Raw genomic sequence first — 115,343 nt, forward strand, 5'->3', positions numbered from 1 at the left:
CGCAACCTGCGCCGCGTTCTGACTGAGGGGGCCGCCTCGGACCCCGCTTGGTCGCCGTTGTTAAAGTAACCTAGTGTTGAAATAAGTGAACGGAACGCGTGATGCGTTCCGTTTCCAAACGGTCGGCAAGGTGCTAAACTTCCGGCAAGAATATGAAAGAGCACGCCCTGACAGGGCAGAAGTTACAGGAAAGACCATGAAACATATTGCGATGACTGCGCTGTTCGTGGGCGCATTGGCCCTATCGGCTTGTTCAAACAACGACCGCTTTGGAAATGGAGGAAACGGTACCGGTGTTGGAGGAGATTTCGTGGCTGGTAGCCCGTCAGATCCGCGCTCGCCCGCCTATTTCAACCAGACCATTGGTGACCGCGTGTTGTTCGCTGTTGATCAATCGGCTCTCAGCCCCGAAGCCGTTCAGGTTCTGACCCAACAGGCCACATGGCTGATCGAAAACACCAGCTATACTGCTGTGATCGAAGGCCACGCGGACGAGCAGGGCACCCGTGAATATAACCTTGCACTTGGGGCGCGTCGTGCTTCGGCTGTGCAGAACTTCCTGATTGATCGCGGTGTTGCGCCGAACCGTTTGCAGACCGTCAGCTATGGTAAAGAGCGCCCGCTCGAGATCTGCTCGGACGAGGCATGCTATTCGCAGAACCGCCGTGCGGTGACTGTGCTGGCGGCTGGCGCGCTGACCAGCTGATCTGACTGGACGGAAGGAGCCTGAAATATGGTTGCAAAATCCTTGAAAGCCTTGTTGCTGGGGGCGGCTTTGGTGGCCGCGCCCAGTCTGGCAATCGCGCAGGATCGTGCGCAGTCCTTGGCGGATATTCGGCAGGAACTAACTGTTCTGTATGTTGAAATCCAGAAGTTGAAGACCGAACTGTCGACCACCGGAAGTGCCAATGTGACCACCGGTGCGGGCAGCCTGTCGCAGCGTATGTCGGCCATCGAGGGCGAGCTGTCGCGGCTGACCTCGAAGACCGAACAGCTGGAGTTTCGCATCAACTCGATCGTGAAAGACGGGACCAACCGGATCGGTGATCTGGAATTTCGTCTGGTCGAGCTTGAGGGCGGAGACATTTCGAAACTGGGCGAAACTTCGACCCTTGGGGGCGGGGCGGCACCAGTGGGGCCGGTGGCGGCTCCGGCACCTACGACAGTGCCGGAAAGCGAGCTAGCGATCGGCGAGAAACAGGATTTCGACGCCGCTGGTGCTGCGCTGGAGGCGGGCGATTATGTACAGGCCGCGACGTTGCTGACGCAATTTGTCGAAAATTATCCAGGCAGTCCGCTGACATCAGAGGCGCATTTCCAGCGTGGAGAGGCGCTGACGGGTGCCGGCGACGTGAAGAACGCCGCGCGTGCCTATCTGAATGCTTTCTCTGGCGCGCCCAACAACGATCGTGCGCCCGATGCGTTGTACCGGCTGGGCTTTTCGCTGGGCGAACTTGGGCAGGTGAACGAAGCCTGCGCGACGCTGGCTGAAGTTGGCAAGCGCTTCCCGGGCGCGCCCGCAGTGGCCGATGCGCAAACTGCGCGGCAAGCCCTGAGCTGCCCGTGACGCCGACCCAAATTTTTGAGAATGCTCTGGACCGGGCCCGCCAGCGCGGGCCCGTTTCGCGTCTTGGACTGGCGGTGTCGGGTGGCAGTGACAGCATGGCGATGTTGGTCTTGGCGACCGCTTGGGCGAAGGCGCAAGGGGTAACGTTGCACGCAGCGACGGTGGATCACGGGTTACGCCCAGAGGCGGCACAAGAAGCCGCTTGGGTGAAAGAGCGCTGCACTGTGCTGGGTGTGCGTCATGGCACGCTGACATGGACGCAGGCCCCAATAGGCAACGTGCAAAACGGTGCGCGTACTGCACGCTATCAGCTTTTGGCCTCGTGGGCGCGGAAGCTGAACCTAGATGCGGTCGCTGTGGCGCATACATCCGACGACCAGGCCGAAACCTTCGTGATGCGGTTGGCGCGCGGCTCTGGTGTGGATGGGCTGTCGGCGATGCGCACCGATTGGGATGCGTTAGGTACGCGATGGCTGCGGCCATTATTGACCGTGGGGCGCGACGATCTGCGTGGGGTATTAGAGGCGAACGGGCAGGGTTGGATTGACGACCCCTCAAACGACGACACACGGTTCGAACGTGTGCGGGTCCGCAAGGCGATGGCAGGTCTGGCTGAACTGGGGCTGGATCGGGATCGGCTTGTGAACACGGCTGGTCGCATGTCTGATGCACGCGCGGCGCTGACCCAGGCGGCGTTAGCTGCGGCCGATACATGTGCAGATGTCGCGCTGGGGGAGGTTGTCATTGATCACGCCAGCTATGCCGCGTTGCCCACGGAAACCCGCCATCGTTTGTTGTCTGCCGCAATTCGATTCGTCGCGAGCGCCGTGTACCGCCCACGCTATGATGCCTTAAAAGAGGCCGAGGCGCAGGTGCTGGACGGCCAACGCCGCACCCTGTCCGGGTGCACTTTGGAACTGAAGACCGGGCAGCTGATCGTGGGGCGTGAACTGAATGCGCTGCGTGATGCTGTGGTCTCACCCGGAGGCATCTGGGATGGGCGCTGGTGCGTTACCGGGCCGGAAACGGCGCAGGTGCGTGTGTTGGGGCAAGCGATTTCAGACTGTGCTGATTGGCGTGATGTGGGACAATCGCGTACCCGCTTGATGACCACGCCAGCGGTATTTCAAGGTGACCGCTTGCTGGCTGCCCCAGCGGCGGGTTTCGCCCGAGAGGGCGTTCAAATCTATGCGCCGGGAAAAGCTGATTTCCGAAAGGCTATTTTATCGCATTGAACCTTGGCCAATCATCCCTATTTTAAGGACACGGCGCACGGCAGACTGCTTGGCGTCCTGTCGCTATGGCATCTAAAGGAGATCCCCCTTGGGCAACGCGAGAAATTTCGCCTTCTGGATTGTGCTTTTTGTGCTCATCCTGGCCTTGTTCAACCTGTTTTCGAACGGCCAGTCTGGGCTTGCATCGTCTCAGTCAACCTATTCGGAGTTTATCGCCGCCGTTGAGGGCGACAACGTAAAGTCGGTCACCATTGATGGTGAAAAGCTGGTCTATCAGGCCGCCGACGGAAAGATTTATCAAACCGTTGTGCCGCGTGATGCGTCCGTCACAGAGCTGCTGATCGCTGAAGGCGTCGAAGTGACTGCCGAACCGCAGCAACAATCGGGTTTTATGTATCTGGTTTCATTGCTTCTTCCTGTCGCCCTGCTGATTGGTTTCTGGTTCTTCATGATGAACCGGATGCAAGGTCGCGGGGGCGGGGGCGCAATGGGCTTCGGCAAATCGAAAGCCAAGATGCTGACCGAGCGTGAAGGCCGCGTGACCTTTGACGACGTGGCAGGCATTGATGAAGCCAAGGAAGAGCTGGAAGAGATCGTGGAATTCCTGCGCAACCCGCAGAAATTCAGCCGCCTTGGCGGTCAGATCCCCAAAGGTGCTCTGCTTGTTGGCCCTCCGGGAACAGGTAAGACCCTGCTGGCGCGTGCGATTGCAGGCGAGGCTGGCGTGCCTTTCTTCACCATTTCGGGTTCTGACTTTGTCGAGATGTTCGTCGGCGTTGGCGCCTCCCGTGTCCGCGATATGTTCGAACAGGCCAAGAAAAACGCGCCCTGCATCGTGTTCATCGACGAAATCGACGCCGTGGGCCGGTCGCGTGGCGCAGGCTATGGCGGCGGCAATGACGAACGTGAACAGACCCTCAACCAGCTTCTTGTCGAAATGGACGGCTTTGAAGCCAATGAAGGCGTAATCATTCTGGCCGCGACCAACCGTCGTGACGTTCTGGACCCGGCTCTGCTGCGTCCCGGTCGTTTCGACCGTCAGGTCACCGTGCCGAATCCCGACATCAAAGGCCGCGAGAAAATTTTGGGCGTCCACGCCCGCAAAGTACCGCTGGGCCCCGATGCCGACATGCGCATCATCGCGCGTGGTACGCCGGGCTTCTCGGGTGCTGATCTGGCAAACCTCGTGAACGAGGCCGCGCTGATGGCTGCTCGTGTGGGGCGCCGTTTCGTGACCATGGAAGATTTCGAGAACGCGAAAGACAAGGTCATGATGGGGGCCGAGCGCCGCTCGATGGTGCTGACGGACGACCAGAAGGAAAAGACCGCCTATCACGAGGCTGGTCACGCTGTTGTCGGCCTGAAATTGCCGCAATGTGATCCGGTCTATAAGGCGACCATCATCCCGCGCGGTGGAGCGTTGGGGATGGTTGTATCTTTGCCCGAGATTGACCGCCTGAACTGGCACAAGTCGGAATGCGAAGAAAAGCTGGCCATGACCATGGCGGGCAAGGCGGCCGAGATCATCAAGTATGGCGAAGAGAACGTGTCGAACGGGCCGGCTGGGGATATCCAGCAGGCGTCCGGTCTGGCACGTGCCATGGTGATGCGCTGGGGTATGTCCGACAAGGTGGGCAATATCGACTATGCTGAAGCGCATGAAGGCTATCAGGGCAACACCGCTGGTTTCTCAGTCTCGGCGCATACGAAAGAGCTGATCGAGGAAGAGGTGAAGGGCTTCATCCAGAATGGCTATGAAACGGCGTTCAAGATCCTGAAAGACCATGAGCAGGAATGGGAAAACCTTGCTCAGGGGCTGTTGGAATATGAAACCCTGACCGGTGCTGAAATTGAACGTGTGATGAAGGGTGAACCACCCCACGCATCAGATGACGATGACACGCCAGATGAGGGCAGCGCACCGTCGGTTGCGGCCATACCGAAGACCAAGCCTCGCAAGAAGTCTTCTGATGATGGTGGGCTGGAACCGGAACCTACTGCATGAATTGGCTCCCCCAGGGCAATGCTCTGGGGGGTCTTTCAGGTAACACAATGTGTGAGTCGCTGTTATTCGCCCAACAGGTCAGGGTTTTGAAAACGAACAGGCCCCACGGTGCCCCCACCGAATACACAGCAACGATCACTTGGCTGGTGTTACGCCAAAGCGCAACATTACCATGCACAGCAAAGGGTGAATTCCGATGGATCCGTCGGCGAAGCCCGCTTGCGCCGTGGCGCGAACATGACAACGGTTCCACGCAAGCAGCAACGGGTAAACAGGATATCACGGCCCGCTGCGATCATGCCGGATCTCTTGAGGCTGGGGCGTCATGCGCCTGATCAGCTCACTTGGAAACCCAAGTCAACATAGGTGGTTTTCGTGCTAGAAATATTGGTGCCTTTCAAGAACCTTCGTTGCGGATCAGAAACGCTGCGTCATTGATCCGACGAAATCGGCGGCAAACATGTCGGATTTCACCCTGTCTGTCGGGATTTGGAGCGTTATGCAGAGAAAGATATTCGGCCACAGCGCGAACAGGGATGTGGCCGCCTTGAACATGCTCTCGTTTCTGAAGGATCTGCCATGAGCTATAAATCTGATATCGAAATTGCCCGTGAAGCCAAAAAACGCCCGATTCAGGAAATCGGCGACAAGCTGGGCATTCCGACCGAGCACCTGCTGCCCTATGGCCACGACAAAGCCAAAGTCAGCCAGGACTTCATCAACTCGGTCCAGTCCGAAGAGGACGGCAAGCTGATCCTTGTGACCGCGATCAACCCAACCCCGGCAGGTGAAGGTAAGACCACCACCACAGTTGGTCTGGGCGACGGTCTGAACCGCATTGGCAAGAACGCCATGGTTTGTATCCGCGAAGCATCGCTGGGTCCGAACTTCGGTATGAAGGGTGGCGCTGCTGGCGGCGGTTACGCGCAAGTGGTGCCGATGGAAGAGATGAACCTGCACTTCACCGGTGACTTCCATGCCATCACCTCGGCACACTCGCTCTTGTCGGCTATGATCGACAACCACATCTATTGGGGCAACGAGTTGGAAATCGACGAGCGTCGCGTTGCATGGCGTCGCGTGGTGGATATGAACGACCGTGCCCTGCGTGACATCGTGTGCTCGCTGGGCGGCGTTGCCAACGGCTTCCCGCGTCAAACCGGTTACGACATCACCGTGGCCTCAGAGGTCATGGCGATCCTGTGTCTGGCCAACGACCTGCAGGATCTGCAGAAGCGTCTGGGCGATATCATCGTGGCCTACACCCGCGAGCGTAAAGCCATCTACTGCCGCGACATTGGTGCCGACGGTGCAATGACCGTTCTGCTGAAAGACGCCATGCAGCCGAACCTGGTGCAGACGCTGGAAAACAACCCGGCCTTCGTCCACGGCGGCCCGTTTGCCAACATCGCACACGGCTGTAACTCGGTCATCGCAACCAAGACCGCGCTGAAACTGGCGGACTATGTTGTGACCGAAGCTGGCTTTGGTGCCGACCTTGGCGCCGAGAAGTTCATGAACATCAAGTGCCGCAAGGCAGGTCTGGCCCCTTCGGTGGTCGTACTGGTTGCGACGGTGCGTGCGATGAAGATGAATGGCGGCGTTGCAAAGGCCGATCTGGGCGCTGAAAACGTCGAGGCCGTCGAAGCAGGGTGTGACAACCTTGGCCGCCACATCGAAAACCTGAAATCCTTCGGTGTACCGGTTGTGGTTGCCATCAACCACTTCGTCAACGACACCGACGCCGAGGTTGCTGCGGTTAAGGACTATGTGGACGGACATGGCGCCGAAGCCATCGTGTCGCGTCACTGGGAGCTGGGCTCGGAAGGCTCAGCCGATCTGGCAACCCGCGTTGCGGAAATCGCCGATGCTGACGTTGCAGCTTTCGCTCCGATCTATCCGGACGACATGCCGCTGTTCGAAAAGATCGAGACCATTGCCAAGCGCATCTACCGCGCTGACGAAGTTCTGGCTGACGCCAAAGTGCGCAACCAGTTGCGTGACTGGGAAGAAGCTGGCTATGGCGATCTGCCGGTCTGCATGGCGAAGACCCAGTATTCGTTCTCGACCGACCCGTCGCTGCGCGGCGCACCCACCGGCCACTCGGTGCCGGTGCGCGAGGTTCGCCTGTCCGCGGGTGCTGGCTTCATTGTTGTCGTCTGCGGCGACATCATGACCATGCCGGGGCTGCCACGCAAACCTGCGGCGCTGTCCATCGGCCTGAACGCCGAAGGCGAAATCGAAGGCCTGTTCTAAGCAGGATAATGAAGGGCGGGACTTTCCCGCCCTTCACTTTTCAGAACCCTCAAAACCCCGCAAAGAAGGAATGGGCCATGATTGGCAACACTGCCACTCTGATCGACGGCAAGGCGATTGCTGCCGATTTGCGCAAGGATGTGGCCGCACGCGCAGCCGAACTGTCTGACAAGGGTTGGTCGCCCAAGCTGGTGTCGCTGTCCGTTGGCGACGCCGCCGCCGCCGAACTTTATGTGCGCAACCAGCAGAAATCGGCGAAAAGCGCCGGGGTCGAGTTCGAGGCGCGCAATTATCCCACCGAGACCTCTCTGGAACAACTGACGGGTATCATCCAGGGCCTGAACGCCGACCCGCGCGTAAACGGGATCATCATTCAGCGCCCGCTGCCCGATCATATCCCAGTGAAAACCCTGCAAAAGCTGGTACATCCGCTGAAGGATGTGGAGGGGATGCACCCCGCGTCCATCGGTAACATCGTTTATAACGATCTGGCGCTGGGGCCCTGTACCGCTGTGGCTGCTGTGGAAATCCTGAAAACTCTGCCCTTGGATATGGAAGGGCTTAACGTCACCGTGATTGGCCATTCGGAAATCGTCGGCAAACCCATCGCCTTCCTTCTGATGGGGCTGGGTGCGACGGTCACTGTGTGTCACCACATGACCCGCTCGGTCGCGATGCATAGCCGTGCTGCCGACGCGGTATTCGTCGCCGTGGGCGTGCCCGGTCTGGTGACGGGCGAGATGCTGAAACCCGGCTGCGCGGTGATCGACATCGGCATCAACCGCGTTGACGACAAGACCGTGGGCGACGCCGATTTCGAAAGCTGCAGCCAAGTTGCCGGCTGGATCACCCCGGTTCCCGGCGGCGTCGGCCCCGTGACGGTTGCGACCCTCATGTCCAACGCGGTATTGGCAACTGAAATGCAGATGAATCACTATCGTGACGCCTATGCGCGTTCCGAGTTTGACTGACAGATAAGGAGAGCGTGATGACGGCTCAGATCATTGATGGCAAAGCATTTGCCGCAACTGTCCGCGAGAAAGTCGCGGGTCACGTAACCCGCTTGAAAGAAGAAAGCGGCATCACGCCAGGTCTGGCCGTGGTGCTGGTGGGCGAAGATCCCGCATCGCAGGTCTATGTCCGCTCGAAGGGCAAGCAGACCGTCGAAGTGGGCATGAACAGCTATGAGCACAAGCTGGAGGCCGACACCTCGGAAGAAGATCTTCTGGCGCTGATCGACAAGCTGAACAATGACCCTGCCGTACATGGCATTCTGGTCCAGCTGCCGCTGCCCGGTCACCTGAACGAAGACCTTGTGATCAACTCGATCGACCCGGCCAAGGATGTGGACGGGTTCCACATCTCGAACGTGGGCCTTCTGGGCACCGGTCAGAAATCTATGGTCCCTTGCACCCCGCTGGGCTGCTTGATGATGCTGCGCGACCACCACGGATCGCTGTCAGGGATGAACGCCGTTGTCATTGGCCGCTCGAACATCGTGGGCAAGCCGATGGCGCAACTGCTGCTGGGCGACAGCTGCACCGTCACCATCGCACACAGCCGTACCAAAGACCTGCCCGAGGTCGTGCGCGGCGCGGACATCGTTGTTGCCGCCGTAGGCCGCCCCGAAATGGTTCCCGGAGACTGGATCCGCGAAGGCGCCACCGTGATCGACGTGGGCATCAACCGGATCGAGCGTGACGGCAAGAACAAGCTGGTCGGCGACGTGGACTTTGAAAGCGCCTCCAAAGTGGCAGGGGCCATCACCCCGGTTCCCGGCGGCGTCGGCCCGATGACCATCGCCTGCCTTCTGGCCAACACCCTAACCGCCTGCTGCCGCGCCAACGGCCTGGCCGAGCCGGACGGGCTGACGGCGTAAGATTGGAGCTTAAGAGAATTGAGACGGCGTCAGGGGAACTTGGCGCTGTTTTTCGTTTTGGGCTTAGGCTATGTGGAACAAAATGGACGTCAGCCGAGCATATTTGAGTGTTTGCTATGCTGCACTGTTCAAATGCGGGAAGATAGAATTATTGATTGAGCAACAAGGCGATTGATAGGCGAAGATGGAGGGTTCAATGGCGTCTGATTTGTTTGATTGGTGCAAAAGAGCAAATTCGTTGCTGCCGCGTATGGCTGAAGACGATGATCACTATGAGCTCACCGCAAATATGTTTCCAGACATATCGAAAAACTTAGAGCTGCCGGACTTTGCTATCCGACGCGGTACGCACCAGTACTTAGATACAATGCGCGTCGAATACTTACAAATTTCCGCCACCAAGGACGCCTATCGTTCGCTTGGTCTTTCAATGCTCGCCGCGGCTTTTCAAGCCAAAGACCTCTGGATCACACTAACGAATGAAGTGACCGAATATCGGTATCTGTCAGTCTTGGGATCTGAGATGCTCTCAATTGGACGCACAGCTAACAGAATTGCCCTGAAGGAATTTGTTTATGCGCCCCGCGAACGCTCAAGGCATCCACTTTTTGCAGACCGATTGACCGAGTTTCCAGCGTTTCACCTCAAATGCAGCGACAGTGAAACGCCGCCAACCGATATTTGGGAAGCCCGGGATACGGTTGAGGGCTTTGGACGACTTGAACCTTCATTGCTGCTTGCGGAGCTGCTGCTCGACATAGGGAGGCAAAGTAACACTGAAAACGAGTTTGTCCTCGAAGGTCCCGCTGGCTTCCAGGGCGTTGATGTGCTTAGCGCCGAGGTGCGCCTTTGGTTGCCAGGAGCAAATGGTTACGATCTTTGACGTTCGCTCAGAAGCTGACATTCGAACGTGACGCAACCAATACAGCTTTGGGCTCTCAACTTTCATTTCTCTGACAACCACCTCTTAATCCTTAAACTCCGCCTTCCGCTTTTGCATCCCGGCCATCACAGCCTCCATTTGATTGGGCGTGCCCATCAGCTTTTCTTGCGTTTTGCTCTCAGTAATCAGCGTCTCGCGGGTGTCCGTGAGCTCGGTGTCACGGATCAGGGCTTTGGCGGCGCGGATGGCGTCGGGGGATTTCGATGCGATCTCGGCGGCGATGGCGTGGGCGCGCTCCAGCGGGGTGTCGGAAATTTCGGTCACAAAGCCCCAATCGAGCGCGGCGGGGGCTTCGAATTGCTCGGCGGAATAGGTCAGTTTGCGGATCACGTCGCCCCGCGCCAAGCGGCGCATCAGGACCATGCCGCCCATGTCGGGGATGATGCCCCAGCGGCCCTCCATAATGGAAAAGCGCGTGTCTGGCGCAGCAATGCGCATGTCAGCACCAAGCATGATCTGAAACGCGCCGCCGAACGCATAGCCATGCACGGCGGCAATCACGGGTTGAGGCATTTCAGCCCAGACCATGCTGGCGGCTTGGAAAAGGTTCGAGTTGTTATGGGTGCGCTCCAAAAACACGCCGCCCTGCATCGCGAACTGCGCAATCTGCGGCATGGCGTTCAGGTCCAGCCCGGCGGAAAACGCGGGTCCGTCACCGGCCAGCACCACCGCGCGGATGTCCTTGCGTGTGGCCAGTGTTTCGCCCGCGTCGACGATTGCGCGGATCATGTCCAGATCCAGCGCGTTGCGTTTGTCTGCGCGGGTCAGCGTGACAGTTGCGACTTGGTTTTCTTCAGTGATAGAAACGCGATCTGACATAATTTCATCCTTTGTGTTCACTGAAATTCTCGTCGCCGGAGGCGGTGCAGGCAAGTCTCACGTTGCGGCAAGTGTTTCCATTGACACAGCTTGCTTTCTGAGTGTTTTGAAGGGGTAGTGCAGTGCGTTTTGTACATCTTGAGCAAATGGAAACGGGGCCAGCATGTGCCAGCCCCTGTTCATGGTCACCAAAGCTTCAGATCAGTGAACGATTTCTTCTTCTTTGACGAACATGTTTTCCCATGCGCGGTCGATCAGATCCGGGGTCATTTGATATGGAATACCTTCAAACTCGCAGATTGAAATCATCTGATCGATCAGGAAGATCGGCTGATAGTTCGCATAAATGTTGTCAATGGTCGGATATTTGTTCTTCAACAGATGAACCAACGCATCTTGCGACAAGGGCATTTTTCGCTTCTTCGCCACCATGGCAAAGATTTTCAAGTAGTCCTCTTGCTCGGGACCATCGATCTTGATCTTGTAGAAAATCCGGCGCAAGGCCGCCTTATCGAAGATCTTGTTCGGGTGGAAGTTGGTCGAGAAAATGACCAGAGTGTCGAACGGAACCTCGAATTTCTCACCCGATTGCAGCGCAAGAATATCTTTGCTTTCTTCAAGCGGCACAATCCAACGGTTGATCAGGGCCTGGGGCGGATCTGCCTGACGGCCCAAGTCGTCCACGATGAAGACGCCGCCTGTAGATTTAAGCTGCAACGATGCAGTATAGGTCCGCGCCGTTGGGTTATAGACTAGGTCCAGCATGTCCAGCGTCAATTCACCACCGGTGATCACCGTGGGACGATCACACAAGACATAGCGCCGGTCGTATTTCTTGGTCGCGCGGCGCAGCGAGTTCCCGTCTTCGTCATTATTCTCGGCCGATGTGTGCACAATTGGGTCATATACTGTGATGATCTGCCCGGAATACTCGATTGCGCGTGGAACGTAGATCTTGTCCCCAAGTGCGTCACGGATACCGTTCGAGATCGACGATTTACCGTTACCCGGTGGGCCATACATCAGGATCGAGCGGCCAGATCCAACCGCTGGCCCGAGTTGATCCAGTAGATTCGGTGGGAGAATCAGATGCCCCATTGCGCCGGTCAACTGATCGCGCGTCATGGTGATGTTGCGGATCGATTGACGTTTTACTTGCTTGGCGTAGATATCCATTGGAATGGGCATTGCGCCAAAATACTCGGACTGGGACAGGGCATCCAGTGCACGCGCTTTGCCTGTGTCGGATAGGCGATAGCCCATTTCCGAACTTTGCGCACCGGCATGGAGCGTGCCCATGGCCTCGATCAAGCTTAGGTCACGACACATATCGACCAGTTCTTGCGCGACACGGGCCGGGACACAAAGCACGCGCTCCAAATCGGTGATCCGTTCCAGATTGGTGCGAAACATTGTTTTCAGCAAAATGTCACGCATCATGACCGTGGTGAGCCCAAGGTCGCTTGCAGTTTTTAGCCCCTGAGGCGCAATCATATCAGACGGTTGCACATTCATTTTCGTTGCCCGATCTTTGGTTCAGTTAGCACGTGTATATATTCTTTTTTCTGGCACACAAAGCCTTGCCTGAGAATGCATTGACGCTAATTTGGCTACAAAAGAATGAGGGCAGGTATGCGCGCAAATAATGGTAAGATTTTGGCGGCTTTCATTGGCGCGCTTTTGCTGGTCTATGCTGGTCTGGCCCTTTTGAAGGGAGGACTCTACATAGGGAAGCATGAGGGGGACACGTTGCATTTGGTGCAAATCCTGTTCCGAATGCAGGACGGAGACTGGCCGCATCTGGATTTTGTCACCCCGATTGGGATTTTGGCGTTTGCGCCTATTGTGATGTTCTTGAAGGCGGGGCTGGGAGCAGGCCAGGCAATGCTGGCCGGACAAATTCTGGTCGCTTCTGTATTATCTCCTTTTATTTGGTGGGTCGCGCGCAGTCGCTTTTCTGGCGGCTGGGCGTATCTGTTCGCAGTGACCATTGTGGTTTTATGTGTTGCCATGGTGCCGGGTGAGGCCGAGGATGCGATCTCGATCTCAATGCATTACAATCGGTGGGCATGGGCTGCGGCCTTTCTGGCAATCACAACTGCAATGTTGAAACCGCGCACTGCCCGAACTCATGCACTTCTTGATGGAGTCCTTGTTGGTTTCATGATGGCCGCGATGGCGTTGACAAAGGCAACCTACTTTGCTGCGTTTTTCTTGCCGGTACTGATCGGTTTGTTGGCGCGTGGGGCAGGGCGTACCGTGTTGTGGGCCATCGTGGCTGGCCTGCTTTCGGCGGTCGTTGCGACGATGATTGTCGGAACGCCTACAATTTGGCTGGCCTATTTGGGGGATCTCTTGAACGTCGCCGGTTCAGAGGTGCGGCCTCAGCCAGGTCATGACTTTAGTTATGTTGTCAGCGCACCAGCCTATCTTGGCGGATCATTGGTGATGCTAGCGTCAGTGGTAGTCATGAGACAGGCGGGCCGACGGTCTGAAGGTTTGATGCTTTTGCTGCTCGCGCCAGCATTCTTCTATGTGACATACCAGAATTATGGAAACGATCCCCAGTGGTTGTGGTTGCTGGGGTTATTGCTGTTCGCACGTCTTCCCGATGAAGGCCTGTCCAACGGATTCGGATGGAACCTGCGATTGTCTGCGAGCTTCTGTGCGGTAGCCGCATTCGCGCTGGCAACGCCTAGTATCGTGAATTTGTTGGCAAGCCCAATGCGCCATTATGCACTAGACGCCGAGAAATACGCCCCCTTAATTCCCGGGTCGGAAGTCCATGAAAATCTTCGGACATATGCACCAAGGGCTTTCCAACTGGACTTCCGGGCAGCTATGGATGGCGAGGGCACCGCTTTTGCCAGCTACAAAGAATATGCAAAACGTGACAGCACCTCGGTCAAATTTCTAGGCGAGGATATTCCCTTTTGTACGCTGGAAGTTGGGTTGGTTGGTTGGTTTGAGACTATTGCGAATGACCTTGCCAACTGGGACGGCGGCAAGGGAAAGCAGTTTTTTACAGCAGATCTTCTGTCAAGCCATTGGCTTTACGCAGATCTCACTCCGCTCAAGAAGGGTGCTCCTTGGTATTACGGTGAGTTGTCGGGGATCGAGAACGCAGACTATTTGCTGGTGCCCAACTGTCCGGTGTCGGCAGAGACACGGAAGACCATCTTGAACGAGATCTCAGCACAAAGATGGGCTGGGGAAATGAAAGAGGTTCGCCGGACTGAACTATATACGCTTTACACGCTTCCCGGAGAGAAAGCCGTGCCAGTTTCGTCAACAGGTGAAACCAAATGACGTGTTGTGGCTTGGGCATCTTGACGCAAGAAAGCCCACAGATCAGACAGCGGGCTCTCTTCAAGTTCTTGATAAGATCAGGCGCCGTATAGCGCGCCCAGCACCAGATAGGTCAGGAATGTCAGGCAGATACTGAATCCCATAGGATAATCCCTTCGTGACCAGCTTTCCCAGTCTGGCGTCAGTTCCCGAAGCGGTTTAATCCGACGCAAGAAGCGGTGGATGGCAAAGCCAAGCAGGATCATCACCGCGAAAATTGTTAACACCAAAAATGTGTCATACAGGGCAACGAATGGCGCAATCGCAGCAGCGAGCTTTGCATCTCCGGCCCCGAGCATCCGTGCCAGATGCATCAAAAAGCCTATGGCCAAAACGACCGCGAAATGTGCCCATCTCCATAGATACTCGTGAAGATCCAGCGCAAAATAGCCCAATATGGCGAATCCTGCCACAAGGGCCAAGACCGCCTTGTTCGGGATTTTCATGCGTGACAGGTCCGACCAGATCACCCAAGCGGAAATTAGGGTGGCCAACGGCAGGAAGAGGGTCGCCGCCCATTGAGTAAGGGTGGTATGCATTTAATCTTATCCGTTTGACACGTTGTTTTCTAAAGCCTCAAGCGCACGGGTGGCGGCCTCGAAATACTGCGGATGCGTGTCGATCGCTTCCTTCAGAAGGCCTTTGCCCGTCGCAACATCTCCCTGTTTGATGGCAGACAGAGCCATTGTATGCAGAAGTTGCGCGCGTTCGGTCTGTGTCATTGAAATGACGGGGAGATCATACTTACGCTGTGCTCCTCGGGCCAAAACTAGATTGTTCTTGGTGGTAAAGCGCTTAGAGTCATAGCTGAGCGATTGTGTGAACAGATCCTCAGCACCACGATAGTCGGCACGGGTCAGTTTGGAATACCCCCAATTGTTCAAAACAGATGCGGGGTTGGTCGTCAGACCCACTGCGATCTCATAGAAGCTGTCGGCTTTCTTCCAGTTCTCTTTGCTGTCAGCAATCATAGCTTCCAGACGATATCTGCGGAAAGTCTCGTGGGTGGGCGGAACTTTGTTCAGTTCGGCTTCGGCCTGTTTCCAATCGCCCGAGCGGATCAAAGAATCTGCGAGCGCAACACGATCTTCATGGGTTGCTCCGGGAAGTAAAACGACCTTTTTCCACGCGCCGACGGCTTCTGACGGGCGCTTGGCGCGAACCAAAGACTGGCCAAGACCGCGCTGCAGGTCGATCCGTTCCGGGTTCTGCGCGGTAGCTCGACGGAAGTATTCTGCGGCCTCGTTGGCGTCCCCGACTGTCAACATAATGTCGTTCAGGTTGCTTTCATCGATGACGTTGAGATCCTCCAAAGCCCGCTCGACATCTTCGCCGTCGCTCTTTGGTTTCTGGCAGGCCGTCACGGCCAAGGCGCTGCTTACGCACAGTGCAAGGAGAATAGGGTGGCGCATTGTTCGCGTCCTCTGCTGCTCGTCTTCTCGTCTAGATTTCGGACAGAAGCAGGTAGTCACCTGATCCACGACGCACCAGCGAGAATGTATCATTATCTGCGGGAGCATAGTCCGGATTGTTTCTTTTTGCGAGCGCAAGGCGCAAATTCTCTCGGATCTCGGCAGATTGGCCACGATTCAGGCCAAATGCGAGCTGGAAAGCGCGGGCCGCTTCGCTGACATGGTCCGTCTCCATCAATACGACGCCTAGATTATTCCAGGCCGGGGCGAACTCCACGTCGATCTGAGTGGCCTTTCGGAGGATCTTTTCCGCTTGGCCTAAGCGCCCTAGCTGCAAATTTGCCGAACCGATGGCCGATAGGACATCCACGGTGATACCGTGTTCTGCGGCGGCCCGCTTATAGGCCTTCAGCGCCAACTCATGCTCGCCTGCTGCGGTCAGCCTGTGCCCAACCGTCAGCCCATCAACAGCATCATCGTTTGCATTAAAGGTTCCGGGAGCATACGGACTGTCCGCGGCGCTTTCAAAACCCGAGGTGTTTTTCTGGCAGCCTGCTAATACCACCACGCATGCAAGGAGGGGCAGCGAACGTAAACCAAGTCTGTTTGTGACTTGGAAAAGACGTGGGCGAGCGGTCAATGAGTACATCCTTAGGTGTTTTTGATCCCGTCAGAACCTGATATTGCTCAGAGTTTGAGCAACTCCGTAAACTGATGGTCCGATCAGAATGATCAGCAGGGGTGGAACGGTAAGCATCATTGTCGCCAACGTCATCTTAGTAGGAAGTTTGTTGGCTTTTTCTTCTGCGCGCATAACACGTTTGTCGCGCATCTCGCCTGCGTATACACGAAGCGCTTCGGCAATTGACGTACCAAAGGTTGCGGATTGAATCATCACGGTCACGAAGCTGGCGACATCTGCAACCCCTGAGCGCTCTGCCATGTCACGCAAAACCTGAACGCGATCTTTACCGGCTTTGGTTTCGTTGGAAACGATGGTGAATTCGTCAGAAAGTGCGGGATATGAAGGGCGAATTTCTTTGGCCACACGAAGGATCGCTTGGTCCAACGACTGCCCCGCTTCAACACAGACCAGCATCATGTCCAAAGCATCGGGGAAGCCGTTGGTGATTTCTTCCTGACGCTCCTCTACGCGACGCGTAACCCAGTACTTGGGAAACAAGTAGCCAAGCGCGCCGGGACCCAAAATCCACATCATGCGTGCCTGAGTCGTTAGTTCTTGGTCATTGGCAGTCTTAAGAATGGTGATGAAGATCCCAACCACCATAAGACCAATGGCAAGCGCAAGCTGCAGGAAATGGTAGGTCTGAACCGCATTTTTGCCGGGATATCCCGCTTGCAGGAGCTTTAGCTGAATTGCAGAATACTCGGCCTCATCTTGCGGCTCAAGGAAAGCCGAGTACTTCTCAAGTTTGTTTGATCCCTGAGCAACACGAAGATCTGCTTTCTCGACCTTTTTTGAGTTCCCTTGACGCAACTCTTTAATCTTGTCTAGCGGATCCACCTGCTTGCGTAAAAGAATGGGAAGCGTGGCTACGACCAAAACGATCCCGATCCCCCCCAAGGCCAGAATTGGTCCGGCGGGACCAAGGAGCTCTGTCAAAAAGTCGGTGATGAATTGCATGGGATAGGTGACCTAGACTTTAATGTTAACAAGCATACGCATGACGAAAACGTTTGCGATCAGAAAGCCGGCAACGATCAGGCATGCAGGCATGAAATAGGGAGTATCGCGAACTTCGTCGTAATAGTTCGGCTCAACAAGGTTGATCATAATGAGTGCGAGAAGTGGGAATCCAGACAGGAAATTTCCAGACCATTTGGCCTCGGAAGTGATGGCACGCACACGCCGAAACAGACGGAACCGTGCACGAATAACCTTACCGAGTCCGTCCAGAATTTCTGCAAGGTTACCCCCTGAAGTCTGCTGGATCGTTACAGCGACCGCTAGAAAGCGCATATCCTGATTGTCCATTCGCTCGGCCATGCTCGCCAAAGCTTCGCCGACCTCCCGCCCATAGGCGCTTTCGTCGGCAATCAGGCCCATTTCCGTGCCAAGCGGATCGGGAACTTCCTTCGCAACAATCTGAATGGCAGAAGCGAAAGGGTGCCCTACGCGAAGTGAGCGTACCATAAGCTCGACGGCGTCGGGCAGCTGCTCTTCGATCATATCCATCCGCTTTTTGGCCGTGTTGTTGACCCACATAAATACGCCACCAAAGCCCATGGCGATGGATATACCGAGGCGAACGCCAAAGCCTGACGCGGTGCCGACGCTGAGGCAGAAAAATGCGAAAACGGACAGCCCGACCATGATCAAAACCAGCTGTCCAGGTGTAAAGGCAATAGCGGCCTTCTGAGCCTTCGTCGCCAGAAGGGAATAGAACGGCAAACCCTGCGCGCGAACGTGTTGGCTCATCTCCTTGCGGAGCTTTTCCAGCACTTCTTCGCGTGCAGCGCCCTTTTCCAGCATGTCCAGGCGCCGGTTGACCTTGCTGTTTAGGCTAATGGATTTCCCAAAAACGGTCAGATAGATACCTTGGACCAGCAGCAATACGGCCAGGAAGATCAGGCCATAGATAATTGGCTCGGCTGAGATCGTCATTTAGTCGCTCCAAGGCTCATAGATCGAAGCGGGCAGGTCATAGCCCCACTGTCGGAACCGTTCAGCATAGTGTGAACGCACTCCCGTTGCGTTGAAGCGCCCGATGATCTTGCCGTCGGGAGCAAGCCCAAGACGCTCATAGCGGAACACTTCTTGCATCGAAATCACTTCACCCTCCATGCCGGTAATCTCAGTGATCGAGACCATTCGGCGTGAGCCGTCTTGAAGACGGCTGGCCTGAACCAACAGATTCACAGCCGATGCAATCTGGCTGCGGATGGCTTTCAGGGGCATTTCGATACCTGCCATTGCAACCATGTTTTCCAGACGTGAAATACCGTCGCGGGCCGAGTTGGCGTGGATCGTGGTCATCGATCCGTCGTGGCCGGTGTTCATGGCCTGCAACATGTCGATAACCTCTTCGCCACGCGTCTCGCCGACGATGATGCGGTCAGGACGCATACGAAGGGCGTTTTTTAGACAGTCGCGCTGGCTGACGGCGCCTTTGCCTTCAACGTTGGCAGGACGGCTTTCCATCCGGCCCACATGGGTCTGTTGTAGTTGAAGTTCCGCCGTATCCTCGATCGTCAGGATGCGTTCGGCATCGTCGATGAAGGAAGACAGGGCGTTCAGCGTGGTCGTTTTACCAGAACCGGTACCTCCGGATACAATAACGTTCAGACGGGTGGCCACCGCGGCTTGCAGATACGCAGCCATTTCTTCCGAGAACGCGCCAAAGCTGACCAGTTCGTTGATGCCCAGCTTGTCTTTCTTAAATTTACGAATGGAAACGAGCGAGCCATCAACCGCGATCGGTGGAACCATAGCGTTGAAACGTGAACCATCAGTCAAACGGGCGTCAACATGGGGGTTCTGTTCGTCCACACGACGACCAACGGCCGATACGATCTTGTCGATGATACGCAGAAGGTGGCGTTCATCTTTGAAGGTCACGTCAGTCAGTTCAAGCTTACCAGCGCGCTCAACGAAGACCTGTTGCGGACCGTTCACCAAAATGTCGTTGACAGATTCGTCTTGCAACAGCGGCTCGAGCGGTCCAAGCCCTTTGACTTCGTCATATAGCTCTTGGTTCAGGAATAGACGCTCTTCTCGTGTAAGAACAACATCGCGGTTGGTCAGAAACTCCGATGAAATATCGGTGATTTCCGAGCGCAGATCCTTCTCTGTCGCGGATTCAAGAGCACCCAGGTTCAGGTTATCCAGCAGTTCTTTGTGAAGCTCTGTCTTAATCTCTGAAAGGCGTTCCTTGCGCTTGCGCTCTTTGTCTGATGGTGCCGCCGAGGCCGGGGCAGCGGCCGGCGCTTTGGCCGGTTCTGCCGCCTTAGCTTTCGGGGCAGGGGCCTTTTTAGGCGGTGGAGCAGAAAGGATGCCATCTTCAAGCCCGCCGCCAGTCGCCGCCGATCGTTTTGGAGCTCCGCCTGCTTGGGGTCTTTCAGGTTTTTTATAGCGCGAGAACATAGTGACTCCGATAGATTTATTGGGCCGCGACGTCTGACTGGTTCAAGTCGTGCACGGATTTAGCAAGCTTCTGCAGTTCTTTGCGCAGAACGTTCTTCGGGGCAGAGCTGGCCAAAGGGGAGCCGTGGTCACTGCTTTCAGCCACCTGCTTTCCACCATCTGGCAGCATAAGCTCGATCGATATATCCAGGCTTTCTGCCAGGCGTTTTACACGCGATTTCCCTGACATATCGGTGAATTTGGGTGCGCGATTCAAAACATATCGTAGTTTTTCAACGGGCAGTTCTTCCGACTTCAACGCTTTGATCATCCGAAGCGTATTCTGCGCTGACCGAAGGTCCAATTCCAGCGTCACGAAATAGACATGTGCAGCTTGGAGAACGGTTTCCGTCCATTGCACCAATGTGCTTGGCATATCGATAATCACATAGTCGAAATTGGTGCGTGCCATTTCGACAATCCGCCCAACATCTTCAACGCTGATCATATCCAAAGGAAGCATGTCTGGCGGTGCGGTCAGTACTTGCAGGCGCTCATCGAACGGCTGCAGTGCCTGCATGAAAAGCTCCTGATCCATCATCTCTGTGTCAGAAAGAAGTTCGTACACAACGTCGCGCCGTTGCAGGTCAAGATAAGTTGCGGTCGAGCCAAACTGCAGGCCAAAATCCAACAGGCAAACCCGTGGCGGCGTGTTGCCTTCCACCTGTGTCAACTCCCATGCGAGGTTGACAGCTAGGGTCGTCGCCCCTGTGCCGCCCGCCATGGGCTGCACAGCCAAAATGACAGCTTCGCGATTTCCGGTTGACCTGACGACGGGTGTATCGCCAGCAGGCACTGCTGCTGCGGCGTCCTTCTGGCGCATACGCTTGATGGCATCATGAAGCGCTCCACTTGGAAGCGGATAAGGGACAAATTCTTCGGCCCCTAGTTTCAGAAGTTGATGAAGAGCGATTGGGCTCATCTCTTCTGCAATGACGATGACTTTAATCTTACGTTGAACTGCGACCTTAATCACGGATGCTACATTGGTCAGATCAGCTTCGTCCTGATCGTCCAGAGCCATTGCGATGAACTCGAGATCTTGGGCGTCAGGTTGCGAAAAAAAGGTTACGGCGTCATCAAGCGGCAGATCCCCCCACGCTTCACCCAATTCAGCTTCCATATCCTCAATCAGAAGGTCGAAATTTTGTACATCCCGCGAAACAGTGCACGCGATGATCGGTTCCGGGTCTGATTGAAGCGCGGTGCTGTCACTCATATCCTCGTTCCTTTCGTATCCGGTCCGCCGCACTGGTATCTTCGGCAACCGGTTTCTCGTCAACTTCTAATCGCAAACATGCAAAGAGCCCCCTACAGCTTGAACCGTTACAGGGAAACTAGGCAAGAATGCGGCCCTAAAGGCGTTATTGCAAACACCTTATGGACGATTGATCCATTTGGAAAGGATCTGTTTCTCTTTATTCAACGAAAATGACGGTGGACCCTACGATCCAAGTTGCCAAATTCACACCCACTATAGCATTGATAACGAACGAAATAAATCAAAAGTGCGTTAATTGACGTTTGCTCACTCCCCGACAATTCCTTGACACGGAACGAAAATGGGGCGCAACACTATTGCGCCCCATCGTCAAATTGGTTTGGCCGTCTATTCTTCGCCGCCGCCTACTTGTTGAATTCGAGTAGGAGCGGTCGCACTTGCAACATATTCGCGATCGATGATCTGGGCATATCTACCATCCAGAAGCGTTGCTTTTCGATTGTTGGCAAAGCCAACTACCTCGGTTACGGTACGACGGTTGCGCAGCTCTTGCATCTCAGTCCGGATCAGCGGGCGCGTTTCGCCAAAGCTAACCACGGCCTCAAGACGGCTACGGCTGATGCCACGCGACACGAGGTGGTTCACGACAGCACGTGCGCGACGCATGCCCAAGCGTTTATTATACCCGGACGAACCGACGAGGTCCGTGTGACCATAGACGCGGAACCGCATCTCTGGGAATTGCTGGATCCAAGTGGCTTGAGTGTTCAGGATGGCCTGTGCCTCTGGCGAGAGCTTAGCGCTGTTGAACTCGAAGTTCACCGTATCGCCAACCTCGCGGCTGAAGCGATCAGCAAGCGCTTGGACAACGTTGATCTCACCGGTATGAACACCAATGTTATGCGCTGTCGGGGCACTAAAGCCGCCTTCATTCAAGTGATCCCCGGCTTCATTTGTCCAGAAATGAAGCGCCTGAGGGTTATCTGCGCAACCTGCCAACAATGCGATGACAGACGACGCGGCGAGAAGTGGTTTAATCCGTTTCATGTCCTGGTCCTTATTCCATCACGTAGCCGTAAGAGCCCGAGAAGTCCTGTTTGGCAACCTCAGCCGCTATGCCGGCTTTGGGTGCGGAGGCAGCAGCAGTTTTGCCATTCAGGAACAGATCTTTCTCCGAAGGGGGGCGAATACGGTCCGTCGGGACGGCCAGAAACTCGCCGCGTGTCGGCGTGACAAGGTGTGCGGATACGATGATAACCAATTCAGATTGGCGACGCTGATACTCGCTTGAACGGAAGAGTGCGCCTAGAACTGGTAGGTCACCAAGCCATGGAACGGCCCCAACTGCGTCCTGAAAGTCATCTTCAATCAGGCCTGCAATTGCAAAGCTCTCGCCATCGCGAAGTTCGACAGTGGTTTTCGTCTCACGACGACGAAAGCCATTCACGAATCCATTGCCTACAGGAACAGCAATCGCTCGGTCGATAGATGAAACAGCGGCCACCAGTTCGAGATTGATCACGTCATCCGTCAACACCGTGGGAACAAACGCGAGTTCGACGCCGAATGGCTTGAATTCGATTGTTGTAACACCACCATCTTGGGGTACGGGGGTCGGTATCTCTCCACCCGCCAAGAACGTTGCTTCCTGACCCGACAATGCTGTCAGATTGGGCTCGGCTAATGTGCGAACAACGCCTTTACTTTCAAGGGCTTCCAGCAGGACGCCGACGCTGAAGCTGCCCGCGCCGAAGCCGATGCTCATAACACCTTGCTTGTCTGCGCCAACGGTAATTTGCTTGGCGTCTGGAAGACTATTACCATCTCTAAGCCAAGTTCCGGTAGTGCCGCCAACATTGACGCTGCTGCCGGGTGCATTTCCCAGCCGAACTGAGCTGGACAGTGCTTTTCGTGTTGAGCGACTCATTTCAGCAAAGCGGACTTTCAGCATCACCTGCTGGGTGCCACCGACGCTCATCATGTTGGAAACGCGCTCAGGTGCATAGCGCTGTGCAAGTTCCATTGCGAGTGCCATTTTGCTTGGCGAACTAACAACGCCAGACAGGACAATGCCGTCATTGGCGGTACGCACTTCAACACCTTCGCCAGGAAGGATTTGGCGCAGGCGCTCTTTGAATTCACTAATATCTGGGGTGACGTGCACGTCGACATTGCTCATGAGCGAGCCATCTGGACCCAACAGGGTTAGTGTCGTACGACCGGGTGTTTTACCCAGAACGTAGATGGTGCGATCCGACAATGTCGAAATGTCCGCGATACCTGGATTCGCGATGGAAAGTTCCGCAAAGGGGGTTTCGCTTTCCACGACCACGGCTCGGTTCATTGGAACCGTCAGTGCTCGAGATGGGCCAGTGTCAGTGACCTTCAGCGTTTCCGCAAAACCTGCAATAGGCGCGGAACCAACTCCCAATGACAGACCCAATAGGGCTGCCCTAACAATACTATCAATCTTCATGTGATCCTGCCTCTCTGACCACGTTGTGGGCGGGGCTCCGATTTAGACCGGAGTCCCTAATGCTCGTTGACGATGAAGCCCTCTTTTTGGGGCCTTTACCGCATATTGGATGAAATATTGCGCGGTAACGTTGAAAAATCAACAATTAATAGCCTTAAGGCCGAACCTTATGTGTGCAGAAAGCAACACTTTTTGCTTGTCCGGCCTTTTCGGTGGCTTTAATACCTCACTCCGGGCACGGAACCGGAACTTCGATGGTCTCCGCGCCGCGGCGTGTGCGAATTGAGCAGCTTTGCTCTTCTGGCGCTTCTGTTTCGCCTATTAGGTCACCTTGATCCACTTCGACGGCGTCGGTGGTGGTCTCATCCTGAGCTCCGACAAGCGCCAATGACAAGCGCCCACTGGCTTGCGCCTGTGCAAGCGCGGCAACCTGACGTGGTGTTACCTCAACGGTAACTGTTCGGGCGATGGTCGGCGCGGCTCGGTCGCCATCGGCGGTTTGGTCGACAGCGATCAGCTTTACGCTTGCCAGGATGAGCTTGGTGGCGTTCTGGGCGGACCAGTAGACATCTACCCTGTCGCCCGGACGAAGGAAGCCGGACACACCCGAGCTGACATCAACCCGAATAGCGAATGCTCGCATGCCTTGCGACAAGCGCGACGACACGCCGGCCTCTGCGCCAGGTTTCGAAACCTTGACTTGCATCAATGCTTCATCTTTCTCCATAGCGCGAACTACAGTGCGGAAGTTTGGCTCTCCCTCTGGGAACACTTCACTAATAAGGCTGAAGGTTCCTTCAGGAATGGCGTTCTCGGGCCACTTGACGGCACGAAGATCTTCTTCCGTAATGCGCTCACCGTAACGTACGGGCTTGTTAAGCACGAATACATCAACAGTTTGAACCATTTCTGCACGTGCAGCGCGTTCGGCAGCAAGTTGCGCTTGCTGTCCTCCAATGAATTCGCGTGCCATGTAGACGGCAAATCCAGCCAGTCCGACGCCGATAACCAAGACCAGTCCGAAGATTAAGCGCATCCGAATCCCTTTCGATTTAACTTCCCTGAGCGCTGCGGCTTGTCATTTCGCCTGGTTGCAGTTGTGCGCTATGCAGGACTTTCTCGATTTACACGGGAATTGTTGCCATTATCCAGCCTTATCTTCCGTGTGGGGCTGTTTTTTTGAAGTTTCAGCGCAAGTAAGCTTTTGACGGACCAATGTGTGAAATTGTATGGGCGCGCGGCGATGTGGGGCGTGTCGAAAAAGGGTGGGGCTTCAACAAGAAAGGCCGCACATAAGTGCGGCCTTTGAATGTAATTCTCTGAAAAGAGATTTACTTGGCATCCATGGTCATAATTTTGTTGGAGATTTTGGTTGCCAGGCCTTCGGTTGCGCCGCGAACCGACAGCATAACGGCAAGGCCAAGGCCTACGATGGCTGCAGTCAGAACAACCCAGTCTACAGTTACAGCACCGTCTTCTTCGGCAGCGAAGGTTTTGAACATATCGATCATTTTCATGGTCTTTTTCCTTGGTTAGGCATTTAGAATTAGTAAGCGTTTGCAGGATTTCCTACATCGTCGCTATTCACGGTGACAATAAGCAACTCGAATGGGGCAAGAATTGGGCGCGTTTCGTACGTTTTATCGCTTTGTATAGTTTTTTTTCTGAAGATAAATTAACATATTGTTAACTAACGATAAAAAATAAACTTCGCATCAGGGTTTGCTCAGGCTTGTCGAAGTTTGCTTAGGGTAATTGAATAAGGTTGAGGAAAAACTAGCTCTTTTTTCGCCAATCTGCGAGAAGTGAATCAGTCCCTGAGGTAGAGTAGAGAACCGCAAAATGCGGCTAAGCACATATACAGGCATATATATAGGAGCAGTGTGCTCCTTCGCGTTGGGAGGTTTTGTGTTTGCACAGGACGACCCGCCGCCATTTCGCGATTTCACCTTCAAGCGTGTATCCGTTCCTCAAGCAGGTACAGCCAATCGTTTGAATGTTCAGATCGATCCAGAAGAGCAGGCCGCGGCACTCGCAGTTCCTGCGAAACCAGAAGCCATCGATATCCCGGACATCGAAGTGGACATTCCTGCGCCGACCCCTTGGGATTGGTTCTGGCAAGAGGTCTCTCCGAAACTGTCAGATTCTGGGCCAGCCAATACTCAGAAGGCAATTGGTGCAGTGGCGGATCGGGACGGGATTCCCCAGCCACGGCTCCAGCATCTACAAGACATTGCGCGTGCGCATGGAACTCATATCTTGCGTGAGACCGTGGGGACGTCCGTGTCGCCTGCGCTGGTGGTGGCTTTGATCTCGGTGGAAAGCGCGGGTAACAAACAGGCGATCAGCAGCGCTGGTGCAGAAGGGTTGATGCAGCTTATTCCCGCCACTGCGGAGCGCTTTGGTGTGACCGACAGCACGAACCCCGCTCAGAACATCAAAGGCGGCGTTGCTTATCTTGAATGGTTGATTAAGAACTTCCAAGGCGACCCAATCTTCGCGCTCGCCGGTTATAACGCGGGTGAGAATGCGGTTGGAAAGCACGGTGGCATTCCGCCGTATCCTGAGACCCGCGCCTATGTCCCAAAAGTGCTGGCTGCTTGGGGGGTGGCGCGTGGGCTATGTGTAACGCCACCCGAGTTGCTGACGGATGGGTGTGTTTTCAAAGTGATGGATTCCTCATCGGATGGCTAAGATTAAACACATGAAACCTTTGGTTCTGGATGTTGATGGAACCTTTCTGCGCACGGATATTCTGTTCGAGTGTTTCTGGGCCGCTTTGGGAAAGGATCCGATTCGTACGCTGCGCGTCAGCGTTTCGAACCTGAATGCTCCCGCGCGTTTGAAAGCCGAACTGGCTGAGATCTCTAGTCTTCGTACAGATTTGTTGCCGGTCGAGACAGAGGTGGTCAAGCTTTCTACCGACGCTAAGGCGGATGGGCGAGAGGTGATCCTCGCCTCGGCGTCACATCACCCGCTAGTCGTGCAGTTGGCCAAGGATCACGATCTGTCGGAACGGATCTTTGCCTCTGATGGGCGGACGAACCTGAAAGGCGCCCATAAGGCGGATGTGCTGGTTGAGGCCTTTGGCGAGGCTGGTTTTGACTATGCGGGAAACGCGTCGGTGGATCGGGCGGTCTGGGCGAAGGCGGATCATGCGATTGTGGTCAGAGACACCGCGTCCGCCCGGCAGATCGAAGCACGCGGTCAGCCTTTGACGCAGGTCAAAGGTGGTTGGCGTCTGGCTGATGTTCTGCGCAGTTTTCGCCCGCACCAGTGGGTTAAGAACGTCCTGCTTCTGTTGCCTATGATCGCGGCCCATGCTTTCGACGCGGGCACGATCTTTGCGGCGTTCATGGGAATCATCGCCTTTTCTGCTGCCGCCTCGTCGATCTATTTGGTGAATGACCTTCTGGATCTCGAGGCTGATCGTCTGCATGCCACCAAGCATAAGCGCCCGTTTGCCTCGGGTGCGGTGCCCATCCCGATCGGCATGCTGTGCTTCGTGTTGCTTGCGGCCATTGCATTGGGCGTGGCATCGTCGTTGTCTTGGGCGTTTCTCGGTGTTGTTGCGTTCTATATGGCGCTTTCCTTGGCGTATTCGCTCAAACTGAAACGCATGCGCTGGGTCGATATTGCTGTGCTCGCGTCGCTCTATACGTTGCGCGTTGTGGCGGGAGCGGCCGCCACCGGGATTTATATCTCGGGTTATCTGCTCGTCTTCATCTTCCCGGTTTTCCTGGCGCTTGGCTGTGTGAAGCGACTGACTGAACTTACCTTGGCGACGACAGATGAGCGGTTGCCAGGACGAGGTTATGGCCGCGCAGACCGTCCAGACCTTCTGAATGTCGCGGGCCTTGGCGTTGTTGCGGCTCTGGTTGCCTTTTTCCTGTATTCCTTCACCGAACAAGCCATCGGCCTTTACAAGACGCGCTGGTTGATTTGGGTCGCTGAAATTCCGCTGGCGTGGTGGCTTATCCGCATGGTGTCACTTGGGTGGCATGGCAAGCAGGATTACGACCCGATCGTCTTTGCCATGAAAGACAAGCGCGGGATTGGGCTGATTCTGATGACACTGGCCATTATGTTCTATGCGGCTGGGCTGTGGCAGACGTGGTTCAGCGCGCTGTGATCGCGCTTCCACAACCCGCAAAACTGCGCCCAGGACCCGTGCCGCAGGCACGGGCCACCGATGACGGAAAGACATGCCCGTAAGGGCAGGTCAGATCGACATCTTTTTGAAGATGAACTCGGGAATGTTGCGGATGATCAGCATGATGTAGCGCCAGAAAAAGGGCGTGTAGATCACGTTCTTCTGTTTTTCCACTGCTTTCAGGATATCCTTGGCAACTGCCTCGGGCGAGGCGACAAGGAACATACCGTCGACGCTCCAGGTCATGGCTGTGTCCACAAAACCGGGCTTCACGGTCACCACATGCCCACCCGAGCGGGTCAAACGGTTGCGCAATCCCGACAGATAGGTGGCAAAGCCCGCCTTGGCCGAGCCATAGACGTAGTTCCCGATGCGCCCGCGATCTCCGGCAACGGATCCCACACCGACCACGGTGCCCGCGCCGCGTGCCTCGATCACCGGGGCAAGTTGGGTCAGGAATGTTGCGGGGCCAGTGTGGCTGTCTTGAACAACGCCCTCGATCAGGTTGGGATCCGCGTCAATTGCATCTTGTGAAGGCATCGAGCCCACGAAGACGGCTGCATTGATCACGCCTTCCATGTGTTCAGCCCGCGCGATGATTGGCGCGAACGTGGCGCTGTCACGCGCATCGAACTTCATGGCGACGGCGTCGACACCGCGCACGGACATGTCAGCCGCTGAGCGCTTCAAATCGTCCATATCGCGGCCCGCCAGAATGACGCTGGCCCCTTGATCGGCCACGGCAGTCGCAAACCCACGCGCCATCGAAGATGTCGCCCCCAGAATGATCCAGCAATTCTGTGTCATGACGCATCTCCTGCTGTGCGCAGATCAAGCCGCCGCACCATGTCGGTTTCCAAGGCGTGGTCGGCATCCGCTTTGTTTACCGCCTTCACCCAATCGCTATGTTCTGGGTACATTGCCTTGATCGCGGGGCCGGTCGCCAGCGCATCCTTTGCCAGATAAAGCCGCCCGCCTGCGTCAACGGTCATGTCTTCCAGCATCGCAATAAGCTCGGGCGCCGCGTCGCGTGCAGGGAAGTCCACAGCCAGCGTATACCCTTCCATCGGGAAGCTCATATGCCCTGCGCGTCCCGGTCCCATACGCTTCAAAACCGCAAGAGGCGAGGCAAGACCAACCCCTGCGATCTCCGAAAGCATAGCTTTCAACGCGTCGGCCTGATCCAAAGGCACAACGTTCTGGAATTGATAGAACCCTCGTTTCCCATACAGACGGTTCCAATCATGGATCTTATCGAGCGGGAAAAAGAACTCGTCGATCCGTTTGACCGATGACCGGCCCGATGTCGGGACGCGCCGGTAATAGGTATTGTTGAATGTCCGAACGATGGGACCAGACAGGGCAAATCCCGGCGCGTTCATCGGCACCGTCTTGGCAGGTTTGGGTTTTGGCAGCAGCCCCGCGGCAAGCTCGGCCTCTTCGACAATACCGCGTCCAAGGTTAGCCCCGGTCGCAGTCGCGTCGATCCAACCCACGCAATAGCTGGCTTGGCTGGCGTCCAGAAGCGCAAGGTGGGTGTCCCAGTTCTCGGCGCGTTGTTCCGTCACCATCATCACGTCGCCGGGGCAGGGCTTTAGCTGCAGCTTGGCTTCGGCGATCACACCGGTTTGCCCGATGCCACCCATCGTCGCACGAAACAGACCGGCGTTACGGCCGGGCGTGGCGACTGTGCGTTTGGTCCCGTTTAACAGAGTGATCGACAAGACGTGTTGCCCAAAACTGCCTTCATTGTGGTGGTTCTTGCCATGCACATCCTGCGCGATGCAGCCGCCAACTGTGGCAAAGCCAGTGCCGGGCATGACAGCGGGCAGCCAGCCCTTGGGCGCGAAAACCTTGGCCAGCGTGGCGATGGTAATGCCCGCTTCGACTGTGACTACGCCGGTTTCGGCGTCGAAATCCAAGATGCGGTTCAACCGCGTCATGTCGATGGCGCGGCCCCCGTCATTCAGAGGCGCATCACCATAGGATCTGCAATTTCCAATCGCAGGGCAGGGCGTATCCGCCAGCGTGCTTTTTAGGGTGCTGGCGCGCTCGGGACGGGCCAGCTCTGCCGTGGCGTGTTGAACACGGCCCCAGCCAGAATACTCAGATGTTTTCCAAACCATTGTGATGTCTCAGTGAAAATTTCTCGGCGATGGGAAAGATCAGAAAGCCAATCCCGATCGCAAACCAAAGGGTGGTGACGCGGATGATGATGGTTGCGGGCAGGCTGGTTTCCAGCGGAACGCCTTCCAGCGCAAGCAGGGCGACCATAGCGGCTTCGGCACCGCCAACGCCGCCGGGTGCGCCTGTCAGGCCCCCAGCCAATGTCGAAAAGACGAAGATGGCGACCGCTTTGGCAAAGCCGATATCAGCCCCCATCCACATCAGAAGCAGATGAAACGCATAACCTTCGGCAATCCAGCCAATGACGCCGATCAGTGCTGCTGCGGCGATCAAGGTGGGCGATGTGAAGGCTGACAAAGATCCGGCGGCGCGACGCAACTTGGCCCAAAGGCGCGGAAAGCGGCCCGTCAGGCGGTGGCCCATCGTGGCAAAGCCTGCCAGAAGCCGGGGGCGGGTGGCGGCAAAAGCTGCGATCAGCGCCAAAATCGTCACGGGCAGACCGCCCGCGATGCCCGTTGTTGAGAAGGCCAATGCCAAACCAAGGATCAGCGCCATGGCCGTCAGGTCCGACGCCCGGTCGATCAGAACCAATGGGGCGGTGCGCTCGAAGCTCCAACCTGTTTCGCGACGCAGCCAGCGCATCCGAACCAGTTCACCCACGCGGCCCGGAGTGACCGACATGGCAAAGCCACCAAGGAAGTGACGCAGATCCTGCACCAGCCCGGTAGGTAGGCCCAGTTTGCGGGCAAAGATGTGCCACCTGAGGCCGCGAAAGACATAGTTTACAAGACTGAGCACCAGCAGGATGGCAAACTGCCCAAGGGTCAGCTTCATCAACTGATCGCGGGTTTCTTCCCAGCCCGTTGCGGCCGCCAAACCGATCACTCCGGCCAATACAAGGCCGAATAACCCCAGAAGAACAAATGTATCCCGCAACCGCCGGTTTGGGGCTGCGCGCACAGATTGTTTCGCTGTGGTTGACGATGCTGGGTTCGTGCTGCTCATTGTCATTGCCCGGCTTATGGCGGGGGATTGCGGCGAGATTATGAAAGCTCTGCCGTTTTGGCGAGAGCTAATTGTCGTGTCATTCGCGAAATCACATTTGTGACCAAGAAAGCCATATCAATTAGGCGTCAGGCGCAGAAGTCGCCCGTTGCGCCCGTCTTCCAGCACCCACAATGCTCCGTCCGGCCCTTGTTCTACGTCACGTATACGCACGTCCCAACTGAAGCGCTCTCGTTCGGCCGCTGTATCCGGGTGGAGACGCACGCGGATCAGTGCACGACTGACGAGACCTCCGATCACGGCCGAGCCGTGCCAGTCCGGAAACATATTGCCCGTGTAAATCTCCAAGCCAGAGGGCGCGATGCTTGGCACCCAATAGGCGCGTGGGGCTGCCAGATCTGGACGGGTATCGTGATCTGGGATTTCGACCCCGCTGTAGTGATCGCCATTGGATACAAGCGGCCAGCCATAGTTCTGGCCCGCGACGATCAGGTTCAGCTCGTCTCCATGACGTGGCCCCATCTCATGCGCCCAAAGCCGCCCATCCGTGTCAAAGGCGATGCCCAGTGAATTGCGATGCCCAAGCGTCCAGAAACTTTTGGCCAGTTCCCCTTGATCTTGGAATGGGTTGTCGGTGGGCACTGTGCCATCTTCGTTCAACCGGATGAGTTTGCCCAAGGACTGCGCCATGTCCTGTGCTGGGTCCAGTTCTTGCCGGTCGCCTGAGGTGATGAACAGCTTGCCATCATGCGGCCCGCCCGCCGGCCCAAACGCTAACCGGTGCGAGAAATGACCGCGCCCCGGATAAGCCGGAAACTGACGCCAGATTTCTTCGTGATCGGTCAGGGTGGGCGTGTCGTTCAGGTCCAATTGCGCCCGGATCACCACGGCCTGCCGCGTACCAGATTGGTCGCCTTTGGCCACATAGGACAGATAGACCCATCCGTTCTGCGCAAACTTGGGGTTTGGCACTACATCGCCCAGCCCACCTTGCCCGCCATCCAGAACCGAAGGCACGCCCGCAATCTGCGTCTTGGTCCCATCGGTCGACACCAACCAAAGGCGCCCCGGTTTCGTGGTGACCAAGGCCTGTTCGTTGTTCAGAAAACTCATCGCCCATGGGTGATCGAAGCGTGCGACCTTTTCGGCGTCCAACTGAGTTCCAATATTGCTTTCAATGGGAAATGCCCAGCTGGTGGCGGGCGTGAAGGCCATAGCAGACAGGCCAAGACAAAAAGCGGTAAGAATTCTTCGCATGGGGCACCTCGTCAGATGCCCTAGACAAACACCAATTTCACGGCACTGCAAATCCACCCGGTCCACAATGCCGTGAGGATACAAAAAAGGCCCCACGCGGGGCCTTTGATGTTTCGTTTGCTGTCACAAGGTCAATCGACGATGGTCGCCTCGGTTGCGGCGCGCAGTTCGTCTTTGGTCACGCCCTCGGCGGTCTCAACGATTTTCAAACCGCCCTCGACCACATCCAGAACACCCAGATTGGTGATGATGCGGTCCACAACCGACTTGCCGGTCAGGGGCAGGGTGCAGGCTTTTAACACCTTCGACGCGCCATGCTTGTTGGTGTGATCCATCACAACCACCACGCGGCCAACACCGGCCACCAGGTCCATCGCGCCGCCCATGCCTTTAACCAGCTTGCCGGGGATCATCCAGTTGGCCAGATCTCCGTTTTCAGCCACTTCCATCGCGCCAAGGATCGCCATCGCGATCTTGCCGCCACGGATCATACCGAAGCTCATCGAGCTGTCGAAATAGGCGGTTTGCGGCAGTTCCGTAATGGTCTGTTTGCCGGCGTTGATCAGATCGGCGTCAATCTCGTCCTCGGTCGGGAAGGGCCCCATGCCCAGCATGCCGTTTTCCGACTGAAGCGTTACGTTGACACCTTCAGGGATGTAGTTCGATACCAGCGTCGGGATGCCGATGCCGAGGTTCACATACCAACCGTCTTGCAGTTCCTGTGCCGCGCGGGCGGCCATTTGATTGCGGTCCCAAGCCATCAGTTGTTCCTCGCGTTGATGTCAAGCTGCAAAAACATGTTTGCCATAGCAATACGGTAATCCTTGATGTCGTCTGCCTTGTAGATGCGGAGTTTGTTGGCAGGTGGATTTTCCTTTAGATCTCGAATCACATCCTCAGCGGCGTCAAAACAAGCTCTCACCAGTTCTCGATCGTAAGAAGGTATATTGTACTTTCCCATGTCTTAAGCCTCCCGGATGGTGCGTTGTTCGATGCGCTTCTCGTGCTCGCCTTGAATGATGCGATGCACGTAGATGCCCGGCAGATGGATCGAGTCAGGATCCAGTGAACCGGTCGGCACGATTTCTTCCACCTCAACCACACAGGTCTTGCCACACATAGCAGCGGGCGGGTTGAAGTTGCGGGCGGTCTTGCGGAAAACAAGGTTGCCGGTCTCATCCGCTTTCCACGCCTTCACGATCGAAAGATCGGCAAAGATGCCTTCTTCCATGATATAGGTCTCGGCCTCGCCATTGGGGCCGGTGGGGAAGTCTTTGTGTTCCTTGCCCTCGGCAATCACGGTGCCCACGCCGGTCTTGGTATAGAAACCGGGGATGCCGTGGCCGGCCGCGCGCATGCGTTCGGCCAGCGTGCCTTGCGGGTTAAACTCCAGCTCCAGCTCGCCCGACAGGTACTGGCGCATGAACTCGGCGTTTTCGCCCACATAGGACGAAATCATCTTCTTCACCTGCTTGGTTTGCAGCAGGATGCCAATACCGAAGTCATCAACGCCCGCATTGTTCGAGGCGAAGGTCAGATCCTTTGCGCCGTTTTCCTTGATGGCTTCCAGCAGAAGCTCGGGAATGCCGCACAGGCCAAAGCCGCCGGCGGCAATCAGCATGTCGTCCGACAAAAGCCCGTCCAGAGCTTCGGCGGCGCTGCCATATACCTTGTTCATGAAAGTTCCCTCTCGTCTATTTCGTTGCTTTTCTGGCGTGCAGGCGGGGGTGAGTCAACGAAACCGAGGGGAATTGAGTGGTGAAAGGTATTTCTACCTAGGGCTTGAAACGCCCCGTAAGCCTTAAATGACCCGCAGCGTTTCGAAGTGGACAAGCCTATTGCGTGAACCGGATATCTGTCACGTCGGCGATGAAAAACGCAAAGTAGGCATCCGTGCCAAACATGTTGCCGGCTTCGATATGAGTGGGCAATCGGAACCCTTCAAATTCGCGAAACTCTGACAGGTGCCCGCCGAAGGGCTGGAAACGATACTCGCCGTCGGGGTTAGCGTTGCTCCACCGCTCTAATACGATGCGCACGGGCCGCCCGCTTGCATCTACTGAAACGTCGACTGACTGACGACGCCCGTCATGTGACAGCGTTAGGCGGGCGGTGTTTTCGTCAACCGCGTCCCACGTCACACCGGGGCCGGGAAGCACTGCAGCCGGTGTCCAGAACACAGCTTCAGAAATGTATCGCCCAAATCCGGACAACGCATGATCCGCCGTGCCGCCCGCGCGGGCAACAGGGATAACACCTGCCAGCCAGAAACGTGTCCATTGCGCAGTATCTGACCCGGAAATTGTCATCGCACCGGAACCTCCTGACATTTGCCAGACAAAACCCTCGGGCGCTGCGAGCACCTGTTCGGCTTTCATGGGTAAATAGTTCGGCGCGTTTTTCTCGCCCATCCCAAACTGTCCGCGCATGGAAATCTCAGCGACTTTAAATAAGGGGGTTCCCTCTTTGATGGTGAAATGGAAATAGCGCCTTGCCGGTTCCGGAAGGTCTTCCACCATTGCTTTTGAGAAACGCTGAGGGTCCGTTTGGCGCATCGCCAGAAGCCTGTCAGCTTCAGCCTGTGCGGACCGTTGGTCCCCCATGCGCCACAGATAGAGGCCGGAAAGGACCACAACAAGAAAAAGCGCTGATAGGAGTATGACAACTTTCATGTGACGATACTTGGTTAGAAACGACGCTGATGTATTGCGCGATCCCGCCACCGTTTACTTTGATCTGCGTCACGAAATGGAAAGAATATTATCTTTGCAGGCCGTAGAAAACCCGAACCTGCAAGTGTGCTTGCTTGGCTGGCGAAACGGCCAGCGCAAGCAAGACATAAGTACAGAAATGTTGACGCCGCGCGCGTTTACTTTCCGCCCGCGGCCGCCTTCTTCGCTGGTGCAGCTTTCTTCTTTGGCGCAGCCTTTTTCTTAGCCGCTGCCTTCTTTTTCGCAGGCTTCTTCTTTGCCGCTTTTTCGGCAATCCAGCCCACGGCCATTTCCATAGTGACGTTGGCGGGTTCGACGTCGTTCGGGATCGTCGCGTTCACCTTGCCCCATTTTACATATGGGCCATAGCGGCCTTCCAGCACGTTCACCGGACCGCCATCTTCCGGGTGTTCGCCAAGCTCTTTCAAAGGCTTGGCGGCCGCCGCTCCACGACGTCCGGGGTTGGCGCGCTTGTCGGCCAGCAGTTCAACCGCGTGGTTCATGCCCACGTCGAACATCTCGGTCCATTGTTTCAGGCTGACATAAACCGGCTTTTCGTCATCCGGGAACTTGTGCATCAGATACGGGCCAAAACGGCCCAGATTTGCGGTGATCCGCCCGCCTTCCGGGTGGTCGCCAACATGGCGTGGCAGCGACAGAAGTTGCAGCGCACGTTCCAGATCGGTTTCCTCTTTCGGCCAGCCGCCATTTCGGGCTTGCGGAAGCGAGGTGCGCTTGGGGCGTTTGTTCTCGGGCGTGGCTTCCCCGCGCTGCACATAGGGGCCATAGCGACCGTCCTTCAGCCAGATCTCGTCATCGCCATCCGTGCCCAGAAGCTTTTCTTCGCCTTCTGCGCCTTCGCCTGCAATGGGGCGGGTATAGTTGCATTCCGGGTAGTTCCCGCAGCCAACAAACCCGCCGGTGCGCGAGGTTTTCAAGTGCAACTGACCGGTCCCGCATTTCGGGCAGATACGCGGATCAGTACCGTCTTCACGGGGCGGGTACAGTTGCGGCGCAAGGGCTGCATCCAGCTTGTCGAGTACCTCGGAAATGCGCAGCTCGGAGGTTTCGGAAATCGCGGCCGAGAAATCACGCCAGAAGCGCGCCAGCACTTCCTTGTAGTCCATGTCGCCTGCCGAAATCTCGTCGAGCTCTTCTTCAAGGTTCGCGGTGAATTCGTAGCCCACATATTGGCGGAAGAAGTTCATCAGGAAGATCGTGACGATCCGGCCCTTATCCTCGGGGAACAGGCGGTTCTTGTCTTTGCGAACATACTCGCGGTCTTGAATGGTGGTGATCACAGACGCATAGGTCGATGGGCGGCCAATGCCCAGCTCTTCCATGCGTTTGACCAGCGTCGCCTCGGTGTAACGGGGCGGGGGTTGGGTGAAGTGCTGTTCGGGCGAAATGGTCTTCTTGTCGGCCTTCTCGCCTTCCATGATCTGCGGCAGACGCTTGTCGTCCTCGTCCACCACCTGATCGTCGCGACCTTCTTCATAGACCTTCAGGAAACCTTCGAAAACAACCACTTGCCCGGTGGCGCGCAGCACAACTTGCCCGTCATCCGATCCCACATCCACGCTGGTGCGTTCGAACCGGGCGCTTTCCATCTGGCTGGCAAGCGTCCGCTTCCAGATCAGATCATAAAGCTTACGCTGATCGGGCTCCAGCTTCGCCAGATCGCTGCCAGATACGGTCATATCCGTCGGGCGGATACATTCGTGCGCTTCCTGCGCGTTCTTAGCTTTGTTCTTGTAGATGCGTGGGCTGGCCGGAATGAATTCCTTGCCGTAGCGGTCGCTGATGGCGTCACGGGCAGCGGCCACGGCCTCAGGTGCCATGTCGATCCCGTCGGTCCGCATATAGGTGATATAGCCCGCTTCATACAGGCGCTGGGCGGTCGACATGGTTTGACGCGCACCAAAGCCGAATTTGCGGCTGGCTTCCTGCTGCAGGGTCGAGGTCATGAAGGGCGGCGAGGGGTTGCGGGTGGCAGGCTTTGCCTCGACCGACTGAACCGACAGATCGCGCGAGGTGATGGCCTGCACGGCCAGCTCGGATGCAGTTTCGTTTTCAAGGTCGTAACGATCGAGTTTTTGGCCGCCCAGAACCGTCAGACGGGCCTCAAACTCCTGCCCGCGCGGCGTTTGTAACAACGCCTTCACCGACCAATATTCACGGGCGTTGAATGCCTCGATCTCTTCCTCGCGCTCGACGATCAGACGCAGGCAAACCGATTGCACACGACCGGCCGAACGGGCACCGGGCAGTTTGCGCCATAGAACGGGCGACAGGTTGAAGCCCACCAGATAATCCAGCGCACGGCGGGCCAGATAGGCCTCGACCAGATCGCTGTCCACGTCGCGCGGGTTCTGCATCGCCTCGGTCACGGCGGATTTGGTGATCGCGTTGAATACCACGCGGCTGACCGGCGTGTCCTTCTTGACCGCACGGCGTTTGCGCAGGGCTTCTTCCAAGTGCCACGAAATCGCTTCCCCTTCGCGATCGGGGTCGGTTGCGAGGATCAGGTTGTTGTCGTCTTTCAGGGCGTCGGCAATGGCACGCACATGTTTGGCGCTGTCGCGTCCGACCTCCCATGTCATGGCAAATTCGTTGTCCGTATCAACTGATCCATCCTTGGGCGGCAGGTCGCGCACGTGACCATACGAGGCCAGCACCGTGTAATCCGATCCAAGATATTTATTGATGGTCTTGGCTTTGGCCGGGCTTTCGACGACGACAACGGGCATGAATTTCCTCTCGACTGGGCCGGGCAAAATCAAACCCGTGCTTCTGAGGGCGTTAGATGGGTCGGGAAGGGGCGGCTTGTCAATGGGCACTCTTCTTATATAGGGGGGTATTCTGTCGCGCCCCCGTAGGGGGCGGAAAGTTGCGCGGGATTTTAGGGAGCGGAAAGAACATATGTGGAACAGACTCTTCCCCTGTGGCGCGGGCGTTGGTAAGAAGGGCGCATGAGCAGCATGGATGACGACAATCTGATCGATGATTCCGATGACGGAATGAATGCACCCAAAGTCCCTCTGTCGCAGCGGGCGATGGGGGCTATAGAAGGAGTGCCCGGAGCACTCCATCTTGAGTGGCTCAATGAGCCACAGCTAGAGGCGGCAACAAATTTAGCTGGTCCCATGCTAGTGCTTGCGGGAGCAGGAACGGGCAAAACTAGAGCGCTAATTTCTCGTATTGCGGAGCTGATACACAAGCGTGCAGCGAGATCGAACGAGATCTTGGCGGTTACTTTTACGAACAAAGCTGCTCGCGAAATGAAGGACCGAGTTTCGCAGTATCCGGTTAATCTTGCGGGAGGCATGCCGTGGATGGGCACGTTCCACTCGATCTGCGTGAAGCTTCTGCGCCGCCATGCCGAGCTTGTGGGGCTGAAGTCGAACTTTACCATTCTGGACACAGACGACCAAAACCGGTTGCTGAAACAGTTGATTGTTGCCGCAAATATCGACGAAAAACGCTGGCCAGCGCGGCTATTGTCGGGCGTGATCGACAATTGGAAAAACCGGGCGTGGACACCGGAAACGCTGCCATCATCCGAGGCGCAGGCGTTTAACGGGCGCGGGCCTGAACTGTATGCGCAATATCAAGAGCGTCTGAAAACACTGAACGCTTGTGATTTCGGTGATCTGCTGCTGCATATGGTCACGATTTTCCAAAAGCACGATGACATTCTTGCCAAGTATCAAAGCTGGTTTAAATACATCCTCGTCGACGAGTATCAGGATACTAACGTGGCCCAATACCTGTGGCTGCGCCTGCTGGCGGCGGGACATAAGAATCTCTGCTGTGTAGGCGATGATGATCAGTCGATCTATGGCTGGCGCGGGGCCGAGGTGGGCAATATCTTGCGGTTTGAAAAGGATTTTTCGGGCGCGAAGGTTGTCAGGCTCGAACAAAACTATCGCTCGACCGCGCATATTCTGGCGGCTGCCTCTGGCGTGATTGCTGGGAATTCGGACCGTCTGGGCAAAGAGCTGTGGACCGAGGCTGAAGGGGGCGAGAAAGTCCGCCTGATCGGCCATTGGGATGGCGATGAAGAAGCCCGTTGGGTCGGTGAAGAAATCGAGGCGATGCAATCGGGCACGCGTGGGCGGGCAGGGATGTCTTTGGATGACATGGCCATCCTTGTGCGCGCATCCCACCAGATGCGTGCGTTCGAGGACCGCTTCCTGACCATTGGTTTGCCCTATCGCGTCATCGGCGGCCCGCGTTTCTATGAACGGCTCGAAATCCGGGATGCCATGGCCTATTTCCGGCTTGCTGTGTCTCAGGACGACGATCTGGCGTTTGAACGTATCGTCAACACGCCCCGCCGTGGGTTGGGCGACAAGGCGATCCAGACCATCAACATGCTGGCGCGATCGAATGGCGTTTCCATGGTCGAAGGCGCGCGTATCGCGATCGAGACAGGGGCAATAAAGGGAAAGGGCGGCAAGGGGCTGGCTGAACTGGTCAGCAATCTGGACCGTTGGGCGGCAATCCTGCATATGCAATCCTTGCCCGAGCTGTCCGAAGACGCGGTGATCGACGGCACGTCGGATCTGGGGCTGCCCATTGCCGACCTGCCTGCTGACGCCCCGCAGACTCATATCGAACTGGCCGAAGTCATTCTGGATGAAAGCGGCTACACCACGATGTGGCTGAACGACAAAACGCCGGAAGCACCGGGGCGGCTTGAGAACCTGAAAGAACTGGTCAAGGCACTGGAAAGCTTTGAGAACCTTCAGGGCTTCCTCGAACATGTCAGCCTGATCATGGATAATGACACGGATGATGCTGAGCAGAAGGTCACCATCATGACCCTGCACGCGGCCAAAGGGTTGGAATATCCCGCCGTGTTCCTGCCGGGTTGGGAAGATGGGCTATTTCCGTCGCAACGCTCGATGGATGAAAGCGGGCTGAAAGGCTTGGAAGAGGAACGCAGGCTTGCCTATGTGGGCATCACGCGGGCCGAAGAGGTCTGTACGATCTCTTTCGCCGCCAACCGCCGCGTCTATGGCCAGTGGCAGTCTCAGCTGCCCTCGCGATTTGTCGATGAACTGCCGGAAGCGCATGTCGAGGTTTTGACCGCGCCGGGGCTTTATGGTGGTGGCTATGGTGGCGCGTCTGGTGATTACGGAGGCTCCCCGTTGCAGGACAGGGCCGCACGTGCAGATGCCTATAATTCGCCCGGATGGAAGCGGATGCAGGCCCAAGCCGATCGGCGGTCAAAATCCAGCCATAGTAATGCCAAGGGTCTTGTGATCGACGCCACCGCCGTGTCGTCCTTCACCCAAGGGGACCGCGTTTTTCACACCAAATTTGGCTATGGCACCGTGATGGGCATCGAGGGCGACAAGCTGGATATCGAGTTCGACAAGGCGGGCGCAAAGAAGGTTGTGGCCAAGTTCATCGTCCCCGCAGCGCAAGCGGGCGACGCCCCCTTCTGATCCCAACTGACATTCTGGGACAAAAAAACGGCGCCGCTCGGGAGGAGGTGAGCGACGCCGTTTCCTATGTGGTCGGACCTCTGGGAGGAGGGTGAGGCCCGGCGCTGTGACATGGGTCGGGAGGAGGTGACCCACATCGGATCGGCACGTTCCTGGGAGGAGGTGGAACGCCCCGAAATTTGGGGGTGCGGCGATGTCAGGGAGGAGGAAGACATCGTCGCGGCCCAAGGACTGTCAGGGAGGAGGAAGACAGTCCGAAGATTTTGGGCGACGAGATCAGGGAGGAGGAGAGATCTCGCCGCCATTCGTGTTCACCGCCAGGGAGGAGGAAGGCGGGGAACCGAAACTCAGTTGCCGTAAACGGCCATGCGTGCGACCAAACGGATCGAGCTGCGGTTGATGCCCAGATCGTAAAGTTCGCGATCGCTCAGCGCGCTCAGCTCTTTCACAGTGTTGCGATAGGTCTGGCGGGTGGCGAAGTTTTCTTTCCAGCGCGCGATCGTTGCTACGAAGCGGTCGGACAGGCCAGCTTGGGCCAGGATGATTTCAGATGCGTGTGCCATTGCACTTTCTCACTTTCGGTCGCAGGTCTCTGCGGATTAAGGCCGGCCATCAGGCGGCCAAAAAATTCTGTTAGCGACAACATCGTCGCTGTGAGACAAAGATGGGGGTAATGCTGCACATGCACAATACCCCTAACAATCAAACCCGCCATGCGCTGTGCGCATAGGTGAGTGTGCCAATAAAATAGTCACAAATCCGTTACTTAGGCGGGTGCTGTGTGAAAATGCTGCAACGCAGAAATTAAGCTTAACCGGTGCCGCCAGGGAAATGTTAGCGTCATGCATAACTTGCTAAGGAGCGAGGCGGCTTGCCCAAAATTAGATCGGGGGCCGGTCGGCTATTGTCTTTCGTTGATTCTCGCGCGGCGCTTTGCCTCTTGCGTCTGTGTGGAATCGCGCCAAGTAATGAGGTCAGGATCAAGGAGACTTAAATGGCGGATATGAAGGATAGGATTAAAGGGGCGCTATCTGCGATCGCTCTGCCGGATGGCGGGGACCTGGTATCGCGTGACATGGTGCGAGCCCTAACGATCGAGGGCGGGGCTGTGCGCTTTGTAATCGAGGCGCCTTCACCAGAACAGGCCGCTGGGCTCGAGCCGCAGCGCCGCGCCGCAGAAGCAGCCGTGGCGGATCTGCCCGGTGTCGATACGGTTTCAGCCATTTTAACGGCGCATGGATCCGCCCCAGCCAAGCCAGCACCTAATCTAAAGATTGGTGGGCACCCTAAACCGCAGGCTGGTCCTTTGCCGGTGCCGGGGGTGGCGTCCATTGTGGCCATTGCTTCGGGCAAGGGTGGGGTTGGCAAGTCGACGCTCAGTTCGAACCTTGCGGTGGCCTTGGCCAAGCAGGGGCGCAAAGTTGGCTTGCTGGACGCCGATATCCTTGGACCATCACAGCCCCGCATGATGGGTACAACCGAACGTCCGGGATCGTCGGATGGGGATATGCTGACTCCTGTTATGGCGCATGGTGTCAAGATGATGTCCATTGGCTTGATGCTGAAATCAGACCGCGAGGCCGTGGTCTGGCGTGGTCCGATGTTGATGGGGGCATTGCAGCAGATGCTGTTCCAGGTCGACTGGGGTCCGTTGGATGTGTTGCTGATCGACTTGCCGCCCGGAACGGGGGATGTTCAGCTAACCTTGGCACAGAAGTCACAGATAACTGGCGCTGTTGTTGTCTCGACCCCGCAAGATGTGGCGCTTTTGGATGCGCGTAAAGCCATTGATATGTTTGACAAGGTCAAAGTGCCGATCTTGGGGCTTGTCGAAAATATGTCTTCCTATGTCTGCCCAAGTTGTGGGCACGAGGCACATCTGTTCGGACATGGCGGTGTAAAGGACGAGGCTGCGGCGATCGGTGCGCCCTTCCTGGGGGAAATTCCCCTATCACTTGATGTGCGCCTTGCGGGCGACGGGGGAACTCCAATCGCAGCAGGCAAGGGGGCGGTCGCAGATGCCTATGCCAAGCTGGCTCAAGATATGGTGACACGCGGGATCGCCTGATCCGCGTTGACATAATTACATGGACGCCCGGCGCAATCACTGCGCTGGGCGTTTGGATTCTGGGTTGATGTCGCGATTGGGAATTCATGGGTTCCGCACTGAACGCGCATGGGATCGTCGCAATTTACTAAGAGATCGTGACAGAAATTCGCCCTGCCTCCGCTGAAATTGCCCTGATTTGATTGTCGGAGAGAAAAATTTTGGATTTTATGGGAAATAGTAGTTCTGCGAGTGCATCACTATATCTTGTGGGTGTGGTATTTCCTTGCGCCACATTCCGTGATGTATTGAGTCAATATTCTGCAATTGCATCAAGCTTTCAATGTGTTCAGGGCCTGTTAGCGTATAGGGTGCCATAAAAAACTATTGCTTCCCATGATTTCCCGGGCTATCCCTGTATTCAAGATGAGGACGGGACAGAAAGGGGCGATAAGACCCCGAACGACACTCCCAAGTCAGGTTTCATGCAGGCCCCGCTTCATCGAACGAAAGAGATCCGGCGCGTACGCGAGCAGACATCCCCCCCAGGTGGCGCGCGCAGCTGGGCACCCGGAAACGGGACAGGCGGCGGATTGGTCAGTGGCAGCTAGATCAATTCGCCGTTTTTATTCCAGCCCTCGCTTGGGTTGGTGGGACAGTTGATTAAAGGGGGCCGCGCAAGTGGCACGCAGGTTCAGAGGTGAAAGCCACCACAAGGTGGACACGAAGGGCAGGGTTTCAATCCCGGCCCTGTTTCGCCGTGTGCTTGAGGCCGGTGACCCCGATTGGACCGATGGTCTGAACCCCAATCTTGTTATTGTTTATGGTGATCATCGCCGTAATTATCTGGAAGCCTACACGATCGAGGCTATCGACGAGGTTGACGACCAGATCGCACAGATGCCGCGCGGCTCGATGGAGCGTCGCATGCTGGAGCGTCTGTTCAACGGGCAATCTTTCCCCACGACTGTGGACGAAACGGGTCGATTGGTTCTGCCTGCCAAGCTGCGCCAAAAAATTGGCCTAGACAAAGAAGCGTTCTTTATTGCCACCGGCGACACATTCCAGATTTGGAAGCCCGAGACCTATGACGAGGTCGAGATTGCCAAGACCGAAGAATGGCTGGATGAGCAGCCAGAAGATTTTGACGTGCTGACCCTGTTGGGCGGCCAGGGGGAGCACTAAGATGTCTGACCCGGCTGCCACCGAAAAACGACCTCATATCCCCGTTCTTCTTCGGCCGCTTCTGGAAGCGGTCGCACCGGTTTCTGGTGACTGGGCGGATGGAACCTTTGGGGCAGGGGGATATACACGCGGATTGCTGGATGCTGGTGCCGGCTGGGTTTGCGGCATTGATCGCGATCCGATGGTGTTTCAGATGGCTGCGGACTGGGCTGCGGAGTATGGTGAACGGCTTGCGCTGCGCGAAGGTACGTTTTCGGACATGGACGCGCTGGCGGATAAGCTGCTGGATGGCGTGGTTTTGGATCTCGGCGTCAGCTCGATGCAGTTGGACCTGGCTGAACGCGGCTTCTCTTTCATGAAAGAGGGGCCGCTGGATATGCGGATGAGCCAATCGGGCCCGTCCGCCGCCGATCTTGTGAACGAAGCCGATGCCGACACGTTGGCTGACATTCTGTATCACTACGGGGAAGAGCGAGCGTCACGTCGGATTGCGCGCGCGATTGTGAGAGCGCGGACTGACGCACCGTTTGAAACGACATTGCAACTGGCCGACGTGATCGAAAAGAACCTGCCGCGTTCGAAACCCGGTCAAAGCCACCCGGCGACGCGTAGCTTTCAGGCGATCCGCATCGCGGTGAATGATGAATTTGGTCAATTGATTGAGGGGCTTGAAGCCGCTGAGCGCGCGTTGAAGCCCGGTGGTAAACTGGCTGTGGTGACGTTCCATTCGATGGAAGATCGCGTGGTCAAGCGGTTCTTGCAGGCGCGCGCGTCCTCGGGCGGGGGCGGGTCGCGCTATGCACCCGAAGCTGCTGAAGAGACGCCGCGGTTCAACCTGACGCCACGCAAAGCCATCGGCCCGGAAAAGGACGAGCTGCAAGAAAACCCCCGTGCGCGGTCGGCCCGTTTGCGTGTGGCGACCCGTACGGATGCACCAGCAGGTCTGTCTGATCGTAAAAAGCTTGGCTTGCCGCCCCTGGTATTTAAGGACAGATCGTAATGCGTAGCTTGCTGTATATTCTATCTGCCCTTGCTGTGATGGGGCTGGCCTATTGGGCTTATTCCGAGAACTACAAAACGCAGGCCTCGCTTGACCGGTCACATGCGCTTCAGGGGGAAATCGGCCGTATGCAGGAAGAGCTGGCGGTATTGCGGGCTGAATGGGCCTATCTGAACCGCCCGGATCGTCTGCGCGATCTGGCGCGGATGAACTATGACAAACTTGAACTGAATGTGCTTGAGCCGGGCCAGTTCGGCCGGGTAGATCAGATCGCCTTTGCTGACGATGACGAATTGCCCGAAATCACCGGCGCCGTGGATGTAATCGGAGATCTGGAAGAATGACCCGCGTCCCCCTTCGCCCACTCGCCCGTATTCTTGATGCCCGTGCCAAGGGTGAAAACCCCGATGCGATTGAGTGCGAAAACCTGCGCCAGCGCCATGACCAGATCCGCAATGAATCGCGCCTGCGCTCGGAAGGGCGTTTGCTGGTTCTGGCGGGTTTCTTTCTGTGCGCATTCGTCACCGTTGGTGCGCGCATGGCAACCCTGTCGGCATCCGAAGCACAAGAACCGCGCGCGCAGGCGCCCGGGTCGTCGATCGCAACGGCGCGTGCAGACATTCTGGACCGTCAGGGCCGCATTCTGGCAACCAACCTTGTGACGCATGCGCTGTATGCCCAGCCGCATCAAATGGTCGACCCGGAGCGTGCGGCGGACGAATTGGTGCGGATCTTTCCTGACCTTAAGCGCGCGCGCCTGATCAAGGACTTCACTGGGTCGCGCAAGTTCTTGTGGATCAAGAAAAAAATTAGCCCCGAGCAAAAGCAGGCTGTCTTTGACATTGGCGAGCCCGGCCTTCTGTTTGGCCCGCGCGAAATGCGGCTTTATCCCAATGGCAAGCTTGCAGCCCATGTCTTGGGCGGGGCAAGCTTTGGACGCGAAGGCGTTTCGGCCGCTGAAGTCATCGGTGTTGCTGGTGTCGAGAAGCAATTCGATGATTTCCTGCGCAACCCCGCGAATGGTGGCGCACCGTTGGAGCTGTCCATTGATCTGACCATTCAGGACGCCGTCGAGCGCGTGCTTTATGGCGGCATGAAAATGATGAACGCCAAGGGCGCAGCTGCGATCTTGATGGATGTGCACACGGGCGAGGTGATCTCGGTCGCGTCCCTGCCGGATTTCGACCCCAACAACCGTCCGCGCCCGTTGACGGTGGCGGATAAAGGCAAAGATCAATCTGACAGCCCGCTTTTTAACCGTGCGGTGCAGGGCGTGTACGAGCTTGGGTCGACCTTCAAGATTTTCACCGCCATTCAGGCGATGGATCTTGGGTTGGTGAACCCGAACACGGTGATCGACACCGGCGTGCCGATGAAGATCTCGGGATACCGCATTGGCGAATTTCGCAACAAAAACTATGGCGAGCTGTCTGTCTCGGACATCATCGTCAAAAGCTCGAACCGAGGGACGGGGCGCATGGCGCTTCAGATCGGGTCGGAACGCCAGCAAGAGTTCCTGAAAACGCTAGGTCTTCTGGATCGCACCCCGCTCGAGATCGTCGAAGCCACCGGATCGACCCCGCTTGTGCCGAAAAACTGGGGCAAGCTTAGCTCGGTCACGATTTCCTATGGTCACGGCATTTCGAACTCGCCCATGCATCTGGCTGCGGCTTATGCGTCGATTGCCAATGGCGGCTTTTCCGTGAAGCCGACAGTTCTGAAACAGCATCATGTCGAACGCGGCGCGCGGGTAATGAGTGAACGCTCGGCTGCCGCTGCACGCGATATGCTGCGCAAAGTGGTCACCGAGGGCACCGCCAGCTTTGGCGAGGTCGAGGGATATCTGGTGGGTGGCAAGACCGGCACAGCAGACAAGCCCAAGCCGCGTGGCGGATATTATGATGATAAGGTGATCAACACCTTTGCCAGCATGTTCCCGTCGGATAACCCGAAATACGTTCTGATCGTCACGCTGGACGAACCGGTCGAGACATCGGGCACCAAGCCGCGCCGCACAGCGGGCTGGACGGCCGTTCCCGTTGCAGCCACGATCATCGAACGCGTGGCGCCGCTGTTGGGCATGAAACCGCGCGAAACCCGCGTTGAACCTTTGGCCGCAACTGGGGTAACACTCACGTCGAACTGATTAGGCGGATTGCAAACAGATGGGTGCTGAGATGGTAACGAAATCCCTAGGGCAGCTGGGGCTCAGCGCCCGTTCTGGTCGCGATGTGCAGGTGACAGGGCTGTCGGTTGACAGTCGTCTGGTCAAGCCCGGCCACTTGTTTGCCGCCCTTCCCGGCGCAAAGCTTCATGGTGGTGAATTTATTCAATATGCCTTGCGTATGGATGCCGCGGCCATTCTGACCGATCCTGAAGGCGCAAAGATTGCCGAGGCTGAACTGGCCGCATCCGATGCAGCTGTCGTGGTCACTGAAGACCCTCGCATGGCACTGGCCTATGCCGCAGCGCTTTGGTTTGGTGCACAGCCGGAACACATGGTGGCTGCGACGGGGACGAACGGGAAGACTTCGGTTGCCAGCTTCACACGGCAGATCTGGGCGCTTCTGGGCATCAAAGCCGCTAATCTGGGGACCACCGGCGTTGAAGGCGCGTTCACGGCACCCTTGTCACACACCACGCCTGAACCGATCACCTTGCACACAGTACTGGCCGATATGGCAGGCGCGGGCGTGACCCATGCCGCGATGGAGGCATCCTCCCACGGGTTAGCGCAGCGCCGCCTTGATGGGGTCCGCCTGTCCGCCGCCGCTTTCACCAACTTCACGCAAGACCATCTGGATTATCACGAGACATTCGAGGAATACTTCGCCGCCAAGGCAGGTCTCTTCGCGCGCGTGCTGCCCGAAGGGGGAACCGCTGTGATCAATATGGATGATCCGAAAGGCGCCGAGATGGCCACGATTGCCGAGGCGCGTGGCCAGAACCTGATCCGTGTGGGGCAGGGCGAGAGCTGCGAGCTGCGGCTTAAGGCGCGGCGTTTTGATGCGACCGGGCAAGAGCTGATGTTTACGTGGCAGGGCAAACCGTTCACCGCACGCTTGAACTTGATCGGAGGGTTTCAGGCAGAGAACATCCTTGCAGCCTCAGGACTGGCCATTGGCTGTGGCGCTGACCCCGAGCATGTGTTCGACACGTTCAAAGATCTTGAAACCGTGCGCGGCCGGATGCAGCACGCCGCCACCCGCGAAAATGGCGCGGCCGTGTTTGTGGACTATGCCCACACGCCGGACGCGCTGAAAACCGCTCTGCGGGCCATGCGCCCGCATGTGCTTGGGCGTTTGGTGGTTGTGTTCGGCGCTGGCGGGGATCGCGATACATCGAAACGGAAACTGATGGGGCGGGCTGCGGCCGAGAATGCCGATGTGGTCTTTGTGACCGACGACAATCCCCGCTCGGAAGACCCGGCGCTGATCCGCGCCATGGTGATGGAAGGCTGCCCCGAGGCCGTAAATGTTGGTGATCGGGCCGAAGCTATCTTGCGCGGCGTCGATGCATTGGGGCCGGGTGATACGCTTTTGATCGCTGGGAAAGGACACGAGACGGGCCAAACTGTTGGCAATGACGTGCTGCCCTTTGATGATGTCGAACAGGCCTCGGTCGCGGTGGCTGCATTGGAAGGGCGGCTGGCATGAGTTTGTGGACTGCGAATGAGGCCGCGAAGGCCACAGGCGGCGAAGTTCGCGGTGACTGGGCGGTGTCCGGTGTCTCGATCGATACGCGCACCATCGAAGCTGGCGATCTGTTTGTTGCACTGAAAGCGGCCCGCGATGGGCACGAATTCGTGGCGCAGGCGTTGGAAAAAGGGGCCGGAGCGGCTTTGGTCAGCCATGTGCCCGACGGTGTGGCTGACGGTGCGCCGCTTCTGATTGTTGACGATGTTCTGACTGCGCTGGAAGATTTGGGTCGCGCGGCACGGGCGCGGACCAAGGCGCGCGTTATTGCGGTGACCGGGTCAGTTGGCAAAACCTCGACCAAAGAAATGCTGCGTACTGTGCTGAAGCGGCAGGGCAAAACCCACGCGGCTGAAGCAAGTTACAACAACCATTGGGGCGTGCCTCTGACTTTGGCGCGGATGCCTGCGGACGCGGATTTCGCCGTGATCGAAATCGGGATGAGTAATCCCGGCGAGATTGAACCGCTTGCCCGTATGGCCCGCCCACATGTGGCGCTGGTCACAACGGTTGCCGCAGCGCACCTTGAGGCATTTGATGATCTGGATGGAATTGCACGCGAAAAGGGATCAATCTTCAAAGGGTTAGCGCCGGAAGGCATCGCTATCGTGAATGGTGATCTGGACACGTCTTCGACCCTGAAGGCCGCAGGAGAAGGCTTCGAGACGCAAAGCTTTGGCGCAACCGCGCGTGGAAACGATCATCATCTGATCCATGTCGTGCTTAGTCCCGAGGCGACCATCTGCAAGGCGAAGGTCGCTGGGCAAGATTATTTGTTGAAAATTGCAAGCGTAGGGCGGCATTTTGCAATGAATGCGCTGGCGGTCCTGGTTACGACCCGCGCCTTGGGTGGGGATGTGACCTTGGCGGCCCGCGATATCAGCCATTGGGCGCCTCCATCTGGTCGCGGCACGCATGAAGACATACTGCTGGACGCACCTGAAGGGCTGACCTTGACGTTGATTGACGATGCGTTCAATGCCAACCCCACCTCGATGGCGGCCTCGCTCGAGGTGTTGGCGGTGTCGCAACCTGTCGATGGGGTTGGCCGGATCCTGAAGGGGCGCCGTATGGCCATTCTGGGGGATATGCTGGAGCTTGGCCCAGACGAAGCCAAATTGCACGCCGACATCGCAGATCTGCCCTTTATGGATCAGATCGACATTGTTCACTGTTCCGGCCCACTGATGCGATCGTTGTGGGAACGGCTGTCCGGCGATCAGCAGGGAATTTACACCGAAACCGCAGCAGAGATGGCCGCGCAGGTCCACACTCTGATTGACGCTGGCGATGTCGTTCTGGTTAAGGGCTCGAAGGGATCGCTGATCTCCAAAGCTGTTGACGCGATCCGCAAAATGAGCCAAGCGCAAGGTTAACAAGCAGAAGGGCCCACTTTATGTTGTATTGGTTGACCGAGTTTTCGGATGGCGGCGATGTTTTCAACCTGTTTCGCTATATCACCTTCCGCTCGGGTGGGGCTTTTTTCACGGCGCTGATTTTCGGTTTTATGTTCGGAAAACCGCTGATCAATATCCTGCGCCGCAAGCAGGGCAAGGGGCAGCCAATCCGCGATGATGGCCCCGAAAGCCACAAGGAAAAACAGGGCACGCCGACTATGGGCGGGCTGTTGATCCTGTCTGCATTGCTGGTGGCCACGCTGATGTGGGCGCGACTGGATAATCACTATGTCTGGATTACGCTGTTTGTGACCTATGGCTTTGGTTTGATTGGCTTTGCGGATGATTTCGCCAAAGTGTCGAAGAACAATACCGCTGGGGTGTCGGGCAAGATTCGCCTGGCCATTGGGTTGGCTATTGCAGGGATAGCAGCCGTCTGGGCGTCCAGCGTTCACCCCGAGGGGCTTCAGTACCAACTGGCCTTCCCGGTGTTTAAAGACACGCTTCTGAACATGAGCTATTTGTTCATCCCCTTCGTGATGATCGTCATCGTCGGCTCGGCCAATGCAGTGAACCTGACGGACGGGTTGGACGGGCTGGCCATTATGCCGGTGATGATAGCAGCAGGCACACTAGGTGTGATTGCCTATGCTGTCGGCCGTGTGGACTTCACTGAATATCTGGACGTGCACTATGTGCCCGGCACGGGTGAATTGTTCGTCTTCACCTCGGCGTTGATTGGCGGCGGATTGGGCTTCCTTTGGTATAACGCACCGCCCGCCGCCGTGTTCATGGGCGACACCGGATCACTGGCCCTTGGCGGAGCCTTGGGCGCGATCGCTGTGGCCACCAAGCACGAGATTGTATTGGCCATTGTAGGCGGTCTGTTCGTGGTCGAGGCGCTTTCGGTCATTATTCAGGTGTTGTACTTCAAGAAGACCGGTAAGCGGGTGTTCCTGATGGCGCCGATCCACCACCATTTCGAACATAAAGGCTGGAAAGAGCCGCAGATTGTGATCCGCTTCTGGATCATCTCGTTGATCTTGGCGCTTATTGGTCTGGCGACATTGAAGGTTCGCTAAACGCGGTTAAACTACTTTCCTAAGGCCCCGCCCATTCGGCGGGGCTTTTGTTTTTGCGGCAAACGCATTAGCGATGGAACAACACGGACAGGAGGCACGCATGATCCCGGTGAAAGGTTTTGATGGTCGCAAGGTTGCGGTTCTAGGGCTTGGACGGTCGGGTCTTGCGACGGCCCATGCGCTGGAAGCGGGCGGGGCCGAGGCACTGTGCTGGGATGACGGGCAAGAAGCGCGCGAACGCGCCGAAGGGCAGGGGCTGATCCTGCACGACCTGAACAAGGGCAACGCGTGGGAGGATGTCGCCGCCCTGATCGTCAGCCCGGGCATTCCCCACCTCTATCCCGAACCCAACAAGCTGATCGCGCGTGCGATGGAGGCTGGCGTGCCGGTCGACAATGACATTGGCCTGTTTTTTCGCAGCTTCGCAGATCAGGAATGGGATAACTTCGACACTCTGCCGCGCATCGTTGCGGTGACGGGATCGAACGGAAAATCCACCACCTCGGCCCTGATCCATCACGTGCTGGAACATGCCGGCAAGCCCACGCAACTGGCTGGCAATATCGGACGCGGTGTCCTGGACATCGACCCTGCCCATGATGGCGAGGTCGTTGTGTTGGAGTTGTCGAGCTATCAAACCGATCTGGCCCGCTCGCTAACGCCTGACATCGCGGTTTTCACCAATCTGTCACCCGATCATCTGGATCGTCACGGCGGCAAGGGCGGCTATTTCGCGGCCAAACGTCGTCTGTTTTCTGAAGGCGGCCCCGATCGCGCAGTTGTTGGCGTGGACGAGGCGGAAGGCGTCTATCTGGCGGGGCAACTGTCCGAAGGTGCTGCGGATGATCGCGTGATCCGCATCTCGGTTGATCGCAAGTTGACCGGCCCCGGATGGCAGGTCTTTGCCCGGAAGGGCTTCCTGTCGGAATACCGAAAAGGGCGTCAGATCGCCTCGGTCGATTTGCGGGCTGTTAAGGGGCTGCCTGGAAGCCACAACCACCAAAACGCCTGTGCTGCCTATGCGGTTTGTCGATCGATTGGGTTGGCCCCCAAGGTGATCGAAGCCGCATTTAACGCCTTCAAAGGGCTGCCCCACCGCTCGCAATTGGTAGGCGAGGCAAACGGAGTGGCGTTTGTGAATGACAGTAAGGCCACCAATGTGGATAGCGCCCGCGCAGCCCTTGGGGCGTTCAAAAGCATTCGTTGGATCGCAGGTGGACTGGGCAAGGATGGCGGGATTGAAAGCCTGTCTGACGTTCTGTCACATGTGGCCAAAGCCTATTTGATCGGCCATTCGGCACGCGAGTTCGCCTTGCAGCTGCGCGACGTTCCATATGAGATCTGCGAGACCATGCAGAACGCAGTGGCGGCGGCCTCGCGGGATGCGCAATCCGGGGACACAGTTCTGCTGGCTCCCGCCGCGGCCAGCTTTGACCAATATCCTGATTTTGAAAAGCGCGGCGAAGATTTTACGCGACTGGTACAATCCATCCTTCAGGATATGTGAGCGATACCGGTATCCCGCGGTATGCTGAAAAACTCAAAAACCCCTTGTTTATAAGGGGTTGCAATGTGTTTCGTCTCTGCTACCACTTTGCGCGGAGGAGACACGCGCATGAAGACTTTGACCGATCATCCGGGCCGTTATGACCTAGCAAACGAGCTGCACGCCCGCCCGTCCCCCGCGCTAAGTGCGCCGGGAACGGCGGCCTATCTGGCCATTAAACGCCCGGACAACGCGGCCAATCGTGATCGCGATGCGGATCGTCAGCATTTGATTGCGCTTCTTGATCGGTTTGGTGCGCCGCATCCCAGCCCCGGATCCAATCACTATTTCGGAGAAATCGGGCGCTATCACTTGAAATGGGAGCAGCATAACGAGTTTGTCAGCTATACCGTGTTCTCTGACGGTATCTCGTCCCGTGCGTTTGATCCGGCGGCGTTTGATGTCTTCCCGGACGATTGGCTTGCCGACGCGCCGGGCGCGCGGATCACTTCAGCCCATATCCGGGTTCAACAGATGCCGGGCAGGGAAACGGAAATGGACGAACAGGTGCGCGATTGGTTCGTATCTGAAAGCATTGCCTCGACATGGGTGCTGGACCGTGCCGCAATGGTGGCGGGCGATTTCCGCATCGATCCGGCAGGTCACATGCGCTTTGTGGCGTTCATTTCTGAAGGGACGGGCAAGCGGCGGATTGGTCGGATCGTGCAACGTCTGTGCGAGATTGAGACCTATAAGACCATGTCGATGCTGGGCTTCCCGGAAGCGCGCAACATTCACCGCAATCTGCGCAATGTCGACGACGAGCTGACCCATCTGGTTGGCGCAATGAAGCGCGGCGATGAACCGGCCGAAGCCACGTTAAGCGAGCTTTTGTCGATCTCGGCCGAGCTGGAAGAGCTAATGGCGTCAACATCGTTCCGAATGGGGGCGACGCGGGCATATGAAGCCATTCTGAATCAGCGTATCGGTGCGCTGAGGGAAGAGCGGTTTCGCGGGCGTCAGACGCTGAGCGAATTCATGATGCGCCGCTATGATCCCGCGATGCGCACGACGAAAAGCGCTGAGTCACAGCTTGAGGTCATGGCGGCACGGGCCGCGCGTGCGGGCGAATTGTTGCGCACCCGTGTCGATGTTGAACGGGCCGAGCAAAACCAGGCGCTGCTTGAAAGCATGGATGCCCGCGCCAAGATGCAGCTGCGCTTGCAGGAAACGGTTGAAGGCCTGTCCGTCGTTGCGATCAGCTATTACGCGGTGTCGCTTGCTGGGTATCTGTTCTATCCGCTGGCGGGCGCGCTTGGCATTTCGAAAGGTACATTGACCGCTGCGCTTACGCTGCCTGTGGTGTGTCTGGTGTGGTTGTCTGTGCGCCGGATCCGGAAGTCTCTGGGGCATTGATGCGGGCATCTACGCGGGCGGCAATCCATGCGCCCGCGATAATGGCTAACAGTGCAATCGTCGCAGCGGTGGACAGTGTTGCCACGCCTGACAAACCGGCGCCAACGGTGCAGCCGCCAGCAAATACGCCCCCAAGGCCCATCAGGACGCCGCCCGACAGATAACGGCCCATCTGACCCGCGCCCTCAAACCCTTGCCAGGCAAAGCGCCCGGCAAGCAGGGCTGACAAAGCTGCGCCCAGAACGACGCCTCCGATCAGGCCTGTGCCGAAATTGCCGCCAACGGCGCTGGACGCCGCGGTCCAAAAGAGCGTATCGGCCAGTGGAAGTGTGAAAGACAGGCTTTCCACAGCGATGGGGTCAAATTCGTCCATCAGGACCAGACCAGTCCCAAGCCACCCCAGAGGGATCAGTCCGCCCAGCAATGCTGCCAGCACGATTGTGCCCAGTTTGGGACGCGTCTGCGCAATGAAGAACGCGGCAAGAAGAACCGGCACCACAGCACCCAATACGGGAAGCGACGGCGCTGGGATTTCGACTGCACCAAGGGTCGTGCGCAGCGGAGAGAACACGCCTTTCAGCGCGGCCTGCGCGGTCAGTGCGGCGACGCCGATCACAACTACGGCACGCAGATTTCCCGACGATCCAAGTACAACAAGCCGTGACAGGCAGCCGCGTGTCATGACCATCCCGGCACCGAACATCAGCCCCCCGACCACTAGCGACAAGATTGGCAAAGTTGGTGCGTGATAACGGTGTCCGCTAAACTCGACCCAACCGGCCATGACGGCACCTTGAGTGCCGATGACCGCAACGGCCAGCGCCGTCAGCCAGACGGCAAGTGCTTGTCGCCCGTCAGTGCCAGAGCCGATTACGCCACGGCGCAAACAAAAGCGTGTCAGTTCGGCCAACACGCCAAACGCAGCGCCAAGGCCCAGCCCGAACAAGATCGAGGCTGTGCGTGGTGTCAGGGTTTCAAAACCGAGTGTCTCGAACATCTTCACGTCTCCGCATTTGGGAATATGTTCCATCTGGCGCACGAATTCTCAATCGGCAAGCTTTGAATGTGTCGATGTGTGGCGTTGTTGCGGGAAATTGTTCCATTCATGAGGTTCTGGAGGAACTTTTGACCCGATTCGAGTGTGGGCGTGGTCGTGTCGCCCGTCATGCTTTTCGTTCGGCAAAGCTTGTTCTTATTTGCGTCCAAAGCCCCTGCGGGGGTCCAGCGCATCGCGCAGCCCTTCGCCCAGATAATTTGCGCAAAGAACGGTCAAGGTGATCATCAAGCCGGGCCAGATGGCGCGGGCAGGGGTCAGGGTCAGGTATTCGGTCCCGTCAAACAACAATCGGCCCCATGTGGGGTGGTCCGGTGGGAAGCCCAGCCCCAGAAAGCTAAGTGCACTTTCGGTGATGATGGCATTGGCCAGTCCCAGCGTGGCGGATACGATGATGACACCCAGTACATTGGGAAGAATATGGCGCCGGATTAGCCCCCATGGGCGAACGCCCAATGCGGTGGCGGCGGTCACGAATTCGCGGTTTTTCAACGCCAGCACTTCGGCGCGCAAGATGCGAGCCGTCTGCATCCAACTGGTCAGGCCGATCATCGCGACGATCAGCAGAAAGATCCCAGCCTCTGCCCCGAAGAGCATGCGCAACTTTTCGCGCCACAGCATGATCGTAACCAGAAGCAGAGGAAGGACGGGAAGGGCCAAAAACAGGTCGGTCAACCGCATGAGCGGGGCATCCAGCCAGCGGAACATGCCCGCCAGAATGCCAACGGCCGTCCCAATGGCAACCGACAGTCCCATCGCAACCAATCCCACCAATACGGTGACACGACCGCCTTCCAGGATGGCCGCGAACAGATCGCGCCCAAGGTGATCTGTGCCCATGGGATGCGCCAAGCTGGGTCCAAGGTTGCGGGCGGTTATGTTGATCTGGCCGGATGTATGAAGCCACAGGAATGGGCCAATCAGGACGGCAAACAGGATCAGTGCCAGCAAACCGCCCCCGATCACAGCCCCTTTGTGGCGTCGAAATCGCCGCCAAAACCTGTTGGTGGGGGCTCCGGTATGGGGCAGGTCAGTCATAGCTGATCCTTGGATCCAGCAGGCCATAAGCGATGTCTGCAAATAGATTGAACAGGACGACCAGGACCGCGAACAGGAAGGTCAGGGTTTGCACCACAGGAAGATCGCCGCTTTGGATCGCGGAAATCAGAAGCTCTCCTATCCCGTTGATCTTGAATATCTGTTCGGTGATGACGGCCCCTGCCAACACTTGTGGAATGCCAAGAGCAATGACAGTGACGACAGGCAACATAGAGTTACGGGCAACGTGACGCAGCATCACACGCCGTTCGGATGCACCTTTGGCACGGGCTGTGCGAACATAGTCGTGATGAAGATTGTCCAGCATCGAGGCGCGCATATATCGGCTGATCTGCGCGGCATTATACAGTGCAAGGATCGCGACGGGCATGACCATCTGGCGGAACTGCTCCATCAGACTGCCCCAGTCGGTGACCCGTAGCGTCGTGTCATAGACCGAGGGAAGCCAGTTCAGTTTGACCGCGAAAACAATGATCATCACGACCCCCAGAAAGAAGGATGGCACCGAGTAGCCGATCATCGAGATGAAGCTGCCCAAATGGTCGAACCAGCCATGCTGGCGGTAGGCGGAATAGATACCTATGGGAAGGGCAATTGCGATGCCCAGCAGATAGGACATCCCAACCACCCACAATGTTTGCGGCAGCCGCTCGGCGATCAGATCGACCACCGGCACGCGCGCAGACCAGCTGAGAACGCGCAGACGGTCTGGATCACCAAGTGCCAGCCCAGTCACATTGGTCAGCCAGTTCAGCGGTTCGTGGATGAAAAACTGTTTGCACCAAAGAAGGTAGCGGGTCAGCAGGGGATCCCCGATCCCCAAAGCCTCGCGCAGTTGGGCGCGGGTGTCCGCCGGGATCGACATGGGCAGGTTGGAGGTTGGGTCATTCGGGGCCAGATCCATCAAAAGGAAAATGGCGAAGCTGATGAGCACCAGCACGGGGACCGAGAAAGCAAGCCTGCGCAAACAATAGGTTAACATGAGCGTAAGACGGCCTTTGGTTCCGGGACACGGCCAGAATCTGGCCGCACCCTTAGTCTAGCGGTCTTACTTGGCGCGGGTCCAGTCCGCGATGTTCCACAGCTCGCTATCCCATACATTCATCCTTACGCCTTGAAGCGATGCGGCATGGGCCGAAACTTCGCCGCGATGCACAAGTGGGATCAACGCACCTGCCTGCATCAGCATGTTGTTCAGCTGTTTCGAGATTTCGATCCGTTCGCCCAAATCCACGGTGTTTCCCAGCTGTGCAACCAATGCGTCGTAATCCGGGTTGCAGTGACGTGGGACATTCATGCCCGCCCAACCGTTTTCAGGTGTCGGGATTGCAGCGCAGGTCCAGTTGTTCAGATAGGGCTCGGGATCGTTGCCGGGGAAGAAGTTGGTGAACATTTCCAGATCGGCATAGAATTTCTGATACGTATCCGGGCTGGACTGATCGCCACCGAAAAAGACAGACGGTGCAATGGCACGCAATTCCGTCTCAACCCCGATCTCTGCCCACCACGCTTTCAGCAGGTCTTGTGTGGTCTGGCGTACCGGATTGACCGAAGTCTGGAAAAGCAGCGACAGCGACACGCCATCTTTGTCGCGAATTCCATCGCCATCACTGTCGGTCCAACCCGCTTCGTCCAACAATGCGCGTGCACGGTCCAGATTTTGCGTCAGACAATCGTCATTTGCGCCAGAAGCATAAATCGCAGGGGCGGCAAGCACGTCACAGGTTGCGCGGCCTGTATCTCCATAGGCAATGGCCACAAGCGTATCGCGGTCAACTGCCAGGGAAAGCGCCTTGGTTACGCGTGGATCTGCAAGGAAAGGATGTGCCCCACCGCCGTGCGTCGACCGGATATCGTTCAGATCAGCTGATGGGTCGGTCAGGTTAACCTGCAGCCGCTCGACTGCGGTCCCGAAATCCGTCACAACCGTGCCCCTTCCGGCGGCCTTCATTCCGGCCAGTACCTGAGGGTCAAGCTGCAGGTTCCAGGCATAGTCAAACTCGCCCGTTTCCAGAACTGCGCGTGCCGCGCCCGAGGCATCGCCGCCACCTTTGATTGTAACGTTTGCGAAGCCCGGCTTGGCTGCGTCCCGATAGAAGGGGTTTATGTCATACGTGACGACGTCGCCGGGTTTGAATTCGGTGATCTGATATGGGCCGGTCCCGATTGGGGAAAGATTTTGCGCCGAACAGTTCAGTGCATTTGCCCCCATGCAATCTGCAAACTGTGCGGCTTGTAAAACCGGAACCTCCAAGCCAACAAACGGGGCATAGGGGTAAGGCTTTGGCTTAGAAAAGCTGATTTTTACGGTGTGTGTGTCCAATGCCTCGATCTTGTCGACATCGGTGAACTTGGCGCTTACTTGACACCCGCTGTCAGCGCTTAGGCAGTAATTTGCAGTGAACACCACGTCATTGGCAGTGAAATTACTTCCGTCTGACCATTTGATCCCTTGCTTAAGGCGCCATGTGATCGACCGCATATCAGCGGCCATGCCGCCATTGTCCATTGTTGGGATAGCCTCGGCCAGCCACGGCACCATTTGGCCCGTTTCGTCATGGCGGGCGAGGGGTTCCAGCACCAGCGAGGCAGGCTCGGAATCCTTGGGGCCAGATGCCAGGTAAGGGTTCAGAAGCGTTGGCGCCTGCCAATAAAATAGTTTCAGATCTCCCTGTGTGCCACGCTCGGCAAAGGTGGGAGTTGCCAGGGCGGAAACACTCATTGCTGCCAGTGCAGCGTTTTTGAAAACAGAAGACATATTTGATCCGTTCCCCAGATTTGTCCACAAGCCAGCTTTGCTTAGGAAAGATAGAAAGACAGCGTAAGCTCGATCGAACGTCGCGGAAATCATACTCGCATACTGGTGTCGTGCGCTACCCGACCTGTCTACGATATGACACTGTGTGACAGGCCTGTTGCAAGAGGGGACATGAGGGATTCGTTGAATTTCTGCTGTTGTTGCATTTCTAATCCTGATAGAGTTCAATGACATATCGGGCAGAATTCACCTAGTCGGAAGGCAGCAGCTTCCCAAAAAGCCGCTGCAGGGGTCTTGAGTAGTCATGGCTTTCTGGACATTCTGTTCTGTGGTGCCCTCGCGCCGCCATACCTCTCTAAGAAAAGGATGAACCTGTGCCGATCAAGAACCGCTTCGCCGAACTTCACAAGGACATCACTGCATGGCGGCAGGATTTCCATCAGAACCCCGAGCTGCTGTTTGATACGCACCGGACTGCCGGTATCGTCGCCGACAAGCTGCGTGCATTTGGCTGTGACGAGGTAATCGAGGGGATCGGTCGAACAGGCGTGGTCGGCGTCATTCGCGGGCGCGAGACGGGCTCGGGCAAAGTGATTGGTTTGAGGGCAGACATGGACGCGCTGCCGATCCACGAAGAAACTGGGCTGGACTATGCGTCGACTGCTCCGGGGAAGATGCATGCGTGTGGCCATGATGGGCACACGGCAATGTTGCTGGGGGCCGCGCAGTATTTGGCCGAGACCCGAAATTTCGACGGAACGTGCATCGTGATCTTCCAGCCCGCCGAAGAAGGCGGCGGCGGCGGTCGAGAAATGTGCGAGGACGGGTTGATGGACCGGTTCGGCGTGCAGGAAGTATACGGCATGCATAACTGGCCGGGGCAGCCCGCAGGGGCTTTTGCAATTCGTCCTGGCCCGTTTTTTGCGGCAGCAGATCTTTTGGACATCCAGTTCATCGGGCGCGGCGGTCATGCCGCAAAGCCGCATGACACAATTGACCCGGTGGTGATGGCGGCGCAGGCCGTCACCGCGCTTCAAACCATCGCCTCGCGCAATGCTGACCCGACGTTGCAGCTCGTTGTGTCCATCACCTCGGTCGAGACGTCATCGACCACGTTCAACGTGATCCCTCAATCGGTGCAATTGAAGGGCACCGTGCGCACGCTGTCACCTGAAGTGCGGGATTTGGCCGAAACACGCATATCCGAGATCTGCAACGGGATTGCCGCAACGTTTGGCGGCGAAGCTAGGGTTCAGTATGGGCGGAACTATCCGGTGATGATCAATCACGACACCGAGACGACCTATGCCGCCGAGGCCGCACGCAAAGTGGCCGGAGACTGCGAAGAGGCGCCCTATGTCATGGGAGGCGAGGATTTCGCCTTCATGTTGGAAGAGCGTCCAGGCGCCTATATTCTGATGGGCAATGGTGACACTGCAATGGTCCATCACCCGGCATACAACTTCAATGATGAGGTGATCCCGCAGGGCTGTTCATGGTGGGCAGAGGTTGCGGAGAGTCGGATGCCGATAGCTTAGGGTAAGGGGCTTTGCCCCTCGGCCCTATGGGCCTCACCCCAGGATATTTGGCACAAGAAAAAGAGAGCCGGCGCTAGCCACCTGTGTGGTTCATATGCCGGATCGTCTGGCCGCGAATTTCTTGACGGCTATAGTCGAAATCATGGCCCTTGGGTTTGCGCCCGATCGCGGCATGGATAGCGTCGATCAAGACGGCATCGCTTTCGGATGCCCGGAGCGGTTCGCGCAAGTCAGACATGCCGTCATGGCCCAGGCAGGTGTAAAGCTGGCCGGTGCAGCTCATACGCACGCGATTACAGCTTTCGCAGAAATTGTGGCTCATCGGAGTGATGAAGCCAATTTTCTGGCCAGTCTCAGCGATGCGGACATAGCGGGCGGGGCCGCCGGTGTTTTCATCTAAATCAGTGAGGGTCAGGCGTGTTTCCAGATGCGCGCGCAGCTGGGTCAGGGGCCAGTATTGATCCAGACGATTCTCGGTTCCCATATCGCCCATGGGCATCACCTCGATAAAGGTCAGGTCCATGTCTTTTTGCGCACACCAGTCGGCAAGGGCGAAAACCTCGTCATCATTGAAGCCCTTCAGCGCGACCGCGTTGATCTTGACGCGCAGCCCGGCGTTTTGGGCGGCGTCAATCCCGCGCAGAACTTGGGGCAGGCGGCCCCAGCGGGTGATTTTTGCGAATTTGTCTTCATCCAGCGTGTCGAGCGAGATGTTGATCCGGCGAACCCCTGCCGCGTACAGGTCATCTGCAAAGCGGTGGAGTTGCGAGCCGTTGGTGGTCAGCGTCAACTCATCCAGATCGCCTGTCTGAAGATGGCGGCCCATCGCGTCGAAAAAGCCCATGATGCCTTTGCGGACCAAAGGCTCGCCCCCGGTAATGCGCAATTTACGCACGCCCAGACCGATGAAGGCTGAGCATAGGCGGTCGAGCTCTTCCAGCGTCAGCAGATCTTTCTTGGGCAGAAAGGTCATGTTTTCGGCCATGCAATAGGTGCAGCGGAAGTCGCATCGGTCCGTGACGGACAGGCGAAGATACGTCACCGGGCGGTGAAATGGGTCGATAAGCTTGGGCGTTTCCATGAGATGAACCTAAGCACGGGCAAAGGTACGCGCAAGTCACGGCCGCGTCATTTCAACCGTTGAATGCGGCGAAGATTTGCGCCAGTTTGAGTGTATGAAACAGGTTATTCTTCTTTCCGCTGTCTGTCTGGCCGTCACAGGATGTGCTGGCGTGGACATGAACAATATTTTGCCGTCGCCGCCGCATTTGCAGCGGGCGCCGGCTGGTCCCACTGTTAACCCGGATGTGCCCCCTGCGGATGCGACCACGGTTGATGAATTTGATACCGCCAGCGAAGGCGACAAGGTGGCAGCCCTTGCGTCGACCCCGACGCCGGCGGGTGCGTTGGGCACAACGGTGGCCAATCTTGGCGACCCAACGGTGCCGGGTTTCTGGGTTGAAACACCGCTGGTATCGTCAGAAGTCAACGGTCGGGTGCAATCCAAAACCACGGGGCGCACCGTTAAGGTGACGTTGAAGCCGACGACGACGGGCGGCAGCCGAATTTCGATCTCGGCCCTGCAATTATTGGATCTGGACCTGTCAGGTCTGCATGAACTGGTGGTCTTCGGGTCGTGAGCCTGATCGAAGATGCGGCGTGGCTGGAACTTGGCCACGTCCGCAAGCTGGTTGCGCCTTGGGGTGCCTGGGCGAACCTGCGTTCCACGTTTCATTGGGACGTGCCCACGCATTTCAATATCGCTGAACGGTGTTGTGACAGTTGGGCCAGCATGGATCCTGACCGGGTCGCGCTGACGCATGTGCATCAAGACGGGCGTGCCGAGGATTGGAGCTTTGGGCGTCTGAAAGATGCCTCGGACCGGTTTGCGACGGTATTGCGCGATGCGGGCTTATCCAAAGGGGACCGTGTCGCGGTTCTGTTGGGGCAGGGACCCGAGGTTCTGATTGCCCATTTCGCGGCCTATAAGTTGGGCGCGGTGGTTTTGCCTTTATTCACGCTGTTTGGGGCGGATGCGCTGGCCTATCGTTTGTCCGATAGTGGCGCGAAAATCGTGCTGACGGATGCCGATAATCTGGGCAAACTTCAAGAAATACGCGCACAACTGCCCGAGCTTGAGGCGATCTTTACCACACAGCCCAGCGACGAAGCGCAGCCGTTTTGGGAAAGGTTGAGCACTGCCGCCCCACTGACCGAGCCGATCGATACACTTGCCGAAGATCCGGCCGTGATGATCTATACCTCGGGCACCACGGGGCCACCCAAAGGAGTGCTGCACGCGCAGCGATTCTTGCTTGGTCACTTGCCGAGCGTCGAGACGTATAACGAGGATTTCCCACAAGCCGGGGACAAAGGCTGGACACCCGCCGATTGGGCATGGATCGGTGGTTTGATGGATCTTGCGCTGCCGTTTCTTTATTTCGGTGTGCCCATTGTCAGCCACCGCATGCGCAAGTTCGATGCAGATGCGGCCTATCGCCTGATGGCCGACCACAAGCTGCGCAATCTGTTCATGCCGCCCACTGCCCTGAAGCTTTTGCGACAGTCGGATGCGGACCCCAAGGGCGTGCAGATCAGATCTATCGGCTCGGGTGGTGAAAGCCTTGGGGCGGGGCTTCTGGACTGGGCCGACCAGGCGCTGGGCGTGAAGATCAACGAATTCTATGGACAGACGGAATGCAACCTTGTCTTGTCCTCGGTCGCGGGCGCGATGGACGTCAAACCAGGCAGTATGGGGCAGGCCATTCCGGGGCATGACGTGGCGTTGCTTGATGAGGATGGCGCGCCGGTTGTTCAGGGTGCCATGGGCGAAATCTGTGTGAAGGCGCCGGATCCTGTGATGTTTCTGCGCTATTGGAACCTGCCCGCGAAAACCTGCGATAAATTCCATGACGTCGCGGGCGAGAAATGGTTGCGAACTGGTGATCTGGCCAGTCAGGATGCCGATGGCTATTTCACCTTTGCAAGCAGGGATGATGACGTCATCACGTCGGCAGGATACCGCATCGGTCCAAGTGAGATCGAGAATTGCCTAATGACTCATCCTGACGTCACAATGGCGGCGGTGATTGGTGTGCCCGATCCGCTGAGAACCGAAGCGGTTAAAGCCGTGGTGGTGTTGCGTGCGGGCTGTGATCCCAACGGCATGGACGCGGCGCTGATCCAATTGGTTAAAGACCGGATTAGCCCGCATGTCGCACCGCGCATGGTCGAATTTGTGGATCAACTTCCGATGACAGCGACAGGCAAAATCATGCGCCGCGAGCTGAGAGGGTAGGAGGGGGGCGGTCCCCGCCCGCCCTTTTGGGAAAAGTCAGACTCCCCCGGGATATTTGAGACTAGAAAAGCTGGAAATTTGAAACGGAATGACGTGCGCGTATCGCGCGGGGTCAGCCGTCTTCGTCGCTGTCGTCCTGAGGTTTGCGACCCCAGCTTTCCTCGCGCAGCTTTCGCTTCTCCGCCCTCCACTTGTCCTTGGCTTCTTTCTGAAGCTGGGCAGGGGGCGGCAAGTGTTTCCGCGCCTCTTTCAGGGCAAAGGGTAGCAGCGTTTTTGCGTGGGGTTTCAGAAAGGCGCGGGCGCGGTCTGGGGCGTGTTTCGAGAGGTCCCGAACCCACCATGCGATGGCTTTCTGGATGAACCATTCCGGGTCACTGACATAGCCGTCAGCCCATCCCAGCACACGGTCCCGAATGGCAAGATCTGCGTCCTTCGGGTTGTTTTGCTTGGTCCATGGCAGAGTGATGACAAGGGCCGCGCGGCGGGTCCACATGTGGTCAGATTTGGTCCATTTTTCCACATCATCAATGCGTGTTGGATCGGCCACCAGACGTTTTTGCCCTGCCATGCAGACGTGATCTGCGATGGCCCAGCTGTCGAAATCGGGAATCCAGCTTTGGATCAAATCCCACACTGCGTCATCAGGGCGAATACGCGCCTGCGTCAGCAGCTTGGCTGCCGCGATCCGCGCTTCGAACACATCAGTTTTCCAAAGCTGATCGGCCAACGCGACGCGCTCGTCAACGCTTAGTGACTGGCGCCATTCCTTGGTCAAATCATTCAGCGCCGGGTTTGGGATGCCCCAAACCTCGCGCGTTTGCTTGTGATAGGCCTTTTGCCCTTCAGCGCGGCCCGGTTCGATCTGGGCGCGCAGTTGCTCTAGGGCGTCATCCAATGTCATTCATCATCTCCAAGGATGCCCGTGGGCAATCCGTCAATCGTGGTGGTGTTCTTTTCGACCCAATAGGGGGTCAGATCGTCACCTTTGCCCTTCAGGGCCGTGATCAGCGTGTCGCGCTGGCTGGACAGCTCCATGCGGGGCACAGCATATCCGCAAGAGGTCTGCACCATGTCAACCGACATGTCATAGACTTGGCGTGCGCCGAACGGATCCCCGAAAGGGGCCACCAGATCCGACCAGTCCGCATCATGCGGATGTACAGTACGGGCAGTCCCATAGGCGCGCAGGATCAACGGGCGTTGCCCAAAGCTGCACCACATCATTGTCATGCGATTGGCCTGACGCAGATGCCCTGCCGTTTCATTTCCCGACCCGGTATAGTTCAACCAAATCAAGCGGTTCGGACCCGTAACCCGCAAGCTGTTCATCCCCTTGGGTGACACGTTCACGCGGCCATCGGGTGCAGCTGACCCAACGAAGAACATGGGCTGCTCTTCGATGAAGCTGCGATGCGCATCCTCGATCTTGTCAAACTGCTTTGCCATATTGGGGCCTTTCCCGGTTACTCGACCGTGACTGATTTGGCCAAGTTGCGCGGCTGATCCACATCTGTACCTTTTGCGATGGCAGTATGATAGGCCAAAAGCTGTGCGGGAATGGCGTATAGGATTGGTTGGATCAACTCGGGTGCTTCGGGCATGGCCAATGTCTGCCAGACGCCATCGCCGGCTTCCTCGGCGGCGCGGGCATCGGATACCAGCACCACACGGCCACCGCGGGCCATGACCTCTTGCATGTTGGACACGGTTTTGTCGAACAGCCCGTCATGGGGCGCCATCACGACGGTCGGTGTGACCTTGTCGACAAGCGCGATGGGCCCGTGTTTCAGTTCGCCCGAGGCATAGCCTTCGGCGTGGATATAGCTGATTTCTTTCAGTTTCAGCGCGCCTTCCAGCGCCAGTGGAAACATCTGGCCGCGCCCCAGGAACAAGACATCTCGTGCTTCGGCCAGTTTGCTGGCGATGGCTTTCGTGGCAGCGTCGATGGTCAGGGCGTGGCTCATCAATCCGGGCAGTTGGCGCAGCTCGGACAGGTGTTTGGCCAGGCCAGCATCGTCCAGATGTCCACGATCATGGCCAGCTTTCAGTGCCATCACGGCGAAGCTGGTCAGTTGGCAGGTGAAGGCTTTGGTCGAGGCGACCGACACTTCGACACCCGCGTGGATTTCCACCGCGACATCGCTTTCGCGTGCGATCGAGCTTTCGGGCACGTTAATTAGCGCGACGATCTTGTCGACCTTGCCTGCCGAATAGCGCAGTGCGGCCAGTGTGTCGGCAGTTTCGCCCGATTGGCTGACAAACAGGCCAATCGTTTTGGGTGCGAAAGGTGCCTCGCGATAGCGGAACTCGGACGCGACGTCGATGTCGACGGGCAGGCGGGCATAATGTTCGAACCAGTATTTCGCGACCAGTCCGGCGTAATAGGCGGTGCCGCAGGCGACGATGGACAGGCGATCCACGTCGGCAAAATTAATCCCGCCCATGTCCATGGTGATCTGGTCGCCGGACACATAGGCCTCAAGCACCTCGCCAACTACGGTGGGCTGCTGGGCAATTTCTTTCGCCATATAGTGCTTGTAGCCGCCTTTTTCGATCCGCGCGGCGTCAAGTTTCACCTGTTTCATCGGGCGGTTGGCGCGGCGGCCTGCGGCGTCATATATTTCGGCGCCATCACGGGTGATGACGGCCCAGTCGCCTTCTTCCAGATAGGTGATTTTGTCGGTCATTGGGGCCAGCGCGATGGCATCGGAACCCACGAACATTTCGCCGTCCCCATGGCCGATGGCCAAGGGGCTGCCTTTGCGGGCGGCGATCATCAGGTCGTGCTCACCGTCAAACAGGAAACACAGGGCGAAGGCGCCGTCCAACTGTGCCAAAGTGGCCTCGACGGCCTCTTTCGGGGTCTTCCCTTGCGCCACATAGCTTTGCGCCAGCAGGGCCACGGTTTCGGTGTCCGTTTCGGTCGAGAACTCCAGACCTTCGGCGGCCAGTTTCTCGCGCAGCTCGCGGAAGTTCTCGATGATCCCATTATGGACCACAGCCACATTCCCGGCGCGATGCGGGTGGGCGTTGTCGGTCGTGGGCGCGCCATGGGTGGCCCAACGGGTATGACCAATGCCGGATTTGCCCGCCAAAGGGTTATGCACCAGCGTGTCTGACAGGTTGACCAGCTTGCCTACTGCGCGGCGGCGATCCAGCGCACCTTCTGCGTTGATCGTTGCGATGCCCGCGCTGTCATAGCCGCGATATTCCAGCCGTTTCAGGGCTTCGACCAAGATTGGCGCGGCTTCGTGATTGCCCAGTACCCCTACAATACCACACATTTTCAGGATCCTTTCTGGCGGCGCGCCTTTGCGGCCTTTAACTTTTCGAACAATTTAATGGCAAGGCCCGGTTTGATCTCGATCTTGGCGCGACCTACCGCCATGGCCCCTGCAGGCACGTCTTTTGTTACCACTGTGCCGGTCGCGGTCATCGCCTCGTCCCCGACCGAAACCGGGGCGACAAGGCAGGTGTTGGACCCGATAAAGGATCGCGCGCCAATGTCCGTGTGGTGTTTCGAGACACCGTCATAGTTGCAGGTAATCGTACCTGCACCAATGTTCGCGCCTTCGCCCACACGTGCATCACCCACATAAGACAGGTGATTCACCTTGGCGCCTTCTTCGATCTGGGCATTCTTGATCTCAACAAAATTGCCGATCTTGGCATGTTCTGCCAGTTCTGCGCCGGGGCGCAGGCGGGCATAGGGGCCGACAACGCCACCGCGTGACACGTGGCAGCCTTCCAAATGCGAGAACGCGCGGATGCGGCTTTCGCTTTCCACAGTCACGCCGGGGCCGAAAACCACGTTGGGTTCGACCACAGCGTCGCGCCCGATAACCGTGTCATGCGAGAAATAGACCGTGTCGGCAGCGATCAGGGTCACGCCATCTTCAATCGCAGCGGCGCGGGCATTGGATTGAAAAACCCCTTCGGCTGCCGCCAGTTCGGCGCGTGAATTGATGCCCAAAGTCTCGGCCTCGTCACAAGTGACGACACGCGCGGTCAGCCCTTTGGACCGGGCCACCTCCACAATGTCTGTCAGGTAATACTCACCCGCGGCATTGTCGTTGCCGACGCCGCCAAGCAGGTCAAACAGGACCGAGGCTTGCGCGGCGACAACACCGCTGTTGCACAGGGTGACGGCGCGTTCTGCTTCGTTTGCGTCTTTGAATTCTACGATGCGCTCTAGCACATCATCCTTCACGATCAGCCGACCGTACCGGCCGGGATCAGCAGCCTGAAATCCCAAAACGACGACATCTGCGCCCGCGCTACGCTCGGCCGCCATGGCTTCCAGCGTCTCGGGGCGAATGAATGGTGTATCTCCGTACAGAACAATCGCGTCCCCGTCGAACCCGTCCAGTGCAGGGCGGGCTTGTGCGACGGCATGACCTGTGCCCAGCTGTTCATCTTGCATGGCGATGATAATCTCGGGATCCAGATCGGCGGCAGCTTTGCCCACCATCTCGGCGCCGTGGCCAACGACCAGCACAGCGCGTTCGGGCTGAAGCGTCGCGCCCGAGGTCAACGCATGCGCAAAAAGCGGCGCGCCAGCGACCTCGTGCATTACCTTGGGTAGGTCCGAATTCATCCGTGTTCCTTTGCCAGCGGCAAGGACAATCAGGGCTGTTGCCATATCATTCTGCTCTTTCAATTCCTTTTGGCCCGTTTTACCCCTTGGGGCGCGGCTCGCAAGGGAAACTGGTTCAATTAACCTTACGCGAGGTTACAGGCTTCGGCGGGGAATTGCCAAAGAAGGATCACAGGAATGACTCAAGGCAACGGAAAACGGACAGTGATTTTCGATCTGGACGGCACGCTGGCAGATACGTCAGGCGATCTGATCGCCGCTGCGAATGCGTGTTTTGATGGGCTGGGGCATGGGCATCTTCTGGACCCTGTTGCGGACGCCCTGACCGCGTTTCACGGTGGGCGGGCGATGCTGCGCCTTGGGTTTGCGCGCGTGAATGGCGCTGCAGACGAGGCGGATGTAGATCGCGAGTTCCCCAATCTTCTGACCGCGTATGAGGCCGATATCGACCGGCATACCGTGATCTACCCCGGGACGATGGAAGCCGTAGAGCGGCTGCATGTCGCGGGATACGCTGTTGGGATCTGCACCAATAAGCCGGAAGGTCTTGCGCGTCTGCTTCTGACGCGCCTTGGTATTCTGGATCAGTTCACATCGCTAATCGGCGCGGACACTCTGCCAACGCGTAAGCCAGACCCGGCACCCTTCATGGCGGCAGCATTGCAGGCCGGGGGTGATCCGTCCCGCGCGCTTTTGGTGGGCGATACAGTAACAGACCGCGAGACCGCACGCGCGGCGAATGCGCCCTGTATTCTGGTCGGGTTTGGCCCAGAAGGACCGGGTGTGACCCGGTTGGAGCCTGAGGCGATGCTGGATCACTATGACGATCTTGACGACACCGTGTCACGGCTTATCGGCTAACCCCGTCCATTGACCTTCACGCAACGGCTGCGCACTACTACCATCATGAAAGAGCGATTCACCGGAAATTTCACCCAGCAAGAACCGATCCCGGACGAGGGGATTGAGGCGGCTTTGGAGGTGCTGCGCCATGGGCGTTTGCACCGCTATAACGTGGCCGAAGGCGAGACGTCACACGCGGCCCTGTTAGAGCAAGAGTTCGCAGCCCAGATGGGCTCGAAATACGCATTGGCTGTGTCATCAGGGGGCTATGCTATTGCGACGGCCCTGCGCGCTGTCGGGGTCGAGGCTGGCGACCGCGTTCTGACCAATGCTTTCACACTGGCTCCGGTGCCCGGTGCGATTGCGTCTGTCGGGGCGAAGCCGGTATTCGTCGAAGTGACCGAGGCGCTGACCATTGATCTGGACCATCTGACCGCGTTGCTGGCTCAGTCTGATGCGCCAGGTGTTCTGCTGCTGTCCCATATGCGCGGGCATATCTGTGACATGGACCGCTTGATGCAGATCTGCGATGCGTCCGGGGTCACAGTGATTGAGGATTGCGCCCACACGATGGGTGCGCGTTGGAATGGCGTGCTGTCCGGGCGTCACGGCGCGATGGCGGCCTATTCGACGCAGACTTATAAACATGTGAATTCGGGCGAGGGTGGGCTTCTGATCTCGGATGATCCCGACCTGATGGCCCGCGCGATTATCCTGTCGGGCAGCTATATGCTGTATGAACGCCACCTTGCCGGACCTCCGCCCGAGGCGTTCGAGAAGGTGAAATACATCACCCCTAATATCTCGGGCCGCATGGACAATTTGCGGGCTGCAATCCTGCGCTCTCAGTTGGCAAAATTGGATGCGCAATGTGCGGCGTGGAATGCCCGGTATCGCGTGGTCGAAGAGGGGCTTCGCAACACGCCGGGATTGACGGTGATCAATCGGCCTGAGGCGGAAAACTATGTGATGTCATCTTTCCAGTTCTTGCTGTTGGACTGGTCCGAGGATGCGGTGACAACGGTTGTGGATCGATGCGCAAGCCGCGGCGTTGAGCTGAAGTGGTTTGGTGGGGCGGAGCCTGCGGGGTTCACCAGTCGATATGACAGTTGGCGATATGCGGATACACCCAGCCTTCCCAAGACTGACCGGATCCTGAAAGGTATTCTGGATTTGCGCCTGCCGCTGACCTTTTCGATCGGCGATTGCACGATGATCGCAAGCATTATTCGTGAGGAAGTTCAAAGTTCATTTCATGAGAAATGATGTGGGCTAGGGGTTTGTATATCCTTATAAAAAAGGACAGGCATAGAGAAAATTATTGGCTTTGGCTCTATCCGTAGGATTATCTGGCCCTATTGGGGGGTGTTTTGGTGGCCTACGATGGTTCAATTCAGGCGAGAGCGGCGGAAGACCGGATACGTCTGAATGCAGAACCAAATAGGGACTCAAGTTATGGAAAACACCGTACTTTTGGCCGTGGATGGCAGCGACGGATCTGACCGTGCGCTAGGTCATGCAATTGCCAGAGCTAAGCAAGGTGGGGCCAAAGTGGTCGTCGCTTATGTGATCGAATGGTCGCCATATTCCTTCAACACTCCAGAAGAAAACGCCCAGCGGCACAGTCGCCGGGAATCCGAAATAGAACGCGCCAATTCCGAGATCGTAACCCCGGCTTTGTTGCGGCTGAAGGGCGAGGATCTGGAATGCGAGGGGGTCGTGCGACACGGGCCTCCGGCGGAAACCTTGATCGACCTCGCCAAAGAATGTGGCGCGGCGCAAATCCTGATCGGACGCAGGGGCCATAGCGGCCTGAAATCGCTTCTGTTTGGCAGCGTCGCAGGGAACCTTATTCAAACCGCGCCCGTGCCGGTTGTGGTTGTCCCCTGATCCTGAACTCAAGATTTCCGGAGGTGCATAATGAAACGCATCCTTTTCTTGCTGCTTACGGCAGTGTTCTATGCTGGACCGGCGCAAGCTGGTATTGACGAAACTATTAACAATATAACGGCCCCGATCGCGACCTTCATCGGTCAGGTCGTCTTCTTCAAAGTGCCAATTGCCGGGGCCAACCTTCCATTGGTGGTGCTGTGGCTTGTGATCGGCGCGGTGTTCTTCACCTTCTATATGGGGTTTGTAAACCTGCGCGGCTTCAAACATGCAATCGCCTTGGTACGCGGGGATTATGCAGATCCAAACAGCGCGGGCGAGGTGTCGCATTTCCAAGCGCTGGCAACGGCTGTGTCCGGCACGGTCGGCATCGGTAACATCGGCGGCGTCGCCGTCGCGGTGACCGTCGGCGGGGCAGGGGCCACGTTCTGGCTGATTGTCGCGGGTTTCTTGGGCATGTCGACCAAGTTCGTTGAATGTACCTTGGGCGTGAAATACCGGAACGAGAACCCGGATGGATCGGTTTCGGGCGGCCCGATGTATTACTTGCGCAAAGGCTTTGAAGAACGCGGCATGGATGGCTTCGGCAAATTCATGGGCACTTTTTATGCCGTTGGCATCTTCATCGGCGCCTTGGGCATCGGCAACATGTTCCAGTCGAACCAAGCTTATGTGCAGCTAAACACCGTCGCCGGTGGCGCGCTGGATGGCTATGGCTGGCTGGTCGGCCTGATCCTTGCCGCTGTTGTCTTCGCTGTGATCATCGGCGGTATCAAATCCATTGCCCGCGTGACCGAGAAAGTCGTGCCATTCATGGCCGTCTTCTACTGCGTGTTCGCGATTATCGTGATCTTGATGAACTTCAGCTCGATCCCCATGGCCATCAGTAACATCTTCACCGGCGCATTCACCGGCGAAGGCGTGACCGGCGGGGCGCTAGGTGCGCTGATCATCGGGTTCCAGCGTGCCGTATTCTCAAACGAAGCTGGGATCGGTTCTGCCTCAATCGCACACGCCGCTGTGCGTACGGATGAGCCCGTAACCGAAGGCTATGTGTCTTTGCTGGAGCCGTTCATCGACACGATCGTCATCTGTACCATCACCGCGCTTGTGATTGGCACAAGCCAAGTGGCTGACCCCAACTTTGCGGGCGATGCAACAGGTGTGGCGATGACATCCGCCGCGTTTGAACGCCAGATCAGCTGGTTCCCGCTGCCCTTGGCCTTCGGAGCGCTGCTCTTTGCCTTCTCGACCATGATCTCGTGGTCATATTATGGGCTGAAGGGCTGGACGTATCTGTTTGGCGAGGACCAAACGCTGCAGACGATCTATAAGCTGATCTTCTGTGCGTTTGTTGCGCTGGGCTGTGTTGTTCAGTTGGGTCCGATCCTGGATATCTCGGATGCGCTGGTCTTCCTGATCTGTGTGCCAAACATCCTTGGGCTTTACTTCCTTGCGCCCATCGTGAAGCGCGAGATGCAGAAGTATCAAGCCAAACTGGATAGCGGCGAGATCAAGAAGTTCAAACACTGATCGTTCCCGAAGAAAGTGAGAAGGCCCTCGTTGGAAAACGGGGGCCTTGTTCGTGTGGGGGGGGAAGGCAAGTTTGAACCCAAAGCATTGAGTGCAGTGCTTCGATACAAAGGAACCTTTGTACAGTGCGGTTCACCACGAAGCTGCACTCTACCATTCTGGACAAACTACTTGGTCTCGACCGTAGCAACGGCGCCGCAATGTGATTGCAACGCCTCCAGCGTCTGTGCCCAACTTGGATCGTTGCTGTAAAGATGAGAATAGAGAAACGCGGACGTGGCCCGCTGGACGACTGCGAGACGATCCGGGTCTTCGTCCCCTGTTTCTTTCGCATCGTAACCGGCGATCCCGCCAAGCCCGTGCTGTCCTTGGACAAGGTTCAACAGGTGCGATACGCCGGGGCCATCCTCATAGGCCGCGCGATACCATTCCGCACCGCGCACAGTCATGAACGGGTTCACATCTTCATTGCCGACCACAACAAGTGATGGTGTTGAAAGGTGCGAATAGTCTGGATTGAGCTCAGAGAAGTTTTCCCGCGCGAAGTCGCTGAGATTGTCACCACCACGTCCCGGAGGGGCGAGCAGCACGCCAGCCTTGATCCGGGGGTCTATGACGGAAACGTCCGTATCCGTCGCGTTCTTAGGGTCAGTCAGCCTCGCGCCAAGCAGCATTCCAACGGTCTGACCGCCCATTGAGTGGCCGATTGCGGCGATCCGATCATGATCAAGACGACCAGCAAGCAGTGGAACCGCGCTTTCAATCTCATCCAGTTGATCAATGATGTGCTTCATTTCGTTCACACGCATCCGCCAGAACAGCGGCGCACCTAGTTGGGTGTGCGGCAACCCACCGACCTTCGAATTGGCATGGGTTGGCTGGATCACGGCAAACCCCTGGCCTGCCAGGAAGGTGGCCAATGGTCCATATCCGTCCTTCGATGGCAGATAGAGCGACGGCCCATCCCCGTGAGAGAGCAGCACGATAGGAAGGTCTTTGCCGTCGATGGGGGCTGTGATCCGCATCACCAGCGGCTGCGACCGGAACTGCGCATCAAGCGTCACGGGATCAATTGAGATAGTTTGCACAGGCGCGCGCATTGGCAGATGGCGTGCTTTATTGATGAGATTGTTCATGAGTCTTTCCTGTATGGGGTGTTCAACCGGGTTAAGATCAGATACCGGTCATTAAGTGGATCAGTGTTCCGATAATGTATATGGAGCATTGTTCCGATTGTGTCAATAACCGGAACGTTGTTCCGAAAGGTGATGGCTGAAGGTGAAGTATGAGTGATACCAAGAACGATCCTGACACCACGCGGGCTTTGCGCGCAGATGCTGCACGCAATGAAGATGCCGTGCTACAGGCCGCCAAGGAGGTCTTCTTACAGTCTGGTGTGGATGCCCCGGTTCGCGAAGTGGCCAAACGCGCTGGGGTGGGCGTCGGCACACTTTATCGCCGTTTCCCGAAACGCTCCGATTTGATCAAGGCTGTGTTTCGCCGAGAGATCGACACGTGTGCTGACGCGGCCCGAGGTCTGGAAGCGTCGCTTGACCCCGGCGATGCCGTCGCCGAATGGCTCATGCTCTATGCAGGTTTTATGGGAACCAAAAAGGGGTTGGCAGTCGCGCTCCACTCCGGAGACGACGCCTACGCCGACTTGCCCGTTTACTTTCGGGAGCGTTTCGAACCTGCACTGGCTTGCCTGCTAGAACGCGCAGAAGCCGCAAATTTGATCCGTACCCCTGTCCAACCCTATGACCTGCTGAGGGCCATCGGGAATCTCTCCATGGCAGAGGGCGAAGATCGGGATGCACATGTGAAACATATGGTGTCTCTGATCATCCAAGGGCTTTTGGTGCGATGATCAACAGAGTCTGCGCATGATTGGTCCCTAGCAGCGCTGCGCGCTCGTCAGAAGCGGTCACTAGCGCCTGTCACAAATCACAGTGTCGCCCGCGTTGTGGACGTTGAGCACTCACCGTCCGGTCTTCGCAACGGAAACCCTCGCTTTGAATTGAAACACGCGCATCTGGTTATGTCATGCGCGCGCTCGACTTACGTCCCTGCGACGTCGCGTCGTTATTGACGCGAATCGTGCTTTCGGCGCATTAACTGAACAATCGTTCAATAATGCGATCTTATGATCTGACCCGAAGGAAGCGGCACATGTTCAACACCTCAATGAATTTCGACCTGGGCGAAGACGTCAATGCAATTCGCGAGATGGTGCATCGCTTTGCGCAAGACCGGATCAAGCCGATTGCAGCTGAAGTGGATCAGAAGAACGAATTCCCCAATGAGCTATGGAAAGAGTTTGGGGATCTTGGCCTTCTGGGGGTGACCACACCCGAGGAATATGGCGGGTCGGACATGTCCTATCTGGCGCATGTTGTGGCGGTGGAGGAGATCGCACGTGCCTCGGCCTCGGTGTCCTTGTCCTATGGCGCGCACTCGAACCTTTGCGTGAACCAGATCCGCCGCAATGCCACGGACGAACAGAAGGCGAAATATCTGCCGAAGCTCTGTTCGGGCGAGCATGTTGGTGCACTGGCCATGTCGGAGGCGGGCGCTGGGTCGGACGTTGTGTCGATGAAGTTGCGGGCCGAGAAGCGCAACGGATACTACGTGCTGAATGGAACGAAATACTGGATCACCAACGGCCCGGATGCTGATACGCTGGTGGTTTATGCCAAGACAGATCCCGATGCGGGCCCAAGGGGCATCACGGCGTTTGTCGTGGAAAAGGGCATGAAAGGTTTCTCGACCTCTGAGCATTTCGACAAGATGGGGATGCGCGGGTCGAACACCGCCGAGCTGATTTTTGAAGACGTGGAAGTGCCGTTTGAAAACGTGCTGGGCGAAGAAGGCAAAGGCGTTGCCGTTCTGATGTCCGGTCTTGACTACGAACGTGTGGTATTGTCGGGCATCGGCACGGGCATCATGGCCGCCTGCATGGACGAAATCATGCCCTATATGAAAGAGCGCAAGCAGTTCGGTCGCCCGATTGGGGACTTCCAGCTGATGCAGGCGAAGATCGCGGATATGTACACCGCAATGAACTCGGCCCGCGCTTATGTGTACGAAGTTGCCAAAGCCTGTGACCGGGGCGAGGTGACCCGACAGGACGCCGCAGCTTGTGTGCTTTATGCGTCGGAAGAGGCCATGAAGCAGGCACATCAGGCCGTGCAGGCTATGGGTGGCGCGGGCTTCATGAATGATAGCCCGGTCAGCCGTATCTTCCGCGACGCCAAGCTGATGGAGATCGGCGCAGGGACATCCGAGATCCGCCGCATGCTGATCGGTCGCGAGCTGATGGGCGCAATGTAAGGGCGCCTGCGAAATTACACTCTTTTCGAAAGGAACATTCTAATGGGTATTCTCCTTAATCTGACACTGCGGTCCGGTGCGGTTGTGTTGGCTCTGACAGGGGCCTCAAATGCTCAAGACCTCAGCTATTCCCCGACGATCACCGAAGCATGTGAATATGCACAAGGCAGCGATGGGATCGTGTCCATGGGGCATACGCCCGCAGCAATCGAATGCATCGGTGTTGCGGCTCAGGCCTGTATGATCGACAGCCGCATTGGTGGATCTACGGCAGGGATGTCTGCCTGTTTCGGGAAAGAGCTGGACTACTGGGATGCGCGATTGAACAACGCATATTCGGCCCTGATGGAACGGCTGGAAACATCGGACGCAGAAATGTCCGAGCTGGGTTCTTCCGCCCCAAAACAGGTTCCTGCGTTGCGCGATATGCAACGTGCTTGGATCACCTTCCGCGACGCGAAATGTGATTTCGAACGGTCGAATTGGGGCGGGGGCACTGGCGGTGGACCAGCGACCTTGGCCTGCCTGATGCAAGAGACAGCCGAGCAAGCCTTCCATCTGGAAAGCCAATTGGGCGAGGGATGATCGGCGGTAACTAATTCACGCCAATTGATGCCGGTCATCCAAGACAACATGTTCTCGCAGGAGAAGATTATGAAACTCACATCCCAAGCCACGCCCGGATCCGAGGCGTATAAAGCCAACCGCAAGGGGCATCTGGACGCATTGAAAGTGGTGGCGGATGCTGCTGAAGCTGCAGTTGGCGGCGGTGGGCAGAAATCCCGCGATCGTCACCTGAGCCGCGGCAAGATGTTGCCGCGCGACCGCGTGTCGAACCTGTTGGATCCCGGGTCTCCGTTTCTCGAAGTTGGTGCGACTGCTGCTCATGACATGTATGACAACGCAGCCCCGTGCGCGGGTGTTGTGGCCGGTATCGGTCAGGTGCATGGTCAGGAATGCATGATCGTATGCAACGATGCCACTGTGAAGGGTGGCACCTACTACCCGATGACCGTGAAGAAGCACCTGCGCGCGCAAGAGATCGCTGAGGAATGCAATCTGCCCTGCATCTATCTGGTCGATAGTGGTGGCGCGAACCTGCCGCAACAGGACGAAGTGTTCCCGGATCGCGACCATTTCGGTCGCATCTTCTATAATCAGGCGCGCATGTCTGCGAAGGGCATCCCGCAGATCGCGGTGGTAATGGGGTCGTGCACCGCTGGCGGCGCTTACGTGCCGGCCATGTCGGATGTGACCATCATTGTGAAAGAGCAGGGGACCATCTTCCTTGCAGGCCCTCCGCTGGTGAAGGCTGCGACAGGCGAGGTTGTTTCCGCCGAGGACCTTGGCGGCGGCGACGTGCACACACGTCTTTCAGGTGTGGCAGACTATCTGGCCGAAGATGACGCCCACGCGCTGGCGCTGGCCCGTCGCGCTGTGGAAAGCCTGAACCGCGAAAAGCCGATCACGGTGAAGTGGCAAGAGCCGGAAGAACCCGCCTACGACGCCGAGGAACTGCTGGGCGTTGTGCCTGCCGACCTCAAGACGCCCTATGACATCCGCGAAGTGATTATGCGCATCGTCGACGGCTCGCGCTTTGATGAATTCAAGCCGCGCTTTGGCGAGACGCTGGTCACGGGCTTTGCCCATTTGAAAGGCTGCCCCATCGGGATCATTGCCAATAACGGCGTGATCTTCTCGGAAGCCGCGCAGAAAGGTGCGCATTTCGTCGAGCTGTGCAGCCAGCGCAATATCCCGCTGGTCTTCCTGCAAAACATCACCGGCTTCATGGTGGGTCGTAAGTATGAAAACGAAGGCATCGCGCGCCACGGTGCCAAGATGGTGACGGCCGTGGCCACCACCAACGTCCCGAAAGTGACGATGGTGGTGGGCGGCTCTTATGGCGCTGGCAACTATGGCATGGCCGGTCGCGCCTATCAGCCGCGCTTCATGTGGTCCTGGCCCAACTCGCGCATTTCCGTCATGGGCGGCGAACAGGCCGCAGGCGTGTTGGCGACGGTGAAACGCGACGGGATCGAACGCAAGGGCGGGGAATGGTCGGCGGAAGAAGAAGCCGCCTTCAAGCAACCCACTATCGATATGTTCGAGGAACAAAGCCACCCGCTCTATGCCTCGGCGCGTCTGTGGGATGACGGCGTGATCGACCCGCGCAAATCGCGTGAAGTGCTTTACCTGTCGCTTTTGGCCGCGCTGAATTCGCCGATTGAAGAAACCAAGTTCGGCGTCTTCCGGATGTGATCTGTGGACACCAACCTTGTCATATATAGCGGGCTGACGCTGTTGATCCTCTACACGCTGGCCGAGCGCATCGCGCCGGTGCCGCGCGTCAGTGTGATCGACGGCTGTCAGCTTGGCTATGTCTATGACGGGGACACGGTCGAGCTGAAATGCCCGGACCGCAAGCGCACGGCCCGGTTGGTCGGCTTTGACACGCCCGAGACCAAGGATCCGGGCTGCCCCGGGGAAAAGGCGCTGGGCGACAAGGCCACGGCCCGCCTGCGCCAGATCGTCAAAGGGGCGGACATCACGATGCGCCATGACGGCCATGACAAATATGGTCGCGAGCTGGTGCGCCTGTCTGCGGATGGGCGCGACGTGGGCGATACACTGATCCGCGAAGGGCTGGCCTTGGCCTATCGCGGCGGCGGACGTGTCAATTGGTGTGAGAGATTGAATTGAATTCCCGCCCCGCGCTGGGCGGACACATGAAAGAGGGCTGAGGCCCACCCGAAGGAGGAACAGAGATGTTCACGAAAATCCTGATTGCAAACCGCGGCGAGATTGCCTGCCGTGTGATCGACACTGCCCGTAAGCTGGGCGTGGCGACCGTGGCCGTTTATTCGGACGCAGATGCGAATGCGCGCCATGTACGGATGGCTGACGAAGCGGTCCATATTGGTCCGCCACAGCCCGCCCAGTCCTATTTGTTGGGTGATCGGATCATTCAGGTGGCGCTTGATACGGGCGCACAGGGTATTCATCCCGGATACGGTTTCCTGTCTGAAAACCCCGACTTCGTAGATGCGGTTGAAAAAGCTGGTCTGACCTTCATCGGCCCGTCGGCAGATGCGATCCGCAAGATGGGTCTGAAGGATGCGGCCAAGAAGCTGATGGTCGAGGCAGGCGTACCTGTCGTTCCCGGTTACCACGGCGAAAATCAGGATCCCGGCTTCCTTGCGGCCGAGGCGGACAAGATGGGCTATCCCGTGCTGATCAAGGCCGTTGCTGGCGGTGGTGGCAAGGGGATGCGTCGTGTGGACGATCCCGCTGATTTCGCTGACGCGCTGAAATCGGCTCAGGGCGAGGCCCAGACCGCTTTCGGCAATGCCGACGTGCTGGTCGAGAAATACATCCTGTCGCCCCGGCACATCGAGGTGCAGGTCTTTGGCGATGGCACCCATGCGGTGCACCTTTTTGAACGTGACTGCTCGCTTCAACGTCGCCACCAGAAAGTGATCGAGGAAGCTCCGGCCCCCGGCATGACCGAAGAGGTCCGCGAGGCGATGGGCATGGCTGGCGTTCGCGCGGCCGAGGCGATCGGGTACAAGGGCGCGGGTACGGTTGAGTTCATTGTGGACGGCGCCAACGGCCTGCGTGCAGACGGCTTCTGGTTCATGGAAATGAACACGCGCCTTCAAGTGGAGCACCCCGTCACGGAAGAGATCACCGGCATTGATTTGGTCGAATGGCAGCTGCGCGTTGCAAGTGGTGAAGGTCTGCCCATGCAACAGGACGAACTGACCATCACCGGTCATTCGTTTGAAGCGCGGCTCTATGCAGAGGACGTCCCGAAGGGGTTCTTGCCTGCCACCGGTACGCTGTCTCATCTGAAATTTCCCGAAGGTGCACGCGCTGACACGGGGGTGCGGGCAGGGGACACGATCAGCCCGTTCTATGACCCGATGATTGCCAAGCTGACCGTGCATGCAGGTTCGCGTGCGGCGGCATTGCGGATGCTGTCATCCGCTTTGTCGAAGACCGAGGTCGCTGGATCGGTCACCAACCTTGCTTTTCTTGGGGCACTGACCCGTCACGAAGGCTTTGCGAAAGGCGATGTGGATACCGGCCTGATCGACCGCGACCTTGAGGCATTGACGCATGAGCCGGGCCCGACGATGGCAGATATCGGCGCCGCTGCTCTGTGCGCGTTGGATCTTTTGAAGCGTACGGGCACGGGCTTTACGCTTTGGGGCGGGCTGAACCATTTCGTCACGCTCTCCCATGCGGATGACACCTATGACGTGGTCGTTTCCTCCTACGGGGCGGATCGTCACGTGATCACCGTGGGTGAGGATAGCATCGAAGCCACCTGCCTGAACGGTCAGTGGAAGTTGGGCGAAGATCGCGGTCCGCGTGTCGCCAAAGCGGGCAATGTTGTGACTGTCTTTGCCCAGTCGGGGCTGGAATTCCACGTCTCTGATCCTTTGGATCAGGATGCAGGCGTAGGTGCAGGCGCGGGCGTGATCGAAGCGCCGATGCCGGGTCTGGTGAAGGCCGTCTTTGCGAAAGCAGGCCAAGAGGTGAAGGAAGGTGACCGCCTTGCGATCCTGGAAGCGATGAAGATGGAGCATTCGCTGGAAGCTGCGCGCGACGGCGTGGTGGCCGAGGTGCTCTGCGCTGATGGTGATCAGGTCGAAGCCGGCGCGCCGCTGATCCGTTTGGAAGAGGAAGAGGGTGACGCATGAGTTTTCGACTGCACCATGTTCAATATGGCCGCTCGGTTCGCGTGCTCTGGCTGATCGAAGAGATCGGACTGGAAGAAAAGCTTGGCGAGACGTTGGAGGTGATCGAGTACAAGATCGGCTCGCGCGAGATGTTCGAAAGCGATTTGCGCAAAATATCCCCTGCGACCCGTATTCCAGCGCTCGAAATCGGCGACATCACCATGTCGGAAAGCGGCGCGATCGTTGAATACCTGACCGAGGCTTATGCGCCCGATCTGGCTGTGGCCCCGGGCCAGCGCGAGCGTACGGACTATCTGCAATGGATTCACTATACCGAAACCATGGCCAGCCTGATCGAACAGCTGAACATGCAGATGGTGTTCCTGCGGCCTCCGGTCAAACCCAGCCCGGTTGTGATCAAGATCAACGTGGCGCGTCTGCGTCACACGCTGGCAGGGCTTGATGCACATCTGGAAGGGCGCGCGTGGTTGCTGGACCGTGGCTTCTCTGCCGCGGATATCATGATGGGGTTCAACATCTTTGCCGCGCCCTATTACGTGAAGCTGGATGAGTTCCCAAATATCACGGCGTATAAGGCACGGATCGAGGCCCTGCCATCTTATCAGCGCGTGGTTGCGCGCGAAGGCGAACAGCGTTTCTATGCGCAGGACTTCTATCCTGTGCCCACAGAATGACGAGGGGGACTAACCCTATGGAATACGTCGAAATTTTCGAAGTCGGTCCGCGCGACGGGCTGCAAAACGAAAAGCGCCAGATCCCGACTGCGGAAAAGATTGCACTGGTCGATCTTCTGTCTGGCGCGGGGTTCAAGCGGATCGAGGTCGCCAGTTTCGTTAGCCCGAAATGGGTGCCACAGATGGCCGACAGCGCTGATGTGCTGGCCGGAATCACACGGGCGGATGGCGTATCTTATGCGGCGCTGACCCCGAACATGCGGGGGCTTGAAGGGGCCATTGCAGCCAAGGCAGACGAGATCGCAATTTTCGGATCCGCGTCCGAAGGGTTTTCCAAGGCCAATATCAACTGCACGATTGCCGAAAGCCTAGAGCGGTTCCAGCCCGTGGCCGAAGCTGCGAAGGCGGCAGGTCTTCCCATGCGCGGTTATATCTCTTGCGTGACGGACTGCCCTTATGATGGCAAGACCGATCCCGCGCAGGTGGCTTGGGTCGCGAAAGAACTGCTCGCCATGGGCTGTTATGAAATCTCACTGGGCGATACGATCGGGCAGGCGACGCCGGACAGTATCTCGACCATGCTCGACGCCGTGCTGGGCGAAGGCGACGCGTCGAAATTTGCAGGTCATTATCATGACACCAGCGGTCGGGCTTGCGACAATGTTGAGGCCACGCTGGCTAAGGGCATTCGTGTCTTCGACGCGGCCGTTGGCGGGTTGGGCGGATGCCCTTATGCGCCGGGGGCGCAGGGCAATGTCGCGACCGAGGCTGTGCATGATCGCGTGATTGCGCTGGGCTATGCCACGGGATTGGATCGTGACATTCTGGATAAAGCGGCAGCGTTGGCCCGTCAGATGCGGGCTGGGTAAATGATCAAGCTGTTTGAGCTTTCGGAACGTGTGATGAAAATGGATGCGGCCACATGGCAGCGACACGCAAACCCGTGGTCAGTGTACTCCCGTATGACGATCCTTCCTTTGCTGGCGCTGGCGGTTTTTAGTCGCGTTTGGCTGGGGGCGTGGGCATGGTTGGCTGTGGCGCTGGTGCTGTTGTGGGTCTGGGTGAACCCACGGCTGTTTTCGGCACCTCAAAGTCTTGATAACTGGGCGTCGCGTGGCGTGCTGGGTGAACAGATTTTGCTGCGGCGATCTGATGAATTGCCGCGTCATCATAAACGCTGGGCAATGGGATTGGGCTTGGCATCCGTTCCGGGTCTCGCCCTGATGGTGTGGGCGCTTTGGCAGCTTGATGCGTTATTGATTGTCGCGGCAGTCATTTTGGCGATGGGGCCGAAACTCTGGTTTCTGGATAGAATGAACTGGCTTTACGCCGATTGGTGTCACGCGCATGGGAAGGACTTGGGCGATGTATGAAACGATCCGAATTGACACGGACGGGCGCGGTGTTGCGACGTTGCTGTTGGACCGCGCCGAGAAGCACAACGCCATGTCGGCCCAGATGATTGAAGAGCTGACGGACGCTGCGCATAGGCTTGGCGCGGATGACGCGGTGCGCGTTGTTATCCTGACTGGAGACGGCAAAAGCTTCTGTGCGGGCGGCGATCTGCGCTGGATGCAGGACCAAATGGCGGCAGACCCGGTGACTCGCGGTGTCGAGGCCAAGAAACTGGCCATGATGTTGAACGCATTGAATGAAATGCCCAAACCCCTGATTGCGAAGGTGCAAGGGCAGGCGTTCGGGGGCGGGGTTGGTATGGCCTCGGTGTCGGATGTGTCAATCGGTGTGCAAGGGGCAAAGTTCGGACTGACTGAAACCCGTTTGGGTCTGATCCCGGCCACCATCGGCCCCTATGTTCTTGCCCGTTTGGGCGAGGCGATGGCGCGCCGTGTCTTTATGTCGGCCCGGATCTTTGATGCGAATGAGGCTGTAACGCTGGGCCTTCTGGCCAAGGCCGTCGCGCCTGAAGATCTGGATTCCGCGGTCGAGGCAGAAGTTAAACCCTATCTGTCCGTCGCCCCCGGCGCCGTGGCCGAAGCCAAAGCCTTGGCCCGCCGTCTTGGTCCGCCCATCACGGAAGAGATCATCGACGAAACCATCGCCGGTCTTGTCGCGCGCTGGGAAAGCGCCGAGGCGCAGGAAGGCATTGCAGCCTTTTTCGCGAAAGAAAAGCCGAGCTGGGCTTAGTCCACTGGGGTGAGCCATTGCACAAGAGTGCCTGTACCGCGCCGGAGGATCCGATTGGTCCTCGGCGCAGTAGGGGATGATGTGCATTGCGCGTCTGAATCTGGTCTGGCGTACCGTCAGTGGCCGTACGAGATGCACGGCAAAGTGAGTCTTTCATGGGAGAGATTTTTCCGAGTTCAAGATAGCACGAATGGAAATTCGACCATCTTCCGCAGGATTTTTCCTTAACGCGTTATTGAATTTGTTAGGGGCCCGAGCAGAAAGCCATGATCTTATCCCAGTAAATAAGGGGTATTGATCGTTTCTGAATTCAGACGACAAACACATTCAGAAAAAAGCATGATTGCGCCATTCGGTTGACCCTTCGCACACGCGGCGGTAAACCGCACATAGCTAGCGAAAGGCGGCTTGTCCGCTTTCATAAGGAGCCACACGTGGAAGATCTTCTCCGGGAATACCTCCCCATCATCATTTTCCTCGGACTCGCCATTGTTATCGGACTTGTTCTGATCCTCGCCGCCGTCGTGCTGGCAGTCCGCAATCCTGACCCCGAAAAACTCAGCGCTTATGAATGTGGCTTCAACGCCTTCGATGATGCGCGGATGAAATTCGACGTCCGATTTTACCTGGTGTCGATCCTGTTCATCATTTTCGATCTGGAAATCGCCTTCCTGTTCCCTTGGGCCGTCGCCTTCAAGGATGTTGGGCTTTTGGGTTTCTGGTCGATGATGGTGTTTCTGGCCGTACTGACCATCGGCTTTGCTTACGAATGGAAGAAAGGTGCGCTGGAATGGGAGTGATGACAGGAGCCAATACGGCAGGCGGTGACCGCGAACACGCGACCCGTCTTCTGAACGATCAGCTGGCCGATAAAGGCTTTCTGCTGACCACCACAGACGACATCATCAACTGGGCCCGTACCGGGTCGCTGCACTGGATGACCTTTGGTCTGGCCTGCTGCGCGGTCGAGATGATGCACTCGGCTATGGCGCATTACGACCTTGAGCGTTTTGGGACCGCCCCGCGTGCGTCCCCGCGCCAGTCGGACCTGATGATTGTGGCCGGCACTCTGACCAACAAGATGGCGCCCGCGCTGCGTAAGGTTTACGACCAGATGCCTGATCCGCGCTATGTGATCTCGATGGGATCCTGCGCAAATGGTGGTGGCTATTATCACTATTCCTATTCGGTGGTGCGTGGCTGTGACCGCATTGTGCCGGTCGACGTTTATGTCCCCGGCTGCCCCCCGACCGCAGAAGCGCTGCTTTACGGCATCCTGCAACTGCAACGCAAAATCCGCCGTACCGGCACGATTGTGAGGTAAGCGATGAGCGAAGCCCTGAACGAACTTGGCGCCACCATCGAGGCCAAGCGCCCTGACTGTGTCCTGAGCTGGGATGTCACGTTCGACGAACTGACCGTGAATGTGCCGCTGTCGGGCATTCCGGCGTTTATTGAGTTTCTGAAGGCGGATAATGCCTGTAAGTTCTCGACGCTGGTGGACATCACCGCGGTTGACCATCCCGAGCGTGAGGCCCGTTTCGACGTCGTCTATCATTTCTTGTCGATGTACACGAACCAACGCATCCGCGTAAAAGTGGCCGTGCGCGAGGACGAGATGGTGCCCTCGATCACCGAAGTCCACAAATCCGCCAACTGGTTCGAACGTGAAGTCTTCGACATGTTCGGGATCTTGTTCTCGGGCCACCCGGATCTGCGCCGCATCCTGACGGATTATGGCTTCCGTGGCTTTCCGCTGCGCAAGGACTTCCCGACCACCGGTTATACTGAAGTGCGTTATGACGAAGTCGAGAAGCGCGTGGTCTATGAACCCGTGACCCTGACGCAGGATTACCGCCAGTTCGATTTCATGTCCCCGTGGGAAGGTGCAAACTATATCCTGCCTGGTGACGAGAAAACGGAAGAAGCCAAAGGCTGAACCTGATGATCGAGCAAACCTTCATATTCTGCGTTGGGGCGACAAAGGCTGGGACAAGTTGGCTGTATGACTACCTCAATTCGCATCGGGAGTGTCAGCTTCCGGCCGTGAAGGAGCTTCACTATTTTGATGCGCTTGAGCATGGAAGTGGTGCCTGGCACCGCAAGCAGCTTGAAGGACGGCTGGAAGGTGTGCGGTCACGATTGGACGCAGCCGACTCTCTAAATCTGCATCAGGAACGTCTGCTGACGGATGGCGAAGGTTGGCTGAATACGTTTGACGGGGAAACCCGTGATGATGATGCCTATTTGCAGTTTGTCCGAAACGCCGCAGGCGATGCCAAGCTGATAGGTGATTTCACCCCGGCCTATGGCATGCTGAAAGAAGCGACCTTCCGTACTATGGCGGGGCTTACAGACAAGGTGCGCTTCGTCTTTTTGATGCGCGATCCGGTGGAGCGCATCTGGTCGAATATCCGCATGATTGCGGGGCAGGACGGGCCTGCCACTTTGGAGGCCAAGATCAAGGGCGTTCTGGACGGGACGGCCACGAATATCCTTGAGAGGTCGAACTATCGCCGCACTCTGAACCGTCTCAGCGCGGCCATGCCGACCGAGATGTTTCACATTGAGTATTACGAACGGCTGTTCACACCTGATGCAATATCGCGTCTCTGTGCCTTTCTGGGGATTACCCATGAACCTGCACAGTTTGAGCGCGTGGTGCATCGCAGCGCGCCCGCAGATTTACCAGCGGCCCAGCGGGCCCAGCTGCAAACAGCACTTAAACCGCAATACAATTTCGTTGAGAAGTTCATGGGTGAGCTTCCAACGGAATGGACCCAGAAGATGGTGAGCGTATGATGGACGGATCCAAGACCTTCGATGACGCCCTAAACGGCGAACAGAAGATCCGAAACTTTAACATCAACTTCGGGCCTCAGCACCCGGCGGCACACGGCGTGCTGCGCATGGTGCTTGAGCTGGACGGCGAGATTGTCGAGCGGGCTGACCCGCATATCGGCCTTCTGCACCGCGGCACCGAAAAGTTGATGGAAAGCCGCACCTATCTGCAGAACCTGCCGTATTTCGACCGGCTGGACTATGTGGCGCCGATGAACCAGGAACACGCTTGGTGTCTGGTAATCGAAAAGCTGGCCGGTGTCGAAGTGCCGCGCCGGGCACAGCTGATCCGCGTTCTGTATTCGGAAATCGGTCGTATCCTAAACCACCTTTTGAACATCACCACACAGGCGATGGACGTTGGTGCGCTGACTCCGCCTCTGTGGGGGTTCGTAGAGCGCGAAGCGCTGATGGGCTTTTATGAGCGCGCCTGTGGTGCCCGTCTGCACGCAGCCTATTTCCGTCCCGGCGGTGTGCATCAGGACCTGCCACCCGAGCTGATCGACGATATCGAGACTTGGGCGCATCATTTCCCGTCGCGGATCAAGGATCTGGACGAGCTTCTGTCTGAGAACCGCATCTTCAAGCAACGTAATGCTGACATTGGTGTGGTGAACGAACAGGACATTCTGGATTGGGGCTTCTCGGGCGTGATGGTCCGTGGATCCGGTCTGGCATGGGATTTGCGTCGTGCGCAGCCTTACGAATGCTATGACGAGTTCGACTTCCAGATCCCGGTTGGCAAAAACGGTGACTGCTATGATCGCTATCTGGTGCGGATGGAAGAGATGCGCCAGTCACTGTCGATCATCCTGCAAGCTGTTGAAAAACTGCGTGCCCCTGAAGGGCAGGGCGATGTGATGGCGCGGGGCAAGCTGACCCCACCTAAGCGCAGCGATATGAAAACGTCGATGGAAAGCTTGATCCACCATTTCAAGCTGTACACCGAAGGCTTCAAGTTACCCGAAGGCGAGGTCTATGCCGCCGTTGAAGCGCCCAAGGGTGAGTTCGGCGTCTATTTGGTCTCGGACGGGTCCAACAAACCCTACCGCTCGAAAATTCGCGCACCCGGATTCTTGCATCTTCAGGCCATGGACTATGTGGCCGGGGGCCACCAACTGGCCGACGTCGCCGCCATCATCGGCACAATGGACGTCGTGTTTGGGGAGATTGACCGCTAATGCTTCGCCGTTTGCATCATGAACAGCCCGAAAGCTTTGCTTTCACACCAGCCAATCTTGCATGGGCGGAAGGGCAGATTACGAAGTTCCCCGAGGGGCGTCAGGCCTCGGCGGTGATCCCGCTTTTGTGGCGTGCGCAGGAACAGGAAGGCTGGCTGACTAAGCCTGCGATTGAAGCTGTCGCTGACATGCTGGGTATGGCCTATATCCGCGTGCTGGAAGTCGCCTCGTTCTATTTCATGTTCCAGCTGCAACCGGTTGGATCTGTTGCGCATATTCAGGTTTGTGGCACCACCGGCTGCATGATTTGCGGCGCAGAAGATCTGATCGCCATTTGCCGCGAGAAGATCGCCGATAAGCCGCATGTTGTGTCCGATGACGGCAAGCTGAGTTGGGAAGAGGTCGAGTGCCTTGGATCCTGCACCAACGCGCCGATGGCTCAGATCGGTAAGGATTATTACGAAGACCTTACGGCTGAGACTTTTGGCAAGATCATTGACGAGCTGCGTGCTGGAAATGTGCCCACGCCCGGCCCGCAAAACGGTCGTTACGCGGCCGAACCTCTGTCGGGTCTGACCTCGTTGACCGAATATGACAGCGGTAAGACGCAGTATAACGCGTCGGTTCAGCTGGCAGCGGATATCGGGGATACCGTGAAGCGCATCGACGGGACGGAAGTTCCGCTGTTGACGCCGTGGCTGGGCAAAGACGGCAAGGTTGCTGGTCGTGACGCTGCCGCGCCGACACCAAGAGCGCCTGCGACCGGCAAGACAGCCGCGCAGCAAGCCAAGCCGGCCGCCAAGAAAGCCGCACCTAAGAAAACCGCCGCAAAAGCGCCCGCTAAGGCGACGAAAGCCGATGCTGCCCCCGCAGCCACAGGCAAGGCGAAAAAACCGCGCACTATGAAGGCCCCCCGCAAAGCGGGTGCGGACGATCTGAAACAGCTGAAGGGCGTTGGTCCGAAGTTGGAAGGCGTCCTGAATGGCCTTGGCTTCTGGCATTTCGACCAGGTTGCCAAATGGGGTGCAGACGAGATTGCCTGGGTTGACGATCAACTGTCCTTCAAAGGACGGATTGAGCGCGACGGTTGGGTAGAGCAAGCCAAGACTTTGGCAGAAGGTGGCGAGACCGAGTTCTCGTCCAAGGTCAAGAAGGGCAAGATCTACTAAGCACTGCGTAGGAAAACCAGGTATGTTCATGAACGCGACAGATCATAAGTGTATGAGAAGGCAGCAAAAAGCCACCGCACCTGTGCGTTCTTTCTTTGTGTCCAACATCAACAACAGGGTTAAGGGACAATGAGTAAAGAGACTGGATTTCCAAGCTGTAAACAAACTTGCTGGATCGTCGGCGGAATAATTGGCATCGCACTTTGGTTGACGATTTCGGGCATTATGGGCCTGATTATCGGTCTGATTGCTGCCGTTTTTCTGGCGATTGTTATGCAAAAACTGTTCTGCGGTGACGTCGAAGAGACAATTAAGCCTGTCGCGTCGACGACGCCTGCACGGGCAGCCTCGGATGCGACATCGACCACGCAGGCAGCGCCCGCGATGGCGGTCGCAGACGTGGCTGCAGAGGCGTCAGCATCTGAAGCTTCTGTTCAGGCAGAAGCCGTTCAAAAAGATGCGGTTGTTGAAGCACCTCGTGTGACCGAGGAGCCGGCAGAAGACGCACCGGCACCAGCTGAGAAGCCCGCGCCTGCATCGAAGAAACCTGCGGCGAAAAAGCCAGCGGCGGCTGCGAAGAAGCCTGCGACGAAAAAGAAAGCTCCGGCGAAGAAAACCACGACCAAGGCGACGGCTGCGAAATCCACCGCATCGGTCGAGGTGACCGGGAAGCCCAAGAAACCACGTACAATGAAAGCGCCACGCAAAGCCGGGGCAGATGATTTGAAACAGTTGAAGGGTGTCGGCCCGAAGCTTGAGCAGACCCTAAACGGTCTTGGCTTTTGGCATTTCGATCAGATCTCGAAGTGGAATGCGGATGAGATCGCCTGGGTGGACGACAACCTAAGCTTCAAAGGCCGGATCGAACGGGACGGCTGGGTAGAACAGGCCAAGACCCTGGCGGAGGGCGGAGAGACTGCATTCTCGTCCAAAGTCAAAAAGGGCAAGGTCTATTAAGGAATGGAAATGGCAACCGACCCACAGAACAACAAGACACGTCAGGGGCGTTTGGCGGCACTCGTCATCGCGGCGACCGGTGTGTTGTGGGTCGGGGGCACTTTTGCTGGCAATTCACTTGGGTGGTCCAACCGGACGATGGCCCTGATGGATCTTCTGGCATTGGCCGGTTTCGTTTTCGGACTGGTTGTAACGTATCGGATCTGGCGTCAGCGCCAGACGGATGAAGGATAAAAGCGAATGCTGCAGGATAAAGACCGGATCTTTACCAACCTCTATGGCATGCACGAGCGCACCCTTGCAGGTGCAAAGCAACGCGGCCACTGGGACGGCACAGCCGGGATCATCAAAAAGGGTCGCGAGTGGATCGTTGAACAGATGAAAGCCTCGGGTCTTCGTGGTCGCGGTGGGGCTGGTTTCCCGACCGGTCTGAAATGGTCCTTCATGCCGAAGGAAAGCGATGGGCGTCCGGCTTATCTGGTTATCAATGCGGATGAATCCGAGCCCGGCACCTGTAAAGACCGCGAGATCATGCGCCATGACCCGCATACGCTGATCGAGGGCGCGTTGATCGCCTCTTTCGCGATGAACGCGAATACGGCTTATATCTATATTCGCGGCGAATTCATTCGCGAGCGTGAAGCGCTGCAAGCGGCGATTGATGAAGCTTATGACGCGGGTCTTTTGGGCAAGAACGCTGCGAAATCCGGCTGGGATTTTGATCTGTTCCTGCATCACGGGGCAGGGGCCTATATCTGCGGTGAAGAAACCGCGCTGATCGAAAGCCTTGAAGGCAAGAAAGGCATGCCGCGCATGAAGCCGCCTTTCCCGGCGGGTGCAGGTTTGTACGGCTGCCCGACCACAGTGAACAACGTGGAATCGATCGCTGTTGTACCGACCATCCTGCGCCGTGGGCCAGAGTGGTTTGCATCGTTCGGTCGCCCCAACAATGCGGGCACCAAACTGTTTGGCATTTCGGGCCATGTAAACAACCCCTGCGTGGTGGAAGAAGCCATGTCGATCAGCTTTGAAGAGCTGATTGAGAAGCATTGCGGCGGCATTCGTGGCGGTTGGGATAACCTGAAAGCGGTTATTCCGGGCGGATCTTCAGTGCCCTGTGTGCGCGGCGAAAACATGCGCGACGCGGTGATGGATTTCGATTATCTGCGCGGCGAGCTGGGCTCGGGTCTTGGGACTGCGGCAGTGATTGTGATGGACCAGTCCACCGACATCATCAAAGCCATTTGGCGGCTGTCGAAATTCTATAAACATGAAAGCTGCGGTCAGTGTACGCCGTGCCGCGAAGGCACCGGCTGGATGATGCGCGTGATGGATCGTTTGGTGAAGGGCGAGGCGGATGTCGATGAAATCGACATGCTGTGGGACGTGACCAAACAAGTCGAAGGCCACACGATTTGTGCGCTGGGGGATGCGGCTGCATGGCCAATCCAGGGCCTGATCCGCAACTTCCGTGATGAAATCGAAGACCGTATTCGCGTGAATAAACAGGGCAAAGTCAGCATCGCTGCTGAGTGAGTCAACGATTGATAGGGTAGAGGCCAGGAAATGAACGTGAAGTACAACATACTGAAAACCGGCGATTTATCGCCCGTTTTGGCGTGTTGTTATTGCATGACAATGCCTGACATACCCATCTCCTTTGTAAACAAAGGAGTTTTGACATGATGAGTACACGAACTGTTCTTCTGGCCGCTGGCCTATCCGTAACTGCTGGGATGGCGTCGGCCACAGATTATGATGCGCTGCGTAAAGATAGCCGCATGCATAACGAGCTGTTGGGCGCGTCAATTGCGTATTTGATTGACGAGAACTGTTCGTCGCTGACGCTGCGGAAATTCCGCCTGCTGAACAAGGCGTTTTCGCTGCGCAGCCATGCGGTTGGGTTGGGATATTCGACCCGCGAGGTCATGGATTATGTGGACAGTAAGGCCGAGCAGGATCGCTTCCGCGCGATTGCCGAACCGATGCTGGCCAAACGCGGTGCGAAGCCGGGAAATGAAGCAAGCTATTGCGCCATCGGGCGCGAGAATATGGAAAAAGGCACCTTCTCGGGCACATTGCTGACCGAGGGATAGGCGCCAAAGACGTGCGGGATCGGGGACAACCCCGGCCCGCGAAATGAAAAGGGACCGTGATGAGCGACCTGAAAAAGATCGTCATTGACGACATGGAAGTTGAAGTTGATGGCGCGATGACGCTGATCCAGGCATGTGAAGTGGCCGGGATCGAAGTTCCGCGTTTCTGCTATCACGAACGTCTGTCGATTGCGGGTAACTGCCGCATGTGTCTGGTCGAGGTCGTCGGCGGTCCGCCCAAGCCGGCGGCAAGTTGTGCGATGCAGGTGCGCGATTTGCGTCCCGGTCCGGAAGGTCAGCCGCCGGTTGTGAAAACCAACTCGCCCATGGTCAAGAAGGCCCGCGAAGGCGTGATGGAATTCATGCTGATCAACCACCCGCTGGATTGCCCGATCTGTGACCAAGGTGGCGAGTGTGATCTGCAAGATCAGGCCATGGCTTACGGCATGTCCGGCACCCGCTTTAACGAGATGAAGCGCTCGGTCGATGATCTGGATCTGGGGCCGCTGGTTGGCACGGCGATGACCCGTTGCATCAGCTGTACGCGCTGCGTTCGCTTTACCTCAGAAATCGCAGGTATCACGCAGATGGGCCAAACCGGTCGCGGCGAAGATGCCGAGATCACCAGCTATCTGAACCAGACTCTGAACAGCAACCTTCAGGGCAACATCATTGACCTGTGCCCGGTCGGTGCGCTGACCTCGAAACCTTACGCCTTCACCGCCCGTCCGTGGGAACTGACCAAGACCGAAACCATCGACGTGATGGACGCGCTGGGATCGAACATCCGCGTCGACACAAAAGGCCGCGAAGTCATGCGCGTGCTGCCGCGCAACCATGACGGCGTGAACGAGGAATGGATTTCCGACAAGACGCGCTTCATTTGGGACGGCCTGCGTCGTCAGCGTCTGGATGTGCCTTACATCCGCGAAAACGGCAAATTGCGCAAAGCCACCTGGGGGGAGGCTCTGACGAAAACTGCCGAGGCGATGAAGGGTGCGAATAAGGTTGCCGGTCTGATCGGTGATCTGGCCTCGGCCGAGGCGGCATTTTCGCTCAAGACCATTGTTGAAGGCCTGGGCGGCAACGTCGAATGTCGCACCGACAACGCGCGCCTGCCGATTGGCAACCGTTCGGGCTATGTCGGTACCGCGGCGATCGAAGACATTGACAACGCCAAGTTCATTCAGTTGATCGGCACCAACCCGCGTGTTGAAGCACCGGTTCTGAACGCTCGGATCCGCAAAGCGTGGCTGAACGGGGCCGAGGTCGGTCTGGTCGGTGAAGCCGCCGATCTGACCTATGATTATGCGCATGTCGGCAATGACCGTGCGGCGTTGGATAGCATCGTGGGCAAGGATTATGGTGCTGTCAAAGACGCGCCGTCCGTCGTGATCGTGGGGCAGGGTGCCCTGCGCGAGGCCGATGGCCTGGCCGTGTTGTCGAACGCGATGAAACTGGCCGAAGACACGGGTTCCAAGCTGATGATCCTGCACACCGCTGCGGGTCGTGTGGGCGCTATGGATCTGGGTGCCGTGACCGAAGGTGGTTTGGACGCCGCGACTGCTGGCGCTGACGTCATCTTCAACATGGGTGCGGATGAGATCGAAATCGGCGACGGTCCGTTTGTGATCTATCAGGGCAGCCACGGTGACCGCGGTGCAATGCGTGCTGACGTGATCCTGCCGGGCGCTGCCTATACCGAGGAAAGCGGGCTTTTCGTCAATACCGAAGGCCGCCCGCAAGTTGCTTTGCGTGCCAATTTCGCGCCGGGTGAGGCCAAGGAAAACTGGGCAATCCTGCGGGCTTTGTCGGCCGAGCTGGGCGCGACACTGCCGTGGGACACGCAGGCCGGTCTGCGCCGCGCGATGGTCGAATCTGCTCCTGTTCTGGGCGGTGTTGATCAGGTGGCAGAAAACGAATGGCAGCCGCTTCCGGTCGAAAAGATGGGCAACGCGTCCTTCCGCTATGTGATTGGTGATTTCTATCTGACCAACCCGATTGCGCGGGCGTCGGAAGTCATGGCCGAACTGTCTGCGCAGGCGCGCGCCCGCACGGCAGCATCGCTGGCTGCTGAATGAAATATGATTACCTACGGTCTGAGGGCTTGAAGAGATATGTATGAATTCTTCACCACAACAAATCTGGGCATCGCGCTTTTGATCATTGGTCAGTGTCTGCTGATCGTGGTCCCACTTCTGGTGGCGCTGGCCTTTCTGCTCTATTTCGACCGCAAGGTCTGGGCGGCTGTTCAGCTGCGCAAGGGTCCCAACGTGGTTGGCGCATTTGGCGTCTTGCAGTCCTTCGCGGACTTCCTGAAATATGTGCTGAAGGAAATCGTGGTGCCCGCAGGCGCGGACCGGTTTGTCTTCATGCTGGCCCCGATGCTGAGCTTTGTGCTGGCCATGGTCGCCTGGGCGGTGATCCCGTTCAACGACGGCTGGGTTCTGGCCGATGTGAACGTGGCGATCCTGTTCGTCTTCGCGGTCTCCTCGCTTGAGGTGTACGGCGTGATTATGGGCGGCTGGGCATCGAACTCGAAATACCCGTTCCTTGGCTCGCTGCGCTCGGCTGCGCAGATGATTTCCTATGAAGTCTCGATCGGTCTGATCATCATCGGTGTGATCATCTCGACCGGATCGATGAACTTTGGTGACATCGTGAACGCGCAAGACGGTAAGGGATTGCTCAGCTGGTATTGGCTGCCACACTTCCCGATGGTCTTCCTGTTCCTGATCTCGGCCTTGGCGGAAACCAACCGCCCGCCGTTTGACTTGCCAGAAGCGGAGTCGGAACTGGTGGCAGGCTATCAGGTGGAATACTCGTCCACGCCCTTCCTTCTGTTCATGATTGGTGAATATGTGGCCATCGTTCTGATGTGTACACTGATCTCGATCCTGTTCTTCGGCGGCTGGCTGTCCCCGGTCGAGGCGCTGCCGGATGGTATCCTGTGGCTGTTTGCGAAGATCTTCTTTTTCTTCTTCGTCTTCTCGATGGTCAAGGCCATCACGCCGCGCTACCGCTATGACCAACTGATGCGCATTGGCTGGAAAGTCTTCCTGCCCCTATCGCTGGGCTGGGTCGTTCTGGTCGCATTCTTCGCCCAATACGGGGCATTCTGGGGCGCTTATGCCCGCTGGACTGTGGGGGGCTGATCGATGGTATTTGATTACGCACGCGCAACAAAATACTTCCTGTTGATGGACTTCTTCAAAGGGTTCCAATTGGGTCTGAAATACTTCTTCTCGAAGAAGGCGACGATCAACTACCCGTTTGAAAAGGGTCCGCTCAGCCCACGTTTCCGTGGTGAACATGCGCTGCGCCGTTACCCCAACGGGGAAGAGCGCTGCATCGCTTGTAAACTATGCGAGGCGATCTGCCCTGCACAGGCCATCACCATCGACGCGGAACCCCGAGACGATGGCTCGCGCCGCACCACGCGCTATGACATCGACATGACCAAATGCATCTATTGTGGCTTCTGTCAGGAAGCCTGCCCGGTGGATGCGATCGTCGAAGGTCCGAATTTCGAGTTTGCCACCGAAACCCGTGAAGAGCTGTTCTATGACAAGGAAAAACTTCTTGAGAACGGCGAACGTTGGGAAGCCGAGATCGCGCGCAACATCGAACTTGATGCGCCCTATCGCTAAGGAAACCCAATGAACGACTTTTCAAAAAAATACGCCGAGATGATGGAGCAGGGCACCTTGATGCTTCGCGCCTTCAATCCAGCGCTCGAGAAGTTCGTTCCTGAAGGTCTCGACAAGCTGATGCCCACCATGCCGAAAGACATGATGGACATGATGTTCGGCAATACGTTCAACAAGGACGGGCTGGACGCCAAAACCCGCATGTTGGTGGCCCTTGCTGGTCTGGTTGCGGCTGGCGCGCAAACTGGTCCGCAGATCAAAGTCACCGTGCGCCATGCTTTAGAAGCAGGCGCGTCCGAGAAAGAGATCGCGGAAGTGATCTATCAAATGTCCATGTTGGGCGGCCTTCCGGCGATGAACCGGGCGCTTGAAGAAGCGCAAGCCGTCTTTGACGAAAATCAGGAGGGGGACGCATGAGCGTTGCCGATTTCGCCTTTTACCTCTTTGCCCTGACCACCGTGGTCGGCGGGTTCTTTACTGTTGTGTCAAGAAACCCCGTCCACTCGGTCCTATGGCTGATCACCGCCTTCATCGGCGCAACGGGCTTGTTCGTCCTTTTGGGCGCCGAGTTCGTGGCGATGCTTCTGATGATCGTCTATGTGGGCGCGGTCGCGGTGCTGTTCCTATTCGTTGTCATGATGCTGGACGTGGACTTCGCAGCCCTAAAGGCCGAGATGTCGAAATCTCTGCCGCTGGCGCTGTTGATCGGTGTGATCCTTCTGATGGAGCTGGGCACGATCTTCGGTGTCTGGCAGTTCTCGGACGGGGCAATGGCGGCGCGTGTTTCGGTCACGCCCGCACTGGATGTCGCCCATAACACGCAGGCGCTGGGGCAGATCCTTTACACCGACTACATCCTGCTTTTCCAACTGGCAGGCCTAATTCTGCTGGTCGCCATGATTGGCGCCATCGTCCTGACCCTGCGCCACCGTACCAACGTGAAGCGTCAGAACGTGGTCGCCCAGATGCACCGCGACCCGGCCAAAGCGATGGAGATCATCGACGTGAAACCGGGGCAGGGGCTTTGAGGGCTGAGATGAGCATTTCTAAGAATACAGGGGTCAACTGCACCGGCAGTGCGGCCCGGAATGGAAGGGAAGACATCTAATGGTAGGTCTTGAACATTATCTCGCAGTTGGTGCGGCGCTGTTCGTCATCGGCATTTTCGGGCTCTTCCTGAACCGTAAGAACGTCATCATCCTTCTGATGTCGATCGAACTGATGCTTCTGTCCGTGAACATCAACCTTGTCGCGTTCTCGGCCTATCTGGGCGATCTGACGGGGCAGGTTTTCACGCTGTTTGTTTTGACTGTGGCCGCTGCTGAAGCTGCCATTGGTCTGGCGATCCTTGTCAGCTTCTTCCGCAACCGCGGCACGATTGCTGTCGAAGACGTCAACGTGATGAAAGGCTAAAGGCAAATGACACAGATCATCCTTTTTGCCCCCCTTATCGGCGCGCTGATCGCGGGCTTTGGTCACCGGTTTATCGGGGACAAGGGCGCGCAAATTCTGACGACGGGGCTGCTGTTTTTGGCCGCCGCGTTGTCGTGGATCACATTCCTTGGGTTGGGGTCTGAAACACAGACCATTCACCTGATGGATTGGGTGCAGTCGGGCTCCTTAAGCGTTGACTGGTCGATCCGGTTGGATCGCCTGACCGCGATCATGTTGATCGTTGTGACCTCGGTCTCGTCGCTCGTTCACCTTTATTCCATGGGCTACATGGCCCACGATCCGCAGTTTGAGGGCGAAAGCTATCGTCCCCGTTTCTTCGCCTATCTGTCCTTCTTCACCTTCACCATGTTGATGCTGGTGACCTCGGACAACCTGCTTCAGATGTTCTTTGGCTGGGAAGGCGTGGGTGTGGCCTCGTATCTGCTGATTGGCTTTTACTATAAGAAACCCTCGGCCAACGCGGCGGCGATCAAAGCCTTCGTGGTCAACCGTGTGGGTGACTTCGGCTTCGCGCTTGGCATCTTCGGCCTGTTCTATCTGACCGACAGCATCCGCTTTGACGATGTCTTCGCAGCCGCCCCGGCTTTGGCCGAGACCGAGCTGCACTTCCTATGGCGCGACTGGAACGCGGCCAACCTTCTGGCCTTCCTGCTGTTTGTCGGAGCCATGGGTAAATCGGCGCAGTTAATCCTGCACACGTGGCTGCCGGACGCGATGGAAGGCCCGACCCCTGTGTCGGCGCTGATCCACGCTGCAACCATGGTGACCGCCGGTGTCTTCTTGGTCTGCCGCATGTCGCCGCTGATGGAGTATGCTCCTGAAGCCACAGGTTTCATCGTCTTCCTTGGTGCCACCACCGCGTTCTTCGCGGCCACCGTGGGTCTTGTGCAAAACGACATCAAACGCGTGATCGCCTATTCGACCTGTTCGCAGCTGGGCTATATGTTCGTGGCGGCTGGCGTCGGTGTCTACTCGGTCGCCATGTTCCACCTGTTCACCCACGCCTTCTTCAAGGCGATGCTGTTCCTTGGGGCCGGTTCGGTCATCCACGGGATGCATCACGAACAGGATATGCGCAACTATGGCAACCTGCGTAAGAAATTGCCCATCACTTTTTGGGCGATGATGATCGGCACGCTGGCCATCACCGGCGTCGGCATTCCGCTGACCACCATCGGCTTTGCGGGCTTCCTGTCGAAAGACGCGATCATCGAAAGCGCTTATGCAGGCACGCAAGGCGGTTATGCCTTCTGGATGCTGGTCATTGCCGCGCTGTTCACCAGCTTCTATAGCTGGCGCCTGATGTTCATGACCTTCTATGGCAAGGCGCGCGGCGACAAGCACACGCATGAGCACGCACATGAAAGCCCGCTGGTCATGACCATCCCGCTGGGTGTTCTGGCCTTGGGCGCGATCTTTGCTGGCATGATCTGGTATGGATCGTTCTTCGGGAAAGAAGAGCAGGTGCAGAAGTTCTTTGGCATCGAGGCGCATGTTTCCGCCAACCATGGCGAAGCTGCTGACAGCCACGGTGACGATCATGCAACCAACGATCACGCAGCGGATGACCACGGCCACGATGACGCGGCCCACGCCACGGACGAGGCGCATGCCGAAACCATGGCAGACCCGTCCCACGCACCCGTTGCTGCTGCCCATCACATAGAAGCCCCGAAAGGCGCAATCTTCATGGCAGCCGACAACCACGTCCTGCATGACGCGCACTATGTTCCGAAATGGGTCAAGGTCTCGCCTTTCATCGCCATGATCATCGGTTTCGTCACGGCGTTCTGGTTCTACATCGTGAACCCGTCGTTGCCCAAACGCCTCGCAGCGACGTTCCCGATTATCTATCAGTTCCTTCTGAACAAATGGTACTTCGACGAGATCTACGACATCCTTTTCGTCAAGCCCGCCTTTGCAATCGGACGGTTCTTGTGGAAACGCGGCGACGGCAATGTGATTGACGGCTTCCTGAATGGCGTGGCGATGGGCATCGTGCCTTGGTTCACCAAACAGGCGGGCCGCGCACAGACCGGTTACGTCTTCTCTTATGCCTTCGCGATGGTCCTTGGCATCGTCGCTTTGGTGACAATCATGATCCTCTTCTCGGGTGGTGCGCACTAATGAATAACCTGCTTTCCATCATCACCTTCCTGCCGCTGGTTGCAGCGGTGATCCTTGCGCTGTTTCTGCGCGGCGAGGATGAGGCGGCCAATCGCAACGCGAAATACCTTGCGCTGGCGGCGACGGTGGCGACCTTCCTGTTCTCGCTTCTGGTGATCATTGGCTTTGACCCCGCCGATACGGGCTTTCAGTTCGTGGAAGAGGGCGAGTGGATCATGGGCCTGAAATACAAGATGGGTGTCGACGGGATCTCGGTCCTGTTTGTGATGCTCACCACCTTCATGATGCCACTGACCATCTGGGCCAGCTGGGGCGTCACGTCCCGCGTGAAGGAATACATGATCGCCTTCCTGCTGCTCGAGACCCTGATGCTGGGCGTCTTCATGGCGCTGGATCTGGTGCTGTTCTACTTGTTCTTCGAAGCAGGCCTGATCCCGATGTTCCTGATCATTGGTATCTGGGGCGGCAAGGACCGCATCTATGCGTCCTTCAAGTTCTTCCTATACACGTTTCTGGGCTCGGTCCTGATGCTGGTCGCGATGATCTATATGTTCGTCGATGCGGGCACCACGGATATCCCGACCCTGATGAACCACAGCTTCGGATCCGAGGATTTCAGCCTGCTGGGCATCCAGATCGTGGGTGGCGCGCAGACGCTTCTGTTCCTTGCCTTCTTTGCAAGCTTCGCCGTGAAGATGCCGATGTGGCCGGTGCACACCTGGTTGCCTGACGCACACGTCCAAGCGCCGACCGCTGGTTCGGTCGTGTTGGCTGCGATCCTTCTGAAAATGGGTGGCTATGGTTTCCTGCGTTTCAGCCTGCCAATGTTCCCGGTCGGGGCGGACGTTATGGCGTGCTTCGTCCTGTGGATGTCGGCGATTGCCATCGTCTATACCTCGCTGGTCGCGCTGGTTCAGGAAGACATGAAAAAGCTGATTGCCTATTCGTCGGTTGCCCACATGGGCTATGTCACCGCCGGTATCTTCGCGCTGAACCAGCAAGGTCTGGACGGGGCGATTTTCCAGATGATCAGCCATGGTTTCATCTCGGGCGCTCTCTTCTTGTGTGTTGGCGTCATTTATGACCGCATGCATACCCGCGAAATCGACGCCTATGGCGGCCTTGTGAACCGCATGCCAGCTTACGCGCTGATCTTCATGTTCTTCACCATGGCGAATGTGGGCCTTCCGGGCACCTCGGGATTCGTTGGTGAATTCCTGACGCTGGTCGGCATGTTCAAGGCCAACACATGGGTTGCTCTGGTTGCGACCTCTGGCGTGATCTTCTCGGCCGCTTATGCGCTTTACCTCTATCGCCGCGTCGTCTTTGGCGACCTGATCAAGGAAAGCCTGAAGTCGATCACCGAGATGAATGCGCGCGAAAAAGCAATCTTTGCACCGCTCGTCTTCATGACCTTGCTTCTGGGTGTCTATCCGTCGCTGGTCACGGACATCATCGGCCCCTCGGTTGAGGCGCTGTTGATCAACTTCCACGCCGCCATTCCTGCAGATGCTGCAGAGATGGCTCAGGCCGCATCGCATTAAGGAGAGCGAAAGATGAGCTCTGTTGATATTCAAACGGTTCTGCCTGAGCTGATCCTGGCGGTCTATGCGATGGTGGCATTGCTGGCTGCGGTCTATACATCGAAGGATGGGATGGCCAAGCCAATCACGTGGATCACGGGTGCCGTCATGGTCGTCGTGGCCCTGATGGTCGCAGGCGGAGACGGAAACACCGCGGCATTCAACGGGATGTTCCTTGATGACGCCTATTCGCGTTTCGCCAAGGTTGCGATCCTGCTGGCCGCCGCTGCGGTTCTGGTTATGGGCGAAGCGACCATGGCGCGTCGTGGTCTTCTGAAATTCGAGTACCCGATCCTTGTGACACTGGGCACCGTCGGCATGATGGTCATGGTGTCGGCAGGCGACCTGATGACGCTTTACATGGGGCTCGAACTGCAATCGCTGTCGCTTTACGTCGTTGCATCGCTGAACCGTGACAGCGTGAAGTCGACCGAAGCCGGTCTGAAATACTTCGTGTTGGGTGCGCTGTCCTCCGGTCTGCTTCTGTATGGTTCGTCACTGGTCTATGGCTATTCTGGCACCACGCTGTTCTCGGGCATTATTGGTGCGGCGAATGACGGGCATGTGGGACTGGGGCTGTTGATCGGTCTGGTCTTCGTGACTGCCGGTCTGGCCTTCAAGGTCTCGGCCGTGCCGTTCCACATGTGGACCCCGGATGTGTACGAAGGCGCGCCGACCCCGGTCACGGCCTTCTTCGCCACCGCACCGAAACTGGCTGCGATGGGCCTGTTTGCCCGCGTGCTGTTTGACGCATTCGGTCAAGCTGTTGGTGATTGGCAGCAGATCATCGCGCTGCTGGCGGTCCTGTCCATGTTCCTTGGTGCGTTCGCCGCGATTGGCCAAACCAACATCAAGCGCCTGATGGCATATTCGTCGATTGCCCATATGGGCTTCGCCCTGCTGGGGCTGGCTGCAGGCAGTGAATATGGTGTGCAATCCATGCTGCTGTACATGGCGGTCTATCTGACCATGAACATCGGCACCTTCGCTTTCATTATGTCGATGGAGCGTGATGGCCGTCCGGTTGCTGATATCGCTTCGTTGAACCAGTTTGCTGTGAAGGACAAAACCAAGGGTCTGGCAATGCTGATCCTGCTATTCTCGCTTGCTGGTGTTCCGCCAATGCTGGGTTTCTTTGCCAAATATGGTGTGTTGATCGCTGCAGTTCAGGCCGGGATGGCATGGCTGGCGGTCGCTGGTGTGATCGCGTCGGTAATCGGTGCCTTCTATTACCTGCGCATCGTGTACTTCATGTATTTCGGTGAGGAAGGCGAGGGCATCGAGCTGAACATGTCGCCTGCTGCATGGGTTGCTCTGATGGGATCGGCTGCGATCATCCTGCTGGGCGTTGTGAACTTCTTTGGCATTGAAGGCGCGGCGGCCGCCGCTGCAGAAGCTCTTGTCAGATAACGGACTGCCCAAATGGCCTGATGGCGTTGAAAAACGCATTCTGGCCAGTGTGGACAGCACCAATGAAGAGGCCCGGCGTATCGCGCCGGGCCTTTTGGGGCCCACATGGGTGCTTGCGCTGGAACAAACCGCCGGGCGCGGACGTCGGGGCAGGCCATGGGCAGCACCACGCGGCCATTTCTCGGCCACGTTGGTTATGCGCCCCAATGAAACCCCGGATCAGGTCGCGCTGCGCAGCTTTGTAGCATCCTTGGCGCTTTATGATGCATTCGCGACGGCCACTGGGCGCGTATCGGGCTTATCCCTTAAGTGGCCCAACGATGTGCTGCTAAATGGCGGCAAGGTTGCAGGTATCCTTCTGGAAAGTGCGGGCCTTGCAGGCGGACACGTCAGTCACATCGCCATCGGGATCGGTGTGAATCTAATCGATGCGCCGCAGACGGCACAGGTCGAAGCCAAAGCCGTCGCGCCGGTTAGTTTGGCAGGCGAGACCGGAGTGCAGCTTACGCCAGAAGAGTTTCTGAGCTTTCTGGCCCCTGCCTATCAACACTATGAAACCCAGTTCACCACATATGGGTTCGATCCAATCCGAGAGGCCTGGCTGACCCGCGCCGCCCGTCTGGGCGAGGTTATTACAGCCCGCACCACCCGAGACGAGTATGTGGGACGATTTGAAACAGTAGACGCGGCTGGCAACCTTGTCTTATCAACGGCCAAAGCGCGTGAGGTGATCCCCGCGGCCGAGATCTTTTTCTAAAGGAGTGGCTCATGCTTCTGGCCATTGACTGCGGCAATACGAACACCGTCTTCTCGATCTGGGATGGCGAGAAGTTTCTGTGCACGCTCAGAACCTCGACCCACCATTCGCGCACGGCAGATGCCTATTTCACGTGGTTCTCGACGCTAATCAGTCACTACAAGATTGACCCGCAGATCACCGGGGTGGCGATCAGCTCGACCGTGCCGCGCGTGGTTTGGAACTTGCGTGTCTTTGCTGATCGCTTCTTTGGCTGTCGCCCCCTTGTGGTGGGCAAGCCGGACTGCCTTTTGCCTGTCGCCCCACGCGTGGATCAGGGCACCACGCCCGGTCCCGACCGCCTGGCCAACGCGGTGGCCGGGTTCGAACGCTATGGCGGCGATAGTATGGTGGTGGATTTCGGAACCGCCACAAACATCGACGTCGTGGCCCATGATGGCGCCTATATCGGCGGCGTGATTGCACCCGGCGTGAACCTGTCGCTTGAAGCATTGCACCAAGGTGCCGCCGCCCTTCCACATGTGGATGTGACCCAACCCGAAAAGGTGATAGGGACCAACACAGTGGGCTGCATCCAATCTGGCATTTTCTGGGGTTATGTGGGCCTTGTGCAGGGGCTGGTCCAGAAAGTGAAAGACGAATACGGCCTTCCCATGAAGGTCATCGGCACAGGAGGGCTTGCGCCGCTCTTTGAACAAGGCGCGCAACTATACGATAAGATCGATGAAGATCTGACCATGCACGGGCTTGTGCGCATCTACGATTACAATAAGGAACAGGGCAACATATGAGTGCTGACCGTCTGATTTACCTCCCATTGGGGGGCGCCGGCGAGATCGGCATGAACGCCTATGTCTATGGCTATGGCAAGCCCGGTAAGGAACGTCTGATCCTTGTGGATTTGGGCGTGACCTTCCCGGATATGGACACGACGCCGGGTGTGAACCTGATCATGCCCGATATTTCGTGGCTGGTTGAAAATGTTGACCGGCTGGAAGCCATCTTCATTACCCATGCGCACGAGGATCACGTGGGCGCAGTGGGGCGTCTGTATTCGAAGCTGAACGTGCCGATCCATGCACGCCCCTTCACCCGCTATCACGCGCAGCGCAAGCTGGAGGAGGCGGGTCAGGTGCCCGAGGTCGTGATCACCGCTGATGTCTATCCGCAGGTGATCGATGCAGGACCGTTCAAAGTCAGCTATCTGCCGCTTAGCCACTCGATCCCGGAAAGTGCGGGGCTGGTGATCGACTCGCCCGCGGGCCGCGTGGTGCACACAGGTGACTTCAAGCTGGATGAAACCCCAGTTCTGGGCGATGCGTTCGATGAAGAGCTGTGGCGTGAAGTGGCAAAGCCGGGCGTGAAGGCTCTGGTCTGCGATTCCACCAACGTGTTTTCGCCTGCGCCGGGCCGATCAGAGGCCGAAGTTGGTCCCGAGTTGACCCAGTTGATCAAGGATGCGCCGCAGATGGTTGTGGCGACCACCTTTGCGTCGAATGTCGCGCGGGTAAAGCAATTGGCGGATGCAGGGAAGGCCGCAGGCCGCTCGGTCTGTCTGTTAGGTCGGGCCATGCGCCGGATGATCCAGGCAGGGATTGAAACCTCAGTTCTGCATGATTTCCCAACCACAGTGACGCCGGAAGACGCCCGTGATATCCCGCGCGAAAACCTGATGCTGATCGTGACCGGCTCGCAGGGCGAACGCCGTGCGGCCTCGGCCCAACTGGCGCGTGGCAAGTATATGGGGCTGAAAATGGCGGAAGGGGATATGTTCCTGTTCTCGTCCAAGACAATTCCGGGCAACGAGCGCGGCGTGATCCGCATCATGAACGCATTCTCGGAAATGGGGGTGGAACTGGTGGCCGAGAACGACCGCTATCATGTCTCGGGCCATGCCAATCGCCCGGATTTGCTACGCGTGCATGACATTATCAATCCGCAGATGGTCATTCCGATGCATGGCGAACACCGCCATCTGCGCGAACATGCGAAGCTGGCAGAGCAAAGCGGCCGTGCTTCGATGGTCGTGGTGAACGGGGCAGTTTGTGATCTGACAGGCGATGCGCCTCGTGTGGTCGAACATGTTGAAACGGATCGGATTTATCTGGATGGCGACATTCTGATCGGCGCTTTGGACGGGATCGTCCGCGATCGGATCCGACTGGCGCTGAACGGTCATGTGATCGTGAACGTTATTCTGGACGGGGATGAGCCATTGGGCGAGCCGTGGGTCGAACTGATGGGCTTGCCCGAGGTTGGGCATTCAAAAGCGCCGCTGGTTGACGTGCTGGAAGAGGATCTGGGCCAATTCCTAATGCGAGCCTCGAACAAAACGTTGCGCGATGAAGATAAGCTGGCGGATGAACTGAAGCGTATTGCCCGCAAAACCACCAATGACGAAATCGGCCGCAAACCTGAGGCGACGATTGTGGTGAGCAGGTTAGAGTGATTGGGCTCCGCGTTTCAGCGGCGTTGCGACTCTATTCGTAACTGGGTTTGCGCCGGATCATCCACTGACCGGCGGGCCCACAGATCATAATTTCCCAGTCGCTTTCAGATGTGAATTTCTGCACGGCGCGATAGACGCCGTGTTGAAAGCTGGTCGGGTCGGGGCGCCAATCATCGCCAAGGATAAGCCCGCCGGGCTTAACCTGTGTCGCAAGTGCCCGCACTTCGCGATATGTGTCCTCGAACGCGTGGCTTGCGTCCAGATAGGCCCAATCCAGTGGTTCATCGATCATGTCGGCGCAATCGGGGTAGAAGCCCTCGATAATGCAACACTCTGTGCTGGGATGTCGCGCGCACCGTAAGGTCGTTTCCTGCCGCGCAAGTTCAGTGGTCAGTTCACCACCATTTAGGTAGACACCTTTTCCCCAACCGAAAGTCTCGCCCAGCAGGGTCCAAGGATCGATCAAATAAAGCGTCCTTGGTTGGACATGCTTGCAGATGAGCTCGGCAAAATGCCCACGGAAGACACCGATTTCGGCGCCGACCGAGTTTTTCGGTAGCTGATCAAGGATATAGCGCCGCCTGCTCAGGCGGTTGACCTCGGATTGTGGAAAGGGCAGAGCTGCGTTTGTCAGTGCAAGCGAGGCTTCGCAGTCATCTGGAAGAAGCCCCGCTGGGATCGCAATCCTTTGCGCCATTTAGCCCGCGCGACGCTCTTCAAAGCTTTTGGCGATGAACTCAGGCAGGTGATCGCCCATACCGACAACCTTATTACCACTGCCACGCTGATTACGGCTACGTGGTTTGTTGCGATCGTTGCGCTCTGGCTTGGCTGCGGGCTGCGGCTGCTCTGCAGGCGCGGCTTCAACCACGTCGTCTTTGGGCTTATCGCTTCTGCGCTTACGGGCGGGCTTCTCAGTTTTTCCCTCGTCCGATTTTGCGCGGCTGCGCTTGGGCTTTTCGTCTTTCAGGGGGCTTTCGATACGCGGGATCTCTTTCTCGATCAGGCGCTCGACAGCATCCATATTCTTTTCGTCGCGCGGTTCGCAGATCATGATGGCTTTGCCTTCACGCCCAGCCCGACCAGTACGGCCAATGCGATGGACATAATCTTCGGCGTGCCCCGGCACATCATAGTTAAACACGTGGCTGACATTCGGAACATCAAGCCCGCGTGCGGCCACATCTGATGCACATAAGAACCGAAGCGTGCCAGCACGGAACCCATCCAGAACTTCCATGCGTTTGGATTGTTCCAGATCCCCGTGGATCGGGGCGGCGTCATAGCCATACTTGCTTAAAGATTTCGCGCAGATATCCACGTCTGTCTTCCGATTGCAGAAGATGATCGCGTTGGTGCATTTGTCGCCCTCACGGTCGATCAATGCGCGCAAAAGTTTGCGTTTCTCAGAAGCCGCACGATCACGCCGCGAGGCTTTGAACATGCACAATTCCTGCGTGATCGTCTCGGATGTCGTCGCCTGACGAGCAACCTCGATCCGCTCGGGGTTCGACAGGAACGTGTTGGTGATCCGTTCGATCTCGGGCGCCATTGTAGCCGAGAAGAACAGGGTCTGGCGGGTGAAGGGTGTTAAGCCGAAGATGCGTTCAATGTCGGGGATGAACCCCATGTCGAGCATCCGGTCGGCTTCATCCACCACCATGATCTGAACACCGGTCAACAACAGCTTGCCGCGTTCGAAATGGTCCAAAAGACGGCCCGGCGTGGCGATCAAAACGTCGACCCCGCGGTCGATCAACTGATCCTGTTCTTTGAAGCTGACACCACCGATCAGAAGGGCTTTGGTCAATTTTACATGCTTGGCGTAAACGTCAAAGTTTTCTGCCACCTGGGCAGCCAGCTCGCGCGTTGGGCACAGCACCAGCGACCGTGGCATACGCGCACGTGCGCGCCCGCGCGCAAGGGCGGAAATCATGGGCAGCGTGAACGAGGCTGTTTTACCTGTACCGGTCTGGGCAATGCCCAGCACGTCGCGGCCTTCAAGGGCCGGAGGGATCGCACCTGCCTGAATGGGGGTGGGGCTTTCATAGCCCGCTTCGTCAATAGCTTTCAGCACCTTGGGGCTGAGTTTCAAGTCAGAAAATTTGGTCATGTATGTCCTGTTTCACGGACATCCTGCGCCCGTGCGGCTTAACGAGGGAGGCCCGTGTGGCGTGCGCTTTCGCGTCCCTCTCTGATGAGGTTGTGCCTAAAGAAAAAAGGCGCTGTGGTCAATGACATGGGTCAGATTGCGCAATTTGTGGCTGAAAACGTGCCACTGTTGCACGGATCACGCGGTGTGATGCAGTTTGGGGCGAAAGCCCGCGCGCAGGGCGGCGACAGTTGGGGCAGGGGTCAGGACGTCGGTCAAACGTGTCGGGCGGGGTACTGCCGCGCCATACCCATCGGGTCGATACGGGTGTGCCATATCCCCGATCAGTACATAGGGCTGGCCAGCAATCAAGACCAACACGCCGTCGGGCAGGGTGGTGCAGTCTGCCTGATGTCGAATTTGATGACGCCTACGCGTCACACGCGCTTGGTGCAGCATTCGGTCCATGGCCAGATGCCCCATTGCGCCGTGCGCTGTGGCCCAAGCCGCTTTGAACGTCTGATAAGATTTCGGGCGACAATAGGCGCAGGGACGATGACCTGCGGCCAGCCCGACGGCCTCATCAAGAAAGAACAAAGGTGTCCACGCCCGCGCAGGCATTGGCCCGTGATAGCGCCCTTTGGGATGTTTCAGATCACAGATGATCCAGTGCTGGTGCTTCCAGCGTGATACACCCAGCTTGCCATCCGTGAAAGTCAGATTGCCCCGGTTGCCGGTAAACATCCCGCGTGCGGGATCCGCCACGATCTCGCCCGTTGGCAAAACACGGTTTTGCAGGGGCGAGGGGCGCGGCGGGCACATGGATTAGACCATCATTTCCTTGGTGGCCGACAGTTTCAGATCCGGATAGTCACGTTCAACACGGTCGATATCCCATTGCAGGCGCGTCAAAAACACCGGGTCACCGTCATTGTCATGGGCGATGTGCTGTTTGTTGGCATTTACCAGCTTCTCGACTTCGTCCTTGTCGCCGATAATCCAACGAGCGGATGTGAACTGTGATTGCTCGAAACGAACCGGCAGGCCGTATTCCAGCTCGATCCGGCTGGCGAGCACTTCGAACTGAAGCGCGCCGACAACTCCAACAATGAAGCCCGATCCGATGTTCGGTTTGAAGACCTTGGCAGCCCCTTCTTCGGCAAACTGCATCAGCGCCTTTTCAAGGTGTTTGGCCTTCATCGGGTCGCCTGCGCGGACGGTCTGCAGAAGTTCGGGTGCGAAGGAGGGAATGCCGGTGGCGCGGATCATCTCGCCCTCGGTCAGCGTATCGCCGATACGCAGCTGTCCGTGGTTCGGGATGCCGATGATGTCGCCTGCCCATGCCTCTTCCGCCAGTTCGCGGTCGGATGCGAGGAACAGCACTGGATTGGACACGGCCATCGGTTTTTTCGAGCGCACATGGGTCAGCTTCATCCCACGTTTGAAGTGGCCCGAGGCCAAACGCATGAACGCCACGCGGTCGCGGTGCTTCGGGTCCATATTGGCCTGAACCTTGAAGACGAAGCCGGCGACCTTCTTTTCCTCTGGCGCAATCGCGCGAGGATCAGCTTGCTGTGGCTGCGGTTCGGGGCCATAATTCGCGATGCCTTGCATCAGTTCCTGCACACCAAACGAGTTGATCGCCGAGCCGAACCAGATCGGCGTCATGTGGCCTTCCAGTACCGATTGCGGGTCGAGCGTGGGCAGAAGCTCCTTCGCCATCTCGACCTCTTCCAGAAACTTCTCAAGCAGATGCTCAGGCACATGTTCGGCCAATTTCGGATCGTCTAGACCGTTGATCTCGATCGTTTCGGCGACGACGTTTCGGTCGGCGCGGTCCATCAGCTCCAAACGGTCATTCAGTAGGTCATAGGTGCCCATAAAGTCGCGGCCCATGCCGATGGGCCAACTTGCAGGCGACACATCAATGGCCAGGTTTTCTTGAATTTCATCAATGATATCAAAAGTGTCCCGGCTTTCGCGGTCCATTTTGTTACAGAAAGTCAGGATCGGCAGGTCGCGCAGGCGGCAGACCTCGAACAGTTTTTGCGTCTGGCTTTCCACGCCTTTCGCCCCGTCGATCACCATCACGGCCGCGTCTACGGCGGTCAGCGTGCGATAGGTGTCTTCCGAGAAATCCGAGTGGCCGGGCGTGTCCACCAGATTGAAGCGGTACTTGCCGAAATCAAACGACATGGCAGATGCCGAGACCGAGATCCCCCGGTCCTGTTCCATCTTCATAAAGTCCGAGCGCGTGCGCCGCGCTTCGCCCTTTGCGCGCACCTGACCCGCCATCTGAATGGCACCACCATACAGAAGGAATTTCTCGGTCAGGGTCGTCTTGCCAGCATCCGGGTGGCTGATGATCGCAAAGGTGCGACGACGCGCAATCTCGGGCGGCAATTCGGGGCGGTTTGTGTTCGTATCCAACATGGTTTCGCGTATAGCGGCGGGGGCAGGGGCGCGCAATATGCAGGTTGCGTCTTGGTGTGTCTGCCCGCAAGGTGTCGCCCAAGGGAATTTAGCGTGGAGGCCGTCATGGATATGGGAATTAAAGGCAAGAAGGCGCTCGTATGTGCGTCGTCAAAGGGGCTTGGCTTTGGCTGTGCTCAGGCATTGGCGCGTGAAGGCGTGGATCTGGTGATGAACGCGCGGACGGAAGGGCCGTTGTTAGAGGCTGCCGAGAAAATCCGCACAGAGACCGGAGTCGACGTGGTGACCGTCGCCACGGATGTGACAACTGAACAAGGGCGTGCGAAGCTGCTGGCCGCAGCAGGGCAGGCGGACATTCTGGTCACCAATGCGGGCGGGCCGCCCCCCGGCATGTGGTCGGATTGGAGCCGCGAAGATTTCATTGCCGCGTTTGACGCCAATATGCTGACGCCGATTGCGTTGATGCAGGCTTTGATGCCCGGCATGGCCGAACGCGGTTGGGGCCGCGTGGTGAATATTACCAGCCAATCCGTGAAGGCTCCTATTCCGGTTCTTGGCTTGTCCAATACCGCGCGCACGGGGTTGACAGGCTTTGTGGCTGGCACCGCGCGTCAGGTGGCCGCACAGGGTGTGATCATCAACAACCTTCTGCCCGGCATCCACGACACAGACCGTGCTATCGCGTTGGACACCGGCGTGACGCAGGCGCAAGGCATCACGATGGACGAAGCACGCGCGCAGCGATCGGCGGCCATCCCTGCTGGGCGCTATGGGACGCGCGAAGAATTCGGCGCGACCTGCGCCTTCCTGTGTTCGCAGCACGCGGGTTTTATGGTTGGCCAGAACGTCCTTTTGGATGGCGGCGGCGTGAACGCGACCATCTGATCGCGCATATGGGTGGCCGGGGCTTGTGCAATGCCTTGGCGCCCTTACTTAATCCCAACACGAAGCGTTTCCACGGAGAACCCGCATGCGGATGAACACACTTGCCAATGGCGCGCTTGAGGTTAGCGCGCTGTGCCTTGGGTCGATGACTTGGGGATCGACGAACACGCCAGAGGAGGGGCATGACCAGATCGACATGTTTCTGGATCATGGCGGGAACTTCATTGATACGGCCGAAATGTACCCAGTGAACCCGATCTTGGCCGAGCGTTGTGGTGCGTCCGAGGCCACAATCGGCGGTTGGTTGGCCAAAACCGGGCGGCGTGATGACGTGGTGATCGCGACCAAAGTGTCGGGCGATAATCCCGGCTGGAAGCGCAACGGAAAGGGCTATGACGGGACGAACCTCTTTCAGGCTGTGGAGGAGTCCTTAGCCAAGCTGAACACCGATTATATCGACGTCTATCAGACCCACTGGCCCCTGCGTGGAAGCTATGCGTTCCGCCAGAACTGGACCTTTGATCCGTCCGGGCAGAACCGCGATGAGGTAGAGGCCCATATGCGCGATGTTCTGGAAGCGATGGCTGACCTGGTAAAAGGGGGCAAGGTCCGTCACTTTGCCCTGTCCAACGAAAGCGCTTGGGGCACGGCGCAGTGGCTGCGGATCGCCCGTGAGATGGGGGCGCCCGAGGTGGTCTCGGTCCAGAACGAATACAGCCTGATGCATCGCTTGGCAGATACCGATCTGGCAGAGCTGTGCATGAACGAAGGCGTCCGTATCTTGTCTTATTCGCCGCTGGCAACAGGGCTTTTGACAGGCAAGTATCAAAACGGAGCAGTCCCTGCGGGCTCGCGGCTCGAGATTGCGGCGAAGAACGGCTATCCGGATTTAGGCGGGCGTATTACAGACCAAGCTTTCCCGGCGGTGGGCGCCTATCAAGCGGTCGCTGACAAGCACGGTCTTGACCTTGTTCAGATGTCGCTGGCCTTTGTCGTGTCGCGTCCTTTCATGGGATCCACGATCTTTGGTGCGTCCTCGATTCAGCAGTTGGCGCGTATCTTGGACGGTAAGGATCTGGTCCTGTCGGACGAGGTGCTGGCCGATATCGACGCAGCGCACCGGGCGCATCCGATGCCCTTCTAAGACAGGGCTTGAGGATTTCCCGGGCGTGCGGCAGATACGCCCGGGTGAATGAATGAGGTGCCAGATGATTGATCGACGCAAATTGCTGACCATTGGCGGCAGCGCGCTTGTCGGCTCGGCCCTGCCCGCCTGCGTGAGCAACAATGATGGTTTCGAGTTTCATCGCGACACTTCGCGTCGACTAAGCTCGACGACCCGGTTTGATGCGGCGCGCTTTGCGGGGCAGTGGGTGATCCGGGGCGAGTTCGTTCACCCTGGACAACCGCCGCTTTATGGCACGGTGGCGATTGAGCACGGCGCCAAAGGCATCACCGGAATCAGCATCAGTAGCGGTGCAAGCGGACGTGAGCGCTATGATGCGCGGATGGATCGGGCAGGGCGAATTACTGTTGGGAAGCAGCCCTTTGCGACCCAATATTGGGTGCTTTGGGTGGATGCAGATTACCGTACTGCGGCGATCGGCACGCCGTCTGGAAGCTTTGGCTGGATCATCGATCGCAACCGCAAGGGCGGTGATGATCGGATCAAAGCCGCCGCTGACGTGATGATCTTCAACGGCTATGCCAAGAGCCGGCTAAAACTTAGGTAAGAATCTGGACTTGCAGCGGACCGCGCTACGTGCGAGATCGCGACTATGCAAGCTTGGATCCCCATAACAATTCTGGCCGCCTTTTCGCAAAACTTGCGGTTCATGCTGCAAAAGCGGTTGAAAGACACGCAGCTAAGTTCGACCGGGGCGACCTTTGCCCGTTTCGTCTATTCCGCACCCTTGGTGGCGGTGTTGATGACGGCTTATTTCATGGTGACGGGGGTGGAGGTGCCGACCCCCAATGCCCGCTTCTTTGCCTTCGCCTTTTCGGGCGGTATAGCTCAGATCCTAGCTACCATTTGCGTTGTGGCCCTGTTTGCCGAACGCAATTTTGCTGTCGGGATCACCTTCAAGAAAACCGAGGTCGTCTTGACGGCTTTGACCGGGCTTTTGGTGCTGGGCGAAGGGATTGGAACGGCCGGAGTGTTCGCGATCTTTGTTGGGTTCTCCGGGCTGCTTTTGCTGTCAGATCCGCCAGAAGGCGGGCGGGGCTGGCGGCGCTTTTTCAACCGGGCAGCGGCACTTGGTCTGGGTGCTGGGCTGCTTTTTTCCTTCTCGGCCATCGGTTATCGTGGGGCGTCGCTGTCTTTGGACGCAGAAGGTGTCATTGCGCGCGCGGGCTTTACCTTGGCCGTGGTCACAGCATTTCAATCGCTGGTCATGGCGACCTGGATGGTTCTGCGCGAAAAAGGCGAGGTCACGCGGGTTTTCGCCGCTTGGCGCGTTGGCGTGTTGGTTGGGCTCAGTTCGATGGTCGGCAGTTTTTGCTGGTTCACCGCATTCACACTGCAAAACGCAGCCCTTGTGAAGGCGTTAGGGCAGGTCGAGCTGCTGTTTTCCTATGCCGCGACGTTGTTTGTATTCCGCGAGAGCGTCAGCAAGCGCGAATATGCAGGCACGGCGCTAATTTTGGCGTCCGTTCTGGTCTTGGTGCTGTTTCTAAAGTGAAGTTTTAGGTTGCCGCCGACAGGGGACCAACGCCGCCCAGTCGCACAAACAAGCTTTCTTCGTCCGAGTTGTTGAAGAACGGCACCTGCTGAGGTGCGCCCAGATCAGGCAGGTTGCCCACGATCTCGGCCAAAACAACTTCGGTGATGAAGGGCAGATCAAAACGGCGTACATCATCCAATGGGATCCATTGAAGGTGGCTAAGCTCGTCCGATGCGCGCGAGAAATCGTCGATATCCGTTTGCAACTCGTCGGCGTCGACCGCAAAGAACCGCGCATCAAAACGACGCGTGCGACCTTTGGGGGTGATAGCGCGAAACACAAAGGCCATGCCTTTCGCCGAAGGGATAAAGCCTGCATCTGCAAAGCTTTTCCAATCGTCAGGAATGTCGCCGGGCCACGGGCCGGTCTGGCCAAGGATCTGCCCGGTTTCTTCCCATAATTCGCGAATGGCTGCGACCAAAAGTGCCTGTGCTTTTGATGCATCGGCCTGCTGTGCCAGTCGGGTCAAGCAGGGTTCGGAGCCGGCATCTGCTAAGGGGACGTCCATGTCGGTTGCGTCCAGCGCCCCGCCAGGAAAGACGAACTTGTTGGGCATGAAGGCCGCGTTTGCGCCGCGTTGGCCCATAAGAACCTGTGGCCGTGTGGACTTGTCGCGGATCAGAATGACGGTTGCTGCGTCTCGAATGATCTTGGATTTGTCCATGTCGGTCCCTTTCGGCTGGAATTATTTCTTCCCTGCAAACCCGTGCATACGCTTCGCCCACTGAAAGGCAATCATAAAGCCCTTAAAGCGGGGCAGAAGGTAAAGTGACGCAGCGACAGTTCCGACCGTAAAAATGCTGGCCAACATCAGCGGGTCCTGAACGACATGGACGTAAAAGATGTGCAACAGAGGGGCCATCACGTGCCCAACGACAATGATCGTCAGGTAGGCGGGGCCATCATCTGCGCGTTGGTGGTGAAGCTCTTCCCCGCAGACGGTGCAGTCATGATGCACCTTAAGATAGCCTTGAAACAGCTTTCCTGTACCGCAGTTCGGGCACCGCTTGGCCCAGCCTTTGCGCAGGGAAGGTTTCAGCTCGCGCTCTTCCTCGGCGCCGGCTGGCAGTGCATCATTTGCAGTCATCTGTGCGTTCTCGGTCATTGGGTTTCCTCTTTCGCGCATCAGAACATCATACAGAAATTCACATGTAAATCATGCCCAGAAATGTGCTTGCGGCGGGATGTCGCGGAAAATCAAAAAACTGCGACGGAAAGCGCGGGGCCGTGCGTTGAAGATACATAGCGACACCGAAAACAAGGTGCTGCGACAGGCAAGTAACCTTAGGAGAGTACGATGAAACTGACGAAGAAAACTGCTGCTACTGCGATTGCATTGGGCCTCGGGGCTGCGTTGACACTGGGATCAACTGCGGCAATGGCATTCGGCGGAAAAGACGGCGATCGCGGCATGATGGGACGCAAAGGCGGCTTCATGCAGTTGGAGTTTGCTGATGTTGATCTGGACAAGAATGGTCAGATCACTGCGGAAGATCTTCAAGCGGCGGCCGAAGCCCGCTTTGTGGCTGCCGATACAGATGGCGACGGTGCCCTGTCGTTGGATGAAATGAAAGCACAGGCCGAAAAGCGTATGGCCGAGCGGCTGGCCATGAAAGGCAAGGGCAAAGGCGACCGCGCCGAGAAGCGCATGACCAGTATGCTGGAAAGAATGCTGGCCAAGAAAGACGCAGATGGGAACGGCAGTCTGAGCCTTGAGGAAACACTGCCTGAACAGGCCAAGTTCGAGCGCATGATCGACCGGTTCGACACGGATGATGACAATGCCGTGTCGCAGGCCGAGTTTGACGCGGCCAAGCAAGAGATGTCGCAGCGCCACGGCAAACGGGGTGGACATGGCGGCAAAGATTGTGACCGTAAGGGCTGACCTTAACTGGGATGCCCCGCTATCAATGGCGGGGCATCTGCAGATTGTCACCAGGCCGAGATCGGTCTAGGCAGGACGTATGAGTATGGCCTTGGACGCGTATGAAGGGGCATCGGACGAGGCATTGCTGGTGCTTTACGGCAATGGAGATCCGGTGGCTGCACAGCTTCTGACCCACCGGCTTGCGCCGCGGGAGTTGGGCTTTGCCACGCGTCTATTGGGGGGGGACCGGGCCGAGGCCGAAGACGTGGTTCAGGAAGCGATGCTGCGGTTGTGGAAACAGGCCGAAAGCTGGCGCAGCGGAGAGGCGCAGGTCTCGACCTGGTTGTATCGCGTGGTCTCAAATCTGTGTACTGATCGGCTGCGCAAGCGCCGCACGGTCGGGCTGGACGTGGCGGGTGACCCCGAAGATGATCGGCCATCTGCTGTGGACAGCATGATGGATGTGGATCGGGCAAGCGCATTGCAGGATGCATTAAATCGCCTGCCGGACCGGCAACGGGTTGCGGTGACACTGCGGCATATTGAAGGGGCAACCAACCCAGAGATCGCCAAGATCATGGACATCAGCGTCGAGGCGGTGGAAAGTCTTACCGCCCGGGGTAAACGGGCTTTGGCCAAGGATTTGGCTGGCCGACGCAAGGAATTGGGATATGACGAAACCTGATAAGACACAGCTGGACGACGATGACCTGGAGCTGTTCTTTGAGGCAGCGCGCCGTGATGCGCCAAAGCCATCCGAGGCGTTTCTTTCGGCCATCATGGCGGATGCTCAGACCCAATTGCCAAACGTGCAAACCAAGCCTGCCACACTGCAAAAACAGGGCTGGCTAGGGTCCATCCTGTCCGCGATTGGTGGCTGGCCTGCCGCGGCTGGGCTTGCAACCGCTACAGTTGCTGGC

The 115,343-nt window shown here is 57.5% G+C and carries 108 protein-coding genes (2 of these 108 only partly in view); 69 read left to right on the forward strand and 39 right to left on the reverse strand.

Annotation, left to right across the window (positions count from 1 at the left end; genetic code table 11):
- From tolB to FIL88_RS04305, 9 genes are all read left to right on the forward strand, one after another.
- A protein-coding gene (gene tolB, locus FIL88_RS04265; protein ID WP_407642351.1) for a Tol-Pal system beta propeller repeat protein TolB crosses the window boundary here: on the forward strand, window positions 1-69 show its final stretch. 1,275 nt of this gene lie to the left of the window's left edge; 69 of the gene's 1,344 nt are visible here — the last part of the coding sequence; the start codon falls outside the window, past its left edge; the stop codon is at window positions 67-69.
- Window positions 70-196: 127 nt separating this feature from the next.
- Window positions 197-706: a peptidoglycan-associated lipoprotein Pal gene (gene pal / locus FIL88_RS04270; RefSeq protein WP_142852559.1), complete on the forward strand. Its 510-nt coding sequence runs from the start codon at window positions 197-199 to the stop codon at window positions 704-706.
- 27 nt (window positions 707-733) lie between these two features.
- On the forward strand, window positions 734-1,567 hold the full coding sequence (ybgF, locus tag FIL88_RS04275) for a tol-pal system protein YbgF (RefSeq protein WP_142852560.1): 834 nt from the start codon (window positions 734-736) through the stop codon (window positions 1,565-1,567).
- On the forward strand, window positions 1,564-2,802 hold the full coding sequence (gene tilS, locus FIL88_RS04280; RefSeq protein WP_142852561.1) for a tRNA lysidine(34) synthetase TilS: 1,239 nt from the start codon (window positions 1,564-1,566) through the stop codon (window positions 2,800-2,802). The genes ybgF and tilS overlap by 4 nt, the downstream gene beginning before the upstream one ends.
- 88 nt (window positions 2,803-2,890) lie before the next feature.
- Window positions 2,891-4,807 (forward strand): ATP-dependent zinc metalloprotease FtsH, encoded by a 1,917-nt coding sequence (gene ftsH, locus FIL88_RS04285; RefSeq protein WP_142852562.1) that lies wholly within the window; start codon window positions 2,891-2,893, stop codon window positions 4,805-4,807.
- A 579-nt stretch (window positions 4,808-5,386) separates the two neighbouring features.
- Window positions 5,387-7,063 carry a formate--tetrahydrofolate ligase gene (locus FIL88_RS04290; protein WP_142852563.1) on the forward strand — a complete coding sequence of 559 codons (1,677 nt, stop codon included), beginning with the start codon at window positions 5,387-5,389 and terminating at the stop codon, window positions 7,061-7,063.
- A 77-nt stretch (window positions 7,064-7,140) separates the two neighbouring features.
- Entirely contained in the window at window positions 7,141-8,034 is an 894-nt protein-coding gene (locus FIL88_RS04295) for a bifunctional 5,10-methylenetetrahydrofolate dehydrogenase/5,10-methenyltetrahydrofolate cyclohydrolase (protein WP_142852564.1), read from the forward strand.
- Between the two features lie 17 nt (window positions 8,035-8,051).
- Window positions 8,052-8,942: a bifunctional methylenetetrahydrofolate dehydrogenase/methenyltetrahydrofolate cyclohydrolase FolD gene (gene folD, locus FIL88_RS04300; RefSeq protein ID WP_142852565.1), complete on the forward strand. Its 891-nt coding sequence runs from the start codon at window positions 8,052-8,054 to the stop codon at window positions 8,940-8,942.
- 196 nt (window positions 8,943-9,138) lie between these two features.
- Window positions 9,139-9,825 carry a hypothetical protein gene (locus tag FIL88_RS04305; RefSeq protein WP_142852566.1) on the forward strand — a complete coding sequence of 229 codons (687 nt, stop codon included), beginning with the start codon at window positions 9,139-9,141 and terminating at the stop codon, window positions 9,823-9,825.
- Between the two features lie 84 nt (window positions 9,826-9,909).
- On the opposite strand, the gene FIL88_RS04310 is transcribed toward FIL88_RS04305, so the two are convergent.
- Together FIL88_RS04310 and FIL88_RS04315 are read right to left on the reverse strand one after the other, a co-directional pair.
- Entirely contained in the window at window positions 9,910-10,704 is a 795-nt protein-coding gene (locus tag FIL88_RS04310) for a crotonase/enoyl-CoA hydratase family protein (protein WP_142852567.1), read from the reverse strand.
- A gap of 201 nt (window positions 10,705-10,905) precedes the next feature.
- Window positions 10,906-12,219 (reverse strand): P-loop NTPase family protein, encoded by a 1,314-nt coding sequence (locus tag FIL88_RS04315; protein ID WP_142852568.1) that lies wholly within the window; start codon window positions 12,217-12,219, stop codon window positions 10,906-10,908.
- A 117-nt stretch (window positions 12,220-12,336) separates the two neighbouring features.
- Between FIL88_RS04315 and FIL88_RS04320 the strand changes: the two genes are divergently transcribed.
- Complete coding sequence (locus FIL88_RS04320; RefSeq protein WP_142852569.1) at window positions 12,337-14,013, forward strand: hypothetical protein; 1,677 nt, start codon at window positions 12,337-12,339, stop codon at window positions 14,011-14,013.
- A 77-nt stretch (window positions 14,014-14,090) separates the two neighbouring features.
- Here FIL88_RS04320 and FIL88_RS04325 read toward each other — a convergent pair whose 3' ends face one another.
- The 11 genes from FIL88_RS04325 to FIL88_RS04375 all read right to left on the reverse strand — a co-directional run bounded on the left by FIL88_RS04325 (window position 14,091) and on the right by FIL88_RS04375 (window position 24,823).
- On the reverse strand, window positions 14,091-14,591 hold the full coding sequence (locus FIL88_RS04325) for an A24 family peptidase (RefSeq protein WP_142852570.1): 501 nt from the start codon (window positions 14,589-14,591) through the stop codon (window positions 14,091-14,093).
- Between the two features lie 6 nt (window positions 14,592-14,597).
- Window positions 14,598-15,464, reverse strand: a complete 867-nt coding sequence (locus FIL88_RS04330) for a tetratricopeptide repeat protein (RefSeq protein WP_142852571.1) — start codon at window positions 15,462-15,464, stop codon at window positions 14,598-14,600.
- A 31-nt stretch (window positions 15,465-15,495) separates the two neighbouring features.
- Window positions 15,496-16,104, reverse strand: coding sequence for a tetratricopeptide repeat protein (locus FIL88_RS04335; protein WP_246066602.1), 609 nt, complete (start codon window positions 16,102-16,104; stop codon window positions 15,496-15,498).
- 30 nt (window positions 16,105-16,134) lie between these two features.
- Entirely contained in the window at window positions 16,135-17,109 is a 975-nt protein-coding gene (locus FIL88_RS04340; protein ID WP_142852573.1) for a type II secretion system F family protein, read from the reverse strand.
- Between the two features lie 12 nt (window positions 17,110-17,121).
- The gene (locus FIL88_RS04345) at window positions 17,122-18,090 is read right to left on the reverse strand and encodes a type II secretion system F family protein (RefSeq protein ID WP_142852574.1); all 969 of its coding nucleotides are present in this window, start codon (window positions 18,088-18,090) and stop codon (window positions 17,122-17,124) included.
- Window positions 18,091-19,569, reverse strand: coding sequence for a CpaF family protein (locus FIL88_RS04350; protein ID WP_142852575.1), 1,479 nt, complete (start codon window positions 19,567-19,569; stop codon window positions 18,091-18,093).
- Window positions 19,570-19,585: 16 nt separating this feature from the next.
- Entirely contained in the window at window positions 19,586-20,827 is a 1,242-nt protein-coding gene (locus tag FIL88_RS04355) for an AAA family ATPase (protein WP_142852576.1), read from the reverse strand.
- Between the two features lie 390 nt (window positions 20,828-21,217).
- The gene (locus tag FIL88_RS04360) at window positions 21,218-21,877 is read right to left on the reverse strand and encodes an OmpA family protein (protein ID WP_142852577.1); all 660 of its coding nucleotides are present in this window, start codon (window positions 21,875-21,877) and stop codon (window positions 21,218-21,220) included.
- Between the two features lie 10 nt (window positions 21,878-21,887).
- Entirely contained in the window at window positions 21,888-23,306 is a 1,419-nt protein-coding gene (locus tag FIL88_RS04365; protein ID WP_142852578.1) for a type II and III secretion system protein family protein, read from the reverse strand.
- 226 nt (window positions 23,307-23,532) lie between these two features.
- Window positions 23,533-24,342, reverse strand: a complete 810-nt coding sequence (gene cpaB / locus FIL88_RS04370) for a Flp pilus assembly protein CpaB (protein ID WP_142852579.1) — start codon at window positions 24,340-24,342, stop codon at window positions 23,533-23,535.
- 295 nt (window positions 24,343-24,637) lie between these two features.
- Window positions 24,638-24,823 carry a hypothetical protein gene (locus FIL88_RS04375; protein ID WP_185960837.1) on the reverse strand — a complete coding sequence of 62 codons (186 nt, stop codon included), beginning with the start codon at window positions 24,821-24,823 and terminating at the stop codon, window positions 24,638-24,640.
- Window positions 24,824-25,148: 325 nt separating this feature from the next.
- Between FIL88_RS04375 and FIL88_RS04380 the strand changes: the two genes are divergently transcribed.
- Window positions 25,149-26,000, forward strand: coding sequence for a lytic transglycosylase domain-containing protein (locus FIL88_RS04380; RefSeq protein WP_142852580.1), 852 nt, complete (start codon window positions 25,149-25,151; stop codon window positions 25,998-26,000).
- Complete coding sequence (locus FIL88_RS04385; protein WP_142852581.1) at window positions 25,993-27,438, forward strand: UbiA family prenyltransferase; 1,446 nt, start codon at window positions 25,993-25,995, stop codon at window positions 27,436-27,438. Before FIL88_RS04380 ends, FIL88_RS04385 begins: the two co-directional genes overlap by 8 nt.
- Window positions 27,439-27,528: 90 nt before the next feature.
- On the opposite strand, the gene FIL88_RS04390 is transcribed toward FIL88_RS04385, so the two are convergent.
- The 9 genes from FIL88_RS04390 to topA form a co-directional block, all read right to left on the reverse strand.
- Entirely contained in the window at window positions 27,529-28,266 is a 738-nt protein-coding gene (locus FIL88_RS04390; RefSeq protein WP_142852582.1) for an SDR family NAD(P)-dependent oxidoreductase, read from the reverse strand.
- Window positions 28,263-29,585 (reverse strand): FAD-binding oxidoreductase, encoded by a 1,323-nt coding sequence (locus FIL88_RS04395; RefSeq protein ID WP_142852583.1) that lies wholly within the window; start codon window positions 29,583-29,585, stop codon window positions 28,263-28,265. The genes FIL88_RS04390 and FIL88_RS04395 overlap by 4 nt, the downstream gene beginning before the upstream one ends.
- Entirely contained in the window at window positions 29,566-30,591 is a 1,026-nt protein-coding gene (locus FIL88_RS04400; RefSeq protein WP_322788876.1) for a lysylphosphatidylglycerol synthase transmembrane domain-containing protein, read from the reverse strand. Before FIL88_RS04400 ends, FIL88_RS04395 begins: the two co-directional genes overlap by 20 nt.
- A gap of 117 nt (window positions 30,592-30,708) precedes the next feature.
- Window positions 30,709-31,848, reverse strand: a complete 1,140-nt coding sequence (locus FIL88_RS04405; RefSeq protein WP_142852585.1) for a PQQ-dependent sugar dehydrogenase — start codon at window positions 31,846-31,848, stop codon at window positions 30,709-30,711.
- Window positions 31,849-31,979: 131 nt separating this feature from the next.
- Window positions 31,980-32,609: a 3-oxoacid CoA-transferase subunit B gene (locus tag FIL88_RS04410; RefSeq protein WP_142852586.1), complete on the reverse strand. Its 630-nt coding sequence runs from the start codon at window positions 32,607-32,609 to the stop codon at window positions 31,980-31,982.
- Entirely contained in the window at window positions 32,609-32,809 is a 201-nt protein-coding gene (locus FIL88_RS04415; protein WP_142852587.1) for a hypothetical protein, read from the reverse strand. Before FIL88_RS04415 ends, FIL88_RS04410 begins: the two co-directional genes overlap by 1 nt.
- A 3-nt stretch (window positions 32,810-32,812) precedes the next feature.
- A complete protein-coding gene (locus tag FIL88_RS04420; protein ID WP_142852588.1) occupies window positions 32,813-33,526 on the reverse strand; it encodes a CoA transferase subunit A in 714 nt (237 codons plus the stop codon).
- 157 nt (window positions 33,527-33,683) lie between these two features.
- Window positions 33,684-34,520, reverse strand: coding sequence for a DUF6544 family protein (locus FIL88_RS04425; RefSeq protein WP_142852589.1), 837 nt, complete (start codon window positions 34,518-34,520; stop codon window positions 33,684-33,686).
- A gap of 197 nt (window positions 34,521-34,717) precedes the next feature.
- The gene (gene topA / locus FIL88_RS04430; protein ID WP_142852590.1) at window positions 34,718-37,309 is read right to left on the reverse strand and encodes a type I DNA topoisomerase; all 2,592 of its coding nucleotides are present in this window, start codon (window positions 37,307-37,309) and stop codon (window positions 34,718-34,720) included.
- 222 nt (window positions 37,310-37,531) lie between these two features.
- Here topA and FIL88_RS04435 point away from each other — a divergent pair, with 222 nt between their 5' ends.
- Window positions 37,532-40,015, forward strand: coding sequence for an ATP-dependent helicase (locus tag FIL88_RS04435; RefSeq protein WP_407642326.1), 2,484 nt, complete (start codon window positions 37,532-37,534; stop codon window positions 40,013-40,015).
- A gap of 347 nt (window positions 40,016-40,362) precedes the next feature.
- Here the strand turns inward: FIL88_RS04435 and FIL88_RS04440 are convergent, their stop codons facing one another.
- Window positions 40,363-40,578, reverse strand: coding sequence for a DUF1127 domain-containing protein (locus FIL88_RS04440; RefSeq protein WP_142852591.1), 216 nt, complete (start codon window positions 40,576-40,578; stop codon window positions 40,363-40,365).
- Window positions 40,579-41,009: 431 nt separating this feature from the next.
- Between FIL88_RS04440 and FIL88_RS04445 the strand changes: the two genes are divergently transcribed.
- From FIL88_RS04445 to FIL88_RS04490, 10 genes are all read left to right on the forward strand, one after another.
- Window positions 41,010-42,083 (forward strand): Mrp/NBP35 family ATP-binding protein, encoded by a 1,074-nt coding sequence (locus FIL88_RS04445; RefSeq protein ID WP_142852592.1) that lies wholly within the window; start codon window positions 41,010-41,012, stop codon window positions 42,081-42,083.
- Window positions 42,084-42,743: 660 nt separating this feature from the next.
- Complete coding sequence (mraZ, locus tag FIL88_RS04450; protein ID WP_142852593.1) at window positions 42,744-43,247, forward strand: division/cell wall cluster transcriptional repressor MraZ; 504 nt, start codon at window positions 42,744-42,746, stop codon at window positions 43,245-43,247.
- A 1-nt stretch (window position 43,248) separates the two neighbouring features.
- Entirely contained in the window at window positions 43,249-44,247 is a 999-nt protein-coding gene (rsmH, locus tag FIL88_RS04455; protein ID WP_142852594.1) for a 16S rRNA (cytosine(1402)-N(4))-methyltransferase RsmH, read from the forward strand.
- A complete protein-coding gene (ftsL, locus tag FIL88_RS04460) occupies window positions 44,247-44,591 on the forward strand; it encodes a cell division protein FtsL (RefSeq protein WP_142852595.1) in 345 nt (114 codons plus the stop codon). The genes rsmH and ftsL overlap by 1 nt, the downstream gene beginning before the upstream one ends.
- Window positions 44,588-46,393 (forward strand): peptidoglycan D,D-transpeptidase FtsI family protein, encoded by a 1,806-nt coding sequence (locus FIL88_RS04465; protein WP_142852596.1) that lies wholly within the window; start codon window positions 44,588-44,590, stop codon window positions 46,391-46,393. Before ftsL ends, FIL88_RS04465 begins: the two co-directional genes overlap by 4 nt.
- A 31-nt stretch (window positions 46,394-46,424) precedes the next feature.
- Window positions 46,425-47,903 (forward strand): UDP-N-acetylmuramoyl-L-alanyl-D-glutamate--2,6-diaminopimelate ligase, encoded by a 1,479-nt coding sequence (locus FIL88_RS04470; protein WP_407642327.1) that lies wholly within the window; start codon window positions 46,425-46,427, stop codon window positions 47,901-47,903.
- The gene (locus FIL88_RS04475) at window positions 47,900-49,318 is read left to right on the forward strand and encodes a UDP-N-acetylmuramoyl-tripeptide--D-alanyl-D-alanine ligase (RefSeq protein ID WP_142852598.1); all 1,419 of its coding nucleotides are present in this window, start codon (window positions 47,900-47,902) and stop codon (window positions 49,316-49,318) included. The genes FIL88_RS04470 and FIL88_RS04475 overlap by 4 nt, the downstream gene beginning before the upstream one ends.
- 20 nt (window positions 49,319-49,338) lie before the next feature.
- Complete coding sequence (gene mraY / locus FIL88_RS04480) at window positions 49,339-50,421, forward strand: phospho-N-acetylmuramoyl-pentapeptide-transferase (protein ID WP_142852599.1); 1,083 nt, start codon at window positions 49,339-49,341, stop codon at window positions 50,419-50,421.
- 100 nt (window positions 50,422-50,521) lie between these two features.
- Entirely contained in the window at window positions 50,522-51,928 is a 1,407-nt protein-coding gene (murD, locus tag FIL88_RS04485) for a UDP-N-acetylmuramoyl-L-alanine--D-glutamate ligase (RefSeq protein WP_142852600.1), read from the forward strand.
- Between the two features lie 108 nt (window positions 51,929-52,036).
- Complete coding sequence (locus FIL88_RS04490; RefSeq protein WP_142852601.1) at window positions 52,037-53,323, forward strand: DUF3422 family protein; 1,287 nt, start codon at window positions 52,037-52,039, stop codon at window positions 53,321-53,323.
- On the opposite strand, the gene FIL88_RS04495 is transcribed toward FIL88_RS04490, so the two are convergent.
- From FIL88_RS04495 to FIL88_RS04510, 4 genes are all read right to left on the reverse strand, one after another.
- Window positions 53,256-54,353 carry a YeeE/YedE thiosulfate transporter family protein gene (locus FIL88_RS04495; protein WP_246066604.1) on the reverse strand — a complete coding sequence of 366 codons (1,098 nt, stop codon included), beginning with the start codon at window positions 54,351-54,353 and terminating at the stop codon, window positions 53,256-53,258. The genes FIL88_RS04490 and FIL88_RS04495 overlap by 68 nt on opposite strands.
- A gap of 162 nt (window positions 54,354-54,515) precedes the next feature.
- Complete coding sequence (locus tag FIL88_RS04500; RefSeq protein WP_221931122.1) at window positions 54,516-55,415, reverse strand: ABC transporter permease; 900 nt, start codon at window positions 55,413-55,415, stop codon at window positions 54,516-54,518.
- On the reverse strand, window positions 55,408-56,418 hold the full coding sequence (locus FIL88_RS04505) for an ABC transporter permease (protein ID WP_142852604.1): 1,011 nt from the start codon (window positions 56,416-56,418) through the stop codon (window positions 55,408-55,410). The genes FIL88_RS04500 and FIL88_RS04505 overlap by 8 nt, the downstream gene beginning before the upstream one ends.
- A gap of 66 nt (window positions 56,419-56,484) precedes the next feature.
- On the reverse strand, window positions 56,485-58,158 hold the full coding sequence (locus FIL88_RS04510; protein WP_246066605.1) for a peptide ABC transporter substrate-binding protein: 1,674 nt from the start codon (window positions 58,156-58,158) through the stop codon (window positions 56,485-56,487).
- 410 nt (window positions 58,159-58,568) lie between these two features.
- Between FIL88_RS04510 and FIL88_RS04515 the strand changes: the two genes are divergently transcribed.
- Window positions 58,569-59,732, forward strand: coding sequence for a M20 aminoacylase family protein (locus FIL88_RS04515; RefSeq protein WP_142852606.1), 1,164 nt, complete (start codon window positions 58,569-58,571; stop codon window positions 59,730-59,732).
- A 73-nt stretch (window positions 59,733-59,805) separates the two neighbouring features.
- Here the strand turns inward: FIL88_RS04515 and moaA are convergent, their stop codons facing one another.
- Window positions 59,806-60,813, reverse strand: coding sequence for a GTP 3',8-cyclase MoaA (gene moaA, locus FIL88_RS04520; protein WP_142852607.1), 1,008 nt, complete (start codon window positions 60,811-60,813; stop codon window positions 59,806-59,808).
- 94 nt (window positions 60,814-60,907) lie between these two features.
- On the opposite strand from moaA, the gene FIL88_RS04525 reads away from it, so the two are divergent.
- On the forward strand, window positions 60,908-61,372 hold the full coding sequence (locus FIL88_RS04525) for a D-galactarate dehydratase (RefSeq protein ID WP_142852608.1): 465 nt from the start codon (window positions 60,908-60,910) through the stop codon (window positions 61,370-61,372).
- Window positions 61,369-63,030 carry an AMP-binding protein gene (locus tag FIL88_RS04530; protein WP_246066606.1) on the forward strand — a complete coding sequence of 554 codons (1,662 nt, stop codon included), beginning with the start codon at window positions 61,369-61,371 and terminating at the stop codon, window positions 63,028-63,030. The genes FIL88_RS04525 and FIL88_RS04530 overlap by 4 nt, the downstream gene beginning before the upstream one ends.
- A 112-nt stretch (window positions 63,031-63,142) precedes the next feature.
- On the opposite strand, the gene FIL88_RS04535 is transcribed toward FIL88_RS04530, so the two are convergent.
- From FIL88_RS04535 to glmU, 4 genes are read right to left on the reverse strand one after another with little or no spacing between them, the layout of a single operon-like run.
- Entirely contained in the window at window positions 63,143-63,931 is a 789-nt protein-coding gene (locus FIL88_RS04535) for a DNA alkylation repair protein (protein WP_142852609.1), read from the reverse strand.
- On the reverse strand, window positions 63,928-64,476 hold the full coding sequence (locus tag FIL88_RS04540; RefSeq protein WP_142852610.1) for a pyridoxamine 5'-phosphate oxidase family protein: 549 nt from the start codon (window positions 64,474-64,476) through the stop codon (window positions 63,928-63,930). The genes FIL88_RS04535 and FIL88_RS04540 overlap by 4 nt, the downstream gene beginning before the upstream one ends.
- A gap of 17 nt (window positions 64,477-64,493) precedes the next feature.
- A complete protein-coding gene (glmS, locus tag FIL88_RS04545; RefSeq protein WP_142852611.1) occupies window positions 64,494-66,314 on the reverse strand; it encodes a glutamine--fructose-6-phosphate transaminase (isomerizing) in 1,821 nt (606 codons plus the stop codon).
- A gap of 2 nt (window positions 66,315-66,316) precedes the next feature.
- A complete protein-coding gene (gene glmU / locus FIL88_RS04550) occupies window positions 66,317-67,672 on the reverse strand; it encodes a bifunctional UDP-N-acetylglucosamine diphosphorylase/glucosamine-1-phosphate N-acetyltransferase GlmU (RefSeq protein WP_142852612.1) in 1,356 nt (451 codons plus the stop codon).
- Between the two features lie 132 nt (window positions 67,673-67,804).
- Here glmU and FIL88_RS04555 point away from each other — a divergent pair, with 132 nt between their 5' ends.
- The 4 genes from FIL88_RS04555 to FIL88_RS04570 all read left to right on the forward strand — a co-directional run bounded on the left by FIL88_RS04555 (window position 67,805) and on the right by FIL88_RS04570 (window position 71,893).
- Entirely contained in the window at window positions 67,805-68,488 is a 684-nt protein-coding gene (locus FIL88_RS04555; protein ID WP_142852613.1) for an HAD-IA family hydrolase, read from the forward strand.
- Between the two features lie 45 nt (window positions 68,489-68,533).
- Window positions 68,534-69,736: a DegT/DnrJ/EryC1/StrS family aminotransferase gene (locus FIL88_RS04560; protein ID WP_142852614.1), complete on the forward strand. Its 1,203-nt coding sequence runs from the start codon at window positions 68,534-68,536 to the stop codon at window positions 69,734-69,736.
- A 189-nt stretch (window positions 69,737-69,925) separates the two neighbouring features.
- Window positions 69,926-70,360 (forward strand): universal stress protein, encoded by a 435-nt coding sequence (locus tag FIL88_RS04565; protein ID WP_142852615.1) that lies wholly within the window; start codon window positions 69,926-69,928, stop codon window positions 70,358-70,360.
- A gap of 30 nt (window positions 70,361-70,390) precedes the next feature.
- Window positions 70,391-71,893 carry an alanine/glycine:cation symporter family protein gene (locus tag FIL88_RS04570; RefSeq protein WP_142852616.1) on the forward strand — a complete coding sequence of 501 codons (1,503 nt, stop codon included), beginning with the start codon at window positions 70,391-70,393 and terminating at the stop codon, window positions 71,891-71,893.
- 167 nt (window positions 71,894-72,060) lie between these two features.
- Here FIL88_RS04570 and FIL88_RS04575 read toward each other — a convergent pair whose 3' ends face one another.
- On the reverse strand, window positions 72,061-73,029 hold the full coding sequence (locus FIL88_RS04575) for an alpha/beta hydrolase family protein (protein ID WP_142852617.1): 969 nt from the start codon (window positions 73,027-73,029) through the stop codon (window positions 72,061-72,063).
- Between the two features lie 149 nt (window positions 73,030-73,178).
- Here FIL88_RS04575 and FIL88_RS04580 point away from each other — a divergent pair, with 149 nt between their 5' ends.
- The 32 genes from FIL88_RS04580 (at window position 73,179) to FIL88_RS04740 (ending at window position 104,423) form a co-directional block, all read left to right on the forward strand.
- Entirely contained in the window at window positions 73,179-73,760 is a 582-nt protein-coding gene (locus tag FIL88_RS04580) for a TetR/AcrR family transcriptional regulator (protein ID WP_142852618.1), read from the forward strand.
- Between the two features lie 302 nt (window positions 73,761-74,062).
- Complete coding sequence (locus FIL88_RS04585) at window positions 74,063-75,223, forward strand: isovaleryl-CoA dehydrogenase (RefSeq protein ID WP_142852619.1); 1,161 nt, start codon at window positions 74,063-74,065, stop codon at window positions 75,221-75,223.
- A 42-nt stretch (window positions 75,224-75,265) separates the two neighbouring features.
- The gene (locus tag FIL88_RS04590) at window positions 75,266-75,808 is read left to right on the forward strand and encodes a lysozyme inhibitor LprI family protein (RefSeq protein ID WP_246066607.1); all 543 of its coding nucleotides are present in this window, start codon (window positions 75,266-75,268) and stop codon (window positions 75,806-75,808) included.
- Between the two features lie 69 nt (window positions 75,809-75,877).
- Window positions 75,878-77,482: a carboxyl transferase domain-containing protein gene (locus FIL88_RS04595; RefSeq protein ID WP_142852620.1), complete on the forward strand. Its 1,605-nt coding sequence runs from the start codon at window positions 75,878-75,880 to the stop codon at window positions 77,480-77,482.
- 3 nt (window positions 77,483-77,485) lie between these two features.
- Window positions 77,486-77,923 (forward strand): thermonuclease family protein, encoded by a 438-nt coding sequence (locus FIL88_RS04600; protein ID WP_246066608.1) that lies wholly within the window; start codon window positions 77,486-77,488, stop codon window positions 77,921-77,923.
- 65 nt (window positions 77,924-77,988) lie between these two features.
- Window positions 77,989-79,929, forward strand: coding sequence for an acetyl-CoA carboxylase biotin carboxylase subunit (locus tag FIL88_RS04605; protein ID WP_142852621.1), 1,941 nt, complete (start codon window positions 77,989-77,991; stop codon window positions 79,927-79,929).
- Complete coding sequence (locus tag FIL88_RS04610) at window positions 79,926-80,603, forward strand: glutathione S-transferase family protein (protein WP_142852622.1); 678 nt, start codon at window positions 79,926-79,928, stop codon at window positions 80,601-80,603. Before FIL88_RS04605 ends, FIL88_RS04610 begins: the two co-directional genes overlap by 4 nt.
- Before the next feature lie 17 nt (window positions 80,604-80,620).
- Window positions 80,621-81,472, forward strand: coding sequence for a hydroxymethylglutaryl-CoA lyase (locus tag FIL88_RS04615; protein ID WP_142852623.1), 852 nt, complete (start codon window positions 80,621-80,623; stop codon window positions 81,470-81,472).
- On the forward strand, window positions 81,473-81,976 hold the full coding sequence (locus FIL88_RS04620; RefSeq protein ID WP_142852624.1) for a DUF6653 family protein: 504 nt from the start codon (window positions 81,473-81,475) through the stop codon (window positions 81,974-81,976).
- Window positions 81,969-82,748 carry a crotonase/enoyl-CoA hydratase family protein gene (locus FIL88_RS04625; protein WP_142852625.1) on the forward strand — a complete coding sequence of 260 codons (780 nt, stop codon included), beginning with the start codon at window positions 81,969-81,971 and terminating at the stop codon, window positions 82,746-82,748. Before FIL88_RS04620 ends, FIL88_RS04625 begins: the two co-directional genes overlap by 8 nt.
- A 434-nt stretch (window positions 82,749-83,182) precedes the next feature.
- Window positions 83,183-83,548, forward strand: a complete 366-nt coding sequence (locus FIL88_RS04630) for an NADH-quinone oxidoreductase subunit A (protein ID WP_142852626.1) — start codon at window positions 83,183-83,185, stop codon at window positions 83,546-83,548.
- Window positions 83,539-84,072 carry a NuoB/complex I 20 kDa subunit family protein gene (locus tag FIL88_RS04635; protein WP_108855999.1) on the forward strand — a complete coding sequence of 178 codons (534 nt, stop codon included), beginning with the start codon at window positions 83,539-83,541 and terminating at the stop codon, window positions 84,070-84,072. Before FIL88_RS04630 ends, FIL88_RS04635 begins: the two co-directional genes overlap by 10 nt.
- 3 nt (window positions 84,073-84,075) lie before the next feature.
- Window positions 84,076-84,687, forward strand: coding sequence for an NADH-quinone oxidoreductase subunit C (locus FIL88_RS04640; RefSeq protein WP_142852627.1), 612 nt, complete (start codon window positions 84,076-84,078; stop codon window positions 84,685-84,687).
- Between the two features lie 5 nt (window positions 84,688-84,692).
- Window positions 84,693-85,550, forward strand: a complete 858-nt coding sequence (locus FIL88_RS04645; protein WP_142852628.1) for a sulfotransferase — start codon at window positions 84,693-84,695, stop codon at window positions 85,548-85,550.
- Window positions 85,550-86,770 carry an NADH-quinone oxidoreductase subunit D gene (locus FIL88_RS04650; protein ID WP_142853447.1) on the forward strand — a complete coding sequence of 407 codons (1,221 nt, stop codon included), beginning with the start codon at window positions 85,550-85,552 and terminating at the stop codon, window positions 86,768-86,770. Before FIL88_RS04645 ends, FIL88_RS04650 begins: the two co-directional genes overlap by 1 nt.
- Window positions 86,770-87,939, forward strand: coding sequence for an NADH-quinone oxidoreductase subunit E (locus FIL88_RS04655; RefSeq protein ID WP_142852629.1), 1,170 nt, complete (start codon window positions 86,770-86,772; stop codon window positions 87,937-87,939). Before FIL88_RS04650 ends, FIL88_RS04655 begins: the two co-directional genes overlap by 1 nt.
- A 129-nt stretch (window positions 87,940-88,068) precedes the next feature.
- Entirely contained in the window at window positions 88,069-88,896 is an 828-nt protein-coding gene (locus FIL88_RS16625; RefSeq protein ID WP_185960838.1) for an NADH:quinone oxidoreductase, read from the forward strand.
- Window positions 88,897-88,905: 9 nt separating this feature from the next.
- On the forward strand, window positions 88,906-89,130 hold the full coding sequence (locus FIL88_RS04670; RefSeq protein WP_142852631.1) for a DUF5337 domain-containing protein: 225 nt from the start codon (window positions 88,906-88,908) through the stop codon (window positions 89,128-89,130).
- A gap of 6 nt (window positions 89,131-89,136) precedes the next feature.
- Complete coding sequence (gene nuoF, locus FIL88_RS04675) at window positions 89,137-90,432, forward strand: NADH-quinone oxidoreductase subunit NuoF (RefSeq protein WP_142852632.1); 1,296 nt, start codon at window positions 89,137-89,139, stop codon at window positions 90,430-90,432.
- A gap of 146 nt (window positions 90,433-90,578) precedes the next feature.
- Complete coding sequence (locus FIL88_RS04680) at window positions 90,579-90,992, forward strand: DUF5333 domain-containing protein (protein WP_142852633.1); 414 nt, start codon at window positions 90,579-90,581, stop codon at window positions 90,990-90,992.
- 59 nt (window positions 90,993-91,051) lie between these two features.
- Window positions 91,052-93,073, forward strand: a complete 2,022-nt coding sequence (gene nuoG / locus FIL88_RS04685) for an NADH-quinone oxidoreductase subunit NuoG (protein ID WP_142852634.1) — start codon at window positions 91,052-91,054, stop codon at window positions 93,071-93,073.
- 36 nt (window positions 93,074-93,109) lie between these two features.
- Window positions 93,110-94,147 (forward strand): NADH-quinone oxidoreductase subunit NuoH, encoded by a 1,038-nt coding sequence (gene nuoH / locus FIL88_RS04690; RefSeq protein WP_142852635.1) that lies wholly within the window; start codon window positions 93,110-93,112, stop codon window positions 94,145-94,147.
- Between the two features lie 3 nt (window positions 94,148-94,150).
- A complete protein-coding gene (gene nuoI, locus FIL88_RS04695; RefSeq protein WP_142852636.1) occupies window positions 94,151-94,642 on the forward strand; it encodes an NADH-quinone oxidoreductase subunit NuoI in 492 nt (163 codons plus the stop codon).
- A 9-nt stretch (window positions 94,643-94,651) separates the two neighbouring features.
- The gene (locus tag FIL88_RS04700) at window positions 94,652-95,059 is read left to right on the forward strand and encodes a carboxymuconolactone decarboxylase family protein (RefSeq protein ID WP_142852637.1); all 408 of its coding nucleotides are present in this window, start codon (window positions 94,652-94,654) and stop codon (window positions 95,057-95,059) included.
- Window positions 95,056-95,670 carry an NADH-quinone oxidoreductase subunit J gene (locus tag FIL88_RS04705; protein ID WP_142852638.1) on the forward strand — a complete coding sequence of 205 codons (615 nt, stop codon included), beginning with the start codon at window positions 95,056-95,058 and terminating at the stop codon, window positions 95,668-95,670. The genes FIL88_RS04700 and FIL88_RS04705 overlap by 4 nt, the downstream gene beginning before the upstream one ends.
- Before the next feature lie 79 nt (window positions 95,671-95,749).
- A complete protein-coding gene (gene nuoK, locus FIL88_RS04710) occupies window positions 95,750-96,055 on the forward strand; it encodes an NADH-quinone oxidoreductase subunit NuoK (protein ID WP_142852639.1) in 306 nt (101 codons plus the stop codon).
- 6 nt (window positions 96,056-96,061) lie between these two features.
- Window positions 96,062-98,224 carry an NADH-quinone oxidoreductase subunit L gene (nuoL, locus tag FIL88_RS04715; RefSeq protein ID WP_142852640.1) on the forward strand — a complete coding sequence of 721 codons (2,163 nt, stop codon included), beginning with the start codon at window positions 96,062-96,064 and terminating at the stop codon, window positions 98,222-98,224.
- Window positions 98,224-99,768, forward strand: a complete 1,545-nt coding sequence (locus FIL88_RS04720; protein ID WP_142852641.1) for an NADH-quinone oxidoreductase subunit M — start codon at window positions 98,224-98,226, stop codon at window positions 99,766-99,768. Before nuoL ends, FIL88_RS04720 begins: the two co-directional genes overlap by 1 nt.
- Window positions 99,769-99,780: 12 nt before the next feature.
- Window positions 99,781-101,217, forward strand: a complete 1,437-nt coding sequence (gene nuoN / locus FIL88_RS04725; RefSeq protein WP_142852642.1) for an NADH-quinone oxidoreductase subunit NuoN — start codon at window positions 99,781-99,783, stop codon at window positions 101,215-101,217.
- Between the two features lie 4 nt (window positions 101,218-101,221).
- Window positions 101,222-101,974, forward strand: a complete 753-nt coding sequence (locus tag FIL88_RS04730) for a biotin--[acetyl-CoA-carboxylase] ligase (protein WP_142853448.1) — start codon at window positions 101,222-101,224, stop codon at window positions 101,972-101,974.
- Between the two features lie 11 nt (window positions 101,975-101,985).
- Window positions 101,986-102,765, forward strand: a complete 780-nt coding sequence (locus tag FIL88_RS04735; protein ID WP_142852643.1) for a type III pantothenate kinase — start codon at window positions 101,986-101,988, stop codon at window positions 102,763-102,765.
- On the forward strand, window positions 102,762-104,423 hold the full coding sequence (locus FIL88_RS04740; RefSeq protein ID WP_142852644.1) for a ribonuclease J: 1,662 nt from the start codon (window positions 102,762-102,764) through the stop codon (window positions 104,421-104,423). The genes FIL88_RS04735 and FIL88_RS04740 overlap by 4 nt, the downstream gene beginning before the upstream one ends.
- 31 nt (window positions 104,424-104,454) lie before the next feature.
- Here FIL88_RS04740 and FIL88_RS04745 read toward each other — a convergent pair whose 3' ends face one another.
- The 4 genes from FIL88_RS04745 to FIL88_RS04760 all read right to left on the reverse strand — a co-directional run bounded on the left by FIL88_RS04745 (window position 104,455) and on the right by FIL88_RS04760 (window position 108,948).
- Complete coding sequence (locus tag FIL88_RS04745) at window positions 104,455-105,120, reverse strand: class I SAM-dependent methyltransferase (protein ID WP_142852645.1); 666 nt, start codon at window positions 105,118-105,120, stop codon at window positions 104,455-104,457.
- Window positions 105,121-106,536, reverse strand: a complete 1,416-nt coding sequence (locus FIL88_RS04750) for a DEAD/DEAH box helicase (protein WP_142852646.1) — start codon at window positions 106,534-106,536, stop codon at window positions 105,121-105,123.
- A gap of 177 nt (window positions 106,537-106,713) precedes the next feature.
- Window positions 106,714-107,337: a hypothetical protein gene (locus tag FIL88_RS04755; protein ID WP_142852647.1), complete on the reverse strand. Its 624-nt coding sequence runs from the start codon at window positions 107,335-107,337 to the stop codon at window positions 106,714-106,716.
- 3 nt (window positions 107,338-107,340) lie between these two features.
- On the reverse strand, window positions 107,341-108,948 hold the full coding sequence (locus tag FIL88_RS04760; protein ID WP_142852648.1) for a peptide chain release factor 3: 1,608 nt from the start codon (window positions 108,946-108,948) through the stop codon (window positions 107,341-107,343).
- A 105-nt stretch (window positions 108,949-109,053) separates the two neighbouring features.
- Here FIL88_RS04760 and FIL88_RS04765 point away from each other — a divergent pair, with 105 nt between their 5' ends.
- From FIL88_RS04765 to FIL88_RS04780, 4 genes are all read left to right on the forward strand, one after another.
- Window positions 109,054-109,833, forward strand: a complete 780-nt coding sequence (locus FIL88_RS04765) for an SDR family oxidoreductase (protein WP_142852649.1) — start codon at window positions 109,054-109,056, stop codon at window positions 109,831-109,833.
- Window positions 109,834-109,918: 85 nt separating this feature from the next.
- Entirely contained in the window at window positions 109,919-110,977 is a 1,059-nt protein-coding gene (locus FIL88_RS04770; RefSeq protein ID WP_142852650.1) for an aldo/keto reductase, read from the forward strand.
- Between the two features lie 64 nt (window positions 110,978-111,041).
- Complete coding sequence (locus FIL88_RS04775; protein WP_185960840.1) at window positions 111,042-111,566, forward strand: lipocalin family protein; 525 nt, start codon at window positions 111,042-111,044, stop codon at window positions 111,564-111,566.
- Window positions 111,567-111,611: 45 nt separating this feature from the next.
- The gene (locus FIL88_RS04780) at window positions 111,612-112,514 is read left to right on the forward strand and encodes an EamA/RhaT family transporter (protein ID WP_142852652.1); all 903 of its coding nucleotides are present in this window, start codon (window positions 111,612-111,614) and stop codon (window positions 112,512-112,514) included.
- 4 nt (window positions 112,515-112,518) lie between these two features.
- Here FIL88_RS04780 and FIL88_RS04785 read toward each other — a convergent pair whose 3' ends face one another.
- Window positions 112,519-113,220 (reverse strand): NUDIX hydrolase, encoded by a 702-nt coding sequence (locus FIL88_RS04785; RefSeq protein WP_142852653.1) that lies wholly within the window; start codon window positions 113,218-113,220, stop codon window positions 112,519-112,521.
- 21 nt (window positions 113,221-113,241) lie between these two features.
- The gene (locus FIL88_RS04790; RefSeq protein ID WP_246066609.1) at window positions 113,242-113,661 is read right to left on the reverse strand and encodes a DUF983 domain-containing protein; all 420 of its coding nucleotides are present in this window, start codon (window positions 113,659-113,661) and stop codon (window positions 113,242-113,244) included.
- A 192-nt stretch (window positions 113,662-113,853) separates the two neighbouring features.
- On the opposite strand from FIL88_RS04790, the gene FIL88_RS04795 reads away from it, so the two are divergent.
- From FIL88_RS04795 to FIL88_RS04805, 3 genes are all read left to right on the forward strand, one after another.
- The gene (locus FIL88_RS04795; RefSeq protein ID WP_142852654.1) at window positions 113,854-114,441 is read left to right on the forward strand and encodes an EF-hand domain-containing protein; all 588 of its coding nucleotides are present in this window, start codon (window positions 113,854-113,856) and stop codon (window positions 114,439-114,441) included.
- A gap of 79 nt (window positions 114,442-114,520) precedes the next feature.
- Window positions 114,521-115,108 carry an RNA polymerase sigma factor gene (locus FIL88_RS04800; protein WP_142852655.1) on the forward strand — a complete coding sequence of 196 codons (588 nt, stop codon included), beginning with the start codon at window positions 114,521-114,523 and terminating at the stop codon, window positions 115,106-115,108.
- Window positions 115,095-115,343: the 5' portion of a dihydroorotate dehydrogenase gene (locus FIL88_RS04805; RefSeq protein ID WP_142852656.1), read on the forward strand. It continues 156 nt past the right edge of the window; 249 of the gene's 405 nt are visible here — the first part of the coding sequence; its start codon is at window positions 115,095-115,097; its stop codon lies beyond the right edge, outside the window. Before FIL88_RS04800 ends, FIL88_RS04805 begins: the two co-directional genes overlap by 14 nt.

Source organism: Aliiroseovarius halocynthiae, from assembly GCF_007004645.1.
Taxonomy (GTDB): Bacteria; Pseudomonadota; Alphaproteobacteria; order Rhodobacterales; family Rhodobacteraceae; genus Aliiroseovarius; species Aliiroseovarius halocynthiae.

Coding starts and splice junctions, on each gene's coding strand:
- pal (WP_142852559.1), top strand. CDS start 197: ATGAAACATATTGCGATGACTGCGCTGTTCGTGGGCGCATTGGCCCTA.
- ybgF (WP_142852560.1), top strand. CDS start 734: ATGGTTGCAAAATCCTTGAAAGCCTTGTTGCTGGGGGCGGCTTTGGTG.
- FIL88_RS04290 (WP_142852563.1), top strand. CDS start 5,387: ATGAGCTATAAATCTGATATCGAAATTGCCCGTGAAGCCAAAAAACGC.
- FIL88_RS04295 (WP_142852564.1), top strand. CDS start 7,141: ATGATTGGCAACACTGCCACTCTGATCGACGGCAAGGCGATTGCTGCC.
- folD (WP_142852565.1), top strand. CDS start 8,052: ATGACGGCTCAGATCATTGATGGCAAAGCATTTGCCGCAACTGTCCGC.
- FIL88_RS04305 (WP_142852566.1), top strand. CDS start 9,139: ATGGCGTCTGATTTGTTTGATTGGTGCAAAAGAGCAAATTCGTTGCTG.
- FIL88_RS04310 (WP_142852567.1), bottom strand. CDS start 10,704: ATGTCAGATCGCGTTTCTATCACTGAAGAAAACCAAGTCGCAACTGTC.
- FIL88_RS04315 (WP_142852568.1), bottom strand. CDS start 12,219: ATGAATGTGCAACCGTCTGATATGATTGCGCCTCAGGGGCTAAAAACT.
- FIL88_RS04320 (WP_142852569.1), top strand. CDS start 12,337: ATGCGCGCAAATAATGGTAAGATTTTGGCGGCTTTCATTGGCGCGCTT.
- FIL88_RS04325 (WP_142852570.1), bottom strand. CDS start 14,591: ATGCATACCACCCTTACTCAATGGGCGGCGACCCTCTTCCTGCCGTTG.
- FIL88_RS04330 (WP_142852571.1), bottom strand. CDS start 15,464: ATGCGCCACCCTATTCTCCTTGCACTGTGCGTAAGCAGCGCCTTGGCC.
- FIL88_RS04340 (WP_142852573.1), bottom strand. CDS start 17,109: ATGCAATTCATCACCGACTTTTTGACAGAGCTCCTTGGTCCCGCCGGA.
- FIL88_RS04345 (WP_142852574.1), bottom strand. CDS start 18,090: ATGACGATCTCAGCCGAGCCAATTATCTATGGCCTGATCTTCCTGGCC.
- FIL88_RS04350 (WP_142852575.1), bottom strand. CDS start 19,569: ATGTTCTCGCGCTATAAAAAACCTGAAAGACCCCAAGCAGGCGGAGCT.
- FIL88_RS04355 (WP_142852576.1), bottom strand. CDS start 20,827: ATGAGTGACAGCACCGCGCTTCAATCAGACCCGGAACCGATCATCGCG.
- FIL88_RS04360 (WP_142852577.1), bottom strand. CDS start 21,877: ATGAAACGGATTAAACCACTTCTCGCCGCGTCGTCTGTCATCGCATTG.
- FIL88_RS04365 (WP_142852578.1), bottom strand. CDS start 23,306: ATGAAGATTGATAGTATTGTTAGGGCAGCCCTATTGGGTCTGTCATTG.
- cpaB (WP_142852579.1), bottom strand. CDS start 24,342: ATGCGCTTAATCTTCGGACTGGTCTTGGTTATCGGCGTCGGACTGGCT.
- FIL88_RS04375 (WP_185960837.1), bottom strand. CDS start 24,823: ATGAAAATGATCGATATGTTCAAAACCTTCGCTGCCGAAGAAGACGGT.
- FIL88_RS04380 (WP_142852580.1), top strand. CDS start 25,149: ATGCGGCTAAGCACATATACAGGCATATATATAGGAGCAGTGTGCTCC.
- FIL88_RS04385 (WP_142852581.1), top strand. CDS start 25,993: ATGGCTAAGATTAAACACATGAAACCTTTGGTTCTGGATGTTGATGGA.
- FIL88_RS04390 (WP_142852582.1), bottom strand. CDS start 28,266: ATGACACAGAATTGCTGGATCATTCTGGGGGCGACATCTTCGATGGCG.
- FIL88_RS04395 (WP_142852583.1), bottom strand. CDS start 29,585: ATGGTTTGGAAAACATCTGAGTATTCTGGCTGGGGCCGTGTTCAACAC.
- FIL88_RS04400 (WP_322788876.1), bottom strand. CDS start 30,591: ATGAGCAGCACGAACCCAGCATCGTCAACCACAGCGAAACAATCTGTG.
- FIL88_RS04405 (WP_142852585.1), bottom strand. CDS start 31,848: ATGCGAAGAATTCTTACCGCTTTTTGTCTTGGCCTGTCTGCTATGGCC.
- FIL88_RS04410 (WP_142852586.1), bottom strand. CDS start 32,609: ATGGCTTGGGACCGCAATCAAATGGCCGCCCGCGCGGCACAGGAACTG.
- FIL88_RS04415 (WP_142852587.1), bottom strand. CDS start 32,809: ATGGGAAAGTACAATATACCTTCTTACGATCGAGAACTGGTGAGAGCT.
- FIL88_RS04420 (WP_142852588.1), bottom strand. CDS start 33,526: ATGAACAAGGTATATGGCAGCGCCGCCGAAGCTCTGGACGGGCTTTTG.
- FIL88_RS04425 (WP_142852589.1), bottom strand. CDS start 34,520: ATGAAAGTTGTCATACTCCTATCAGCGCTTTTTCTTGTTGTGGTCCTT.
- topA (WP_142852590.1), bottom strand. CDS start 37,309: ATGCCCGTTGTCGTCGTCGAAAGCCCGGCCAAAGCCAAGACCATCAAT.
- FIL88_RS04435 (WP_407642326.1), top strand. CDS start 37,532: ATGAGCAGCATGGATGACGACAATCTGATCGATGATTCCGATGACGGA.
- FIL88_RS04440 (WP_142852591.1), bottom strand. CDS start 40,578: ATGGCACACGCATCTGAAATCATCCTGGCCCAAGCTGGCCTGTCCGAC.
- FIL88_RS04445 (WP_142852592.1), top strand. CDS start 41,010: ATGGCGGATATGAAGGATAGGATTAAAGGGGCGCTATCTGCGATCGCT.
- rsmH (WP_142852594.1), top strand. CDS start 43,249: ATGTCTGACCCGGCTGCCACCGAAAAACGACCTCATATCCCCGTTCTT.
- ftsL (WP_142852595.1), top strand. CDS start 44,247: ATGCGTAGCTTGCTGTATATTCTATCTGCCCTTGCTGTGATGGGGCTG.
- FIL88_RS04465 (WP_142852596.1), top strand. CDS start 44,588: ATGACCCGCGTCCCCCTTCGCCCACTCGCCCGTATTCTTGATGCCCGT.
- FIL88_RS04470 (WP_407642327.1), top strand. CDS start 46,425: ATGGTAACGAAATCCCTAGGGCAGCTGGGGCTCAGCGCCCGTTCTGGT.
- FIL88_RS04475 (WP_142852598.1), top strand. CDS start 47,900: ATGAGTTTGTGGACTGCGAATGAGGCCGCGAAGGCCACAGGCGGCGAA.
- mraY (WP_142852599.1), top strand. CDS start 49,339: ATGTTGTATTGGTTGACCGAGTTTTCGGATGGCGGCGATGTTTTCAAC.
- murD (WP_142852600.1), top strand. CDS start 50,522: ATGATCCCGGTGAAAGGTTTTGATGGTCGCAAGGTTGCGGTTCTAGGG.
- FIL88_RS04490 (WP_142852601.1), top strand. CDS start 52,037: ATGAAGACTTTGACCGATCATCCGGGCCGTTATGACCTAGCAAACGAG.
- FIL88_RS04495 (WP_246066604.1), bottom strand. CDS start 54,353: ATGGAACATATTCCCAAATGCGGAGACGTGAAGATGTTCGAGACACTC.
- FIL88_RS04500 (WP_221931122.1), bottom strand. CDS start 55,415: ATGACTGACCTGCCCCATACCGGAGCCCCCACCAACAGGTTTTGGCGG.
- FIL88_RS04505 (WP_142852604.1), bottom strand. CDS start 56,418: ATGTTAACCTATTGTTTGCGCAGGCTTGCTTTCTCGGTCCCCGTGCTG.
- FIL88_RS04510 (WP_246066605.1), bottom strand. CDS start 58,158: ATGAGTGTTTCCGCCCTGGCAACTCCCACCTTTGCCGAGCGTGGCACA.
- moaA (WP_142852607.1), bottom strand. CDS start 60,813: ATGGAAACGCCCAAGCTTATCGACCCATTTCACCGCCCGGTGACGTAT.
- FIL88_RS04525 (WP_142852608.1), top strand. CDS start 60,908: ATGAAACAGGTTATTCTTCTTTCCGCTGTCTGTCTGGCCGTCACAGGA.
- FIL88_RS04535 (WP_142852609.1), bottom strand. CDS start 63,931: ATGACATTGGATGACGCCCTAGAGCAACTGCGCGCCCAGATCGAACCG.
- FIL88_RS04540 (WP_142852610.1), bottom strand. CDS start 64,476: ATGGCAAAGCAGTTTGACAAGATCGAGGATGCGCATCGCAGCTTCATC.
- glmS (WP_142852611.1), bottom strand. CDS start 66,314: ATGTGTGGTATTGTAGGGGTACTGGGCAATCACGAAGCCGCGCCAATC.
- glmU (WP_142852612.1), bottom strand. CDS start 67,672: ATGGCAACAGCCCTGATTGTCCTTGCCGCTGGCAAAGGAACACGGATG.
- FIL88_RS04555 (WP_142852613.1), top strand. CDS start 67,805: ATGACTCAAGGCAACGGAAAACGGACAGTGATTTTCGATCTGGACGGC.
- FIL88_RS04560 (WP_142852614.1), top strand. CDS start 68,534: ATGAAAGAGCGATTCACCGGAAATTTCACCCAGCAAGAACCGATCCCG.
- FIL88_RS04565 (WP_142852615.1), top strand. CDS start 69,926: ATGGAAAACACCGTACTTTTGGCCGTGGATGGCAGCGACGGATCTGAC.
- FIL88_RS04570 (WP_142852616.1), top strand. CDS start 70,391: ATGAAACGCATCCTTTTCTTGCTGCTTACGGCAGTGTTCTATGCTGGA.
- FIL88_RS04575 (WP_142852617.1), bottom strand. CDS start 73,029: ATGAACAATCTCATCAATAAAGCACGCCATCTGCCAATGCGCGCGCCT.
- FIL88_RS04580 (WP_142852618.1), top strand. CDS start 73,179: ATGAGTGATACCAAGAACGATCCTGACACCACGCGGGCTTTGCGCGCA.
- FIL88_RS04585 (WP_142852619.1), top strand. CDS start 74,063: ATGTTCAACACCTCAATGAATTTCGACCTGGGCGAAGACGTCAATGCA.
- FIL88_RS04590 (WP_246066607.1), top strand. CDS start 75,266: ATGGGTATTCTCCTTAATCTGACACTGCGGTCCGGTGCGGTTGTGTTG.
- FIL88_RS04595 (WP_142852620.1), top strand. CDS start 75,878: ATGAAACTCACATCCCAAGCCACGCCCGGATCCGAGGCGTATAAAGCC.
- FIL88_RS04605 (WP_142852621.1), top strand. CDS start 77,989: ATGTTCACGAAAATCCTGATTGCAAACCGCGGCGAGATTGCCTGCCGT.
- FIL88_RS04610 (WP_142852622.1), top strand. CDS start 79,926: ATGAGTTTTCGACTGCACCATGTTCAATATGGCCGCTCGGTTCGCGTG.
- FIL88_RS04615 (WP_142852623.1), top strand. CDS start 80,621: ATGGAATACGTCGAAATTTTCGAAGTCGGTCCGCGCGACGGGCTGCAA.
- FIL88_RS04620 (WP_142852624.1), top strand. CDS start 81,473: ATGATCAAGCTGTTTGAGCTTTCGGAACGTGTGATGAAAATGGATGCG.
- FIL88_RS04625 (WP_142852625.1), top strand. CDS start 81,969: ATGTATGAAACGATCCGAATTGACACGGACGGGCGCGGTGTTGCGACG.
- FIL88_RS04635 (WP_108855999.1), top strand. CDS start 83,539: ATGGGAGTGATGACAGGAGCCAATACGGCAGGCGGTGACCGCGAACAC.
- FIL88_RS04640 (WP_142852627.1), top strand. CDS start 84,076: ATGAGCGAAGCCCTGAACGAACTTGGCGCCACCATCGAGGCCAAGCGC.
- FIL88_RS04645 (WP_142852628.1), top strand. CDS start 84,693: ATGATCGAGCAAACCTTCATATTCTGCGTTGGGGCGACAAAGGCTGGG.
- FIL88_RS04650 (WP_142853447.1), top strand. CDS start 85,550: ATGGACGGATCCAAGACCTTCGATGACGCCCTAAACGGCGAACAGAAG.
- FIL88_RS04655 (WP_142852629.1), top strand. CDS start 86,770: ATGCTTCGCCGTTTGCATCATGAACAGCCCGAAAGCTTTGCTTTCACA.
- FIL88_RS16625 (WP_185960838.1), top strand. CDS start 88,069: ATGAGTAAAGAGACTGGATTTCCAAGCTGTAAACAAACTTGCTGGATC.
- FIL88_RS04670 (WP_142852631.1), top strand. CDS start 88,906: ATGGCAACCGACCCACAGAACAACAAGACACGTCAGGGGCGTTTGGCG.
- nuoF (WP_142852632.1), top strand. CDS start 89,137: ATGCTGCAGGATAAAGACCGGATCTTTACCAACCTCTATGGCATGCAC.
- FIL88_RS04680 (WP_142852633.1), top strand. CDS start 90,579: ATGATGAGTACACGAACTGTTCTTCTGGCCGCTGGCCTATCCGTAACT.
- nuoG (WP_142852634.1), top strand. CDS start 91,052: ATGAGCGACCTGAAAAAGATCGTCATTGACGACATGGAAGTTGAAGTT.
- nuoH (WP_142852635.1), top strand. CDS start 93,110: ATGTATGAATTCTTCACCACAACAAATCTGGGCATCGCGCTTTTGATC.
- nuoI (WP_142852636.1), top strand. CDS start 94,151: ATGGTATTTGATTACGCACGCGCAACAAAATACTTCCTGTTGATGGAC.
- FIL88_RS04700 (WP_142852637.1), top strand. CDS start 94,652: ATGAACGACTTTTCAAAAAAATACGCCGAGATGATGGAGCAGGGCACC.
- FIL88_RS04705 (WP_142852638.1), top strand. CDS start 95,056: ATGAGCGTTGCCGATTTCGCCTTTTACCTCTTTGCCCTGACCACCGTG.
- nuoK (WP_142852639.1), top strand. CDS start 95,750: ATGGTAGGTCTTGAACATTATCTCGCAGTTGGTGCGGCGCTGTTCGTC.
- nuoL (WP_142852640.1), top strand. CDS start 96,062: ATGACACAGATCATCCTTTTTGCCCCCCTTATCGGCGCGCTGATCGCG.
- FIL88_RS04720 (WP_142852641.1), top strand. CDS start 98,224: ATGAATAACCTGCTTTCCATCATCACCTTCCTGCCGCTGGTTGCAGCG.
- nuoN (WP_142852642.1), top strand. CDS start 99,781: ATGAGCTCTGTTGATATTCAAACGGTTCTGCCTGAGCTGATCCTGGCG.
- FIL88_RS04735 (WP_142852643.1), top strand. CDS start 101,986: ATGCTTCTGGCCATTGACTGCGGCAATACGAACACCGTCTTCTCGATC.
- FIL88_RS04740 (WP_142852644.1), top strand. CDS start 102,762: ATGAGTGCTGACCGTCTGATTTACCTCCCATTGGGGGGCGCCGGCGAG.
- FIL88_RS04745 (WP_142852645.1), bottom strand. CDS start 105,120: ATGGCGCAAAGGATTGCGATCCCAGCGGGGCTTCTTCCAGATGACTGC.
- FIL88_RS04750 (WP_142852646.1), bottom strand. CDS start 106,536: ATGACCAAATTTTCTGACTTGAAACTCAGCCCCAAGGTGCTGAAAGCT.
- FIL88_RS04755 (WP_142852647.1), bottom strand. CDS start 107,337: ATGTGCCCGCCGCGCCCCTCGCCCCTGCAAAACCGTGTTTTGCCAACG.
- FIL88_RS04760 (WP_142852648.1), bottom strand. CDS start 108,948: ATGTTGGATACGAACACAAACCGCCCCGAATTGCCGCCCGAGATTGCG.
- FIL88_RS04765 (WP_142852649.1), top strand. CDS start 109,054: ATGGATATGGGAATTAAAGGCAAGAAGGCGCTCGTATGTGCGTCGTCA.
- FIL88_RS04770 (WP_142852650.1), top strand. CDS start 109,919: ATGCGGATGAACACACTTGCCAATGGCGCGCTTGAGGTTAGCGCGCTG.
- FIL88_RS04775 (WP_185960840.1), top strand. CDS start 111,042: ATGATTGATCGACGCAAATTGCTGACCATTGGCGGCAGCGCGCTTGTC.
- FIL88_RS04780 (WP_142852652.1), top strand. CDS start 111,612: ATGCAAGCTTGGATCCCCATAACAATTCTGGCCGCCTTTTCGCAAAAC.
- FIL88_RS04785 (WP_142852653.1), bottom strand. CDS start 113,220: ATGGACAAATCCAAGATCATTCGAGACGCAGCAACCGTCATTCTGATC.
- FIL88_RS04790 (WP_246066609.1), bottom strand. CDS start 113,661: ATGACCGAGAACGCACAGATGACTGCAAATGATGCACTGCCAGCCGGC.
- FIL88_RS04795 (WP_142852654.1), top strand. CDS start 113,854: ATGAAACTGACGAAGAAAACTGCTGCTACTGCGATTGCATTGGGCCTC.
- FIL88_RS04800 (WP_142852655.1), top strand. CDS start 114,521: ATGAGTATGGCCTTGGACGCGTATGAAGGGGCATCGGACGAGGCATTG.